This window comes from Pantoea sp. EA-12 (assembly GCF_030053355.1).
In the GTDB taxonomy this organism is placed as follows: Bacteria; Pseudomonadota; Gammaproteobacteria; order Enterobacterales; family Enterobacteriaceae; genus Pantoea; species Pantoea vagans_C.
Genome location: NZ_JASGBY010000011.1, coordinates 57,672 through 171,000, shown reverse-complemented (window position 1 = coordinate 171,000; position 113,329 = coordinate 57,672). Strand labels below are relative to the sequence as shown.

The following is a 113,329-nucleotide window of genomic DNA, read 5'->3' as shown; positions in this document are numbered from 1 at the left end:
CGCTGGAGCAGGGCGGTAAAGGATCAATCAGCGAGCAGATGCTGAAAACCCGTCCTGATGTCACCTTGGGAGGCGGCGCAAAATCCTTTAATGAAAGCGCTAAAGCCGGTGAGTACCAAGGTAAAACCCTACGTGAGCAGGCTCAGGCGTTAGGCTTTCAGCTGGTGGATAACCTTGAAGGCATGAATGCGATTCAGCAGGCCGATCAAACTAAACCGGTATTGGGCCTGTTCTCTGATGGCAACATGCCGGTGCGCTGGCAAGGGCCGAAAGCCAGCTATCACGGCAATATTGATAAGCCAGTGGTGACCTGCGAAGTGAACAAAGAACGTCCAGCTTCCGCACCGACTCTGGCGCAGATGACCAAAAAGGCGCTCGATCTGCTGAGCACTAATGAGAAAGGCTTCTTCCTGCAGGTAGAAGGGGCATCGATCGATAAGCAGGACCATGCTGCGAACCCGTGCGGTCAGATTGGTGAAACCGTCGATCTGGATGAAGCGGTGCAGCAGGCACTGGCCTTTGCCCGTGAGCACGGTGATACGCTGGTAGTGGTGACCGCAGATCATGCGCACAGCAGTCAGATTATCGAGAACGGCAGCAAAGCGCCGGGTCTTACGCAGGCACTGAATACCAAAGATGGCGCAGTGATGACCATCAGCTACGGTAACTCGGAAGATGATTCACAAGGCCATACCGGGACGCAGATTCGTATTGCAGCTTACGGACCGCATGCGGCGAACGTGGTCGGTCTCACCGATCAGACCGACCTGTTCTTTACGCTGAAAGATGCGATGGGAATTAAGTAATAAAATCAGGGGCGGTCTGATGATCGCCCCTCACTGTTACAGGCCGCGCTGAGCCATCAGACGGGCTAAATCGACTAAGCGATTGGAGAAGCCCCACTCGTTGTCATACCAGGCAAGGATTTTTACCAGGTTACCGCCAATAACCAGCGTTGATAGTCCATCAATGATCGATGAACGCGGATCGCCCTGATAGTCGCTGGAGACCAGTGGTTCATCGCTGTAGCCCAATATCCCTTTCAGCGGACCTTTTGCGGCAGCGGCTTTAAATGCGTTGTTCACTTCCTCAGCCGTCACATCCCGTTTTAACGTCACGGTTAAATCAACAATCGATACCACGGGAACCGGCACGCGCAGTGAATAACCGGTCAGGCGACCATCCAGCTCGGGAATCACGCGTCCCAACGCCTTAGCGGCACCACTTGAGTAAGGTACTATCGACAGCGCCGCCGCACGCGCGCCACGCAGATCTTTTTCAGGCTGATCGTGCAGTACCTGGCTGTTGGTGTAAGCATGCGTGGTGTTCATCAAACCATGTTCAATACCAAAAGCCTGATTGAGCACCTGTGCTGCCGGTGCTAAACCGTTCGTGGTGCAGCTACCATTGCTGACCACGAAGTGCTGTTGTGGATCGTAGCGCTGGTCGTTCACACCCAGCACAATCGTCAAGTCATCATTTTTACCCGGCGCGGAAATAATCACCCGTTTTGCGCCACCGCTGGTGATATGCACGGCAGCTTTGTCGCGTTCGGTGAAGAAGCCGGTGGCTTCAATCACGATATCAACGCCGACATCACGCCAGCGAATATTGGCCGGGTCGCGCTCGCTGAACACACGCACTGGCTTGCCATCGATACGCAACTCGCCTTCAGAGGCTTCCACTTCAGCGGGTAAACGGCCGAGCAGCGAATCATGTTTCAGCAGGTGTGCCAGCGTCTTGCTGTCGGTGAGATCGTTGATTGCCACAATCTCAATATCGTCGCTACCCAGTGCGGCACGGAATACGTTACGTCCGATACGGCCAAAGCCGTTAATGCCTACCTTGATCATCATTGACTCCTTATATGAAGTGATTGCAGTCAATGTAGGCCGTTCACAGGATGGCGTAAACGACAAAAAAGGATCACTTTACGCCAATTTTCGGCAGTGAAAGCGTTGGCGATATTCACCGGGTGTAAGGTGAAGTTGGCGTTCAAAACTGCGTCGCATGTTGATGCTGCTGCCGAAACCGGTCTCCTCAGCAATGCGCTCTAGCGTGTCACGGGTCTGTTCCAGCCTTTCCCGTGCAGCCGCCAAACGTGCTTCCGCGACAAAGCGTGCAGGCGGCGCACCGGTTTCACGGGTAAATACGCGGGTGAAGTTTCTTGGGCTCATGGCAGCATGTTCGGCCAGCTTTTCAACGGATAAGTCTTCGGCCAGATGGTCGCGAATCCAGCTTTGTAGCGCGTTAATCGGGCCAGAGTCACTTTGCTGGAGCTGGTAGCGACTGAACTGCATCTGTCCGCCGGGGCGGCGCAGATACATCACCATATCCTGTGCGATATCGCGTGCTACGCTGAAACCGAAATCCTCTTCAACCAACGCCAGCGTCAGGTCAAAGCCAGAACTGACGCCCCCTGAGGTCCAGATCGCGCCATCCTGAATATAGAGCGGGCCACCTTCAACCTTAACCTGTGGGAAGCGCGTTTGCAGTGTATCAAGCAGGCGCCAGTGCGAAGTGGCCCGTCGTCCATCCAGTAAACCTGCCTCCGCCAGCAGCATCGCACCGCCGCATATCGATACCACGCGTCGCGCCTGAGGGGCCGCCAGCTTGATAAAGTCCACCACCATGTTGCCTTCTTCCACGCTGTCGCCACGGCCGGTGATCATGATGGTATCCCAGGCCTGACGGGGATCGAGTTCGGCTAACTTGAGGTCGGCCAGCAGATTCAACCCGGACTGGCCATGGATGACTTGATGCGCTTGCGTCGTCGCGATACTGACACGATAGCGCGGCTGATCGAGGCCAACCGGCAAGTGCAGATTGGCGTGCATCAGGATGTCGGCGATGCCCGCCGCTTCGAACAGCATGCCGCCGTCGGGCACAATGACGAGAAAATTTTTCATGGCTTAAAGTGTTTCTTAATGACAAAGCAAGTCAAAGTGTCGCATGCTGGTGTCGGCAAAGACCAGACATTTTGGCCAAAGGAATGTATGACTTCACATGGAGCAATCAGTGGAAAATCGTTTAGACCAATTTTTAATGCATCCTCCCGCCATGACTTATCACGGCAGCAAACGTTGTGCTGTAGAGTTTCTGTGGTTCGGCATTAAAGAAGCGCGAGCCTGTTTGTTTGCGGGACTGTTTTTCCTGTCCATTTTTTGCGTACCGCGCACCGGCTTATTGGGCATCGCACGCTATGACCTGCTGCTGATGATTGCGCTGACTATCCAGTTCATCATGGTCGCAACACGGCTGGAAAGCTGGGATGAACTAAAAGCCATCACGCTGTTTCATTTGCTTGGGTTTGGGCTTGAGCTCTTTAAAACCTCGGCAGCGATTGGTTCCTGGCATTATCCCGAAGCAGCATGGAGCAAGGTGGCGGGTGTGCCGCTGTTCAGTGGATTTATGTATGCTGCAGTCGGCAGTTACATTATTCAGTGCTGGCGATTAATGGATCTGAAGATCCGCCACCATCCACCGATTATTCATGCGGTAATGCTTTCACTGGCCTTGTATGCCAACTTCTTTACCCACCATTTCATTGGCGATTACCGTTGGTACATTGCGGCGGTGGCGCTGGGGCTGTATGCACGATCCGAAGTGATTTTCACCCCTTATGACCGGCCATTCCGGATGCCGCTGCTGGTGGCATTTATCCTGATTGGCTTTTTCATCTGGCTGGCGGAGAACATGGGGACTTTCTTTGGCGTGTGGCAGTATCCCAACCAAATTGGCGCATGGGCAACAGTGCATGTAGGGAAGTGGGGAGCATGGTCGCTGCTGGTGATGATGACCTTTACCATCACGTTGTTTCTCAAGGATATTAAGAAACGCGTGCACATCGCCCAATAAAAAATCCACGCCGGGGCGTGGATTTTTCTAATAAAGAGTCGGCTTAGACGTTGAACCGTGATTTTGATTTTATCTTATTGATATTTATTTTTTTATTAACAGATTTATATTCACCATACTCATTATTGTACTCATTTTGGAGTGGGCTTGCTTTCGTAATTCGAAGGTCGTAGGTTCGACCCCTATTATCGGTACCAGCAACCTATATCTTATTGATTTAATTAATATTAAATTTATTTGGAGTTAAATCGCGTAGCCTCTACTACATAGAGGTCATACAGCCGATGGCTCAACGCGATAATCTGTATCGCCGTAGCAGCGGTATTTATGTTGTCCGTATTGCAGTTCCCGCCCGATACCGTCTCTACACGGGACAGCGTGAGATTCACGCTTCAACAGAAACAAACGACATCAGAAAAGCGCGAGTGATTGCCGCAGTCCTATTGGCTGTCTGGCAGCGATGTTTGGGTGAGTATCAAAAATTGGATAGAGAAAAGTTGGTGAGTAGTGCGCCTGCTTTGGCGGGCGAAGGAATGATCGGCCTTGCTGAATTTTGCGGTTTAACGAGTGCTTCCCTGCAACAAGTTGCTCAGCGCCTGCTTGATGCGAATATCCCGCTGTTTTGGCTTGCTATCTTGCTAAATAATATTAATAAAGATGCGTTTGGAGAAGAAACGCATCTTTTAATGATTAATTGAGTTTTTTAAACTGCCAAGTGTGATGAGAAGTTAGTTTGCCTGCATCATCTTTCTTAACATGAACACTAAATTTCTCACCATGTCCCGCTTCTCGAATTTCCTTGGGACAGTTTGTTATAGGTGTGCCAGCTGCGAAGATCTGCCCATCATCAACTATTACGGAAACTTTTTTGCCATTCACGTTTACAATGACATGAACTTCGGGAAGCTGACTGTAACTTTCTTTTGCAGGGCTTACATCATTAATAAATGTTAACTTACAATCAGTTCGCATTAATTCAAGGAATTTAAAATTTCTTCTGAGGCTAATCTTTGAGAATAAAGGTAAGTTGTCAGAGGCTAAGGCTTGCGGTTTACGTGTAATCACACCATAGATGACTTTGAAGGCTTTTTGTGTTATTCCTTTTTGAAGAGATTGGGTCAAGGGGGCACTTCCTTTTTGATTTACTAAATTAAGTAATTTTACGCTGCATTGCGGTTCCGAAAGCAATAATTCAATAGAGTTAGAACCTTGGTTGAATAAATGACTAAGTTGAGATGAGCGAGAAGATATTTTTATGTGATAAAAAACGCATAAATTATTTTCATAAGTTATTAAATCACATGGTTCGATCTGGGAGTAGCCATCAGGGCTAATGTCTGTTTGATCTAGGCATATGAATTCATTCAATAAAACAGGTATGGCTGAATTGTATTGAGCCTCGCTGTATGAGCGGGTTTGGTTGGCTGAAACAATGTCATGGTCGTAGTCTGGTAATGGGGATGGTATACATTTCCCATTGATATAGTCTGACAGTTCTTGTAAGTAATCAGCATCAACTTTATACCAGTCACCATCGCACATATGGTAGATGTTAGTTTGATCACCATTATTTATTGTTTTATCGAAAATCATGCATCTGTAGACACTAAAAGAGTGCGTCGTTAAACCTTCTGTATTACATAAATCCATAGATAGCTTTTTTAAGTCATTCAGCGTAATATTGTCTAATTTATCACCCATGTAATCGTATAGATTTTCAATATTGATATCGGGGTATATATGAAGCGTTTTATGAATTCCTTTAAAGGTGCAATATATATTATCTCTATAATCAACAATATCTGGTATGGCTAGCTCTAGATTTTCATCTTTTCTTTTGAAACTTTCCAATAAGAAGTTGTCTAGTTCTTTAACTCGAGCGGGATCTTTTTCTGGAGAAATTTTTTGAATGTTAGGGAATGCTTCTAAGTAATCATCACTTATATATAAATCAATAAGCTTTTCACATATTTCATTGAGTTTTTCTGGAGCCGTTTTCAATCCAACTTTAAGGCTTGCAGAACCTGTGGCATTGCTAAATAAATTTGAATGTTCCTCTTTAACTTTTCCTGTAAGACTTTTCAGTATTTCACTATTGCTATCAAAGTCAAGGTATGTAAGATCATTTGTTATAGGAAGTTGTGTTCTTTTTCTTCTGGCAGCACCAGGATCAACGATGTCTGCACTTTTTAATTCTTTGGGGTCAAGGCTATTAAGTGTAACTCTTAGACCAAAATCATACTCATAAGAAATATCCAATAAATTATGATAGACATGGCCGAAACACAAAGCGAATACTCTACCCTTTACAGGTAAGAAAATTAATGCACCTTTATTCTTTTGTGTGATGTTTCCACTTATGTTAAAGTAATCGACCCACCAAGGTATAGTTTCGATCTTATCTGAAATGAATAATGATGATCCGGCAGGTAAGCTTTGCGCGTGGAAATTACTTTGTAAACCGTGATCCTGTTTTAAAGAATTATTTGCATTATAGCCGTCTTTGAGCAAATAAATTGAAAATGGCCTCGTTTTCATAACTATAACCTTTACGCTGTGTAAGTGCAAAAAATTTAACGCAAAGAGAATGTTTAGGAAATGGATGTATGTAATATTTATAAATATTTTGAATCACTTCTCATTAATGCAGGATTAAAACGTATCGTTGCAAATAGTTTTGTATTGTTACTATTAGGTTGAGTTATATTTAGTGATGTCGCATTTAATAATATCATTCACGTCCCTTTTAAAATGTTCTCAAAATCAGCGCTGTTTAGATCCGGTGCAGAGCACAGCATATCCCTCGCTAATGCCCGACGACGCTGAAGGAGATCGTCTAGTGTTTCTTCAAACGTCGTGATTTCAGAGTCCATTATCGTCGGTTAATACACATATACATCTTTTGTCTGGCCGATACGGTATGTGACTAAAGACGTTCAGGGGATGAACGATATAAAGTAGGGCAATGAGTAAAGTGGTTGTCCAGTTTCCTCTTTTTTACCCCTTGAATGCAAACTTCTTTATGCTCCATCGTTTGTAATCGCACCCGTTCCGGGTATCATTTTGCGTACTGCATTCCAAAACCGAATCTGCGATGAGGCATGGCTGCTTTTTCGCTGCGATCTCCCCCCGAGGATTTTGATGAACAACGCCGAACAACTGTTTCTTAATGAATTGGATAACAAATTCTGGAAGGCCGCTGACAAGCTGCGCGCCAATATGGATGCCGCCAACTACAAGCATGTGGTACTGGGGCTCATCTTTCTGAAGTATGTTTCAGATGCCTTTGAGGCCCGCCAGCAAGAGCTGATCACCCTGTTCCGCGATGTCGGCAACCCTGACAACATCTACGCCATGTCGCGTGATGGTTACGACTCAGATGAAGAATACGGCCAGGCTATCCGGGACGAGTTGGAAGTTGAAGATTACTACGTCGAGAACAATGTTTTCTGGGTGCCGAAAGCTGCCCGTTGGGAAACGCTGAAAAACAAAGCCATGCTGCCGACCGGCACGGTGTTGTGGGTGGATGATACCACCGGACTGGAGGTCAAACTACGCTCCGTGTCCTGGCTGGTAGACAACGCGCTGGATGAAATTGAAAAAACCAACCCGAAACTTAAAGGTATTCTAAACCGCATCAGTCAGTACCAACTTGGCAACGAGGTGCTGACCGGGCTGATTAACACTTTCTCTGATGCTAACTTCAGCAACCCTGAATATAACGGCGAGAAACTCAGCTTAAAGAGCAAAGATATTCTCGGTCACGTTTACGAATATTTCCTCGGCCAGTTCGCGCTGGCGGAAGGCAAGCAGGGCGGCCAGTACTACACGCCAAAAAGCATCGTCACCCTAATTGTTGAGTGCTTACAGCCCTACATCGGCCGTGTGTATGACCCGGCGATGGGCTCCGGCGGGTTCTTTGTTTCCAGCGACCGTTTTATTGAAGAGCACGCGGGCGAGAAGCACTACAACGCCGCCGAGCAGAAGCGCAATATTTCTGTTTACGGCCAGGAGTCCAATCCAACCACCTGGAAACTGGCGGCGATGAATATGGCCATTCGCGGCATTGACTTTAATTTTGGTGGCAAAAACGCCGATACCCTGCTCGACGATCAGCACCCGGATCTGCGCGCCGACTTCGTGATGGCTAACCCGCCATTCAACATGAAAGAGTGGTGGAACGCGAAGCTGGAAAACGACGTGCGCTGGAAATATGGCACTCCGCCCCAAGGCAACGCCAACTTCGCCTGGATGCAGCACATGATCCATCACCTTGCGCCAAAAGGCTCAATGGCACTGCTGCTGGCCAACGGTTCGATGAGCTCCAACAGTAATACTGAAGGTGATATACGCCGTCAAATTATCGAGGCTGACCTGGTTGAATGTATGGTAGCTTTGCCGGGTCAACTCTTCACTAACACTCAGATTCCCGCCTGTATTTGGCTTCTGACTAAGGACAAATCAGGCGGTAACGGTAAGGCACATCGTAAAGGTGAAGTGTTGTTTATTGATGCTCGCCAGATTGGGTTTATGAAAGATCGCGTATTACGTGACTTTTCGACGGATGATATACGCAAGATTACCGATGCTTTTCATGCCTGGCAGACAGATAAAGATTATGAAGATGAGGCCGGTTTCTGTTTTGCAGCCACACTAGACGATATAAAGAAAAACGATTTTGTCTTGACTCCAGGACGCTATGTTGGTGCGGTTGAACAAGATGAAGATGATGAGCCATTGGCTGAAAAGATGGAACGATTAACTGTGCAGCTAAAAGAACAATTAGAAGATAGCGCCAAACTGGAAGCACAAATTAAAGCAAATTTAGTGGGGCTCGGTTATGAGATTTAATCTAACTTATTCTCTTAATGAAATTGCAGAGATTTATGATGGCCCCCATGCAACGCCCAAGAAACTAGAGAAAGGGAATGCTATTTTTTTAAGTATTTCTTCTATAGAAAATGGCAGGTTGAACTTGGAAAAGTCATCCTTCATTTCCGACGACGATTTTGCTAAATGGACGCGTAGAGTAACACCTCAAGCCGGAGATGTCGTTTTTTCTTATGAAACAAAAATTGGTGAAGCATCAATTATTCCTGAAGGGCTACGTTGCTGTTTAGGTAGACGTATGGGATTACTGAGAGCCAAACAAAATAAGGTATTACCTCAGTATTTGCTATATGCTTATTTATCTCCAGCATTTCAGGATGTAATTAGAGAAAAAACGATCCACGGTAGTACTACTGATCGTCTTTCAATCAAAGAGATGCCTTCTTTCAAAATTGAAATACCTGATATACATTCACAAAAAAAAATAATTAAAATTTTAAGTGCAATTGATATTAAGTTATCTAAAAATACTGAAATAAATCAAACCTTAGAGCAAATGGCGCAAGCATTGTTCAAAAGCTGGTTTGTTGATTTTGAACCGGTAAAAGCAAAAATTGCTGTGCTGGAAGTGGGCGGTTCGCAGGAAGACGCGACCTTTGCGGCGATGACGGCGATTTCTGGGAAAAATGCCGATGCGTTGGCGGTTTTTGAGCGTGAATACCCTGAGCAATATGCCGAGTTAAAAGCCACGGCAGAGCTGTTTCCGTCTGCGATGCAGGAGAGTGAACTGGGGGCGATTCCGGAGGGGTGGTTAGTAAAACCACTTGGAGATAGTTTAGAAATTAAAAGGGGGGGATCCCCTCGTCCGATCAACGATTTCATCAGACCAACAGGGTATCCGTGGGTTAAAATAGCTGATGCCACTGCTTCAATCAGTCCATTTTTGTTCAAAACATCACAGTTCATTAAAGAAGAAGGATTAAAGAAGACTGTTTATCTACGCAAAGGCGAATTAATTCTGAGCAACAGCGCAACGCCAGGGTTGCCAAAATTTCTCCAATTGGATGCTTGCATCCATGATGGCTGGCTTTATTTTCCTAGAATATCGAACTATACGGACACTTATTTATATTTTCTTTTTTTGAAAATTAGGCGCGAGCTGGTTGCAAAAGGCAATGGGAGTGTGTTTACAAATCTAAAAACAGATATTCTACGAGAGCATTTGGCAGTGCTGCCTGAATGTAAAATAGTCAATAGGTTTAGCGTACTTGCACTGTCCTATTTAGATGCAATTAAGGCCAATGAGCTAACAATTAACAGCTTATCTTGTATACGAGACACCCTTCTCCCCAAACTCCTCTCCGGCGAAATCACCCTGCCGGACGCCGAGCAGGCGGTAAGCGAGGCGGAAAATGTATAAAGTCGATGCACCGACCAACAGCCTGCACTCCCTGCAAGAGGTGTCTTTCAGCAGCCTCGGTTTTACCGAGCGCTATCACCTGCAGGAGTGGTTGGCGAAGAACCCGCAGGCGTTGACCCGCGATAATGACGACGAACTGCTGATTATCCAGAAAGAGTTTGCCGGTTTTGACGACACCAAAGAGCGCCTCGACCTGCTGGCGATCGACAAACAGCGCAATCTGGTGATCATCGAAAACAAGCTTGATGATTCCGGGCGCGATGTGGTGTGGCAAGCGCTGAAATATGCCGGTTACTGCGCCAATCTGCGCAAAGATCAGATCCTCGATATCTTCCAGCTCTATCTCGACAAATACGAACCGGAAGAAACCCGTCCGGCGGCAGAGGTGATGGCGGAGTTCCTGGAGTGCGAGAGCCTCGATGAAGTGCAAATCAACCTGAGCCGCACGCAGCGGGTGATGATGGTGGCGGCCAGCTTCCGCAAAGAAGTGACCAACACCGCGCTGTGGCTGATGCAGTTTGGCCTGCGGGTGCAGTGCTTTAAGGTTAAGCCCTACAAATTCAACGACGATGTGTTTGTTGATATTCGCCAGGTGATCCCCACACCTGAAGCCGAATCTTTCATGATTGGCATGGCACAGAAAGAAGCGGAAGAGCAGTCCACCAGCGGCGAACTGAAAACCCGGCATTATCTGCGCAAGGCCTTCTGGACCAAAGCGCTGGAACGCCTCAAAGCCAGCCAGTGTACGTTGTACAACAATATTAGCCCCTCGACCGACCACTGGCTCAGTGCCGGGTCTGGTATTAGCGCGGTATCGTATAACCTGATTTTCAGCAAAAAAGAGATTCGTGTTGAGCTGTGGATTGCCAAATCTTCGGCTGAGAGCAATACCTTTGCGTTCAACTGGCTCTATGAACACAAAGCGCTAATCGAGAACTCGTTTGGTCATGAACTGAAGTGGGAACCGTTGCCGGGCAAAAAATCGTGCCGAATCTCTTTTGCCACGCCTGCTACCAGCCTCGATGAGAGCAACTGGCCAGCGATGATCGACTGGTTGCTGAAAAACCTGGCGGCGTTTGAAATAGCGCTCGAGCCATTTATTGCCCCACTGAATATGGCGCTTAAAGATATTTCTAACGCGCCGGATGAAACGGAAGAAACAGAGACAGAGGAAGCCTGATGCTGAGCGAAGACGATTTAGAGCAGCAATGCCAGAAATGGTTTGCTGAACAGGGCTGGGAAGTGCTGCACGGGCCAGATATCGCGCCAGATGGCGACAACCCGCTCCGTGCCTCATTTCATGATGTGTTTCTGCGCCCGGTAATGCTGGAGCAGCTTCAAACCATCAATCCCCATCTCCCTGTTTCCGTACTGGAAGAGGTGATACTGCGTATTACCCGTCCCGAAAGCCCGGATCTGGTCGTTAGCAATAAGGCCTTTCACCACTTGCTACTCGACGGTGTGCCCGTAGAGTACAAACGCGAAGATAAGACGGTTCACGATAAAGCGCTGCTGATGGATTTTAACCATCCTGGCAATAACCGCTTTATGGTCGTGAACCAGGTGGCTATTCAGGGGATAAAACAGGTCCGTCGCCCGGATATTATTGGCTATATCAACGGCCTGCCCGTGGCGGTGATTGAGCTGAAAAGCCCAATTGATGCCAATGCCGATATCTGGGCTGCGTTTAACCAGCTACAGACCTATAAAAACGAACTCAGCGACCTTTTTATCTGCAACGAAGCGCTGGTGGTGAGCGACGGGCAGAATGCGCGTATCGGCTCGCTGACCGCTGATGAAGAACGCTTCCTGCCGTGGAAAACCGTGGCTAACGAAGACGACAAGCCGCAGTTCGACTGGCAGCTTAAAACCGTGGTGCAGGGTTTCTTTAACCGGGAACTGCTGCTCGATTACATTCGCTACTTTGTGTTGTTTGAAAATGACGGTAAACGGCTGATCAAGAAAATTGCCGCTTATCACCAGTTCCATGCGGTCCGTGAAGCTGTCGCGGCCACTATTGTGGCGTCTACCGGAAAACATCTGCCGTTGCGCAGTAACATCCAGCCCGGCAGTAAAAAAGCGGGCGTGGTGTGGCATACCCAAGGTTCCGGTAAAAGTATCTCCATGTGCTGTTACGCCGGGAAACTGCTGCAACAGGCAGAGATGAACAACCCGACCATCGTGGTAGTGACTGACCGTAACGATCTCGACGGGCAGCTCTACGCCACCTTCTGCCAAGCGCAAGATTTACTGAAACAAACGCCGTTACAGGCCAACGACCGCGACGAGTTGCGCGAGCTGCTCAATGCCCGCGAATCCGGCGGTATTATTTTTACTACCGTGCAGAAATTTGCGCCGTTGGACAATGAGCAGAGCCATCCTGCACTTAACGCACGCAGCAACATCGTGGTGATTTCCGATGAAGCGCACCGCAGCCAATATGGCCTGAGCGCCACGCTGGACAGACAAACTGGTGTCTATAAATACGGTTATGCCAAACACATGCGCGATGCGCTGCCGAACGCCTCGTTTATGGGCTTTACCGGTACGCCGATAGCGTCTGAAGATAAAGATACTCGCGCGGTGTTTGGTGATTACGTCTCTATCTACGACATCCAGGATGCTGTGGATGACGGCGCGACGGTGCCGATTTACTACGAATCCCGACTGGCAAAACTCGACCTGAATCATGAGGAGCTGGAAACGCTCTCCGATCAGGTGGATGAGCTGGTGGAAGATGAAGAGACCGGCCAGCAAGAGAAAACCAAAGGTGACTGGAGCCGTCTGGAAAAGCTGGTGGGTTCTGAGCCACGTATTGAGCAAGTTGCCGCTGACTTGGTTCAGCACTTTGAAACTCGTAACGCAGCCATGAATGGCAAGGCTATGATTGTCGCCATGAGCCGCGATATCTGCGTGAAGTTCTACAAGGCCATCGTGGCAATTCGCCCGGAGTGGCATAGTGAAGATGTCGAACAAGGGGCAATCAAAGTCATCATGACCGGCTCAGCATCGGATAAAGACCCTCTCCAGGCGCACATCTACAACAAGCAGACCAAAAAGCGCCTTGAAGCTCGCTTTAAAGATTTGAACGATCCCCTGAAACTGGTGATCGTCCGTGATATGTGGCTGACCGGATTTGATGCGCCATGCTGCCACACCATGTATATCGACAAACCGATGCGTGGCCATAACCTGATGCAGGCCATTGCACGTGTTAACCGCGTATTCAGGGATAAGCCCGGTGGGCTGGTGGTGGATTATATCGGTATTGCGAACGAGCTGAAGCAGGCGCTGAAAACCTATACCGACTCAAAAGGAAAAGGGCAGACCACGGTTGATGCGCGGGAAGCCTTTGCCGTCCTGTTGGAAAAAATCGACATCATTCACGGGATGTTTGCGCCCTCGGCAGGAAAACCAGGCTTTAGCTACGTGGGCTTTTCTCGCGATCCGTTGGCGTTCTTGCGCGATGCGGCGAACTACATTCTGGGTCTGGATGACGGTAAAAAACGTTATCTCGACGTTTCATTGGCGATGAGTAAAGCTTGGTCATTGTGTAATACCTTGGATGAGGCGAAATCCTTACAGGAAGAATTCGCATTCCTCTCGGCGGTAAGAGTGGGGCTTATCAAGCTTGATCCCAAGGAAAAATTTAGCCAGTCAGAAAAAAATTCTCTGCTGAGTAAGATCCTTGATAACGCGGTTATTGCGACTGGAGTTGAGGATGTCTTCGCGCTGGCCGGGCTGGATAAACCCAATATCGGCCTGTTGTCGGAAGAGTTTCTGGAAGAAGTACGGGAAATGCCGCAGCGTAATCTGGCGGTGGAACTGCTGGAAAAACTGCTCAATGACGGCATTCATGCCCGTTCTGGTAACAACGTGGTACAGCAGAAGAAATACTCTGACCGCCTGAAAGCGGTTCTGCTCAAATACAATAACCGCGCTATTGAAACCGCGCAGGTGATTGAAGAGCTGATTGAGATGGCGAAAGCGTTCCAGGAAGCGATGGCGCGCGATGATGCGCTGGGCTTGAACCCGGATGAAATCGCTTTCTATGACGCGCTGGCCGAAAATGAAAGCGCGGTGCGTGAACTTGGCGACGAGACGCTCAGGAAGCTGGCCATCGAGGTCACACGGCAACTGCGTAAATCCACCACTGTCGACTGGCAGGTACGTGAAAGCGTGCGTGCGCGGTTGCGTATTCTGGTACGTCAGACCTTGCGTAAGTATAAGTATCCGCCAGATAAAACGCCGGGTGCCGTAGAGCTGATTTTGAAGCAGGCAGAAGTGGTGTCGAACAGCTGGACGTTATAGCGACGTCCAACTTTTGATAAAGAGGGCAGAGTATCGTCCTCCGTTGTACCTGAAGAGTGAAAATAGTTCTGATTTAGCAGGCGAGGACCTCATTGCCAGGACTCAACGGCCGTACTGCATGCTCCTTTTGATTCAGTTATTTTAAAACTTCTCCATTTACGATTTTTTCCATCAAAAATGAACAAATTGACCCCATAGTTGCAAAGTGAACGCAACTGTTTAACCCAGCGCGTCATGGCAGATAGTCCGATATCCATCGCTTTAGCCGCTTCAGCAACGGTGTAAACCTGATCGACAACAAGTTGGGCTGATTCGCGTTTGAACTCTGCACTGAAATTTCTTTTTTTAATTGGGACACCTGTATTGTTCTGAGGCAAGCATATCACCTCTTTTCAGGTGGCCAAATTCAGTAAACCACTACAAATTCCGGAAGAACGATTAGACAGTTAGCTATGGGATACTTTTTTTTCAATAATTAATGTGAGTTTCGATTTCTTGCTTAGATCATACACTCGCTATATCCGAGTGTATGATTAATTCATTACGTTTCTGCCGTTATGGCATGTTAACTAAGTTTAAATAAGGGATGCAGGAACTATAAACCATAAACATTGATATAGAACTGGCCTTTACCTTCATCCGTCTTTTGAATTCTATAAGTGATGGGAATGTCCTGCTTTAAATCTGGTTTAGTGAATGTCAGATCAGCTGCACACTGATACACATCTAACTTTGAGTCGTGACTTAGTGTTCTGACGTTGTTTACGGAAATTAACACGTCCGCATCCAGTTTTAATGATTTTTCAATCTCCTTGCGGGAGATATCAATAACTAAGTTCTTTGCATCAGTACTACTGCATTTAGGTGTGTCTTCGTTGCACCCAGAGAGAATAAAAGCAATAACTAAACTAATGAGTATTTTAAACATGTGGTTTTCTCTTGTGTTTTTAATCATGGTCTTAATTTGAATTTCTGATTTTCTCAAGAATATTAGCGGCCCGATTGTAACTTATTCTAAAATGATGCTGTACAGTACTTACTTTGACGACTTTCAATCCTTCATTAAAAATTAACTCAAGGGTCTGTTCATACAGGAGGTCGGTGGGTGCATCATTTTCGTTCTTGATTGTTTCTGTAATTTTGATTCTGTCAGGGGATATGCTCTGGCTGTCTTTCATTTTGGTTTATACACTCCATCCATAGTGCCTGTCGCTGAACTCCCGCAGTAATCCTCGCACCCTTTAGTCATAACTGTCGCTCCTCCCGTCGATAATTCACTGATAACAGCTACACACTGGTTTGACGAATCATTCCAAAGCCAGCGTTTTCTTTGCCCCGTGCTGGCTGAAATTGCACTTGCATTCCCTTCCATGTTGCATACTCCTGAGCCATCCGGTGTTGATGAGTTAATTGAAAACTCGGCAGACTCTTTATGATTCGTTATTTCCAGATATCCATTCTTTTTAACGTATTCCGCAGCGTTAACCAGTGTAGATGTGCTAAATATCAGTGTGGCTAAAATGACTCTTTTCATCGTTTTTCCTTGTCAATTAATACGAATATTTTTGGTGATTTTACCGAATGTGAGTGGTCTACGTTTTTCTACATAAAAATAGGCGACATTAAACGCTGACTTTTTATGATTGCCACGACCGAGAGAAGGCCAGTCGCGAAAAGCCTCAATCTGAGCTTCCGAGTAGGGTGTGATAGAGAAGTCAAACAGGACAAGCAGAGCTTTGCCGTCGTGCTTCATTAATTTCTTCACCTCAGTGCTATTAACGGTTGCGGAGACATTAGAACGAGCTGCTGTTGGCTTACGGACGGCAAACTCAACGGCCACATCGTCAATGACAAAATCAATGAGCCCATGACCGGATACCGATCTTGGTAGTTTGCTTTTTACTTCCGGCGAGAGGTTATCCGCAAACCAGCCCAGTAAATAGCAACGAACTAATGGCAGTAGTTCACGCTCGTTACATTCATTCAGACGCAATGTTTTGACAAATTCGCGCCGGTAAAGGGAGCTGAAAAAGTACTCAAAGCAGTCAGTTATTTCACTAATGGTGGTTGCCACAATGCTCTCCCTAACCAGCCACCTATCAACCCGTGGGTTACAAGCTACGTTAAAGACCTGATCAGCAAATTTTTCCACACCAGGTCTATAAAAGGAATTTTTAGTGATTTTATGTCCATTAGTGATGTTCATGCAAGTGTAAAAAGGCCCCAGACTTCCTTTTATGGACGTACTGGAGATCATGTAATGGTTAAGCTCGTGGCAGACTCAGCGGATAAGCTGGTAGGACAGCGTATTCAGGCCAGACGTAAGGAGGCAGGATTAACCGCAGCTGAGCTGGCGGAGTCTATTGATATTTCGCAGCAACAGCTTTCTCGTTATGAGCGCGGGACGAATAAGATCAATATTGCTCATTTGATCACAATTGCGGTTGCTTTAAAGACACCGATAAGTTGGTTCTTTATAGACTGTATGGATAATTTCAACTTTGACGAAATGCAACCGAAGTATTTGACAGGCCATGATATGGAACTAAAGCAACGACTCGATCAAGTTTGGATGAAACTCGATCATGATAAAAAGAAAATTTTGATTATATTCCTTGATGAATTCACAAAATAAAATTAGTTCCTTGGTGAAACTATTTGCTCTTGATTTTTATTCCTGGTAAAATGTCATTACTGGATAGTGTAATGTTACTCAGTCACTGATACACCAAATTAATAACCAATGTGTCACTTCATTCTATATCCCTTCTGTCGGGCGGACGCTTATCATTTAAGCGTTAAAAATGGGGGGTAGTGAGTTGCAATGTTGTTATTAACCCATTATATATTTACCGGAATAGACGAGCATGGATATTATCCGTCAGGAAGGGCTTTCTATGCCCGTAAGTCAGGAGTTAATTAATATTATATTTAAAGAGATATCTAGGAGGCCACCCACCAGTCCCAATGTTCGGGCAGTCACTTTATTATTCAAAGATTTCAATTACAGTGCCGAAAACGGTGGGTATCATCCTGTAGAGATAAGACTGACGTCCAGAAACGATGAATGGTATTTCGATTACATCACCGACTTCAAATATATGGGGCTTTACCCTGAGCTTGAAAAAGATATTGACTTTAGCTGGAGCCAGCGTTATGTATTCCTGTCTTTCGTTGGTGACTTACATCCAGGAGAAGGGCGCGACATTTTTGAGCTATGGCAGCGTAACTTTGTCCACTATCACTTTCTGAAGGCCTACTCGCTCACCGTCAGTTGGGAAAGCTAATCCCACCGCACTGATTAATCATTAAATACAACGGAGACATTATCTGTGACTGCAAACAGAGGGATACGTGCGTCTCAACAGGGAGAACTGGACAGCCTTTGCGGTGCTTATTGCTTGGTTAATATGCTGAGCTGGTTATATGACGGGAAGGTTAAGCGACGCCCACTAATGAACCGACTTACTCAGACCTATCAGCTGCGTTGGCCTTTAAATGAATGGCTGACCGAAGGTATTGAGGAAGATCGCCTCGACTGGCTGATGGCTCAGGTTTTGCAGAAAGGACATTACAGCCGTCAGTTCCCGGTTGAAATAACCAAACCCTTTGCTGGAAAGAAGGGGCTGGCAGACGGACGACTTTTCAGGGAAATGCAGCGGTTTCTGGACGTCACTGACCATTCCCGCCTCATCCTTCTCAGCGATCAGTTTCATTGGTCACTTCTGGTCAAAATGGACGAGGAAACTCTCTGGTTCTTCGACAGTAACGGGCGCACCACTATGCCACGTAAAGCCTTCTCACTGCGCATTGGTCTGACTCGCCGCCAGCTATTTGCAGATGCTATCTATTTTATTGAACGGGAGTTCTGACATGACGATGTTTAACCAACGTGAAACCCGCATCCTTGATAAGGCGCGCGACATTATCAGCAGGTATTATCAGTATGGCGTTCAGCTATCCTGTCCTGATGATGTCAGGCGGTGTGTAATGGTTGAGTTGGCACCGCTTGAACATGAAGAGTTTGGCATAATCTTGCTCAATAATCAGAATCAGCTGTTACATCGGGAAACTTTGTTCAGGGGTACATTGAATACGGTCAGCGTTCACCCCCGCGAAGTAATCAAGCTTGTACTGAAACACAACGCCGCCGCAGCAATTCTCGTTCACAACCACCCCAGCGGCGAGCCGGAACCCAGCCGAAGTGATATCAATCTGACTAAAAAGCTAAAGGGGCTGCTGGAGATGCTGGACGTACGGTTGTTGGATCACTTTATCGTTGCTGGCGTTGAAACAGTTTCGATGGCTGAACGAGGGCTGGTCTGATGCGAGCAGTTACTTGGTTTAATGTACGTTATTGCGGGTTACGCGCATGAGCGGGGCTGCGTTGCGTCAGGTCGTTTCGGTGGTACAAACAACCGTGTTTGATGCGTATATTGCCGGTCTGGCTCCCTCGGGGCGCAGAGGTATCACCAGCCTGTTAAACCGCAGTGCCGGCATACTTAAACGCGGTGTGGGTGCAGATAACTACCCGTGGGAACAACTTAACTACGCTGCCGTCGCTAAAGTACGAGCGGCACTGCTGGATGACGGTTACGCCGTGTCGTCGGTGAACATGGCGTTATCAGCACTGCGGGGCGTGGCGCAGACGGCCTTTAACCTCAATTGTATGAATGCCGAAACGCTGGCACGTATCCGGTCAGTAAAGCACGTGAGCGGCGATATCCAGCGCAAGGGAAGGGCGCTGGACAGGCAGGAAATCCGCGCGCTGATTCAGGCCGCAAAACAGCATCCGCAACCGATACGGCGCTACCGTGATGCCGCTATTGTGCTGACACTTTGCGGAACGGGCCTGCGGGCCGGGGAACTGGTCAAACTTGAACGCCGGGACTATAACAATGGCATTCTGACAGTGAGGCAAGGAAAGGGGCGCAAATACCGTGAAATTCACGTAGCGGATGCAGTGGATAAGGCTATCCGCGCGTGGCTGAAAGTTGGCGCAGATGAAGCTGACAGCGCACTGTTCAACCGTATCCAGCGCAACGGTAAGGTCGCCAGCCAGCCTCTGACAACAACCGGGTTAACGGGTATCCTGGCTGAGTTACAGCAAACGGCAGGCATAGCACGTTTTACCCCGCATGATATGCGGCGCACCTTCATCACCCGTTTGCTGGAACAGGGCGTGGATATCAACACCGTACGTCAGCTGGCAGGCCATAGCGACATCAGCACTACAGCCAGTTACGATCATCGAGGGGATCAAGCAAAGGTTATGGCTTCACAGCGGCTACGATGCTGGTAATGCCAGCCGACTCACGATCATCTCGCCAACAATGGCTATTTTCACGACACTCCCTTATCCACCAAGGCCTTCGCTCATGTTATGCGGGCAAATGTGATGTTTCCACTGTGTCAGCAAAAAACATGAAATATAGCATTACTCTCTTACAGAGCCCTTGGGGAGCAAGGCGTTGCCATGAACGCCCGTGTTTTTGCGCATAAATCAAAAATCAGGAAAATCATCGTCAGCTGGATCACTTGAAATCTTATTCACTTTTGGCTTTTTTAATTTCGGGGTTACCCCAACTTCGTCCACTGACACGGGCTGCTCATTCTTAGTCGGAAAGGCCTCTTCATTCCATTTCTTAATGCATTTCCTTACTGCTTTAGCATCACGCAGCTTCTGGATTTCATGTGCCAGCCATTCATCTTTGTCCTCATTATCACTGCACTCTGACTCTTCAGCATCCGGCATTTCGCTAAAATCATCGCCCCAATCGAAGTGCGCAGCGACATCATCTGTGTGAGGAAAATAGGGTTTACCGCGCTTATCGCAAGCATTGAAGGTTTTCGACAGCTCTGAGGCATCGGTGATTTTTGCCATCTGATGGTAACGATAGAGGCGCTGACCTTGTGGAGTCTTAGCCGCCGTTATTGCTTTTGGGGCATTACTGGTTCTCTCAGCCTTGAAAGACTTTAAGTTATAGCAGGTGTTAATGCAGTAACTCAGCACATCCCCCAACACTAGCGGGTCCCGGTCATCAACATCATCTTCGTGGCTATATTGGAGGTTTAAAAGGAACCTCAATTTATCAAGCGCATCCTTTCCCAGAAATACCTTCTGTTCCTTGATACCCACTTGCGCATAAAGCTGATTTTTTGTCCTGCGGCTTACTGCACTCGGCTTATCGCTAGGAGCTATGAGCGTCTTTTTCGTTGGAGGCTGTTTCTTAGCAGGCATTAGATGTTTCCTTACCCAGAGAGGTTATTGAGGCTCAACATATCATAATGAGGCTCAACAAAAATAAAAAAATATGATTTTTTTTAAATCAGTAATTTCAATTGCTTATATTGATCCATGCCGATTTGACAACCTGCTTTCTTCTTCATTTTGTTGAGGCTTTTAAAGAGCTGACTCCATTCACTACTGGAGTCATCAAATGACCAACCGAATTATCAAAAAGTCAGAAGTTCTACACCGTTGCGGCATATCAAACGCGACACTTTATCGTTATATATCCGTTGGTTGCTTCCCATCTCAATTGAGGCTTTCACCACAAGGGCGGGCTGTAGGGTGGCTCTCAGAAGATATTGACGCTTGGATTACCAGCCGTATGCCGGTTAAGGGGGAATAAGATGCAACGACCACATTACACGAACTACAAATCGGTATTCCCTGAGCTTGAAAAAGTGGCTAAAGCTATCAGCAAGGCTATGCCTGGGTTTGAGACTGTCGATCAGACCTTGGCTGAAAACGCCATACGAGTGAAAGCATTGCGTAAGTTCGGTATGCCCAAAGCTCACGAGGAGTGCATTCACGTAGCGAACAAATTGGAGAACTGTAGCCCGGAAGAACCGTGCGGAAGTATGGCGTGCAGCTTATGTCACCTATATCGCAGGCTGAGGTTTATGCAGAAGTGGGTGCCCTACATCAAAGCGCATCAAGAAGACTATGTAGCGGTAACACTGGTGTTCTATGCGGATAAACATTCAACATCAGAACTCCTCTATTGGGAATACAGCAAGTTGAAACAACGCGTACTAAAGGTGATGCAACGGATAGGCTTCAAGTCACCGATCATCGGTGGCTTCGAGATGGATTACCACAACTTTACCCACGATAAGAAGCAGAGCCATTGGTTACCTCATTTGCATTTACTTATGCCAAATGAACCAGAGAAGCTGGAAATGGTGAGGCAGTACATGTTGCGGAAAAAGAACCTTCTTGCGCGTGAAGGCAAGCGCAATCGGCCGATGCGTATTGATGTAATCACGAATGTTGAGCGTCAAATGAGTTATTGCATAACTGGCATCTGGATGGAGTATCCATGGTTTCTCAACGCAGAAAACAAGCTCAAGAAGAGTAAAAAACCTCGGCGAATCAAGAGTGCAGGCGTTTACGCCAAATCACTTGTGAAGCTTGATCGCTTAAGCGATGGGATGCTCACGTTCGCTGTAAATGTCCAAGTTGGGCAAAGCGATTACTCATAAGTATACCCTCAATGTAGCTGCTAGGTGCATTGGGAGCATGAGTTGAGCATATGTGGTGGGCAACACTGAATAGTTTCCCGCCATGAATTTCACTTCACGCTAAAAGCTGACGTATAGCGTGGTGATTTAGTGATTGTGTGATTGGGCCTTCAGTTTTAGAAGAGCTTGAGGAGAAATTCCATGATTAAAATGAAAAAATTACCTGTGCGTTTATTAGCTTTGTCTGATGCGCAGGGACATCAGCGAGCACATCGGCTAATTAAGATTAAAAACTGCCATAGCGGTAAGTGGGTTAAGAAACTAATACCCTCCAGTTTGGTAAATGATATGCGCAAGCTACGTGAGTTCCTCACGGATGCTGGTCTTAGCTTGGATGTTTCAGAAAGTGATTTTAAGCAGATCGTAAACCATCTCAGGAGCCTTCCTAAAGGGCGGGTTACATTATGTATGAGGCCGGGATTTGTGAACGTTGACGGTTCGCAATGCTATCTGACGGGCAGTGGGGAAGTATTCGGTGAGTACCTTGAGCATCCTCCGATGCCTCATCCCGATTCACAGGCATTTAAAAATACCGAAAATCCAAAAGGTACTTTGAAGCAATGGCAGACTAATGTCGCACCATGTGCATTGCACAGTCCATATATTATGCTTGCGTTGTGCAGTGCAATAGCAGGGTATTGCATCAATTTTACGGACTTTGAGTCGGGTGGGTTCCATCTCTATGGGGACAGTTCGAGAGGGAAAACCACAGCTCTGCTTGTTGCCGCTTCAGTTATTAGTAACGACGAATATATTTGTGATTGGAATCTTACAGAAACTGCGTTCGAAGAACTTGCTGAGTCAAGAAATCATAGCCTGCTCATATTGGATGAACTCGGATTGTTGGATAAAAACAAGAAAGAGGCCGCGCAGAAAATGCAGAAACTGATCTACTTACTAGGCTCAGGGGGAGGCAAACAGAGGTCAATCAATTTTCAAAAGCACAAAGCTTTATGGCGTGTTAACGCAATCAGCAATGGAGAAAGCGGCCTTGCTCAGCATGCTGCTGAGGGGGACATGTTACGCAAAAAAGGTGAGCAGGCAAGGTTTATTGATGTACCCGTTGACTGTGAAAATGATTTGGGGATTTTCACTACTTTGCCAGAAGGGATAATGCCTAGCGATTATGCCGAAGTAATTAAGGAAAATTGCCAGCGCTATCACGGCACGGCAGGCCCTGCACTATTAGAAAAACTACTGGATAAGACGCCGGGTATTTTAAAGGAAAGGATTGATAAACATGTCCGTAAGTTTCTTAAAATTCATAATGTTGATGGGCTGAATGGATTTGAAAAACGCATGGCTAAAAGGTTTGCGCTGGCTTATGCAAGTGGAATTATTGCAGTAAGGTGTAAAATATTCCCATTCAATATGGAAGATGTTATGTATGGTATTTCTTGGTGCTATGCAAAAGCCTGCTATAAAGCGCCTTTAAAAGAGGAGGTGTTTACTCAAACGCTAAAAGATGCACTTAAAAATGATGTTTATATCCCATCTAAAAGTCAATGGGATGTCGATAGGATGAATGAAATGAATGTAATAGCTCATGCTATCGGAGGTGTTGAGGTTTTAGCCGTTAAAGCTGAGTTTTTAAAGGAAAATATTATTGGTGATTACAAGCAAGTGATCGTTGGACTAATCCAAAAAGGATGCTTATATCCAGATGCTAAAGGACGGGCAACGAGGCAGTTAGGAGGAGGGGGGAATCGTCTTAGACGTCGTTACTGTCTAAAAATTAATACGTGGGATTCTTTATAACAAGAAAGAAGGCCTACAGTGTTGTTTGATTATTCTTAAGTTTGATTACCAAGTTGCTGGCGCTAAAATTTAATTACTAGCGCCATAACTTACCAATATGCCAGAAATGAAAGGTGCTGTTGTTTAAAAAGTTCAAGTTGAATACATTGATGCCAGTCATCCTCTAGAAATTTTTTTTTCAAGGTAGTTAATAACTATACCATAGTATTCAAAGTAGGTTCCTTTGCTGCTTTTTTGAGTGTAAATATCTAATAATTTTTGTATTTCATTAACTTTTCTCTTATCTCTATTTTCATGAAGGATTTCTTTTATTTTATCAAGCACTCCGAGTCTATTGCTTTTAAGTCTACTGGTGTTCAGGTTAAGTATGTCGTTTAACTGGTTGTTAAAGTCAATATCATTGGATTTAATTGTTCCTTGATTGTCATAATTAATTAGGTTATTGATCCTATGTGTGGGAGTCGCAGGAGAAAGTTTTAAATCCCTTCCACCTTTACGAGTGTCACATGTTTGCTCTTTAAGTGCGGAACCTTCATGCCCCTTACAACAAGCCAACAAATTCTTATAATCAAGTTGCTTGTCACTATTTTCATGTTGGCAAGCCCAATGTTCAATCTTCATTTCATTTTCGTTAATGCGCTTCATACAATAGGCACATAGGTGTCCCTGTTCAGCAAGTAGGCTAAGTCTTATTTTTTCTTTCACAGGGCCAAAGCCAGGCCCATCGTAGGCCGCATCTTTTATTTTTTTATAAGCCGACAGTTCTCTAGGCTCTCTTTTTTTTTTGATTTGCCTCATTGTCTATCCCATTCAATAAGTTCAATTTCCATTTTTGCTTTAACTAACTCAGGTATGTCTCCATTAAGAGACTCTTCTAAATTTGATATTTCTTCTTTTGCTTCTTCAATTTTCCCCTCCTCGATCAAATCGAAGATGTAATTAATTTGATATTCAACTTCGCTGCTTCTCTTTAGCTGGTTTTCATTCTCACTCATTAATTCATTTAATATTTCATTGGATGTTAAACCATATGATTGCTTCGGATTGTATCCATATACAATACCATCGTCATTTGTATCAAGCATTATAACTTGCCCATGCCTAACTTCACTTATAACTTGTGGGGAATGAGTTGAAACTATGAACTGACAATTTGGGAAAATGTATTCAAAATTACTTACAATACTTCTCTGCCATCGCGGGTGCAGGTGTAAATCCAATTCATCGATAATAATAATACCGGGGGATTGAAGGGGGTTCTCAATGTGAGGGTTTAAGACTACCATCCTTCTTGTTATGTCTAATAGAAGTGCAATTAAACTTTTCTCACCTTGTGATAGTTGGAGTATGTTTAATTTGTGTCCATTTTTTGTTATAGTGAGCCTTAAGTTCGGTTCTAATTCAATTGACAAGTCAGAGTATCCGTCCATAAAGACATTGATAACCTGATTAAGTGTTTTTTTGATCTTGCTTATTTCCCAAAGGGTACTATCGTCTTCATTTTTCTTTTCTTTCGACTTTAGTGATTCAAGAAGTTTTCGGGCGTTCAAATCGTTAATAGCCAAAATAGCTAGTTTATTAATCAGATCATCATCAGTGGGTAAATTTTCCGATGAAACAATCCTATGTTTTTCTATGTCATCAAGTCTTTTGAACCATTTCAGGAATGATTTGATATCAGCTTTTCCTGAAAAAGAATTAACATATGCTTCGAATCGATTGTTGATTTGATGTAAATTGACATCATCAATTGTGCTCAAATCTTTTGTACTAATGTCAATTGTTCTTGAAACCCCGTAATGTGCAAAGATAGGCAAAGTAAATAAAGCATCATTTTCACCGGCAAACTTGTAAAGGGCCCCTAATTTTGATATTTCATTCAGGTGGCTTTTTTTATTGGCTGAACTACCGACGTGTAGTTCACATAACTCTAAGTTAGCTTTTGCAAAGCGATTAATGGCTAATTTTATAATGATTGACGAATAGCCTCTCGTTGAATCATCTCTAATATCTAACCTTTCAATTTCTTTTCCTTTTCCACCTTTGTAGAGTATTCTATTGACTAGCCAGCTTAACGAATAAGATAATCCATCGAGCACTGATGATTTCCCAACGCCATTTTCACCAGCAAGTACAGTCAGGTTTTTCTCTGGAAAATTCAAAGTCAATTCATTTAGAGCTCGAAACTCTAATAATGATATATCTTCCAAATAAACATAGGTTGATTTAATGTTTTTAGTAGCAAGGTCTATATAAAACTGTGCTGTTTCATAATCTTGCTCTACGTACTTACCTTCGAGATAGTACTCATAAAGTTGATAAGCAGCTTCCCAAGAGTTATTCTTAGCTTTTTTATCAAGTTTATGTATTGTGCTTGTGATCCTTTTATTCATTTTCACCTCTAAACTTAATAATCTTTTCAATAGTACTTGGGGAGTATTTCAATTCCATCCTAGATTTGAAGCTAGGCTCTACATCAGATGCAAATGATAGTAATCCCTGTAAATATCGAGTGAGATCCAAGTTTAGCTCTCCAATTTTAAACTTATGGATTAATGATGATATTAACCTTTTCCTTTCTCTGCCGATAGAGAGCTCGCCAGTATTTGTTATTGTAACCCCAGTCACATGCCTATTATGAGCCTTGGATGAGAATACCGTTTTAAATTCATTAATTGTAATTTTATTTTTATATATTGAGCTTAAATATCTCTTAACTAAGCTTGGTAGCTGGAATAATATATTCTTCTCAGAAGTAGAGAATGTTAGGTCATCAGCATATCTTGAATAAGATATATTCTTCTTGGTGCAATAATCGTCAATCAGTTCGTCAAAAGGAAATAGGATCAGATTAGAAATGAAAGGCGAGCTTGGAGCTCCAACACTAAGGACCAGTTTACCATCTTTTTTTTTGGGTTTGTTCCAGAAAAATGTATTAGTCAATAATTTTTTTTCAGCATCACTAAGTAATATTTCTTTTTGCAAAAAGTGCGTGAAAAGTAAATCAGGTGTGATGCTATTAAAGAAATCATTGAAATCTAACTTTAATAAATAATTATTGTTTTGATGTATGGCTGCGTTGTGCTTGATCCCAATACCATTTCTATACGCCATGGCTTTAATGTGCAAATTAAAATGCGGTTCAATTACCTTTATTAAAGCGCGCTGAAATATCTTCAACTTTCTTGCCGGATGAGCTATAACTCGTTGGCCAGAAGTCCTTTTAGGGATGGTATATACTTTATATTTCATCGGAGCATTATAAATATAACGCTCAACAGCACTTCTGGATTTATCGAGATCTTTAGTCAATTTAGCATACAAATGTAACTTCATTTCATCCTCATATCCAGAGTTCTTCCCACAGTAGAGTGAAAAGACAGACTGGCATTGATGCCAGTCTGTCAACGTCCTTCACTTAAGGATGCGGTAGGTATAATCCTCCGCCGTGAGATGCAAGGCATGGAGCGGCGGAGGATTATACCTACCGCAACCTCATAAACCTTCCAATAACTTAGTGTCTGGCTGAACGCCCGACAAGACGATGACCGTCTATACGCTAAAGGACTAGATATTTATACTATAAAAATCAACGTATATCTATGCTTATGCGGGGCTTAACTGTAGTGGTTTACTGAAATTGGGCACTTGAACAGGGGGATATGCTCGCAAAACTGCCCCGCAAATCTTGGAAACTAAACTCTCAGTAATGGACTGACCCTACCCGATAGACGATCCTGCCCTATAGTTGGACTGACTTTACGATTGTAAGCACTTAGCAGGGGGCCATTGATGTATTATCAAGCGTTATGTAGTCAGCATTTCCAGTTTATCTGCCCATTCCTGCATCATTACTTTACGTTCATCAAGATAAGTTGCATGGTTGTATGTGCGACGAACATTGTTGATATCAGCGTGCGCAAGTTGGGCCTCAATAGCATCAGGTCGATAGCCCATCTCGTTTAAACGTGTACTTCCTGTGGTTCGGGTTGCATGTGGGCTATATGTTCCGCTCCAGCCGAGGCTTTTAAGTAACTGTCGCAGAGAGTGAGATGTCATTGGACCTAGCGGATTATCTCTTCCCGGGAAAAGGTGCGGCCGATGCCCGGTCAATCCCTGTAGTGTTCTGAGCATTTTGACTGCTTGGTAGGGCAGGGGAATAACGTGTTCTCTGCGAGCTTTCATGCGCGAAGCCGGAATGGTCCATAGTGCATTATCAAGATCGAATTCGGCCCATTCTGCTTCGGTGACTTCGGCAGGACGCGCAAGCGTCCACCACATTAGCCACATGCAATAGTTTACTTGGTATGTTCCGCGACTGTTGTCAAAACAGCCTAATAACTTACCGATTTGCTGCGGAGACAGCGCCTGTTTGTGCTGCGTTTTATTTGCCGGAATCGCCTTACGTACTGGCCATACAGGATCGCTATCTGCTCTGAGTGTCGCTACAGCCAGCTCGAAAATCGATGAAATAGTCCGGCGGGCTTCAGCGGCAACGGACGGAGCGCCGCGTTTAGCCGTTTCCTGAAGAATTTTTAGAATGTGGTGCGAGGTTATTTCCCTGACAGGTAGCTTACCTATTGCGGGGAAAACCACACGTTTAAGCATATCTAGTCGCCGCGTTTTGGTGATTTCGGCCCAGTCTTTCATCTGCAACCACTCTTTAGCGACTAGCTCAAAGGTGTTGGATGCGTCATTGACCTTGCGGATTTTATCTAACTGGCGAGCCTGAGTAGGGCTAACTCCATTGGCGACTTGTTTACGCGCTTGATCACATTTCTCGCGAGCTTCGGCAAGTTTAACCGTAGGGTACTCACCCAGCGCAAACATGCTGGATTTACCGTTAAGTTTAAACCGATAGCGCCACGCCTTTTTGCCATTAGGTTTAACTTCAAGGTATAAGCCATTGAAATCGTTGAGACGATAGAGCTTTTCTTTCGCTTTTGCTGTGCGGCATTGAGTATCAGTGAGCATAACGATTCCTTGTATATTTATTATACCGCCATTGTACTCACTAAAAATAAAGATGGAAGTTTGATGTACTCACCTACGTACTCATTTTTAACTGCGCTTCTACGAAATCATTTGAGACGCTATGAAACGAAAAATCCACGCAACTGCGTGGATTTAAACATTTTTTGTGAAAGCCATGAGATTAAATGAAACCTCATGAGACAACACATTTTATTCAGACGTTGAACAAGAAGTTCATCACGTCGCCATCTTTCACGATGTACTCTTTACCTTCTGAACGCATCTTGCCGGCTTCTTTCGCACCTTGCTCACCCTTGTAGGTGACGAAGTCATCAAAGGCGATGGTCTGCGCGCGGATAAAGCCTTTCTCGAAGTCGGTGTGGATTTTACCTGCCGCTTGCGGCGCAGTGGCACCCACAGGGATGGTCCATGCACGTACTTCTTTCACGCCAGCGGTGAAGTAAGTTTGCAGGTTAAGCAGTGCATAACCCGCGCGAATCACACGGTTCAGACCTGGTTCTTCCAGACCCAATTCCGCCATGAATTCATCACGCTCTTCATCGTCCAGTTCGGCGATATCAGACTCGACAGCCGCACAGACTGGCACCACCACGGAGCCTTCGGCTTCAGCGATCGCGCGTACCTGATCAAGATATGGGTTGTTTTCGAAACCGTCTTCGTTGACGTTAGCGATATACATGGTCGGTTTCAGCGTCAGGAAGCTCAGGTAGCGGATTGCCGCTTTCTCGTCCGCATCCAGTTTCAGCGCGCGCAACATGCCAGCCTGTTCAAGGTGCGGCAGGCACTTCTCCAGAGCAGCCAGTTCAGCTTTGGCATCTTTGTCGCCGCCTTTGGCTTTTTTCTGGCAGCGCTGAATGGCGCGTTCGCAGGTATCAAGGTCTGACAACGCCAGTTCGGTGTTGATAACGTCAATATCTTCCGCCGGGTTCACTTTGCCGGAAACGTGGATGATGTTGTCGTTTTCAAAGCAGCGCACCACGTGGCCGATCGCTTCGGTTTCACGGATGTTGGTCAGGAACTGGTTACCCAGGCCTTCACCTTTCGAGGCGCCTTTCACCAGACCGGCGATATCGACGAATTCCATGGTGGTTGGCACTACGCGCTGTGGCTTAACGATGTCGCTCAGCTGATCGAGGCGCAGATCGGGCATTGGCACGACACCGGTGTTTGGCTCGATGGTGCAGAACGGAAAGTTGGCTGCTTCGATACCCGCTTTGGTCAGCGCGTTGAACAGGGTGGATTTACCGACGTTCGGCAGGCCCACAATACCGCATTTAAATCCCATGGTCTGATTACCTTTATCACTGAGTGTGCGGCGCTGACTGACAGCGTCGACAGATTCAAAAAATTTCGCGCATTATACACAGAATTACCTTCTGCGGCGCGGGAATTGGCCTTAGCAGGCCTTGAAGGCGTGAAGGCGGTTCATCGCCTTGATCTTGTCTTCTTTCAGCCAGACTTCAGTGCAACGTACGGCTTCATCGACGGCATCATCAATCAGCTTTTGTTCGCTGGCCGGGGGTTTACCTAAAACAAAACCCGTCACTTTATTACGGTCACCCGGATGGCCGATGCCAACACGCAAACGGTGGAAATTATTATTGTTGCCCAGTTTGCTAATAATGTCCTTCAGGCCATTGTGACCGCCGTGACCGCCACCCTGTTTGAACTTCGCCACGCCTGGCGGTAAGTCCAGCTCATCGTGCGCCACTAAAATTTCTTCAGGCGTGATGCGATAGAAAGTCGCCATCGCTGCTACCGCTTTGCCACTCAGGTTCATAAACGTCGTTGGCACCAACAGGCGTACGTCTTCGCCTGCCAATGACAGGCGCGCAGTGTAGCCGTAAAATTTCGGCTCCTCTTTTAACGACTGATTATGCCTCTCAGCCAGCAAATCCACGTACCAGGCACCTGCATTATGGCGCGTTGCGGCGTATTCAGCGCCGGGATTGGCCAGCCCCACAATCAGTTTAATGCTGCTCACGATGTTTATCCTGTCTCACTGCGGAAAGGGCGATAGTTTACTGCCTGCAGGCAGGGATGACAAAGGGTGTAATGGCCAGATAATGACGCTGTGTGACTAATCAATTTCTATCGAAATCAACAGGCTGAGGGTAAAGAAATGTCAGAGATTGTGAAGGATGTGTGATCCTGTACGCAACTTAACCGCATGCCATTGCCTAAACTTATGACAAGTTAACCATACGTGCTGTTTGTTCTTTCATAAGGATGGAGGTGAATCATGAAACGTCAAAACTGCCGCTATGTGGGTAATGGCCTGATGTGTCTGGGTTTGCTGACGATGGTACTGGGTGTCGGTTATTCCATTATTAATCAGCTACCTTCACTGCATCTGCCTCAGTTCCTCGCCCATGGTGCGATGTTCAGTATCTTCATCGGCGCATTGCTGTGGTTGATCGGCGCGCGCGTCAGCGGACGTGAAAGAGTGGAAGACCGCTACTACTGGCTGCGACATTATGGTGATAAACGTTGCCGTCGTAATCACTCCTCACATTAAGTGAGCATCGCCTCCTGTAGGGGCTGTAACGGCACTCGATAACCTTCGATGCGGTTACGGCCACTGGCTTTCGCGCGATAAAGCGCTTCATCTGCCAGCCCAAGTAAAATCGGGAATGTTTGATCGCGATGAATCGCGGTGGCGAAGCCAATACTCACCGTGTAACAGACGTCGTTAGGCATCGATAACTGCGTTGCCAGTCGAATACGTTCGCACACGCGTTGTGCCTCCTCACTGTTGCCAGGTAAAATGGCGGCAAACTCTTCTCCGCCCAAACGGGCAAACTGCCCCTCTGCGGGTAACAGCGCCTGTACCACATGGCAAAAATCGATTAATACTCGATCCCCTTGCTGATGCCCATAGCGATCGTTAATGCTTTTGAAATGGTCGAGGTCAAACAGCACCGCCGTATAGATATACGGCTTAGGATGACGGGCATTGCGCATCACCAATCGGTCAGCATGCTCGAACAGCGCACGGCGATTCCATACGCTGGTAAGAGGATCGTGCAGCGAGGCCAGTTTGTGCGCTATCTGCGTACGCTCATTCACCATTGCCAGGATAGTAAATGTTAAGCCAATCACAAACAGTATCGACTCAAGGATCACATAAACCGAGAAGCTGGAACCGGCAATAGCACCGCGCACCGGCGTAGCAATGGCATCATCCAGAAAGATCCGCGCCACATGAAACAGCAGATGGATCCACAACAGCATCTGAGCCGGCCAAAATGTCACCGTCAGCGATGCGCGCGAATGCCATAAAAGGCGAATCAGCGCGCCAGTATAAATAATACAAAGCAGACAGAGCACCAGCACCCGCTTGGGTTGGCTGTGATAAAACTCGGGGAAAATACAGAGTATCGCCCAGAGTAAGGCACCAGCCAGCCAGCTTAATCCCAAGGGTTTGCCACAAAAGATGCGAAACGCATTCAACAGATTGCCATAAGCAAGCAGCATGACGACGTTGCCCACGGCAATCGGCAGAAAGTGAAATCCGGCGCTGCGAAGACTGCTAAGGAAAACGGCTAACAGCGTCAGGCTGAGCGCGAGAGTGGTGAAGCCCAGGACGCGATCGTACTGCGACCCCATCCAGGCGAAGACCAGAATAATACTCAAAAATCCGAGCACGTAGAGCTCACAAACAAATAATGTATAGATGTCGAGAGTCATAGTGGTCGGAGTTCTCAGAAAAAAAGTGACAGGAAAAATACCACTAATCATTAGAGTGCTAAAGCGCAGCATGGTGTCTGAAATGAAAAGAGTGAAAGGCAGCGAGAATGGCGTGTTTTAACGAAATTTATCGCGAAAATATCTGTAGCGAAAGCGGCTTCATCGGTTGTTAAGACTGAGGAGATAAAAAACAAAACCGGGCGCGGGGCCCGGTTTCATGCAATGAATTAATGTTCAAACATTGCGGAGATAGATTCTTCGTTGCTGATACGACGAATCGCTTCGGCCAACATGCCAGAGAGCGTTAAGGTACGCACATTTGGCAGCGACTTCATCTCATCCGACAGCGGGATGGTGTCGCACACGATGACCTGATCAATCACTGACTTACGCAGGTTTTCAACGGCGTTGCCGGAGAAGATAGGGTGAGTTGCGTAAGCGAAGACACGTTTCGCGCCGCGTTCTTTCAACGCTTCAGCCGCTTTGCACAGCGTACCGCCGGTGTCGATCATATCGTCGACCAGTACACAGTCACGACCGGCAACGTCACCGATAATGTGCATGACCTGAGAAACGTTTGCGCGTGGGCGACGTTTGTCGATGATGGCCATATCAGCGTCATTCAGCAGTTTCGCGATAGCGCGGGCGCGCACGACACCACCGATATCGGGTGAAACCACAATCGGGTTTTCCAGACCAATTTGCAGCATGTCTTCCAGCAGAACTGGGCTACCGAACACGTTATCAACCGGGACATCGAAGAAGCCCTGGATCTGTTCGGCGTGCAGGTCAACTGTCAGAACACGGTCAACACCCACGCTGGAGAGGAAATCGGCAACCACTTTGGCGGTGATAGGCACACGAGCAGAACGCACACGGCGGTCCTGACGGGCATAACCAAAGTAAGGGATAACAGCAGTAATACGACCAGCAGAAGCCCGACGCAAAGCGTCGACCATCACAACCAGCTCCATCAGATTATCATTGGTGGGGGCACAGGTGGACTGGATGATGAAAATATCACCACCGCGTACATTTTCGTTGATCTGTACGCTTACTTCACCATCACTGAAGCGGCCGACGGCGGCGTCTCCGAGGCTAGTGTAAAGGCGGTTGGCAATACGTTGTGCTAGTTCCGGGGTAGCGTTACCAGCAAAAAGCTTCATATCAGGCACGAGAGGAACCTCAGGCTTGTCGTCCAGAGAATGAACATTTCAAAAGTAACCGGCGAATACTTTTGAAGTCGTTCATACGGGTGTGTTAATGCGTCACGTGCAGTGCCTGGAACAGGGTGGCATTGTCACGCATACGCTTTGAGCCCGGAAAGGGTGCGTTGCAACGGCGAGATATTAAGCCCGCGCGCCACAAATCCGCAAATCCATTTCGGGGCAAGCTCCAGCACCTGACGAGCGTCGGACTCGGTGTTAAATTCAGCAAACACACAAGCTCCGGTCCCGGTCAGGCGCGACGGCGCGTATTCTAGCAGCCAGGAAAGCAGCGCATCAACCTCGCGAAAACGTTTTCTTGCCACAGCTTCACAATCATTGTGAAAAGGACGCTGTAACAGCTCATCTAATGTGCGTATCGGTGAATTGCGCGTCAGTTCCGGATCGCGAAACAGATCGGGGGTAGCAATGCTGACCCCTGGATGCGCGACGAGGTACCATTTCTCTTCCGGTTTAGCGGGTTGAATCTGTTCGCCAACCCCTTCGGCAAAGGCGGCATGCCCACGGACGAACACCGGGACATCGGCACCGAGCGCCACACCTAGGGTGGCTAACTCATCCACGCTAAGCTGTGTTTGCCATAAATGGTTGAGCGCGACCAGCACGGTAGCTGCATCAGAGGAGCCACCGCCCAGGCCACCGCCCATCGGCAAACGTTTTTCAAGTGCGATCTGCGCACCAGCATTGGCTGGCAACGTGCCGCGCGCGGCAGCGGCCTGTTTCAGTGCCTGCGCGGCGCGCACAATTAAGTTCTCTTCATCGGGCACACCTGCCAGCGGTGTAAGCAGTGTAATGCTATCGCTGCTGTCCGTGGTGATCTCCAGCGTGTCACCGTGATCAAGAAACTGAAACAGTGTTTGCAGGTTGTGATAACCGTCAGGACGACGGCCAGTGATGTAGAGAAACAGGTTCAGTTTTGCCGGAGCGGGCCAGGTGGTGATCATTTCGTGGTCCAGCTATCCATACGCAGTTTGATGCGCTGGCCACCTTCGGTCAGTTCAAGATTGGCTGGCAGCGGCGGGTTAACCTTGCTGTCGTAATCGGAAATGTTCACTTTCCACTGTTGTCCATTGCGGCTGTAGTTAACGCTCTGCAACTGGTAGCTGCTGTTCAGCTGATAATCGGTGGCATCACCTGGCAGGCCCATCATCCATTGGCGTAGGTTCGCCAGCGGAATATCCATGCCGGTGAGCTGAGAGATCATCTTCTCGGCATCGTTGCTGACGTAACGCTTGCCTTTGTTATCGACGATTTGCACCACGGAACCCTGGGCATCAAGCTGCAACTCGGTGCTACCAAGCGGGTTGGTGAGCAGCAGACGATAGCGGTCAGCGGCGGTTTGCTGCCAGTTAAAGCGTGCATACACTTTTTGCTTATCAGAGAGATAGGCAAATGCGCCGCGCGTTTGATACTGGGTGATTTTCGCGACAGCTTGTTGATGTTGCTGCCATTGCGGTGAAGTGGTGCTGGGACCCGGACCCTGGGGTTTGTTGATGCTACAAGCAGCCAGCAACACGCTGGCAAGGGGCAGAAGGCGCAACAACTTGCGCGGGGGCAATTGCATCACGTGGTCGTCTCCTCAGACACGTTTTTAATTCCTAACAGGTAACGCTAACCATCCAAATCTGTGCCGTCAATGCCGATGTAATGATAATTGCGCACGATCAGTTTAATCTTATTACAGTCATAGCCTTTGTATGGCTTTTCTTGATCTGTGGCATCTTGTAGAATGCGCTTCACAAAACCCTGACAATCATTGGGACATCCCAACCCGATCACCATGACGCTGCTTGCACTCGGAATCAACCACAAAACCGCACCTGTCGCCCTGCGCGAACGTGTTGCGTTTCTGCCCGACACGCTGGATCAGGCATTAAACAGCCTGCTGTCCCAGCCAATGGTGCAGAGCGGTGTGGTGCTCTCAACCTGTAACCGGACTGAACTTTACCTCAGCGTAGAGCAGCAAACGGACCTGCAGGAGAGGCTGGTGCGCTGGTTATGTGAGTATCACGATCTGCGGGAAGAGGATGTCCGCGCGAGCCTGTACTGGCATCAGGATAATGCGGCGGTAAGCCATCTGATGCGTGTCGCCAGCGGTCTGGATTCACTGGTGTTGGGTGAGCCACAAATTCTTGGGCAGGTGAAAAAAGCCCATGCTGACTCATCGCGTGACCATGCGTTGAGCAGCGAACTGGAGCGTATGTTCCAGAAAACCTTCTCCGTTGCCAAACGTGTCCGTACTGAAACCGAAATCGGTGCCAGTGCGGTGTCCGTCGCCTTTGCTGCCTGCTCGTTAGCCCGTCAAATTTTCGAATCCCTCAGCACGGTCAACGTCCTGCTGGTGGGAGCCGGTGAAACCATCGAGTTGGTGGCGCGTCACCTGCGTGAACACAAAGTACAAAAGCTGATGATTGCCAACCGCACCCGTGAACGCGCTCAACTGCTGGCGGACGAAGTGGGTGCAGAAGTGATCGGTTTGGGTGATATCGAAACGCGTCTGGCAGATGCGGACATTATTATCTCTTCCACCGCCAGCCCCTTGCCGATTATTGGTAAAGGCATGGTAGAGCGCGCGTTGAAGGCGCGCCGTAATCAGCCGATGTTGCTGGTGGATATTGCCGTACCGCGTGATGTCGAACCCGAAGTGGGTAAACTGGCCAACGCCTATTTGTACAGCGTCGATGACCTGCAGGCGATCATCGAACAGAACATGGCGCAGCGTAAAGCCGCCGCCGTACAGGCTGAAAGCATTGTGGTGCAGGAAAGCGGTGAGTTTATGGCGTGGCTGCGTGCGCAAAGTGCGGGTGACACCATCCGTGAGTACCGCTCGCAGGCTGACGACGTCCGCGCAGAACTGCAAGAGCGTGCGTTAGCCGCTCTGCGCCAGGGCGCGGATGCTGAGAAAGTTTTACAAGAGTTAGCGCACAAGCTGACTAATCGCCTTATTCATGCACCAACCAAATCATTGCAGCAGGCCGCGCGCGACGGCGACAGCGAACGCCTGCAGATCTTACGTGACAGCCTCGGTTTAGAGTAATCTGGTCTGTCACGACCTATCACTGGGATACCCTCTATTATATGAAGAGCTCTATTGTTGCCAAGCTGGAAGCCCTCCAGGAGCGCCACGAAGAAGTGGAAGCGTTACTGGGCGATGCCGGCGTTATTGGCGATCAAGAACGTTTCCGCGCATTGTCTCGCGAATATGCTCAGCTGACCGATGTCACTCGTTGTTTCCGTGACTGGCAGCAAGTGCAGGAAGATATCGAAACCGCTGAAATGATGCTCGATGATCCTGAAATGCGCGAAATGGCCAATGAAGAATTAAAACTGTCGCGTGAGAAGCGTGAAGTGCTGGAACAGCAACTTCAGGTACTGTTGCTGCCGAAAGACCCTGACGATGAACGCTCGTGCTTTGTGGAAGTGCGCGCCGGAACCGGCGGTGATGAAGCGGCCATCTTTGCCGGCGATCTGTTCCGTATGTACAGCCGTTATGCAGAATCTCGCCGTTGGCAGGTGGAAATCATCAGTGCTAACGAAGGCGAGCACGGCGGTTACAAAGAGGTCATCGCGCGCATTATTGGCGACGGTGCTTACGGTCGTTTGAAGTTTGAGTCAGGCGGCCATCGCGTGCAACGCGTGCCCGAAACGGAATCTCAGGGGCGTATTCATACCTCTGCCTGTACCGTTGCGGTGATGCCGGAACTGCCCGAAGCGGAAATGCCAGAAATTAACGCGGGCGATCTGAAAATTGATACTTTCCGCTCCTCTGGGGCGGGTGGTCAGCACGTCAACACCACCGACTCGGCTATCCGTATTACCCACTTACCGACCGGTATTGTGGTGGAGTGCCAGGACGAGCGCTCGCAGCATAAAAACAAAGCCAAAGCATTGGCGGTGTTGGGTGCACGTATTCACGCCGCGGAAACCGCTAAACGCAATGCGGCAGAAGCGTCAACCCGCCGTAACCTGTTGGGCAGTGGTGACCGTTCCGACCGTAACCGTACCTACAATTTCCCACAGGGCCGCGTGACCGACCACCGTATTAACCTGACGCTTTACCGTCTGGACGAGACCATGGAAGGCAAGCTGGATAGCCTGATTGAACCGATCGTCCAGGAGTATCAAGCCGATCAGCTGGCCGCGTTGGCTGGACAGGATTGATGATCATTCGTCACTGGCTGCAGCAGGCGGTGGTTGCCCTTTCTGGCGGCGATAGCCCGAAGCGCGATGCGGAAATTTTGCTGGGTTTTGTCACCGATAAATCGCGCAGTTGGCTGGTGGCGTTTGATGATACTGAGCTCGACGCCGCACAAATCGCCGAGCTTGATGCGCTGTTGGTACGCCGGGTGACCGGTGAACCCATTGCCCATCTGGTGGGCGAGCGCGAGTTCTGGTCGTTGCCGCTGCGCGTCAGTGATGCCACGCTGATTCCGCGCCCGGATACGGAAGTGCTGGTGGAACAGGCGCTGGTACGCGTACCAGCAACACCATCCTCACTGCTTGATCTTGGCACGGGCACGGGTGCCATTGCGCTAGCCCTGGCGAGTGAACGGCCGGATTGCCAGGTGCTAGGATGTGACCGCATACCCGAAGCTGTCGCGCTGGCACAAGATAATGCACAGCGCCTGCACATTACCAATGCCCGTTTTCAGCTTAGCCACTGGTTTAACCATCTCCCCGCCCAACGTTTTGACCTGATTGTCAGCAATCCTCCTTATATCGATGCCGCCGATGAACATCTGCAGCAGGGGGATGTGCGTTTTGAACCGCTTAGCGCGCTGGTGGCGGATGATGCCGGGCTGGCCGATTTGCGCTTCATCATTCAGAGCGCGCCGCAATGGTTGCAACCTGGCGGCTGGCTCTTGCTGGAACACGGCTGGCAACAGGATGAAGCGGTACGGGCCGTTATGACGCAACATGGCTATCAGCAGGTCAGCAGCGTCAATGATTATGGCGGCAATCCCCGCGTCACTCTTGGACAATTTCTCTGATTTAAGGAAGTACAATGGCGAGCTGGTATCCGCTGATTAAACATTTTCACCTCCTGACCGTTGCGCTGACTATCAGCCTGTTTCTGCTGCGCTTTTATTGGCTGACTACCGGGTCTGCCATGCTGCAACGCCGCTGGGTGCGCATCGCTCCTCATATTAACGATACCTTTTTGCTGCTCAGCGGCGTGGGGTTGGTGGTGATAACGCACTTTTATCCGTTCTCGCCACAAGGAAGCTGGCTGACGGAGAAGCTGTTAGGGGTTATCATCTACATCGCCTTAGGTTCCGTGGCATTAAGCCGTCGCCCACGCAAGATGGGGACACGTTGGATCGCTTGCCTGATTGCAATCGTTGCGTTGCTGTTTGTGATTAAGCTGGCGATGACCAAAATGCCGATATTGGGGATAGTATGACCTCGCCAGAGCAACTCGATTACAGTGAAACACCGTTGAGTGAAGCGGTGATTGGTGCGACCTGCGCCATACGCAATGATTTTTCCGCGCCCTCTGTCCAGCAACAGTTGGCCGCCTTAGTAGATGAAGCCCGTGAGTTTGTTAGCAGTGAGCAGGACGCAGATTTGCAGTTAGGCAAACTGCTGGACTTGTTTTATCGCGAATGGGGATTTGGCGGCGCCAGCGGTGTCTACAATTTATCCGATGCACTGTGGATAGATAAAGTGCTGAAGAGCCGTCAGGGCACCGCGGTATCACTGGGCGTGATTCTGCTGCATATCGCGGATGAGCTGGAACTGCCGTTGATGCCGGTAATTTTCCCCACTCAGTTGATTCTGCGTGCTGACTGGCTTGATGGCGAAATGTGGCTGATCAACCCGTTTAACGGCGAGACGCTCGATAAACATACGCTGGAAGTGTGGCTCAAGGGCAATATCAGCCCGACAGCCAAACTCTATAACGACGATCTCGACGAAGCGAAAACCATCAACGTGATGCGCAAAATGCTCGATACGCTAAAAGCGGCGTTGATGGAAGAGAAGCAGATGGAGCTGGCGCTGAATGTCAGCAAGGTATTGCTGCAGATTGATCCTGATGATCCGTATGAAATACGCGATCGTGGTCTAATCTATGCCCAGCTTGAGTGCGAACATATCGCATTGACCGATTTGACCTACTTCGTTGAGCAGTGTCCTGAGGACCCGGTCAGCGAAATGATTAAAGTGCAGATTCACGCAATTGAACAGAAACAGGTGACGCTGCATTAAGCGTCCCTCGAAAAAAAGGAAAAGGCATGACCCAGAAAATAGTGAATATTGGCGATATTAAGGTCGCAAACGATCTGCCATTTGTTCTCTTTGGCGGTATGAACGTGCTGGAATCGCGCGACCTCGCCATGCGTATTTGCGAACACTATGTAAAAGTGACCGACAAACTCGGCATTCCTTACGTGTTCAAAGCCTCTTTTGACAAAGCTAACCGCTCTTCCATCAAATCTTATCGCGGTCCGGGCCTGGAAGAGGGCATGAAGATTTTCCAGGAGCTGAAGCAGGCTTTCGGCGTGAAAATCATCACTGACGTTCATGAAGCATCACAGGCGCAGCCTGTTGCCGATGTGGTTGACGTGATTCAGCTGCCTGCCTTCCTCGCTCGTCAAACCGATCTGGTTGAAGCAATGGCGAAAACTGGTGCGGTGATTAACGTGAAGAAACCTCAGTTCGTTAGCCCTGGCCAGATGGGTAACATTGTCGATAAATTCGCCGAAGGCGGTAATGACAAAGTGATCCTGTGCGACCGTGGTAGCAACTTTGGTTATGATAATCTGGTTGTAGATATGCTTGGCTTTAACGTGATGAAGAACGTCACTAACAACAGCCCGGTGATCTTCGACGTCACGCATGCTTTGCAGACTCGCGATCCATTCGGTGCAGCCTCAGGCGGCCGTCGTGCGCAGGTAGGTGAACTGGCCCGTGCGGGTATGGCTGTTGGTATTGCCGGCCTGTTCATTGAAGCGCACCCAGAACCAAACAGCGCGAAATGCGACGGTCCTTCTGCGCTGCCGCTGGACAAGCTGGAGCCGTTCCTGGTGCAGATGAAAGCGATTGATGACCTGGTGAAGAGCTTCCCGGAGCTGGATACCAGCAACTGATTGATTGCTGCTGATTGTAAAAAAGGCGCCGTGATGGCGCCTTTTTTTATGATTGTAGCGGCATGATTTACAGCATGATTGTCAGTAAATAGCCTGCAAACAGCGCCAGGTGCGCGGCTCCGTTTAGCACATTGGTACGTCCGGTTGAGAACGAGATGTGACACAAGATCAATGCCGCACTCATGATCACCATATGTGGTGGCTCCAGACCAAATATCAGTTGCTGGCCCGTCAGGGTGGCAATGATGCTGACTGCGGGAACCGTTAAGGAAATCGTGGCTAACACCGAACCAAAGAACAGGTTCATGGCGCGCTGGACCTGGTTCATCAACACCGCTTTAATCGCCCCCAAACCTTCTGGTGACAGAATCAGCAACGCGACGAGGAAACCGGTGAACTGCGCGGGTGCATTCAGTTCTGTCAGCAGTTGCTCCAGGGTATTGGCGTTCATCTTGGTGACCGCGATAACGGCAATCAGATGCACGATCAACCAAACGGTATGCCACAGTGAACTGTGAGCGGAAGGCTTGCCGTGATGGGGATCGCCATCGTCGCCGTCATCTTCATGCTCATACACAAACAGACTCTGGTGCGTTTTCGTTTGAATCAGCAGGAACACGCCATACATCGCCGCTGAAATAGCCGCGATAATCAGTGCCTGGGCGGTGGTGAAATTACCACCCGGTAGCGCGTTGGGGAATACCAACACTAAAATCGCCAACGGGAAAATGGCAATCATGTACTGTTTCACGCCTGCCAGATTCACATACTGCGTAGCAAATTTACGTCCGCCGAGCAGCAGCGCAAAACCGACCAGGCCGCCGGTCACAATCATAATGATGGAGTAGAGGGTATCGCGCATCAACGCCGGTGCAGCATCACCGGTGGCCATTAATGCGGAGATCAGGCTGACTTCTAAGATCACCACCGACAGGCTTAAAATCAGCGAGCCATAGGGTTCGCCCAGGCGGTGTGCCAGAACGTCGGCGTGACGTACTACGCTGAACGCACTGCATAGGATCGCCACCAGAGACAGCAAGTTAATGCCGATAACCGGCATCAGCGCGGTTTGGCCGCCAAAGAAGCTCAGCACCGCTAGCGCAGCAATGGGGAAAATCAACGAGTATTCGGTATGTCGGGTCTTTTCATGTGTAGCCATTCACCATCCTCTCTGGAAAAAAGAACCAAAACAGGCCATCAGTGCCTGATAAATATAATGACTTTTCTGACGCAGCGCAGTGTAACTTTTCAACAGTTGTGTTGCAGAGTCTTTACGCGTTTTTACTTAATGAGTATTAATGACCTAAGTTGATAAAACTGAGTGTTATCCAGTAATAACGTCTGATATTCATTGGGTTGAAATGAGAGTAAATTCACTTAATTTATAAAATGGCACCAAATTTAACGAGGTTAAATCGCTCTTATTTTGGTTTGATTAAGAAGTTTCGGTTTAATTAACTAAAGTTAGACTTTTCTAACTTGCATGCATGACTCTCTACTAAACCGCCTCCCTAATTCAAGTTCTTCGCCAGGCAGCCGATGCTATTTACGAAGAATTTCCCCTTTGTGATCGGGGTCAATCTTGAAACTTTTATGAAAAATGCATTAATGTCTTTTCTTAAGTCGACGCAACGCGTGTTGCCTGTAAGACATCATCTTTGAGGAGCCGAACCGACAGGATGTCAGCGCAGTAGAGGAGGTCGCATTGTTAACCCGGGAATTTCTTTTAAAAGCGGATTGTAAAACATCCTTTGGCGATATTGACGAAGCACTGCTGTGGAGCTGTGAAAAACGCGCAGCATCGCTCGCGGCCACGCTGGCCTGTCGCCCTGACCAAAGCCCGGTCTGGATCTTTGGTTATGGTTCCCTGATGTGGAATCCAGTTTTTGAAGCGGAAGAAGTGGCTTCCGGGCGGCTGGAAGGCTGGCATCGGGCGTTCTGCTTACGCCTTACCGCTGGACGCGGCACGGTAGAGGCTCCTGGTCGTATGCTGGCGCTGAAAGAGGGCGGTGCAACCAGCGGGCTGGCGTTCCGTCTGCCGGAATCCCGACTGCATGACGAACTCGAGCTGTTATGGAAGCGTGAAATGATCACCGGCTGCTACCTGCCAACCTGGTGTGAACTGGAGCTGGATGATGCGCGTAAGGTGACGGCGTTGGTGTTTATTATGGACCCACGACATCCGCTGTATGAAACCGACTCCTGCCGTAGCACTATCGCGCCATTGATCGCACAAGCGAGTGGGCCGCTGGGAACGAATGCCCAATATCTCTATTCGCTGGAACAGGAGCTGGGCAAACGCGGTATGCAAGAAGACGCCTTAACGCGTCTGGCCGCAGAGGTCAGAGCGCTGCAAAAATCTGCAGCGCGCTAATCAGGGTTTGCCGGGATTAATCAGCCAGGTTCCCGGCTTATCAATCGTGAGTGATTGCGCCAGCACTTCACTACCATGATGGACTTCAATGCGATAGTTGCCGGCTGCCAGATTCAGCGAGGCAAAACCGCTGCTGGCTGGTTTCACATCCTTCACTTCACCATTCAGCACAATATTGTCGCCTTCCTGCAAGCGCAAATAAACCGTTGCCAGAGAGGGACCAGGATGAGCCGCACTGGGGTTTGCCACGGGTGCGGTTGCTGCAGGGGTCGAGGCGACAGGTGGCGCATCGCTGTGACGATTGGCTTTCCACACCACAACCACCACCGCCAGAATTGCGATGGCCGCCGCGGCAACTAAACCTGGCGACAGACGACGCACATTACGCGGTGTCACGGGTTCAATGGCGGCGGCAGCATGATTCACCGCCATCACCTGAGGTTCTGGCACCACAACCGCGATTGGCTCGGCAGCCGGGACTTCGGCGATCACCGGGAAGGTGGTCACCAGCGCCTCAACATCACTGACAGGTAAATCAATCAGGCTGGCAAAGGCATCAATATTTTGTGGACGGTCAGCCGGCTTCATGGCCAGCGCGCAGTCGATAGCATGCAGCAGCGGCAGCGAGTAGCCCTCTGGCTGGCGTTCGACCAGCGGCTGGTAGTTATCCTCGATACAACGCACCACGCTCACCGGTGGCGCATGACCGGTGATCAGATTGTGTAGCACCGCTCCGAGCGCATAGATATCCGTCCACGGCCCTTGTTCGACTTCGCCCTCTTCACTGTATTGTTCAATCGGCGCAAAGCCGGGTTTCAGCATGATTTCGGTTTCGTCAGAGAGGTTGCCGATCTCCTTGCGCGCGGAACCAAAATCGAGCAACACCGGCAACTGATTTTCCTGAATCTGGATATTATCCAGCGAAATATCACGATGCAGATAACCCGCAGTATGAATGGTATTGATGGCACCAAACAGCGGAGGCAGCAGGCGACGGATCCAGCTTTCACTGATGCTTTCCGGGCTGGTTACTTGCCACTCTTTCAGCGTCATGCCGCTATAGTAAAGTGTGCCCATATAGGCGGTGCCGTTCTCTTCCCAGAAGCGCAAGACATGCAGCAGACCAGGATGATTAAAACGTGCCAGCAGGCGCGCTTCCTGAATAAAGCTGTTGCGCCCGGCATTAAACAGTTTCTGGAAGCGTTCGCCACGCAGTTCCAGAGACAGGTCGGCAGCACGCACCGCCAGTGAAACCGGCATGTACTCTTTAATCGCGATGGTGCGCTCGAGCTGGTGGTCCCAGGCACGATATACAATGCCAAAGCCACCGCCGCCAATCACTTCCTTGATTTCAAATTCGTTAAACCGATAGCCCGCAGGCAGGGCGTTCGGTGTGTGGTTTTCGTTTGCCGACATAGTGAACTCTCTGAACACGTCCTGTAGCGCCTGGTCAACATCATTGGCCGAGGCGACGATCGCTAATTAATTAATGTTACGCCAGGCACCAATCGCCGGATCGGCCAGATCCGCATGCAGGGTGTCAATCAGTAACACAGTCACTTTTTGCTGTGGCATAAATTGTGGCGACCAGACGCCACGTAAAGTTTCAACCCGCTTCTTAACCGCATCGCTATCCTGACCTGCTGTCTTATCCATTTTAATCAGCAGGTTGCCAGTGAAGCGCCATACGTGCTGCTGGCTGTCAAAGGGCAGCACCAGCCAGCTATCATCTGCATCAGGGCGCGTCACTATCATGCGCTGCTTGTTCACGGCGACGACTTCCAGCGCTGGGCCGCTTAGCTTAAGGTCGGCAATCGGGTAACCCTGATAGAAGTTAACCGCCACGCTGCGGGTATTACCGTTGTTCATCAGCGTGATATCACTTGGGCCTTCCAGCCAACCTTCGGTCGAGCAGTGCTGTTGCGGATTATCAGGAATAAAGAGTGAATCGCCATTTTCATCCCACCAGGTGCGGAAATGACATCCGGCCGGCAAAGCGAAGTGTTGCAAGGGTGCCGTATCTGCTGGTTTTGACAGGTCAAGCGGGGCGGCGTTACTGGCACTGGCGCTGGCAGTGGCATCGTTAATCACGATGGGCCGCCAGTTTTGCAGTTTGGCTGCGCTACCATTCGCCAGGACGCTTCCGTCTTTGTTGGTCATCTGCCAGGGGAGTTCGTCCAGCGTCCCACACTGATTCGCTAACAGCGTCCCCACGCGTGGCAGGAAGCTGGTCAGGATGCTGGAATCGGTGCTTTTACCTGAAACAATGCGTAACGGCAGTGTCTCTTTACACCAGTCATTCGGCGAATTGCTGGCCACGTTATCGATATAAACTTCCAATGACAGGCTCGGCGAGTAAACCACGCGATAATCATCAGCTTGTGCATTTAGAGCCAGCAACAGGGTCGCTAAACCCGGCAACCACACTTTCATAAGGATCCTTGGAATCAATAACGTGTCGGCAGAAAACGTGCCGCATCGGCCTGGGAATAAAGCAGCGTCGCTTCCTGCGGCTCGCCAATCCAGATTGCCAGAGCGCTGAGATTGTCGCTTTTAACACTGCGGTTAACGGCTTGTTCCATCAAAGTCAGCCACTCTTCGCAGGCATTGACCATGCGCAGGGCTTGTTCCATCTCGTGGGTGGTCAGATTGAGCCAAAACCCGTCGGTACAGACCAAAAACGCATCACCATCGGTGAGCGAAATCACTTCACTGAAGGTGGCGGGACGAGCAGGCTCAACGCCGAGCGCATTATAAAGTAAATTACTGTTAATGCCGGAATTTTCATAGCCCGCTTCACGTAACTGTTGAGCCAGACTGTGGTCACGTGTGACCTGACTCAAGACCCCGTGACGGAAGTGATAAACCCGGCTGTCACCTGCGTGCGCCCACCATGCACGCTGTGTTTGGCGGTCGATAAATAGCGCGGCGAGCGTGGTGCTCATGCGGGCATATTTCGGATTCTTTCCCTGCGCCTCCAGCAATACCTGCTGGCATTGCTCAATGGCGGCACGGGTGCTGTCAGGGGTAAAGGTGTCGCTGTTGTGCAAATACGTCAGCAGCGTGTCCCGAACGATCTGTGCCGCCATATCGCCACCCGGTAAGCCCGCAACGCCATCGCACACCAAAAAACAGGCTTTGTGTTCGTCGAGTTCTGCCCCGGTGCGGTCTTGATTTTCGTCGCGCATTCCCTGCTGGCAGCGGCTGGCAAACATCATCTTCATGCGTCTTCAGTCCGCGTTTGGGAATCTTTGTACTGGTTCACTTCCATATCGTAGGCGTGCAAAAAGGCTTCGCCAAACAGCGTGTGGAAGTCATCTTCAATTTCGCCCGCCGTGCGTTGATAGTGGCGTGAGAAGTAATCCCACAGCGCGGCTTTACGACCGCCATTAAACGGCAGCTTCGGCAACACGCCGTCTTTACGCGCCTCTTCTTCCAGTCGTTGTGGATTAAACGACTGCAGCATCGCGGCAATGATGGCGCGGATACCGGCAATCATGCCCAACTGGTGAGCTTGCAAATCCACTAATGCATCGCGGACGGCCGCTTCCGGTGGCATAAAGCCGGGCATCTGGCTCTGGTAGATCTGCATCAGTACGGTCTTGCCCGATGGCAGAATTTTAAAAGGGTTGTTGGCCTCGTTCAGGATCATCGTCATATCGGCTTTCACTCCACGCTTCAAAATTGAGCGTGAAGAGAGCAGAGCGACGGTGCCTTGGGAAAACAGGCTCAACATGCGACCAGTGACACGCATTTGCTCTTCGGTGAAGGGGGTTTGGTGTCCGTTATTAAGTCCCATACCTTCTAACAGTGCCGCAATCAGCTTATCCTGATCGGCTCCCGGCAATGCAGCAGGGAGGGCGGGTGAATCACTTTGTGGATCGATGGCGAGACGTGGATCTGTGCGACGCTCGTGGCGAACTGCGGCGGTCTCTGGCAGGACATCAGTTTCCTGTTGAATACCGAGTGGGTCATCAGCACTCTCTGCAAAGAACGCCAGTGGATCATCTTGTTGACTGTTCTGGCAGGCTGGGTCGTTCACTTGCAAGCCATACTCACCGATTTGTAAGGCATCGCCGTGATGTAACAGCACTTGCGAACCACGTTGCAGAACCATGCCATTGAGCACCACTGAGGTGACGCTGCCCTGATTGGTCAGACGGCATTCGCCTTCAGGTGACAGATGCACCAGTGCCTGCAAACGCGAAATCGCGCGTGACTCGTCGGGCAGCACCAGATCATTGTCCTGACTGCGGCCGATAGTTCCCCCCGGCGGTTTAAAGGCGACCGTCTTTGCGGGCACATCCGTATTGCACTGCACAATGGTAAATTGCATGAGTCATCCCATTAACAAGGAAAACGCGACAGCCTATTCAAACATCGGTGGATAGAGGCCATTGCGTCCCGGCTGAGCACCAGATGCCGGGTTAAACAGTAAGGAAAAAAGTTGCGCGGTGAGCGGCCCACTGTGTTTGTGTGTGGCATGGGCAAATCCGTCACTGCGATTACTCCACCAGTAGCTAATATGCTGCTGCGGATCAAATCGGTCTGCCACTTCACGCCAGCTCAGTGTGCAGGGCAGGTCATCAAAACCAATCACATCCATAATGTCGCTGCGCTGGTTATCAGGCACCATCAGCGGAGCTAACTGTTGCATCTGCTGTTCCAGCACATCCGGACTGAGACGATCTCTCACGCTGCGCAATAGCAAAGCACCCAGCTCTTGATACCAATCTCCTGACATCGCCAATTGCGCGCTATGCCAGTGGCTGAGCGGAAAACTGCGTAATGCCAGCAGCGGCCAACTGCGGCCTACGCGATCGCAAGAGGGCAATAAACAGCCCATCTGAACCTGCTGACGTAGCGGCGACAGCGGCAACACAAAGTTCCACACCGGCGCACGCAAAAAGAGCGGCGTGTTCGCGTCGGATTGTTGGTGCCAATGCATCAGCCCTTGTTGAAACCAGTGGCTCCAGGGCGTCACGGTATTCTCGCTCAGACGCTGGCGCAGAAAATCACCGGTGGCCGGTAATTTGCCGTACCAACCCGGCGCGGTATGCGTCGCCATTGTTACCTCACCATTACTCACTGTGTCCGGTCAATCGCTGCGACAACGCATCTGGCACAATCGCCAGCGTGTTGCCGTTGTCACCGGCATTTTTCAGATTCTCCGCAAGCTTGCGCATCATCAAAGCGTTGTCTCGCGCATAAGGCGATGACTGAATCTGCTGATCCAACAGTTGGCTGAGGTGCCAGTCCAACTGCTGCAAATCGCGAGCGCTGACATTTTCCGGCAAATTTCGCTGCAGGTTTTGCATCAGCCAGCCACGCAAAAACTCGCCGTCATAATTTCGCGGCTGATAAAGCATTTGATAGGCGCGCAGCGCATTACGGCTGTACTCATTATCGTTCCCCGGATCGTTACGCAGTAGATTGGTAATCTGTTGAGCAACGCGAGGTAACAGCAGAGACTTAAGCGCATTTTGATAAAGCACCCATGCAGCATCACTCACCTGGTTGCCACGATATAAACCCACGCGCATGGTAAGCGGCGGATTGTCGAGGGAAAAACGCTCTGACAATGGCAGTTTGACCAGGTTATTTAAGAAGGGTAGCAGATCAAAAATATTATCGGCTGGCTGATGCAATACCTGCTGACTTTGCACGGTGATCGGGGCAATGCGTGCCGAGACCTGGTCGAGATAACGCTGGTTCTGCAGATAACTGGCGAGCCATAAACCCGACAGCAGCAATAGCGCACCGGTCAACGCACCATAACCGATCCAATGGAACAGTCGGTTACGATATTCCCAGTGCCGATTACTGCCGGCCAGACCGCTTTCGCGAAACACCAGGTCGCTCAGAAGATCGCGAATAAAGAAGCTCTGGCCCTTGTTACCCGGGATAGGATTGTTGCGGGTGACGCTATCCCAGGTGGCAAAACTGTTTTCACCGGTGTGCGGTAACTGCAACTTACGGTTCAGTTCCCCCATGATGCGGTCAAACGGCAGTCCTTCCTGGGTGCCGCTGGTAAAGAACAGGCCGCGTGCTGACCACGCGATTTCATCCTCATGACGAGAGAACACCACATCAAGATACTCATTGAGCAGAGGGCGCAATGAACTGAACTCCTGCGGAAACAGGAAACTGTCCGCGCGTTGGGTGAGATCGCGCTCGTTCGCCATCACATTAGCGAGCTGTTGCTGCAGACGCTGCTCTAAATGTCGGTACTGCTGGCTAAAGCTGTTGTGCCAGTCATCTTTATGCGGTTTACCGGGTTCCCATGGGAAAGTAAAACCCCAGATGGCATCGCGTTGCGGCTTGCTTAAACCCGCATGGAAGCTCATAAAGCCTTTCAGCAGGTCGGTTTTGGTCACCATCACATACACCGGGAAGTGAATTCCGGTTTGCTGATGCAGTTCCTGCATGCGCATACGCAGCGCGCTGGCCTGCGCGTGACGGGCCTCAGCCGAGTCCGTCAGCAGATCGGAGACGCTGATCGTCATGATCACACCGTTGATCGGCTGACGGGTACGATAACGCTTCAACAGATTGATAAAACTCTGCCACTCGGCACCGTCACGGGCGCGTTGGCTCTCTTGCAGGGCATAACGGCCTGCAGTGTCGATCAGGACTGCGCTATCCGTAAACCACCAGTCACAGTGGCGTGTACCACCCACGCCGCGCACCGCGCCTTTACCCAGGCTGTCCGTGAGCGGGAATTCGAGGCCGGCATTCAGCAGTGCGGTGGTCTTGCCCGCGCCGGGTGCGCCCATCATCACATACCACGGTAGTTGATAAAGATAGTGGCTCTGGAAACGTGCCAGCCAACTTTGCTGATGACGACGACCAAACTGGGTGCGTTTTAATCGCAGTGCGGCTTCGCTGAAGCGCTGTGCCAGTAGCGTATCCGTGGCTTGTCGGTCAGAGAGCTCCTCACTGTTCATTTCCTGAAGGCGGTTAAGCATTTTGCTGTTGAACCAGCCACGCCAGATTGCCGGAATAAACTGGAACAGCACCCAGCAGAAGAACAACAGGCCAACCACACACTGACGAGCGAAAATCGGCTCAAGCGGACGGGTGTCTCCCCAGGTCCAAAGCGGGCCCAGCATCCACAGCACGCAACTCAGGGCCGTGACGCCAATCAGGCTCCACAACAGGCGGTGGGTTAAAAAATGTTGCAGCGATGCACGCATCACTGACCTCCCGGATGATTGCCAAGGGTTTCCGGTGCCGCGAACAGGGTGATTTCTACGCGCCGGTTGCGCGCGCGATTTTCATTGCTGTCGTTGGGAAGCAGGGGATTGCTGTCGCCGCGCCCCTCAGCTTTCACGCTGTGTCCCTCAGCGAGCTGCGGATTGAGTAACTGCGTGACGGCGCGTGCGCGGGCAAAAGAGAATTCGTAACTGGAAGCAAAGCGACCATCGACTGGGCTGTTATCGGTGTACACCGAGACCAACACGGTGCCTTTCACCGTTTTCATCGCGCTGGCGACGTGCGCCAGCAGTGCACGGCCAACCTGATTGACCACGGTGCCATCAGATGAAAACAGTTTGTCTGCGGGGATGATCACCTTACTGCCGAATGCGCCATCGCTCACCTCTAACTGGCCTGCAGCAATCACATCATTCAAGCGTTGATGAAGATCGAGCAAGGCTTGTGGTGAGGTAGGACGACGCCCAGGCATAATTTGTGGCAATGGCGTTTGATAGATGGCGCGAAGCAGAGGTTCAGCCGCATTGCCCAATCGCCAGTTGAGACCGCTGTATATCAGGCAGGCAATCAAAGCGGCTAAGGTGGCGCAAGCCCATAGCGGCACCATGGGGCGCGTCAGGCTGCTCACCAAGGGATGCACTTCAACCAGCGGCGCGGCCGGGTTAGCGGTAGTCGGGCGAGTTTCCTGAATTAACTGCGCCAGGCGTTTACGAATGCTGTCACACTGGGCGCGACCACTGTCGCTGCCGCGATAGCGGCCTTCATAGCCCAGAAGCAGGCAATAGTGGATCATTTCCAGCAGCCAGAGGTGCTGCTGCGGACTCTGTGAAACGCGTGAAAGCAGTTGGAAGACTTTTTCACCGCCCCAGCTTTCGTTGTGAAAAGTCACTAGCATGCCATTGCCAGACCATACGCCGCGCGTGCCCCATGGCGTTTGTGCCGCGGCTTCATCCAGCACGCTGCATAGGCAATAGCGTGCGCCAATGATCATCTCAAAGGGCAGTCCCGCTTGTTTGCAGCGTTGTTCAAACTGGCGGATTTCTTCGATCAAAAGCTGGCGTAAACCGGCAGGATCATCATGCGTGGCAGCCTGCCGCAGGCGAACAACGGCATTCAGTATCGGTGCTGCGGCATTAAGCAAAAGGTTATCATTGCCCGCGACAATGCCATCGCGTGCAACAGAATCCTGGGTCATTAAATCTCGATTTTCCTGGCAATGGCGCTATTTCTTGTCCGCAAAGAGCGACCTTTCTGCGGACAATCTGCGCCGTATTGCATTATCAGTCTAGGATCCAGGTCGCGGTATCGTTGGTGCGACATGCCTTGCTGGCGCCTCCAACGGCCACACAGACCTGTTTGTTGCGGCGGGGGCGTGGACGATCGCTACGCACGGTGGCGTCATAACGGCTGCTTTCTACCCCAGCTTTGGGCGGAATATAACCAATCAGCTGTCCATTCGGTTCATCAGCAACGGCTAACCAGCTGTGCTCAACACGGCCAAGCACTTCAAACGACTTAGCATTGTCGAGATAACGCACCACTTTGCCGCCAAAATCAGGCGTGGTCATGACCGAAGCAGCATAGAGTGCGCGAAAACTTTCATTGACCGGCGTGAACTCGGCTGGTGCTGCCACCGCATTCCGGTGAACCAGCTTAACGCCATTGACTTCACTGGTGACCAGTGTGTCATCAGTTACGGGCGGCGTTGGCGCTTTACAACCCGCTAACGTTAACACCGCCAGTAGGGTTAGCACGAGACTCTTATTCACCATGAACCTCAAATTTCATCAGATTAGCTGCAGATTAAAATGCGGCACACGCAATGGAAGCGGGCAGATTACGCAGCAAGAAAGCCATCAAAAAACAGTCAGATTACAGAAAGATAGTGCTGTGCTCAGTCTACCTAAGACTTTTGAGAATTCAAACCATTGCACCGAGAGAAATCCCGTGCTACCGGGCGAAAATGCAGCTGGAACAGGTGATATAAAACACGTGCCGAGGTTGATATATAAGATGAATTTACTTATTTACCAGTGGAAGTGTATAACGCAGGCGAAAACACAATTTTTGCACAATGGAGATAATGAAAATCATTAAATAATATTAATCTATTTTTGACGTTAAAAAAAGATTGCGCCAGTAAACAATTTTCTTACTTTCAGAATTTACGGGCGCCTATCCGTCCAAATTGAAGTCGAGTTCGGCACGGCTTTTGCTTGAGTTAAACATGCAGGGCTGACTCAAAACAGACCGTTCTGGCGAACAGAAATCGGCAGTAGGTATATAAAAGGCTAATGCAGCATTGCACATAAATTGGGCAGCTTTTGTACTGGCGAGGTGCAAAGCATAGGTTTCGAAAAGAGAGCGAGCGCCTTAACTATATAATGATATTGAAAATTATCATTTGGCACAGGCATTGCAGTGGTTTAAGAGATTTTGCATTTACTTCGTTAGAGACCAACGAAATGAGTGCTTTGGATAAAGGCGTCCGGCCCCATGGTGACACTGTGCGGGAGGACGCCTTTTTTTATTTCACTTATGGCTCAATAAACTCGCATTTCTCCCCCTTAATCCACGCTTTAGCCACGGCGGGTTTTGGCATCCTATGCTCAGAATTCCTGCCAGCTGAGGTATGTCGTGGCTGAAGAGAGCGACGAGGACAAAACAGAATCGCCCACGGCGCACCGACTAGAGAAGGCGCGCGAAGAGGGGCAGATTCCGCGATCGCGCGAGTTAACATCGGTGTTGATGTTGCTGGCGGGCTTGCTGATCCTGTGGCTGGGTGGCACCCATATGGCTGAACAACTGGCCAGTATGCTGGCCACCGGGTTTCGCTTTGATCACGCCATGGTCACCGATGACAAAATGATCATTGCGCACATCAGCAACCTGATTGGTCAGGCAGTGATGGCTTTACTGCCTTTGATGGCGGGCTTGGTGATTGTCGCGATTGCAGCACCAATGCTACTCGGGGGCATCAACATCAGTGGTAAATCCATCAAGCTGGATTTCAATAAGCTCAATCCTCTCAGCGGATTGAAACGCATGGTCTCCTCGCAAACCTGGGCCGAGTTGTTAAAGGCGATTTTGAAAGCGGTGTTGGTGGGGCTGGTGGCAGGCTGGTACATCTGGTCACACTGGCAAGAGATGCTGCGCTTGATCAGTGAATCTCCGGTCAACGCCCTGCACCACGGTCTAACCATGATGGCCATCAGCTGTGCGCTGATCATGCTGGGCCTGGTTCCAATGGTGGGCTTCGACGTGTTCTGGCAGCTCTACAGCCACTTCAAAAAGTTGAAAATGTCGCGTCAGGAAATCCGAGACGAACATAAGCAGAACGAAGGTGACCCGCACGTTAAAGGTCGTATTCGTCAGGCGATGCGTGCAGCCGCGCGACGTCGCATGATGGCGGATGTACCGAAAGCGGATGTGATCGTTACTAATCCAACGCACTACTCGGTGGCGTTGCAGTATCAGGAAGGCAAGATGAGCGCGCCCAAGGTGATTGCCAAAGGGGCCGGTGATATCGCCCTGAAAATACGTGAGCTGGCAAAAGAGCACCGCGTTCCAATCCTTGAAGCACCGCCGCTAGCACGTGCGCTCTATCGACACACAGAAATTGGTCAGTTCATCCCCGGCGCGCTCTATGCTGCGGTGGCGGAGGTGCTGGCGTGGGTATGGCAACTGCGACGCTGGAAGCGTGAAGGCGGCCTGATCCCAACCAAACCAAAACAGCTGCCGGTTCCGGCAGACATGGACTTTGCAGGAGAGAACAGAAACGATGGCTAATCTGGCCGAAAAGCTGCGTTTACCGGGCAATTTTAAAGACACGCAGTGGCAGGTGCTGGCAGGGCCGGTGCTGATCATGCTGATCCTGTCGATGATGGTGCTGCCGTTACCGGCATTCATTCTCGACCTGTTGTTCACCTTTAACATTGCCCTGTCGATCATGGTGCTGCTGGTGGCGATGTTTACGCAGCGCACGCTGGATTTCGCCGCGTTTCCCACCATTCTGCTGTTCTCCACCTTACTGCGCCTGGCGCTGAACGTGGCGTCAACGCGTATCATCCTGCTGGATGGTCACACTGGTGCTGACGCAGCGGGCCGCGTGGTTGAGGCCTTTGGTCACTTCCTGGTAGGCGGTAACTTTGCCATCGGTATCGTGGTGTTCATCATCCTCGTTATCATCAACTTTATGGTTATCACCAAGGGTGCCGGACGTATCGCCGAAGTGGGCGCCCGTTTCGTGCTCGACGGGATGCCAGGTAAGCAGATGGCCATCGATGCTGACCTGAACGCCGGTTTGATCGGTGAAGAAGAGGCTAAGCGTCGTCGTTCGGAAGTCACGCAGGAAGCTGACTTCTACGGCTCGATGGACGGTGCGAGTAAATTTGTTCGTGGTGATGCCATCGCCGGTATTTTGATCATGGTGATTAACGTCATCGGCGGTCTGTTGGTGGGCGTGGTGCAGCATGGTATGGACCTCGGTCACGCAGGTGAAACTTATACCCTGCTGACCATCGGTGACGGCTTAGTGGCACAGATCCCGGCGCTGGTGATCTCCACCGCTGCGGGTGTCATCGTGACGCGCGTCAGCACCGATCAGGATGTTGGCGAGCAGATGGTCACCCAGCTGTTCAACAATCCTCGGGTATTGATGCTGAGTGGCGGGGTTATCGGTTTGCTTGGCCTGGTGCCGGGAATGCCGAACTTTGTCTTCCTGCTGTTTACTGCGGCACTGCTGGGTCTTGCCTGGTGGCTGCGTGGACGTGAGATTAAGCCGAAGAAAGCGCCGGAAACCTCAAGCCTGGTGAAAACCCAGGAGACGCCAGCGACGGTGGAAGCGTCATGGACCGATGTCCAACTAGAAGATTCATTGGGTCTCGAAGTGGGTTACCGCCTGATCCCGATGGTCGATCACCTGCAAAATGGCGAACTGCTGGGGCGCATCCGCAGTATTCGTAAAAAAGTGGCGCAAGAGGTGGGCTTCCTGCCGCCGGTGGTGCATATCCGCGACAACATGGAGCTGCCACCTGCGCGATATCGCATCCTGATGAAAGGGGTGGAGATTGGCAGTGGTGATGCTTATCCGGGGCGTTGGATGGCCATTAACCCGGGCACCGCAGCAGGTTCGCTGCCGGGTGAACCGACCGTCGATCCAGCCTTTGGCCTGGCGGCTATCTGGATCGACAGCGCGCTGAAAGAGCAGGCGCAGATTCAGGGCTTTACCGTGGTAGAGGCCAGTACCGTGGTAGCGACTCACCTGAATCACCTGATTGGTCAGTATGCCAGCGAGTTGTTTGGTCGTCAGGAAGCTCAACAGCTGTTGGATCGCGTCACGCAAGAGATGCCGAAGCTGACAGAAGATCTGGTACCGGGCGTGATTACCCTGACCACGCTGCATAAGGTATTGCAGAACCTGTTGATCGAACGCGTTTCGATTCGCGATATGCGTACCATTATCGAAACGCTGGCAGAGCATGCTCCGGTGCAAACCGACCCGCAGGAGCTGACCAGCGTGGTGCGTGTCGCCCTGGGCCGCGCGATTACTCAGCAATGGTTCCCCGGCAACGGCGAAGTTCAGGTGATTGGTCTCGACGCCACTTTAGAACGTCTGCTCCTGCAAGCATTGCAGGGCGGTGGTGGTCTGGAACCGGGCCTGGCAGATCGCTTGCTGGTACAAGCACAGGGTGCATTGCAGCAGCAGGAGATGACCGGTGCACCGCCGGTGCTGCTGGTTAACCATCCGCTGCGTGCGCTGTTGGCGCGCTTCCTGCGCCGTAATCTGCCGCAGCTGGTGGTGCTGTCGAATATGGAACTGACCGATAACCGTCAAATCCGCATGACCGCTACCATCGGAGGTAAGTAATCAATGCGTCGCTGGTGTTGGACATTGATGATGTTACCGATGGTGGCGCTGCCGCTGTATGCCAATGCCGCAACGGGTGCATGGAGCGACAGCGCCAGTGGTCCGAGTATTGGCGTGCGCGGTAACTGGCTAATGACGCCGGCTTTAAAGGCACCCTCTGCTGCACCGGGCACTATTACAGTCGTGAACTGGCGTTATCAGCTCAGCCGTCCTGCACCTTCCGGGATGATCGTGCGGTTGTGTACCACACAGCGTTGCGTGGAGATTGAGGGCGGTAGCGGCAGTACGCGCGGGCTGGCAAATATCTCAGCTGAGGAAACCCTGCATTTGGCGTTTGGTTTTCAGGGGAAGGGCGCGTTGCCCCCGGGCTTGCGGGTCATTAGCAGTGAAGTGACGGTGAATTACAAATAGTTTTAACGCGCATAAATGCGCACCCTACGAAAAACCCTATCCGTTCATGTAGGGGCGCCATTTATGGCAACCGTATGGCGCGACACAGGTTAGTGTTGCGCCATGCGTAAAGCGGGTGGCTCTTACATACGCTCGACGGTTTTAATCCCCAACGTATCCAAACCTTGCTTCAGCGTCTTAGCCGTCAGCGCGGCCAGCTGCAGACGGCTGTTACGCACTTGCTCATCCTCGGCAGAGAGAATCGGGCAGTGTTCGTAGAAGCCGGAGAACAGGCCAGCCAGATCGTACAGGTAAGCACACATCACGTGCGGCGTCCCATCGCGAGCGACCTGAGTAATCACTTCTTCAAACTGCAGCAGACGGGTAGCCAGTTGCGCTTCACGATCTTCGGTTAACACGATGTCGCCACTCAGTGTCTCAGCGTCGATACCGGCTTTACGGAACACGGAAAGCACGCGGGTGTAGGCATACTGCATGTAAGGCGCGGTGTTGCCCTCAAACGCCAGCATGTTGTCCCAGTCGAAGATGTAATCAGTGGTGCGACTTTTTGACAGATCGGCGTATTTCACTGCGCCAATACCGACCACTTCCGCCAGATCTTTCAGCTCTTGCGCTGACATCTCTGGGTTCTTCTCACTCACCAACGCATGCGCACGCTCTACCGCTTCATCCAGCAAGTCGGCCAGCTTGATGGTGCCGCCACTGCGGGTTTTAAACGGACGCCCGTCTTTGCCTAGCATCATGCCAAACGCGTGGTGCTCAAGTGGCACCGACTCTGGCACGTAACCGGCTTTACGCACGATGGTCCACGCCTGTTGCAGATGCTGATGTTGACGTGAGTCGATGTAGTAAAGCACGCGGTCAGCATGAAGGGTTTCATAGCGATATTTAGCGCAGGCGATGTCCGTGGTGGTGTAGAGATAGCCGCCATCCTTTTTCTGGATGATCACGCCCATCGGTTCGCCTTCCTTGTTTTTAAACTCATCAAGGAATACCACGGTTGCGCCTTCGCTGGTCACCGCCAGACCTTTTTCACGCAGATCGCTAACAATACCCGGCAGCATGTCGTTGTACAGGCTTTCACCCATCACGTCTTTGCGGGTCAGCGTCACGTTCAGGCGGTCATAGACTTCCTGATTCTGACTCATGGTGATATCGACCAGCTTCTTCCACATGCTGCGGCAGTACTCGTCGCCGCCTTGCAGCTTCACAACGTATCCACGTGCGCGTTCGGCGAAGGCCTCATCGGCGTCATAGGTCACTTTGGCTTCGCGGTAAAATTCTTCGAGGTCAGCCAGGGCGATATCTTCATGATGTTCGTTTTGCTGCTTTTCCAGATACGCAATCAGCATACCGAACTGGGTACCCCAGTCACCGACGTGGTTAGCGCGGATCACCTTGTGACCCAGGAACTCGAGCGTACGCACCGCTGCGTCACCAATGATGGTTGAGCGGACATGGCCCACGTGCATCTGCTTGGCTACGTTGGGTGCTGAGTAATCAATCACGATGGTCTGCGGTTCGAGACTGCTCAAACCGAGGCGCGGCAATTGTAGTGCCTGCGCGGCTTGCGCCGCCAGCCATTGGCGATCGAGGAAAATATTGATGAAGCCGGGACCGGCGATTTCGACTTTGCTGGCGATGCCGGCGAGATCCAGATGCTGAATCACCTGTTCAGCCAGCTGGCGCGGTGCCTGACCGAGCTTTTTCGCCACAGCCATGATACCGTTTGCCTGATAATCGCCGAACTGCACTTTCGCGGACTGACGAACCTGGGGTTCGCAATCAGCAGGTGCACCCGCCGCTACCATTGCCTGACCGACTTTATCGGAAAGAAGAGCCTGAATATTCACCGCGTTACCTTCATATGCTGAAAAGGCCCACCACGTGCGGTGAGCCGATGCCTTCATCCCGCAACGACACGGCGGGACGGAAAAATAAGAGGGGAAGTATACGTGAAATGTTAAGGTGCGTCAGCTTTTCGCATGCACAAGGGCGGGCAACATCAGCCCGCGCGCCGATTAACGGCGGCGCGGGTGACGACGAGGATTTTTAACGCTTTTGTCTTCACGCACCTTCCAGTGGCGGGAAATTGCAAATCCCATCAATGCAATCAGGACCGCGACAACAATGAGCATAGACATAGAGCCATTCCTTGAAGTTGTGAAACACAAATTTATAAGAAAGGGTATCAAGCTGCAATTGTTTGCAACTGAAATAAGAGTTATCTCATTGTATTAATTATCGTTAATATTAACAGGAGGTTAAGCCACTTTCATAAAGTAACTTCTGGACCTGTTTGGGCGATTAATCCTAATTGAGTGGGCTATTTATGCGGTTTTAGGCCATTTACGCAGTGAAATCGGAGGAATCCGACGATTTTGTCAAGCGTAATCTTTGGCGGCCCCATTTTATAATTGATTAAAATAACTGAACTAATATCGGCTTTTTAGGAGTATTAAGATGATTTTCCCTTCGGAATTGAGTGATTTAGAACAAGACTTAATGCGTTTTGAACAGGCGTTACAGCAATTTTCAGCGCGGTTAGGGCTTGAACTCACGCACCACGAAGCCGATCACCTTGCGGTGCGTTGTCACCAGTTTGCGACAGCCGAGCGCTGGAAGGCAGGATTACTGCAAATTGGTCGCCAGTTTTCAGAGGCGATGATCAATGGTCGCCCGATCTGTTTGTTCAAATTACATCAACCTTTGACGCTGGCTGGATGGCAAATCGATGTCATTGAATTACCCTGGCCGGGTGAGAAACTTTATCGCCACGAAGGTTGGGAGCATGTGGAGATCGTCTTGCGCGGAGAACCCGAAACCTTGGGTATGCGCGCGATGGCGTTGCTGTCCGATGATGCGCTGACGCAACCCGGCATTTCGTTCAAAACCAGCGCGCCGAAAGGGGAAAATGAACGTTTACCCAATCCGACACTGGCGGTGACGGATGGGCAAACCACCATTAAATTTCACCCGTGGCGACTGGAAGAGATCGTCGCCAGTGAGCAAAATTAACGACGTGCGTTCAGCGCCTGATGTAAACGCGCGACCGCTTGCTCCAGCAGTGCACGCGTGCAGCCAAAGTTGAAGCGTACGAAGTGATCATCGCCAAAATCGCGACCAGGTGAAAAGCCCAGGCCGTGTTTTTCGAAGTAGAGCGCAGGGCTGGCAACATTTAACTGGCTGGCATCAATCCAGCCCAGATAGGTTGCTTCGGGTGTGCTCATGGTGAGCTCGGGCATGGCATTGATTTGGCTCACCAGCCAGTCGCGATTGGCGCGCAGATAGTGGATTTGTGCGTTAAGCCACTCATCTCCTTCACGCCATGCCGCCTCAGCCGCCACCAAGGCAAGAATATCCACCCCTGGCACAATGCCCTCACGCACCTGTTTAAAGCGTTTACGCAACTCCGGGTTGGGGATTATCGCCATTGAGGCACCCAGTCCGGCGATATTGAAGGTTTTTGACGGTGAGATCAGCGTGATGCTGCGCTGAGCCGCATCCTCGCTTAATGCGGCGAACGGAATGTGCTGTGCATTGGGAGAGAGGATTAAATCGCAGTGGATTTCGTCAGAGCAGACGATGAGGTCATGTTGTTGGGCAAACGCCAGCTGTGCCTCCAGTTCATCCCGGCGATACACGGTGCCGCCTGGATTTTGTGGATTACACAGCATCAGCAGCCGTTCATCGCCTTGCAAGGCTGCCGCATCGAGGTCCATGACCCAGCGTCCACTCAAAAACCGCATCGGCAAATTAATTTGCTCGCGGTTGGCCAGCTTCGATGCCGCGCGAAACGGGGGGTAGATTGGCGTGGGGGCCACCGTACGCTGCCCAGTTTCCGTAAATGCGCGGACCGAAAGGTTAAGACCGCTGACCACGCCGGGTAGCATAACAATCCAATCCGGTTGAATATGCCAGTTGTAGCGCTGCGCTAAACGTGAAACGGTGATATCAATCAAACCACTTGGCGTGGCACCGTAGCCGAAAACACCATGATCGGCGCGCTTTTTAATGGCCTCAATAATGCACGGCGGTGAGCGAAAATCGGTATCGGCGACCCATAAAGGCAGTACATCGCGATCGCCATATTTGTGCCATTTCAAACTATCGCTGTGACGACGGTCTATCCATTGATCAAAATCGAATGCCATAGTGAGGTTTCCACGTAAACTGTCCCACTAAGCAGACTAACTGAAGCCATCCTCCCGAGCCAGAAGTCATGAAAAGGAGCAAGGTATGACGAAACTGGAAATTTGTTGCTACGGCATCGACTGTGCAATGACTGCACAGCAGTCCGGTGCCGATCGCGTGGAGCTGTGTAGCGCCCCACGTGAAGGCGGGTTGACGCCGTCGGCTGGCGTGCTGGAAGCCGCACAACGTGAACTGACGATACCGGTTCACCCGATTGTTCGCCCACGTGGCGGCGATTTTTGTTACACCACGCAGGAATTTGAGGTGATGAAATCCGATGTTGCGCTGATGCGTGAACTCGGATTTCCCGGTGTGGTGATTGGCATGCTGGATGAAGATGCGCATGTTGATATCGCGCGCATGCGGCAAATTATGGCGCTGTGTGACGGTATGGCGGTGACGTTTCACCGTGCTTTTGATTTGTGCCACAGCCCCAAAAAATCGTTAGAGGTGCTTGCTGATTTAGGCATTGCCCGGATCTTGACCTCCGGTCAGCAGCAAAGCGCCGAGACAGGAATTGCATTATTGCGGGAACTTAATGAACTGAGTACGGGTCCAATTATTATGGCCGGTGCGGGTGTCCGTTTAAGCAATTTGCAGAAGTTTATCGATAGTGGTCTGCAGGAAGTCCACAGCTCCGCCAGCCGTTTAGTCGCTTCGCCGATGCGCTACCGTAAAGCCGGTGTCTCAATGTGCTCCGAAGCGGAAACTGATGAATTTAGTCGAACGTGTGTCGATGGCGATGTGGTTGAAGCGATGAAAAGCATGATGGAAATGACCGCTGTTCGTGTCGCCTGATTAAAAACCGTTTTTGCCGCGCAGCACGCCATACCCAGGACGTGATGTTTGCAAGTACCAAACCCCAGTGCTTCTTGCTGGGGTTCTTTTTATCTGTCGTTCGGCCGTTGATAGCGCGTTACGCAAAAAGATGCTTTGATTAGTTCATGGCTGCTACGGATAAATCCTCATGAAATCCTTCTCTTGTGCTGTTTTAGTGCTGCTGTTTCCTGTATCCGGCGTTGCGCTGGCGGCGAGTACGGCCTGTCCGCCATTCAGCAAAAACATCACCAGCAGCAATAACTGGATCATGCTGGGCGGTGATGCCAAAGGCGCGGTGCGTCAGGTGGTGGCAGGTGAGTTCGGCAAAGACGTTGATTCGCAAAAAAGGGTGCTTGGACAGTTTGACCAGTGTGGTGATTTAATGGTGGCAGACATTACCTACGATAAAAACGAAGGCAATGTGGTGCTGACCATGGAGCAGCACATTGCCCGCGTGCAGCGTGGCTGGGTCGCAGAATATGCCTATCTGGTGAAAGTGATCAAAGCCGGTAAAGAGGAAGTGGTGGATAACCGTCAGGGAACCATCAGTTGGCAAATGGGGCAGCATGGCAACATTGTCAGTTCTTCAGATAAATTCACCAGCATGGGTAAAGACGGATTTAGCGATACCACCTACCGTTATGACAAACATTTCCGACTGGAGAAAAGCGTGGCGCGGGGCAGTGATGCGTCCACTAATGGTGAAAACACCTGGCACTGGAATCCGCAAGGGCTGGTGACGTCATCCTCCAGCGCGCGCAGCAAAGATACTTACAGCTACGACAACCAATGGCGCGAAATGCGGCTCAATGGCTTATCGACCACGCCGGTGAGTACTTTGCACTCGGTTGACGAATGCCAACTGTGGGACGAAGTGGGCAATTGCACGCTGAGTTACCTGCATGAAACCGAGGTGTTTGCCAAGGGCACCATCGAGCGCCATTTGAGTTCGGCATACAAGTATCAGTATTGGGATCGACCACCGGCGATGGCGGATGACGGGGACTGATGCAGAGATGGCGCCGCTACGGCTTACACACTCTGTAGCGGCGCGATTTATCGCGCGATGTTATTTCACGGTTTGACTAAATGCATCCACCGCCACAATCGCGTTGGCAATATCTTCGGCTGTCAGGTTTGGATTGAGGTTTTTCAGGGTATCGCCCTCACTGTTCGCCAACGCCCCCACACGCACCAGATTCTCCCAGGACTCATTCTCCAGGTGCAGCTCCTTCAGCGTGGTCGGCATCTTGATGGCGCGATAGAAGCGAATGTAACGTGCAATCTCTTCGTCAGGGCGCTGTTCCAGCACCATCTGCGTCAGCGTGCCATATGCCACTTTCTCGCCATGGGTCAGATGATGGATATCGCCATCAATGGCGGTAAACCCATTGTGAATCGCATGGGCACCGGCCAGACCGGCGTTTTCAAAACCTAAACCAGAGAGCAGGGTGTTGGCTTCCACCACGGCTTCTACCGCTGGCGTGACGCGCTTTTCGCTCACCGCGGTGTAGGCGCTGAATCCCCACGTCAGCAGCGTCTCTTCGCAGGCACGTGCAATGGCAGTCCCGGCGATAGTCGGATCACCATTCACCATCGACTTGGCATGAGAGCGCAGCACCGCTTGTGCTTCCACCCAGGTTGCCAGACCATCGGCAATGCCAGATGCAAACAGACGGGCAGGCGCAGATGCGCAGACTGCGGTATCAACTAACACCAGGTCAGGGTTTTTACTGTAAAAACGATAGCTTTCAAACACACCACTGTCCGAGTAGATCACCGACAACGCGCTGCACGGCGCATCGGTTGAGGCCACGGTAGGCACAATCGCAACCGGCTGTTTCAGCTCATCGGCAATCGCTTTGACGGTATCCAGGGTTTTACCGCCGCCAAGGCCAACCACCACATTGCTGCCCTGTGATTTTGCCAGCTGCGTTAAGCGGTTGATCTCATTGCTGGAGGCTTCACCGTTAAACGGCTGGCGGCTGAATTCAATCCCTGCCGCCTGCAACGTTTTCTGCGTGCGCTCACCAATCAGATTCCAGACGATATCGTCAGCCACCAGAAACGCATGCTGCCCGAGTTCAGCAACATAGGTTCCCAACTCATCCAGTACACCGGCGCCTTGAACATACTTACGCGGAGAAGAAAAAATGAATTTACTCATAGCGACAACTCCTTGATGTGAGAAAAGCAGTTGCGGCTAAGGTGACACAGTTAGATGACGAAGATTTAACCATAACTGGCAAGTTGAGAATTATTATCAATTACTGACGGAAGGTAATTATCGTCAATATGTTACGTGAGCGTTAAGATAGCGGCGAACAAACAAGGAGCAGGCCATGACACTGATTTTATCTTTTCTGTTTGCCATCACCATTCTGACCCTGACACCGGGATTTGACACCGCACTGGTGCTGCGTTCTGCCGCCGCCCAGGGCTGGAAACGTGCTTCAGCGACAGCTTTTGGCGTGACGTTGGGTTGTCTGGTGTGGGGCGTGGCGGTGGGCTTAGGTTTAGGCGCGCTTCTGCTGGCTTCTGAAATGGCCTATAACCTGCTGAAGTGGGTCGGCGCCGCTTATTTGCTCTACCTCGGGGTCAAACTGCTGCTTAATCCGCGTACCCAGGCGGAAGAGGGGCAGGGTGTACAGACAAAAGCGCAAAGCTATGTCGCCTGCTTCTCTCGTGGATTATTCGGTAACCTGCTGAATCCGAAAGTCGGCGTATTTTATGTCACCTTCCTGCCGCAGTTTATTCCGGCCGGGGCGTCAGTGCCGCTGTGGTGTACCTTGATGGCGTTAACGCATATGGCGATTGGCCTGGTGTGGAATGCGGTGCTGATCGGCGGCAGCCAGTATTTTGCTGCGCATTTGCGCCGTCCGGCGGTATTGAAAGTGATGGATCGTTTGACCGGCTGCGTGTTTATCGGTTTCGCCGCGAAGCTGGCGCTGTCGCGGCGATAAGCACTAAGGCTTGCGTGCCACCAGTACCGCACGCAGCGGTGCTGGGTAACCTTCTACTGTTTTGCTGCTGTCATTAGGATCAAGGAACTCGGCCAGTGATTCGCTGGTCATCCATGCCGTGCGGCGCTGCTCTTCCACTGAGGTCACGGCGTAATCGGCGATGCGGACATCAACAAAACCACACTTCTCCAGCCAGCCTTTTAAGGCGGCAGCAGAGGGGATGAAGTAGACGTTACGCATTTGTGCATAGCGTTCACCCGGCACCAGCACGGTGTTTTCGTCCCCTTCAACCACCAGAGTTTCCAGTACCAGTTCGCCGTCACTCACCAACTGATTTTTCAGCTGCAGCAGATGATCGAGCGGTGAACGGCGGTGATACAGCACGCCCATCGAGAACACGGTATCAAAAGCTTGCAGTGCAGGCAGTTGCTCAATGCCGAGTGGCAACAGATGCGCGCGGCGATCGTCGCCCAGCAGTTTGCGCACGGCTTCAAACTGGCACAGGAACAGTTGCATCGGGTCGATACCGACCACCAGTTTTGCGCCTGCACCGATCATCCGCCACATGTGATAGCCGCTGCCACAGCCGACATCCAACACGGTACGATGCGTCAGGGGAGAGATGTGCGGCAATACGCGATCCCATTTCCAGTCGGAGCGCCATTCGGTATCGATGTCAGTGCCGTACAGGGAATACGGCCCTTTGCGCCACGGCATTAAATTGCGCAGCAGATTCTCAATACCCAGACGCTGACGATCGCTGAGGTTGTCAGCTTGCGCACTGACGCTATCCAGCAAATCCAGCTTTTGCGGCGTCAGTAGAGGTAAATACTCAACTGATTTCTCCCAGTCACGGAATTTCCCGTGCAGGTTTTCGCGCTGCCACGCTGCGACTTGTGCAGGCAAGACTTCAAGCCAACTGGCGAGTGGACCCGTGGCGATTTGCTGATAAAAACGGCCAAAATCAATCATTTCAACGCTACCAAAGAACCAAAATTAAAGCACTGGAACCACAACTCAGCATGGGCGAAACCGGCCGTTTTCAGCCGCGCTTTATGGGCTTCGACGCTGTCCGTCAACATCACGTTTTCCAGCATGCTGCGCTTCTGGCTGATCTCTAATTCGCTATAACCATTGGCACGCTTGAAGTCGTGATGCATGTTGAACAGCAGTTCACCAACGTCAGCGTCTTCAAAGCTGAATTTTTCTGACAACACCAGCGCGCCGCCGGGGTTCAGGCCCTTTGCGATTTTCTTCAGCAACTCAAGACGGGCAGGTGGCTCAAGGAATTGCAGCGTGAAGTTCAGCACCACCATCGAAGCATTCTCGATATGGATATTCTGAATATCCGCTTCGATCACCTGCACCGGCGTATCCGCGCGGAAGGCATCGATATGGCGACGGCAACGCTCAACCATCGCCGGTGAATTATCCACGGCAATAATCTGGCAGCCCGGCACATGAATGTTGCGGCGGACGGAGAGCGTGGCGGCACCCAACGAGCAACCCAAATCGTAAACCTGGCTGTTGGGCTGCACAAAGCGTTCTGCCAGCATGCCAATCATCGAAATGATGTTGGAATAGCCCGGCACCGAGCGCTGAATCATATCGGGAAAGACTTCAGCCACGCGCTCGTCAAAGGTCCAGTCACCCAGCTTATCGATGGGTGCGGAAAATAGCGTATCGCGGTCAGACATAATGAAAGGTCCGGAGAGAAAACGGAAAGGGCGCTATTCTGGCAGAAACTGCCGCAGGCTGCACCCGCTTTGAGTTTAGAACAGACTTGATTGTTGCGGCCAGTCAGGCAGATTGCGCAATGAGGGTTCCAGTTGCAGCAACTGTGGCCATAGCGCCTGGATCAGCGGAAACACCTCGCCCATATCCGGCGTATGAATAAACAGCATGGGATCGCTGTCATGCTGCCACTCCGCCAACTTTTTCCGCCAGGGCACAAACAACGGCAGACTCTCTTCAACGCTGTCGCTGCCGATAAAGCGCACCATCGGCTGCGACCCGCTACGCACTGCGTGAGGCGGCACGCGCGGCTTTTTCGCCCGGGCATCTACGGCGGCAGCGGTTTGCGAGGTGGAGGCGTGCACCGGGCGGCTATCGAGGATCACGCGATTAACGCCACGTTCCAGCAGGCCGCGATTGAAAGCGCGTTCCGCATCGCCTTTGGCGAAGAACTGCTCGTGGCGCACTTCCACGCCGTAACGGAAATTACGCGGCAAACTGTCTAAAAATCCCCATAAGTCTGGCAACTGGGCCGGCGAAAAAGTGGCGGGCAGTTGCAGCCAGTACTGGCCAATACGCTGGCTGAGCGGGTCGAGCAAGCGGAAGAACTCGTTGAGCAGGTCGTCACAGTTCCGCAATGCGGCGTTATGGCTGATGCTTTTGGGAAATTTAAAGCAAAAGCGAAAATCATCGTGCGTCATGTCGCGCCAACGCATCACCACCTCTGGCGTCGGAAGCGCATACAGCGTGGTGTTGCCTTCAACACAGTCAAACAGCTGGGCGTAATCGGCGAGCGTTTCCAGTCCGAACATTTTCCAGCGCGGATGCTGCCATTGCGGTAACCCAATACGAAGTGTCAAACCTTTGCTCCTGAATCATTTGCGGGCGGGAATGTGTGGCGTAATGTAACCTGTTTCTCTGTTGGCAGAAAAAACAGCGACGATAATTGCCGATCATTTATTCGCTTTGATCTGGCTCTACTTATCCTGCCTGGGTTTTTCCATTATAATAGCCGCCTTTTTTGCGACAGCATCTCAGAAGGTTACGCGGCCTGATGTTGTCTGGCAGCAGCGGCGAAGTTAAAAGGATACGTTATGCGTACAGAATATTGCGGACAGCTCAATCTGTCCCACGTGGGTCAGCAAGTCACTCTCTGCGGCTGGGTTAATCGCCGTCGCGATCTGGGCAGCCTGATTTTTATCGATATGCGCGACCGTGAAGGTATCGCTCAGGTATTCTTCGACGCCGATCGTCAGGAAGCATTCCAGCTGGCATCTGAGCTGCGCAACGAATTCTGTATCCAGATCACCGGTACCGTGCGTGCACGTGAAGAAAAAAACCGCAACAGTGACATGGCGACCGGTGATGTTGAAGTCTTCGCCCATGAACTGAACATTATTAACCGTGCTGAACCCCTGCCGCTGGACTCCAACCAGACCAACAGCGAAGAAGCGCGCCTGACCTATCGCTATCTGGACCTGCGTCGTCCGGAAATGGCGCAGCGTCTGAAAACCCGTGCGAAAATCACCAGCTTCGTGCGCCGCTTTATGGATAACGAGGGCTTCCTCGATATCGAAACGCCGATGCTGACCAAAGCCACGCCAGAAGGCGCACGTGACTATCTGGTGCCGAGCCGTGTGCACAAAGGTAAGTTCTACGCGTTGCCGCAGTCTCCACAGCTGTTCAAACAGCTGCTGATGATGTCCGGCTTTGACCGTTACTACCAGATCGTGAAGTGCTTCCGTGACGAGGACCTGCGTGCTGACCGTCAGCCGGAATTCACCCAGATCGACGTTGAAACCTCTTTCATGACCGCCGAGCAGGTACGTGAAAAGATGGAGCGTCTGATCCGCGAACTGTGGATTGATGTGAAAGGTGTGGACCTCGGTGACTTCCCACAGATGACTTTCGCCGAAGCGATGAACCGTTACGGCTCCGATAAACCAGACCTGCGTAACCCAATGGAACTGGTGGACGTGGCTGACCTGCTGCAAAGCGTGGAATTCCAGGTGTTCGCGGGCCCGGCTAACGATCCTAAAGGCCGTGTTGCTGCCCTGCGTGTGCCAGGCGGCGCGGCGCTGACGCGTAAACAGATTGATGAATACGGCAAGTTTGTTGAGATCTACGGCGCTAAAGGTTTGGCGTGGATGAAGATCAACGAGCGTGCGAAAGGCTTCGAGGGTGTACAGAGCCCGGTTGCGAAATTCCTGACCCCGGAAATCGTTGAAGCGATCCTGAACCGCACTGCTGCACAAGATGGTGACCTGATCTTCTTTGGCGCTGATCGTGCCAAAGTCGTGGCGGATGCGCTGGGCGCACTGCGTCTGAAAGTGGGTCGCGATCTGCAAATCACTGATGAGAAAGCGTGGGCCCCGCTGTGGGTGATCGACTTCCCGATGTTCGAAGCAGACGAAGAGGGTGGTCTGGCGGCTATGCACCATCCGTTCACTTCACCGAAAGAACTGACGGCTGAGCAGTTGGCAGAAGACCCAACGCAGGCGGTAGCGAATGCCTACGATATGGTGATCAACGGTTACGAAGTGGGTGGCGGTTCAGTGCGTATCCATAACGGTAAAATGCAGCAGACGGTTTTCAGCATCCTCGGCATCACCGAAGAAGAGCAGCGCGAGAAGTTTGGCTTCCTGCTGGACGCACTGAAGTACGGTACTCCACCGCATGCGGGCCTGGCGTTTGGTCTGGATCGTCTGACCATGTTGCTGACCGGCACCGACAACATCCGTGATGTTATCGCGTTCCCGAAAACCACCGCAGCTGCGTGTCTGATGACCGAAGCACCAAGCGAAGCCAACCCGGCAGCGCTGCTGGATTTGGGCATTTTGGTGGCACCGAAGAAAGAAAAGTCAGAGAACAAGTAATGGGCTATAAATACCCGGTTTCGGTGCTGGTGGTGATTTTTGCGCGAGATACCGGCCGGGTGTTAATGCTGCAGCGACGTGACGATGCGAGCTTTTGGCAATCCGTCACGGGCAGCCTTGAGGCGGGTGAAACCCCGCGTCAGGCCGCACAACGAGAGGTAACAGAAGAGCTCGGTATCGACGTTGTCGGTGAACAGCTGGTGCTGGATGATTGTCACAAACACATTGAGTTTGAAATCTTCCCGCACTATCGCCATCGCTATGCGCCAGGCACTACCCATAACCGTGAACACTGGTTCCGGCTGGCACTGCCGCAAGAGCGCGATTTGCTGCTCACCGAACACCTCGCCGCCCGCTGGCTGGACCCCGCCGCTGCCGCAGCCTTAACCAAGTCCTGGAGTAACCGCCAGGCAATCGAAGAATTTACCTGAATGCCCGCCGCCGCGCGTTTTTCCGGTGTCGGATGTACTAAATTGACAACGTAAATTCAGCTCAGATGTTTATCCGGGCGTGACTTTGCTGAAACGTCGGGCGTAATCGGCGCAGCGAGGTCGGTTACCGCCAGCGCGCAGCAACCGGAGCGTACTTTTGTACGTGAGGATTGCGAGCACTGCCGGGAGCCGAGCTCGCAAGTAAGATAGCCCGTGCGATACAAAAGATCGGAGAAAGAGAGAGATGGCTGGACACAGTAAGTGGGCTAACACCAAGCACCGCAAGGCGGCGCAGGACGCTAAGCGCGGCAAAATCTTCACCAAAATCATTCGTGAACTGGTGACCGCAGCGAAACTGGGCGGCGGCGATGCCGGCTCTAACCCGCGTCTGCGCGCAGCAATGGACAAAGCCCTGTCCAACAACATGACGCGTGACACCATGAACCGTGCGATTGCACGCGGAGTGGGCGGTGAAGATGATTCCAACATGGAAACCATCATCTATGAAGGTTACGGTCCTGGCGGCTCAGCCGTGATGATTGAGTGCCTGAGTGACAACCGTAACCGTACCGTGGGTGAAGTGCGCCATGCGTTCACCAAAACCGGTGGAAATCTCGGTACCGATGGTTCTGTTTCTTACCTGTTCAGCAAAAAGGGTGTGATCTCCTTTGCGCCGGGTCAGGATGAAGATGCAGTGATGGAAGCGGCATTAGAAGCCGGTGCAGAAGACGTGGTCAGCTACGACGATGGCGCGATTGATGTCTTTACGGCCTGGGAAGAGCTGGGTGCCGTGCGTGATGCACTGGAAGCCGGTGGCCTGAAAGCCGATACCGCAGAAGTCTCAATGATTCCTTCGACCAAAGCAGAGATGGACGCCGAAACTGCACCGAAACTGCTGCGTCTGATCGACATGCTGGAAGATTGCGACGATGTGCAGGAAGTTTACCACAACGGTGAAATTTCTGATGAGGTCGCGGAAACGCTGTAATGGCGTTATCCACTAACCCAACAGCCGGAGGCGCGTAGTGGCGATCATTCTCGGGATTGACCCCGGTTCGCGCGTCACCGGTTACGGTGTGATTCGTCAGGTGGGCCGCCAGCTCAGTTATCTGGGCAGCGGCTGCATCCGTACCAATGTCACCGACCTGCCATCTCGCCTCAAGCTCATTTACGCCGGGGTGAGTGAAATTATCACCCAGTTCTCACCGGATTATTTCGCTATTGAGCAAGTCTTCATGGCGAAGAATGCCGACTCCGCGTTGAAGCTGGGGCAGGCGCGTGGTGCCGCTATTGTCGCCGCTGTGAACCTCGATTTGCCCGTGTTTGAATATGCCGCAAGGCAGGTCAAGCAAACGGTCACCGGTACCGGTGGGGCAGAGAAAAGCCAGGTGCAGCATATGGTGCGTACCTTGCTGAAACTCCCTGCTAATCCGCAAGCGGATGCCGCTGATGCGTTAGCCATCGCGATTACCCATTGCCATCTCAGCCAGAATGCGTCGCGGTTAAGTGATACAAAACTGGTGATGACGCGCGGTCGATTACGGTCGGGTTGATAAAGGCGACAGAGATGAAGGCTGGATATTGATCCAGCCTTTTTTATGTTATAAATACCCGTCATGTCGCACTGACTGATGCGTTGTTTGCCCTCGTTCACCCGAATCGCTTAACACAGCAAGCAAGTCGGGGTTCGCTCGGTTGCCGCGGTGCTGTCAGGGTAAATATTTAGGGTATGAATCGACTTATATAAGGAACTGCTCAGGTGATTGGTCGTCTACGAGGCAACATTCTGGAAAAACAGCCGCCGCTGGTGTTAATTGAGGCGCACGGTGTCGGTTATGAAGTACATATGCCAATGACCTGCTTCTATGAGCTGCCGGACATCAACCAGGAAGCGATTATCTTCACCCAGTTTGTGGTGCGTGAAGATGCGCAACTGCTGTTTGGTTTCAACAATAAGCAGGAGCGCGCGCTGTTCCGTGAATTAGTGAAAGTGAACGGCGTCGGGCCGAAACTGGCGCTGGCTATCCTGTCCGGGATGTCGGCACAGCAGTTTGTCACTGCCGTTGAGCGCGAAGAGATTGCATCACTGATCAAGCTGCCGGGCGTGGGCAAGAAAACCGCCGAGCGCCTGGTGGTTGAGATGAAAGATCGCTTTAAAGGCATGCACGGCGATCTGTTCGGCAGTGACTCAACCTTTACGTTGACCACTCCATCCGAAGCGCCACAGAGCAATGATGCGGAAGCTGAAGCAGTTGCAGCACTGGTGGCACTGGGCTATAAACCGCAGGAAGCCAGCCGCATGGTCAGTAAAGTGGGCAAACCTGATGCTGACTGTGAAACCCTGATTCGTGAAGCCCTGCGCGCAGCTATTTGAGGTAATGCATGATTGAAGCCGATCGCCTGGTTTCGGGTGTCCCTTTAAACGAAGAAGAGAGTCTCGACCGCGCCATTCGCCCTAAACTGCTGGCGGAATACGTCGGTCAGCCACAGGTACGTGAGCAGATGGAGATTTTCATCCAGGCGGCGAAACTGCGTGGTGATGCCCTTGACCATCTGTTGATTTTCGGTCCACCTGGGCTGGGTAAAACCACGCTAGCTAACATTGTCGCCAACGAGATGGGGGTCAACTTGCGCACCACCTCTGGGCCGGTGTTGGAGAAGGCGGGCGATCTGGCGGCCATGCTGACCAACCTTGAGCCGCACGACGTACTGTTTATCGATGAGATTCACCGTCTGTCGCCAGTGGTGGAAGAGGTGCTTTACCCGGCGATGGAAGATTATCAGCTGGATATCATGATCGGTGAAGGTCCGGCGGCGCGTTCCATCAAACTCGATCTGCCGCCGTTTACCTTGATTGGCGCGACCACGCGTGCCGGTTCACTGACTTCGCCGCTGCGTGACCGCTTCGGCATTGTGCAGCGTCTTGAGTTCTATAACGTGCCGGATCTGCAACACATCGTCAGCCGTAGCGCGGCTTGCCTGGGCCTGTCGCTAAGTGAAGAAGGGGCACTGGAAGTGGCGCGTCGTGCGCGTGGCACACCACGTATTGCAAACCGTCTGTTGCGGCGTGTACGTGACTATGCGGAAGTGCGCGCCAACGGCAACATGAGTGGGGAAGTCTCCGCGAGTGCGCTCGATATGCTGAATGTCGATAATCAGGGCTTTGATTACATGGACCGTAAACTGCTACTGGCCATTATCGATAAATTCTCCGGAGGACCGGTGGGACTGGACAACCTGGCGGCGGCGATTGGTGAAGAGCGGGAAACCATTGAGGATGTCATTGAACCCTTCCTGATTCAGCAGGGTTTCATTCAGCGCACACCGCGCGGCCGTCTGGCCACGCAGCATGCTTACAAGCATTTCGGTATCACCCGCGAAGAGTAGACCTAACCGGTGGCGCTATGCCGCCGGTTTTTTTGCCATGCTCAGGATGAACAGCACGGCGGCACACAGCACCACTGACGGGCCAGCAGGCGTGTCATAGGTGGCGGAGAAGGTTAACCCCCCCGTCACCGCCAAAATGCCAATCAGCACCGCAAAGCCCGCCATCTGCTCGGGTGAACGTGAAAAACGGCGCGCGGTCGCGGCGGGGATAATCAGCAGTGAGGTGATGATCAGCGCACCGACAAATTTCATCGCCACACCAATGGTCAACGCGGTTACCAGCATCAGCATCAAGCGCGTGCGTTGAATATTGACGCCATCAACCTGCGCCAGTTCGGGGCTGATGGTCATGGATAACAGCGAACGCCACTGCCATGCCATCACCGCTAACACAATCGCTACGCCGCCACCCATCATCCACAAATCATCGGGTGTGACTGCCAGCAAATCGCCAAACAGATACGCCATCAAATCGACGCGCACGCCTTGCATCAAGCTGACCACCACCAGGCCCAGCGACAGTGCGCTGTGCGCCATGATGCCCAGCAGGGTGTCAATGGCCAGATGCGGACGACGCTCCAGCCATACCAGACCCAACGCCAGGCAAACGGTCACCAGAATGACGGCGTAATAGGGATTCACATTCAGCAGCAGGCCAAACGCCACACCCAGCAGTGAGGCATGTGCCAGGGTATCGCCGAAATAGGACATGCGACGCCAGACCACGAATGAGCCTAACGGGCCCGCCGCCAGCGCCAGCAAAACACCCCCGAGCCAGCCGGGTAATAACAGTTCAATCATCAGGAACCCTTTCCTTTGCGCAGAACAATACGTCCCTGTAAATCGTGACGGTGATTGTGGTTATGGCGATAGATAGCTAACTGCTGCGCGCCGCGTGGGCCGAACATGGCAATAAACTCGGGATGCTGCGACACCGCTTCCGGCGTGCCGGAACAGCAGATGTGATGGTTGAGGCACAACACTTCGTCCGTTTTCGCCATCACCAGATGCAGGTCATGTGAGACCATCAGCACGCCGCAGTTGAGTTCACCACGAAGCTGATCGATTAAATCGTAGAGCGCAACCTGACCGTTGACGTCAACGCCCTGTGTGGGCTCATCCAACACCAGGAGTTGCGGCTGGTTGAGCAGGGCGCGGGCCAGCAACACGCGCTGTGTTTCACCACCAGAAAGCTTTTGCAGGGGGGCCTGCAACAGATGACCCGCCTGAACGCGTTTTAACGCAGGCAGAATGGCATCACGCTGGCTGCCACGCGTCAGGCGCATAAAACGCTCAACGGTGATCGGCAGAGTAGGGTCGATATGCAGTTTCTGCGGCACATAGCCGATGCGTAAACCGGGCGTGCGTTTAACGGTACCGCTGGTGGGGGTCAGCAAACCAAGTACCGTGCGCACCAGCGTCGATTTACCTGCGCCATTTGGCCCAAGCAGCGTGAGGATTTTTCCCGGTTCCAGCGACAGGCTAATGCCTGCCAGTACGGGACGCTGAGAGAACTTCACTGAAATGTTTTCAAGTGTAACAAGTGACGACATAGTATTTACGGGTTGCATTGAATTTCGGATGTTATAATATCACATTCCATCTACGGGTCACGATGGAATGACGCATTATGTTACACATTAAGCAGCGCCTTGTTTTTACTCTTCCTGCTGCGGCAATGGTTGCCGCTTTTGCACTGCCAGCACACTCTGCTGTCGTCGCTTCGATTAAACCTCTGGGGTTTATTGCCGCCGCCATTGCGGATGGCGTCACACCGGTTGAAGTGTTGCTGCCAGATGGTGCTTCAGAGCATGATTATGCCTTGCGTCCTTCGGATGTAAAACGTATTAAAAACGCGGACTTAGTCGTTTGGGTTGGTCCTGAAATGGAGGCGTTCCTCACCAAGTCTGCGGCGGAGTTACCGGCGGCTAAAAACCTGGAAATTGCCGCGATGCCCGGGGTGAAACCGCTGCTGATCCGGGGGGGGGAAGAGGAGGAAGAACATGAACATGGTCACGATCATGACCATGGTGCAGAAAAGTCTGAAGACCAAGACGCGTCTGATGATCACCACCACCACGGGGAGTTTAATATGCACCTGTGGATGTCCCCAGAGATAGCGAGGCAATCTGCGGTTGCAATCCATGGAAAATTATTGGAACTTATGCCGCAAAGCAGAGCCAAACTTGACGCGAACCTGCAGCAATTTGAGGCAGGATTAGCGGATGCTGACAAGCACATTGGCGCGCAGCTTGCCCCGGTTAAGAACAAAGGTTATTTCGTTTTTCACGATGCTTACAGCTACTTTGAAAAACACTACGGTTTGTCCCCTACCGGACATTTTACCGTCAACCCTGAGATCCAACCCGGCGCCCAGCGTTTACATCAAATACGAACACAGTTGGTTGAGCAGAAAGCCGTATGCGTTTTCGCTGAACCACAATTCAGGCCGGCCGTCATCGATGCCGTGTCTCGCGGAACCAACGTGCGTAAAGGCACCCTTGATCCGCTGGGCATGGGAATCAGCTTAACCAAAGACAGCTATGTGAAATTCCTCTCACAGTTGTCGAGCCAGTATGCGAGCTGCCTGAATGGAGCATAGAGGAATAGGTAAAAGTGCAGCAGATAGCCCGCTCTGTCGCCCTCGCATTTAATAATTTGCCGCGTCCCCACCGCGTTATGTTGGGTACATTAACTGTTGTGACATTGGCCGTCGCTGTCTGGCGGCCCTATGTTTATCATCCCCATGACGTTGCGCCCATCGTGAAAGACATCACGCTGGACAAAAACGAACTGCGTACGTTACTGCCTGAATCCAGTGAGCCGATTGATCAAACCACGGCAGAGCCGGAAGAAGACATCCCCGCGGATGACATCGATAAAGATGTGCCAGATAACCCGAATCAACACGATTACACCGTTTCGTCGGGTGATACGTTAAGCAGCGCGCTCAATCAGTATGGTATCGATCTCGGTGATATCAATGCGCTGGTGAGCAGCGACAAAGACTTCCGTAATCTGCGTGTCGGCCAGCAACTGAGCTGGACGCTGGATGCAGACGGACAGCTGCAAGACTTCACCTGGGAAGTGGATCGCCGTGAAACCCGCACCTATACGCGTCAGCCAAATGGCAGCTTTAAGATGCAGCAGGAGATGCAAAAGGGTGAATGGCAAAACAGCGTGTTGAAAGGCGAAGTGCGTGGCAGTTTTGGTGCCAGCGCGCAGCGTGCCGGATTGACCAGCGCCGAAACCAGCAACGTTATCAAAGCCATGCAGTGGCAGATGGATTTCCGCAAACTGCGTGCCGGTGATGATTTTAGCGTGCTGATGTCCCGCGAAATGCTGGATGGTAAAAGCGCGCAGAGCCAGTTGCTGGGTGTGCGCCTGCGCACGGGCGGCAAAGATTATTACGCCTTCCGCGCGGAAGACGGCAAATTCTACGATCGTAACGGCTCCGGCCTTGCTCGTGGCTTTATGCGTTTCCCTACCGTGAAGCAGTATCGCGTCTCTTCCAATTTCAACCCACGCCGACTTAACCCGGTGACCGGGCGTATTGCGCCACACAAAGGTGTCGATTTTGCCCTGCCGATAGGGACTCCTGTGCTGGCCGTGGGTGACGGTGAAGTGGTGATGGCTAAAAATGGCGGTGCTGCCGGTAACTATGTGGCGATTCGCCATGGCCGTCAGTATATGACCCGTTATATGCACCTGAGCAAAGTGCTGGTGAAACCTGGACAGAAAGTGAAGCGTGGCGACCGCATTGCGTTGTCGGGTAACACCGGACGCTCTACCGGCCCGCATTTGCACTATGAAGTGTGGATCAACAATCAGGCGGTCAATCCTTTAACGGCTAAGCTGCCGCGCATGGAAGGTCTGACTGGCAAAGATCGCAGTAACTATCTGGCAGATGTGAAGACGTATCTTCCGCAGTTAGCGCTGAAATAACGCACCACAGCCGCTAATATTAAAAAAACCGACGAAATATTCGTCGGTTTTTTGCTATCTGACGCAGGATGATTGCAAAATTAACCACCGTCACTATCATTGTCCCGTCATTGTCAGAGGCGAGTGCATGGAAACCCGAAAGAAAAATAACAGTGAGTTTATTCCCGTTTTTCAACGTTCTTTTTTAAAACCGAAATACTGGGGCAACTGGTTGGCGATTGGTGCGCTGGCCGGTATGGCAATGCTGCCTGCCAAAGTGCGCGATCCGATACTGGGCGGATTAGGTCGGTTTGCTGGCAAGCTGGCTAAAAGTGCGCGCCGCCGTGCGCTGATCAATCTCTACTATTGCCTGCCGGAACTGAGCGAAGCGCAGCGCGAAGAGATTGCTGATCGTATGTTTGCCACCGCGCCTCAGGCAATGGTGATGATGGCTGAGCTGGGGATGCGCGATCCTGCGCGCGTACGACAACGCGTGGACTGGCACGGACGCGAAATTATTGAACAACTGCAGGCGAATAAAGAAAACGTCATTTTCCTGGTGCCGCACGGCTGGGGCGTAGATATTCCGGCGATGTTGCTGGCATCGGAAGGCCAGATGATGGCGGCGATGTTCCACAACCAGAGCGATCCGCTGTTAGATTACGTGTGGAATCGGGTACGTCGTCGCTTTGGTGGCCGCATGCATGCCCGCAATGACGGCATCAAACCTTTTATCGCGTCGGTGCGTCAGGGTTATTACGGCTACTATCTGCCGGATCAGGATCACGGCCCCGAGCACAGTGAGTTCGTGGATTTCTTTGCCACGTATAAGGCTACGTTGCCTGCCGTAGGTCGCTTGATGAAAGTGTGCCGCGCGCGCGTTGTTCCGCTGTTCCCGGTCTACAACAGCGAGACGCACCGACTGGAAATCTACGTTCGTCCACCAATGGATGACTTGCTGGATGCAGACGACAACACGCTGGCGCGTCGTATGAACGAAGAGGTTGAGGTGTTTGTGCGTCCGCATCCGGAGCAGTACACCTGGATTTTGAAATTGCTTAAGACGCGTAAAGAGGGGGATATTGAGCCCTATGCGCGTAAAGACCTGTATCCGCGCAAATAGTTTTTTGCACAATGCATTGCGCCGCTACGGATTAATCAATCCGTAGCGGCGGGCTTAATCTCGCATCATCCAACCGCTTCAACGTGACTGCGACGCTTACGTTCACGCAGGAACAACGTCACCAGGCCAAACCACAGCACACCCGCCGCAAAGTTAATCCCGCTAAACCACGGGGTGCCGCCACTGAAGTAACCGCTTTTCGCTAACTCAATGCCAATGGCCAGCGTCAGAATGCTGATCATACCGAGCATGGCGGCAATGCTGCCTTTGCCTTCATTGCTGGAATAAAGCGTCAGGCGATAGAGACCCGCATTGACCATACCTGCACCAAAAGCATACAGGCTTAATCCGGCGGTGAGCAGCAGATAGGTATGGCTGTCGAGCAGATTGGCCAGCAAGGCTGTGCTTAACCCAATTAATATCGGCCATGCGGCGAATTTCACCGGTTGTTCGATAGGCACACGGCCTGCCAGTTTTCCCAGTGTCAGGTTGCCAGCGATCATCGCCAGGAACACCGGCAGTTGCAGCAAAGCGTACTCCATACGCGACAAGCCTTCATCGTGCATTAAAATCACCGGTGACAGCGCTACCCAGGTCAGAATCGGGATAAACACCAAACCGATGGCGAAGGATCCGTATACCACCTGACGATCGCGTACCAGGCGGCCATAGGTACGTGCCAGATTGGGCAGGGCGATGGAGTGGCTACGGTCGCCAGCGGTTTCAGGCATGATGCGCCACAGCACCACAAAGGCCACCAGACTACAGATTGCGAACAGCCAGAACATACTGCGCCATTCACCGACCGTCAGCCAGGCTGCACCGGCCAGCGGACCGGCCAGTGGTGCCAGCAGCGCCACGTTGGCCATCAGCGCCATCATGCGCACCGCCAGTGCTTCAGCAAAGGCTTCCTGCACAGCGGCGTAGCTGACTGCGCCGATAAAGCACAGGCTGATGCCTTGAATAAAGCGCAGTGTGACAAACTGCTCAATGTTGCTGACCCAAGTGGTCAAAATGCAGGCCGCCGCAAAGAACAGGATGCCAAACAGCAGCACCGGACGTCGGCCATATTTATCGGAGAGTGGGCCAAGCAGCCATTGCAGCACCACGCCGCCCATCAGATAGGCTGTCAGCGACGTGGAAACCCATTCCGGGCCAACGTCAAATTCAGAGGTCACCAGCAACATGCCAGGCTGAATCATGTCGTGGGCGATGTAAGTTGCAAACTCAAATAGCACCAGCGCGAGCGGAAACAGCAGCACGCGTCCGGTCAGTTGCGTAATCGGTTGAAAGCGGGCCATCTGGCCTCCTTGTCAGAACAAAAATAAAACGCGACTGCCAGGCAGTCGCGTTTGTCCATGTTGTTACAGCCGCTGTCGGTGGTGCGTGAGCGTTTAGTCTACGCGCAGGACACGGCTGGTATTGGTGGTGCCGGTGGTCGCCATCACGTCGCCCTGGGTAACAATCACCAGGTCGCCAGAGACGAGGAAACCTTTATCACGCAGCAGGTTCACGGCATCATGCGCGGCGGCAACACCATCGTTGTTGCTATCGAAATAGACGGGCGTTACGCCACGGAACAGCGCCGTCAGATTCAGGGTACGTTCGTGACGTGACATCGCGAAGATCGGCAGTCCAGAAGTGATACGTGAAGTCATCAAGGCGGTACGGCCCGATTCGGTCATGGTGATGATGGCGGAAACCCCTTGCAGGTGGTTTGCGGCATACATGGCAGACATGGCAATCGCTTCTTCCACGTTGTCAAACTGCACTTCCAGGCGGTGCTTGGAGACATTCACGCTCGGGATTTTTTCCGCGCCGAGGCACACTTTTGCCATCGCTGACACTGTCTCAGCCGGATACTGGCCTGCTGCGGTTTCGGCAGACAGCATCACCGCATCGGTACCATCCAACACGGCGTTAGCCACGTCCATGACTTCCGCACGGGTGGGCATCGGGTTGGTGATCATCGACTCCATCATCTGGGTAGCGGTGATAATGGTACGGTTCAACTGACGGGCACGACGGATCAACGCTTTCTGGATACCGACCAGTTCTGGGTCGCCAATTTCAACACCCAAATCGCCACGCGCCACCATCACCACGTCAGAGGCGAGGATGATGTCATCCATGGCTTCCTGAGTTGCCACCGCTTCAGCACGTTCCACTTTGGCTACCAGTTTGGCATCACAACCGGCGTCGCGCGCCAGGCGGCGAGCGTAATTCATATCTTCGCCATTGCGCGGGAAAGAGACGGCCAGGTAATCCACGCCGATTTTCGCGGCAGTGATGATATCCACTTTATCTTTCTCTGTCAGCGCTTCTGCAGAGAGACCGCCGCCGAGTTTGTTAATCCCTTTATTGTTGGAGAGTGGGCCGCCGACGGTGACTTCGGTGAACACTTTGACGCCCTGAACTTCCAACACTTTCAACTGCACGCGGCCATCATCCAGCAACAGAATGTCGCCAGGCACCACGTCTTCTGGCAGGCCTTTATAGTCGATACCGACTTTCTCTTTGTCGCCTTCGCCTTTGCTCAGGTCTGCATCCAGCAGGAAACGATCGCCCACGTTAAGGAAGACTTTGCCTTCTTTGAAGGTTGATACACGAATTTTAGGACCTTGCAGGTCACCCAGAATCGCCACGTGACGGCCAAGTTTAGCGGCAATCTCTCGCACTTTATTGGCACGTAGCTGATGGTCTTCAGCCGTACCGTGAGAGAAGTTTAGTCGCACAACGTTAGCGCCCGCCGCGATGATTTTTTCGAGGTTATTGTCGCGATCGGTAGCTGGACCGAGGGTGGTAACGATCTTGGTTCTTCTGAGACGTCTTGACATGAAGGACTCCGTTAACAAAGGTTCGTGCCACTTTCGTAGGACACGGTGTGGTCATCTATTCTATATGATCGATGGGCTGTGATTCGACTCACATTGTGAATGTGATGTTAATTATTTTTCCTGCACGTGTTTTTCCACGCGCGAATCTCTTAGTGCTTCTTTCACCCGTTTCAGATTTTCGCGGAAAACAGCGCCGCGCTGAAGCGTAAATCCTGTCGCCAGAACATCAATCACGGTTAATTGCGCCAGGCGGGAGACCATCGGCAGGTAGATATCCGTATCTTCAGGTACATCAAGCGTCAGGGCGAGGGATGCTTCTGCCGCTAAGGGTGAACCCGGAGAGGTGATAGCCAGAACTGTGGAAGCGTTTACACGCGCCAGGCGAGCCAGTTCTATCATATTTTTGGTGCGGCCAGTATGTGATATGAGAACAAAAACGTCATTTGGTCCACTATTTATGCAACTCATGCGCTGGATCACAATATCCTCTGACCAGATGACCGGCAGATTAAAGCGCAGAAATTTATTGGTCGCATCATGCGCCACCACGGCGGAGGCACCAAGGCCAAAAAAGGCAATTTTATTGGCCTGTGTTAACGCCAGAATGGCTTTATCGATCGCTTGTAAATCCAGCTGTTGTCGTACCTGGCTCAGTCCGGCGAGCGCAGAATCAAAAATCTTGTGGCTATAACTCTCCACGCTGTCATTTTCTTCCACATCGCGGCTCACCCAGCTTGGGCCTTTGGCCAGACTCTGTGCCAGACGTAATTTGAAATCGGGAAAGCCGCGCGTGCCCATACGGTGGCAAAAGCGGTTAACGGTCGGTTCGCTGACCTCGGCAGCTCGCGCCAGCGTGGCAATACTGGAGTGCATTGCCTGCTGCGGAGCGGCAAGGATCTGTTCCGCCACTTTACGTTCTGATTTACTCAGCGCCGCAAGTTGCGCCTGTATATGTTCCAGCATGTCGTTAACCTGATGCTCCTCAATCACTTTCATTAAATGATGAAATCGCTGCCAATTCTCAAGAATATACCGTGTAATACCGGCTCGCACGCAGCAGCGGACAAATGTAAGCGCGATTTTTTTGTCATACTTTGATCGTTGCCGGGTTTTTCCCGACAAACATCGAAACAGAAAAAAAGCCTAAAGCGCACACGACAACACATCTTTGTTCGCCATCATGTTCAAAGTAATGGCTAATGCCACACCGCGTCTGGGTTGTTCCGATGCGGGGAAAAAAGTACATTGTGCTGTAAGAAAATTACAATAAGGACCTGGGATGATGAGGACGCTCAAACCGGGTATATCCTGCAACGAGGAGAGGAAAATGGCGGTAACACAAACAGCCCAGGCATGCGATCTGGTTATTTTCGGTGCCAAAGGCGATCTTGCACGCCGGAAACTGTTGCCTTCACTGTATCAGCTGGAGAAAGCGGGTCAGATTCACGACACCACACGCATAATTGGCGTGGGGCGTGCGGAGTGGGACAAAGACGCGTACACCAAAGTGGTACGTGAGGCGCTGGAAACCTTCATGAAAGAGAAGATCGATGAAGCGCTGTGGGACAAGCTCAGCAGCCGTCTCGACTTCTGCAACCTCGACGTTAACGACACTTCCCATTTCACCAAACTGGGCAAGATGCTTGACCAGAAAGAGCGTGTCACCATCAACTACTTCGCCATGCCGCCCAGCACCTTCGGCGCGATTTGTGATGGTCTGGGCGCCGCCAAGTTGAATGCCAAACCGGCGCGCGTGGTGATGGAAAAGCCGCTCGGTACCTCACTGGAAACCTCACAAGAGATCAACGACAGCGTCGGTAAGTATTTCGAAGAGAGCCAGGTGTTCCGTATTGACCATTATCTGGGTAAAGAGACGGTTCTGAACCTGCTGGCACTGCGTTTCGCCAACTCTATCTTCGTGAATAACTGGGATAACCGCACCATCGACCACGTGCAGATTACCGTGGCAGAAGAGGTGGGTATCGAAGGCCGTTGGGGTTACTTCGATAAAGCGGGCCAGATGCGCGACATGATCCAGAATCACCTGTTGCAGATCCTGACCATGATCGCCATGTCACCGCCATCCGACCTCAGCGCGGATGCCATCCGTGATGAGAAAGTGAAAGTGCTGCGTTCACTGCGCCGCATCGACCAGACCAACGTGCGTGACAAAACGGTGCGCGGTCAGTACACCGCCGGCTTTGTACAAGGCAAAAAAGTGCCGGGTTATCTGGAAGAAGAGGGGGCTAACAAGCAGAGCGCCACTGAGAGCTTCGTGGCTATCCGCGTGGATATCGATAACTGGCGTTGGGCGGGCGTGCCGTTCTACCTGCGTACCGGTAAGCGTTTGCCGACCAAATGCTCTGAGGTTGTGGTTTACTTTAAAAACCCAGAGATGAACCTGTTCAAAGACTCCTACGCTGAACTGCCACAGAACAAGCTGACGATTCGCCTGCAACCGGACGAAGGCGTAGATATCGAGATCCTGAACAAAGTGCCAGGTCTGGATCACAAACACAAACTGCAGACCACTAAGCTGGATCTGAGCTACTCCGAAACCTTCAACCAGTCACATCTGGCGGATGCTTACGAGCGTCTGCTGCTGGAAACCATGCGCGGCATTCAGGCACTGTTTGTGCGCCGTGATGAAGTGGAAGCGGCGTGGGGTTGGGTGGATTCGATTATTGATGCGTGGAACGCCGATGCGGATGCGCCTAAACCTTATCAGGCTGGGACCTGGGGCCCTGTGGCCTCTGTCGCCATGATCACCCGCGATGGTCGCTCCTGGAATGAGTTTGAGTAATCGTTAAAAATGAAGCCCGCTCAGTGCGGGCTTTTTTGTGCCCAAAATTCATTCTTCTTAAAATTGAACCAGAGTTTCAAAAAATTTTGATATCCGATAGACGCCACTCCAGCCAATCTTGTATGGTAGAGCCAAATTATTGACAGCGTGGCGTAAGCCGGGCTGATGCCACTAAGGAAACGTGATGAAGAACTGGAAAACAAGTGCTGAACAGATCATGACAACGGGCCCGGTTGTGCCGGTGATTGTGGTTAACAAACTGGAACACGCGGTGCCGATGGCTAAAGCGCTGGTGGCCGGTGGTGTACGTGTGCTGGAAGTGACGCTGCGTACCCCCGTGGCCATGGACGCGTTGCGTGCCATGATCAAAGAAGTGCCGGAAGCGATTGTCGGCGCGGGCACGGTGATCAACACCCAGCAGTTGAAAGAAGTCACCGATGCCGGTGCGCAGTTCGTTATCAGTCCTGGTTTAACCGAACCTCTGTTAAAAGCCGCTGTTGAGGGCCCTGTGCCGCTTATCCCTGGTATCAGCACCGTGTCTGAGCTGATGCTGGGCATGGATTATGGCCTGCGCGAGTTTAAATTCTTCCCGGCCGAGGCCAATGGTGGGGTGAAAGCCTTGTCAGCGATTGGTGGTCCGTTCCCGCAGGTGCGCTTCTGCCCAACCGGCGGCATCTCTCCCGCTAACTATCGTGATTACCTGGCACTGAAGAGCGTGCTCTGTATTGGTGGGTCTTGGCTGGTGCCAAATGATGCACTGGAAAGCGGTGACTGGGATCGCATTACGCGCCTGGCGCGCGAAGCGGTTGAAGGGGCAAAATAATGGCGTTGCAGGGGCAGCCTGATGGCCGCCCCTGTAATGATTAACCTTCGACCTTGACTGCAGCCGCGCTGGCTACCGCGCGGGCAATGGCGTCATCGGTATTGTCACCGGTCGCCAGAGCCACACCCAGACGGCGCTGACCGGCAATTTCCGGTTTACCGAACAGGCGTAGCTGTAGACCCGCACCTAATGCCGCTTCGATATTCACGAACTGCACGTTTTGGCTGTCCAGCTGCGGCAAGATCACTGCCGATGCCGCTGGGCCATACTGACGAATCCCGCCGATAGGCAATCCGAGGAACGCACGCACATGCAGCGCAAACTCTGACAGATCCTGGGATATCAGGGTCACCATGCCGGTATCGTGTGGACGTGGCGAGACTTCGCTGAACACCACCTCGTCACCACAGACAAACAGCTCGACGCCGAACAGGCCATTACCGCCTAACGCCTTGACCACCTTCGCAGCAATATCCTGAGCGCGTTGGAGTGCCAGGTCGGTCATCTGCTGCGGCTGCCAGGATTCACGATAATCGCCATCTTCCTGACGGTGCCCAATCGGTGCGCAGAAGTGGATACCATCCACTGCGCTGATGGTCAGTAGGGTGATTTCAAAATCAAACTTCACCACACCTTCAACAATCACGCGACCCGCACCCGCACGACCACCTTGTTGTGCGTAATCCCAGGCTTTATCCAGCTGGCTGGCTTCACGGATGAAGCTCTGGCCTTTGCCAGATGAGCTCATTACAGGCTTAACGATGCACGGGAAGCCGATGTCGTGAGCAGCAGCGACAAAGTTTTCTTTACTATCGGCAAACTGATAAGTTGAAGTCGGCAGGGACAACTCTTCGGCGGCCAGACGACGAATGCCTTCGCGGTTCATGGTCAAACGCGCAGCACGCGCGGTAGGCACCACTTTCTGGCCCTGTGCTTCCAGTTCCAGCAGCTTTTCAGTTGCGATGGCTTCGATTTCTGGCACCACGAAATGTGGCTTCTCCAGCGCAATCAATGCTGCCAGCGCATCGCCATCCAGCATATTGATCACATGGCTGCGGTGAGCAACGTGCATCGCAGGGGCATCGGCATAACGATCCACGGCGATCACTTCCACACCCAGACGCTGACACTCCAGCGCCACTTCTTTGCCCAATTCGCCTGAACCTAACAGCATCACGCGCGTTGCGGCAGGGCGCAGCGCGGTTCCTAGAGTCGTCATAATTTCACCTTAGCAGTCAAAATGCGCGCGCAGTATATACGAAAACGTTTGCGTACTCACGCTTTCGCCTCTTGCAGGTTTGCCATACTTTTCTCGCTCTGACGTTAACTGACACAAGCTGCGGCAGCATAGAAACCGGAAACTTAAACGGGAGTTAAACGATGAGCAATTGGTTGCAGCAGATCCAATCGGTGCTGGCGAAAAAAGGCGGCGAGGGAAAATCCGGTGGGTTAAGCGATATGTTGGCACCCGGTGCGCTGGGTGGCCTGGCGGGATTATTAGTGGCCAGCAAATCCACCCGTAAACTGCTGACCAAATACGGCGGTAAAGCGCTGTTGGTGGGCGGCGGCGCGGCGGCGGGTGCGGTGCTGTGGAACAAATACAAACAGCGCGTGCGGGAAACTCATCAGGATGAACCGGGATTTGGTCAGTTGCAGACGCCGGTTGATCAACGCGCAGAGCGGCTGGTGACGGCCCTGGTGTTCGCGGCCAAAAGCGATGGGCATATTGATGACCGTGAACGCGCGGCCATCGAACAGAATATCCATCAGGCGGGCTATGGCGCGCAGGCGGAAGCGTTAATCCAACAGGCGATGAATCGCCCGCTCGATCCCCAATGGCTGGCTGCTGATGTGAAAAACGAAGAAGAAGCGCTGGAACTGTACTTCCTGAGTTGCGCCGCCATTGATGTTGACCACTTTATGGAGCGTAGCTATCTCTCCGCGCTGGGTGATGCGCTGAAGATCCCACAAGATGTACGCGAAGGCATTCAGCGCGATATCGAGACAGAAAAAGCCGCGTGAGGCGGTAGGGCCAAAGAAAATTTGCCCTTTGAGCAACATACTCCCAGGTTGATGAGCAGACTGGGGCCGCATCGGGGCAGGCAACCGCAGCGCGAGGACCGCCAGCCCCGATGCGGCTCCAGACGGCGTGACAGCCAGTTGTTGTACTTCCTGTGCGCTGATGCTTGGCTTCCTGAGTGATAAGTGCCACGCTTGCTGGATGCTGTTATTCAGGGAAAGGAGCCAAAATGCACCAGCCACAAGCGAAAAAAATCCCCCATGTGATGAACCTGCACGGTGAAACGCGTACCGATAACTACTATTGGTTGCGCGATGACGATCGTGAAAATCCCGAAGTGCTAGACCATCTGCATGCCGAAAATGCTTACGGTAAGGCGATGATGGCTTCACAAAACAATCTGCAAGAGCGGGTTTTGAAGGAGATCGTTGATCGTATTCCACAGCAGGACCACTCAGTGCCCTATGTGAAAAACGGTTATCGCTACCAAAGTCGTTATGAAGTGGGCAACGAATATCCACTCTATTTTCGCCAGGCGGTAGATGCGCCAGCCGATGAACCCTGGCAACTGCTGATTGACGGTAATCAGCGTGCCTCGCATAGCGATTTTTACACCATGGGAGCGCTGGCGATCACGCCAGACAACGAAGTCATGGCGTTAGCCGAGGATTTCCTGTCACGCCGTCAGTACGGCATACGCTTCCGCAATCTGCAAAGTGGGAGCTGGTATCCCGAAGTGCTGAGTGAGGCATCTTCAAGCGTGGCGTGGGCGAATGATTCACGCACGCTCTACTATGTGCGCAAGCATCCGAAAACCTTGCTTGCCTACCAGGTATGGCGCCATGAACTGGGTCATCCACAATCAGACGACCAGCTGGTGTATGAAGAGCAGGACGAAAGTTTCCATCTCAGCGTGCACAAAACCACCTCCGAGCATTTCATCCTGATTGCGCTCTACAGCACCACCACCAGTGAAATCCAGCTGATTGATGCCGAATATCCCGATGCGCAGCCACAGGTATTTTGCCCACGCCGTCGCGACCACGAATACAGCCTCGATCACTACAATCACCAGTTCTATATCCGCTCCAATCGCGATGGTAAAAACTTCGGTTTGTATCGCAGCGCATGGCTGGCGGAAAACCGTTGGCAAGCCATCATTCCAGCGCGTGACAATGTGGTACTGGAGGATTTCCAGCTGTTCCGCCACTGGCTGGTGGTCGAAGAGCGCCAGCGCGGCGTGAATACGCTACGACAAATCAATTGGGAAACGCAGGAAAGTATTGGTATTGCTTTTGATGACCCTGCGTATGTCACCTGGCTGGCTTACAACCCTTCGCCAGAAAGCGACACCTTGCGTTATGGCTACTCCTCCATGACCACGCCCACCACACTGTTTGAGCTCAACATGGAAAGTGGCGAGCGGCGAGTACTGAAACAGACGCCGGTTCCGGGTTTCAACTCTGACGACTATAAAAGCGAGCACCACTGGATCACCGTGCGCGATGGTACTGAGGTGCCGGTGTCGCTGGTTTATCATCGTAAACACTTCAAACCAGGCAGCAATCCGTTACTGGCTTACGGCTATGGCGCTTATGGCAGCAGCATGGATGCCAGCTTCGGCACCAGCCGGATCAGTTTGCTGGAACGCGGGTTTGTTTACGCGATTATCCATGTGCGCGGCGGCGGTGAGTTAGGACAGCAGTGGTACGACGATGGTCGACTCAAGCACAAGATGAACAGCTTTACCGACTTCATTGATGTCACCGAGGCGTTGGTGGCGAAAGGATACGGCAATCCGCAGCAGCTCTATGCTATGGGCGGTAGCGCGGGTGGGTTATTGATGGGCGGCGTCATTAACCTTGCACCGGAGTTGTTCCACGGCGTGGTGGCGCAGGTGCCGTTCGTGGATGTGGTGACCACCATGCTGGACCCCTCAATACCGCTCACCACCGGCGAATACGATGAGTGGGGCAATCCCGAGCAGGAAGAGTATTACCACATCATTCGGCAATACAGTCCGTATGACAACATCGAAGCCAAAGCCTATCCGCATTTGCTGGTGACAACCGGCCTGCACGATTCCCAGGTGCAGTACTGGGAACCGGCGAAGTGGGTGGCAAAACTGCGTGAGTTAAAAACCAATGACACGCTGCTGCTGCTGTGTACCGAGATGGATTCGGGGCATGGCGGCAAATCTGGACGCTTTAAGGCATACGAAGGGGTGGCGCAGGAGTTCACCTTCCTGATTGGCCTGGCGCAGGGCAGTTTGCCAGACCGCGTCGATTACTGATCGCTCTTAACGTACTTGCGTAGCGCCTGCCGTAACGGTGGGCGCAAATCACGCACATTTTCCAGCACCCAGCGCAGATAGCCCGGATCTTTACGTGCAATGCTGCCAATGCTCTGTCCACGGTATTTACCAAACGGGAACACATCACCACTCACTTCTGCTGGCTGGCAACGGCTGACCATTTCATTGATGTTCCAGCCGGACGTTTCCATAATTCGGATCAGCAGCGCGGCGGTGACATAGCAATCATACAGCGCACGGTGCGCATGCAGTTCGCTCGGCGGGGTCACATCCAGCTTCAGGCTATGGCGCAGTGCCTGGTTGCCGTATTTAATGCCGGGCCACAGCTGGCGTGCCAGCGTCATGGTGCAGATCCATTCACCCGGCATAGTGGGCAGCATACGGCGATCAAAACTGGCGTTATGCGCAACATAATGCGGGCTGCCGTGATAGCGGCCAATCGCTTCTTCTATGGTGGGTTTGTCAGCCACCATCGCTTCGGTAATACGATGTACCGCCATTGCCTGACGGCTGATTGGCCGGTCCGGGCAGATCAAATCGCTCATCGGATTAACGATCTGACCATCAATTACATCCACGGAAGCGACTTCGACGACGCCGCCTTGCAAACCACAGGTTTCGGTATCGATAACGCGTAACATAAATTAATTACTTCTGCTTGGGTTCATAGGGCAGGCGGGAAAGGCTGAGCGAGGCCTGACGATAGCTCATCAAGCGCTGGCGGAACCAGTCACGCAGCGCTTCTGGCTGTTCACGTTCGACCATTTCAGCTACCACGGGCATGTTGTAGCGCTCTTTAAAGGCCACGCCAGCGGCGGCCAGATCGACATTCACTTTGTCTTTCTCTTCCTGCGACAGCAGGGCAAGGTTTTGGCTCATGCTTTTCTCCTGATAAACAGGGGCAAAAGTAATGGTTTCCCCTTTACGGATCAAGGAAATTGGATCGCACCGCAGGTCTCGACACGCTTGAACCAGCGGCGTATCCTGCTGCCACGTTTGCAGCAGATGGCTGCATTGAAAAGGGATGAAGTGATGAAGAAAACTGCGTTAAACCCGCTTATGGCGCTGTTGCTGGCGTCATCTACGTTAACTTTCAGTCAGTTTGCACTGGCACATGCCCATCTGAAAACCCCGGTTCCTGCCGACAAAGCGGTGGTCGACAGTTCTCCACAGAATCTGACCTTAACCTTCACTGAAGATGTTGAAGCCGCTTTCAGCGGTGTCGAATTGCTGAATGCTCAGCAACAACCGATGCCAGTGGAGAAGGCCAAACTCAATGACAAACAGCATGATCAACTGATCGTACCGATCAGCAAGCCGCTGCCCGCAGGTGATTACGTGGTGAACTGGCATGTGTTGTCAGTCGATGGTCATAAAACCAAGGGAAGTTACGCGTTTAGCGTTAAGTAACCGATGAGTCTGAGCACGTTGTGGATTTGCCTGCGCGCACTGCATTTTATCGCGGTGTTCTTGCTGGCTGGCAGCGCGTTCTATACCGCTCTTCTGGCACCGCGGCGTTATCGAGCGGTGCTGGCACAGCGTCTGCACCGGATATTTGTCACCACCGCGATCTTGAGCTTGCTGAGTGCGTTGCTGATGCTGGCGACACAAACTGGCTTGATGAGCGGTGACTGGCGCAACGTCAGCGATGTCGAAACCTGGCAGGCCGTGCTCGCGACACGTTTCGGTAGCGTATGGCGCTGGGAGTTAGGCTTCGCACTGCTCAGCACGCTGGCCTTGCTGTTGCGTGGCACTCTGCGCCAGCAGCTATTGCTGGTGAGTGGTTTGTTGCAGTTGATGGCGTTGGCGGGCGTCGGGCATGCCGCCATGCGCGATGGTGTGCCGGGCTTATTGCAGCAGAGTAATCACGCCCTGCACTTGATTGCCGCCGCGTTCTGGACCGGTGGTTTATTGCCTCTGTTATTGCTGATGCGTGAAGCCCGTCAGATTGCGTTTCGCACCGATGCGATTCGCTGCATGATGCGCTTTTCGCGTTACGGTCATCTGGCTGTTGCTCTGGCGCTGATCACCGGGCTGATTAACAGCCTGTTGATTGGCGGTACACCGCTCAACTGGGGTACCACGCTGTGGAGTGCGATGCTGGTGGTCAAAGTGATGCTGGTGATGATGATGGTGGGCATTGCGCTGATCAATCGTTATATTCTGGTGCCACAATTTCGCGTCGCGGGTAACCAGGCGTCGCAACAGTTTATTCGCCTGACGCAGCTTGAGCTGCTGCTGGCCATGGTCGTAGTCGGATTGGTCAGCGTGTTCGCTACGCTGTCACCGGCCTGAAGAGTAATGAATGAAAAATGAGGTCGATATTTTGCTGAAGAAATTGATTCCAGCCTGCATTCTGATGGCACTGTGCAGCCAGGCGATGGCCGCGCAGATTATTACCGTCAGCCGTTTTGAGATTGGTAAAGATAAGTGGCCTTTCACCCGTGAAGAGGTGATGCTGACCTGTGAGAAAGACGGCGCGCTGTTCGCCATCAACCCGAGCACCTTGCTGCAATATCCGCTGAACGATAAAGCCCAGGCGCGCGCTGATGCGGGTAAAGGGACTCAGCAATCAATCGATACCATCGTTGCGGAAGATAAAGCGCATCCTGGCCAGAAAATGAGCCTGCAGCCGATCATCGAGCGCACTCAGCAGCTGTGCGGTAAGTAATCCTTTCAAAATACGGGCGTAGCGCACAGTTTTGCCGCTACGCTTGCTTCTTCGATGTGCCAGCACGATCACAGAGTTGGCAGCTTCCTCACCGCAACGGCGCGGCTGGCTGGAAATTAATCAATCCTCGACTACCTTTAAAAGGCAAGGCGACATCGCCTTCAAAAATGCCAACTTTTAGCGCACGGCTCTCAAAGAGCCATTTCCCTGGACCCGATACAGGAATCGTATTGGGTCTTTTTTTAGTAGCGGTATAAAGCAAATTTTGAACATCCTGGCACACTAACGATTCCAGCCCCATCAAGCAGCAGTTGTCTGACAAATTGCCAGAAATCACCTACACCAGTGCACTTACTATCCGATTTTGATCATTCATAAAACACAATAAAATTCACATAATCATACGGCTGAGCTTGAGTTTGTGTGCCAGTTAGCAAACACCGAGTTTGAATAGCTTGTATGAAGATGGGAACGATAAACGCGGAGTGAACGTTCCAGACACTTAGCTATTAACTCAGGGATTTTTAGTGAAAAAGCATCCACGATTTCTTATTCCCGCAGCCCTTTGGTCCCTGTCTGTGATGAGCCCATTGTGTATGGCAGCCGGAACTGGCACGGTCAATTTTGATGGTGAATTAACCCAAAATACTTGCGATGTCAGTATTGGGGGGCAAGGCTCTGACGCAACTATTGTATTACCCACTGTCAATGTCAGCTTATTACAAACGGCTGCACAAACGGCGGGACTCCAAACTTTTATATTGAGAACAAGCAATTGTAATCCAGACATGTGGACCTATGCTGCCTTTTTTGAAGCTGGCCCGACGGTCGATACGCTGACCGGGCGTTTAAAAAACACCAATAAAACCGGCGCAACAAATGTAAGTTTGCAGTTAGTGGATCCATTGGCCCAAAAGCCTATTCAAGCAGGTAATCAAAATCAGGTCGCGAATAATACCTATTATCGACCTAACAACTTGGCTTATGCCGTGCAGTATTATGCCGAGGGTCCAACTACACCAGGACTAGTGAACAGTAGCGTTGTCTACTCTCTCATGTACAAATAATGAGTTGGTGGGAGTAATCTCACCAATAATCCTATTACGGGTAACAGCTGGTCATAGCGCCTGCCTCTTGCATTGAGACTTCCCAAAATCAGGTCAATGACAGCCAGTCTTGTGCATAACAGCGTTTAAAGTTCATTTATTCTTTCATTTGACTGGCCCGCAGTGTGTTAGATTTCTTTACCACAAGTCTCACCCATACCCGTTCAAACGAGAGCCTGTAGATGTTGAAACCTGTTGTCTTGCTACCCATCATCTTGCTGCTCGGCGGCTGTGCTCTAAAACAATATCCCCAGTCACCCAAAGTCAGTGATGAAGAGGCGCAAACCTATAATTGTGCGACGCTCGATCAGGAGATCGCTAAGACCCATAGCGTACAGCAGCAGATTGACAAAACTGGTGAGTTTGATGCCTTAACGGTGATCGGCTTCTTAGGTGATTTTGGCATCGGCAATGGCATTGCGAAGGCCAGCGCTAACAAGCACGCAACTGCGCGGTTAAACGAGCTGGAGCAGCTAAAAACGGTGCGTTGCGGTCATACAACGGCGTAGAGAATCAAGCCAGCACTAAAGTTGCGGACATTTATCAGCAGCCAGTGAGTGTGAAAAATGGTATAAGGGTGCGCATCATTTTTTATTGCCGGTTAATAAGGACTCTTCATGGCAAATGCGCAATATCTTCTCTGGGTAATGATTGGCACCTTAACACTGCTGAGTATCTTTATTGGAGTCGTGGTCGGTCGGACAAAAACGCCTCGTGTCGGCTTTGCTACCTTTGCCGGATTGTGGGTGTTTTTCCTGCTGGCGATCTTCTTCCTTTCCCATTAAGGGAGCTATTTGCCACACGGTTTGTGTGGCAAATCAATACATTAAGCGGTGTGGTTTAACGCGGCGCGATGCTGAGCGATCAGCTTATCAGCCAGGTAGCGGTCTTCCTCATGCTGAGAAATATAATATTCATAGGGATCGTGCACGCCAAGGCTTTCAATGTAATTCAGGTGGGCTTGCTTCACTTCACGATTAATATATTGCACTACCTCTAGTCCATAATCATCTGCATAAACCGGCGCTCGGCTTTTAATATCGCGAATCAAATCCGCGTTATTATGCATGAAATGCTCCAAATCGATTTTATAATAGTCTTTCATTGCTCACTCCTTGCTGAGAATACTGTTCTAAGCGTAGCAAAAGGCTTCAGCGCGTTGTGACTTCAAGTGCCAGCAGGATGGTTGAATGAGCATCACTTATGTAAGCGAAGCGTAAAAATCAATAGTGAGAATGATAGTTAATATCATTTAACTTGTTCAGAATTGTCTTAGTTGGTAAAGTCTTCGCCGTCCCGCACAGAGCTAACGCCTTCAATGAGCGCCGGAGATAAGCGCCGGACGGGACTTTCATCAGGGCTGCAGGACGCAGCCTGTGTTGAAACTTACTGTGGTTTTCTGGCTGACAGTAAAAACATCATCGGCCGATCGCGCTCTTCCTCTAATCCTGGATTCAGTTTTACTTGCTCAGCGGAAGGTCCCCATTCATCAAGATGCACAATCTCGAATCCTGCTCCAATCAATGCGTTGATCCAACTGGCTAATTTTCGATGCTGTTTCTTCACGCCATCAGCAAACCAATTGCTAATGCGCTCACCCTCTTGTTGATAATGATTGATCGGCCAACTGCGTTGCTGTTGATCATCCACAATCCACTGCTGCTGAAGCGGAGCGGTATAAATGGGGTGTTCACAGGAAAAGATTAGCATGCCACCGGGCTGCAATGAATCGAACAGGTTGGTTAACAATGGCTCGATGTTGCTGAGGTAATGCAACGCCAGAGAGCTATAGGCAAGATCAAAGGTTTCATAAAGCTGCAGTGTTTCTAAATCTGCACGTTCATAGCGAATGCCTGACGTGGAAGTCATGGCCGCGGCTTGTGCCAGCATCTTTTCTGAGACATCAATTCCAAGCACTTCACGAGCACCTTGTTGCTGCGCATAGCGGCAAAACCAGCCGTATCCACAGCCCAAGTCAACGATGCGCAAGTCATTGAGAGCGGGCAACATGGCTCTCAATGCTGGCCACTCGGGTGCGCCATCCAATCCTGCTACCGAACGGGGCAAGGTGGCATAGCCGGCGAAGAAAGTGGGATTATCGTAAATGTTCTGGCTCATATTGGCTCCTTTATATGAATCGGAAAGGAGTTTAGAGGTTTAGCTCGTCAGGAAATAGCGGTTAGCCCACAAACAGCAGATGCACCAAGCGCGCAAGCGATTCCAGCAGCAGCAAGCTACCCAGAAATATAAACACCAATACGCCAATAAATTGTTTACGGCTGCTCACGCTGTTCCCTCCCTTGGCTCCTTCTCACCGGACTATACTTTAAGCCGGGTTCACTAAACTTCCAGTCAACCGGGAAAGATTACATGTTTTACCAAACGGTGAGTGCCAAAACGTGGCGTAACATATGGGTTGTTGGTGATTTACATGGTTGCCGCGCTCAACTGGATTCGCAACTGATCCTGCATGACTTCGATAAACAGCAGGATTTATTGCTGTCAGTGGGTGATCTTATCGATCGCGGACCCGACAGCCCCGGCTGTTTACAGCTGCTGCAAGAGCCTTGGTTCCGCTGCGTGCGTGGTAACCATGAACAAATGGCGCTATCAGCGCTGGATGGGCATGACCCGATGTTGTGGATGATGAACGGCGGCGACTGGTTCTGGCAGTTAAAAGGCGCGGATTTGATTGCTGCGCGTCATGCGTTAAAACGTTGCGCCGATTTACCGTTGATTTTACATATCGAATTGGCGGATCGCGTGGTGGTTATCGCCCATGCCGACTATCCTGCCAGCCACTATCAGCTGGGACAAGACGTTGACTGGCATCAGGTGGTATGGAGCCGTGATCGCCTGGGGCGCCATCATCGCGGGGCTTCCGCCAGCATCGACGGTGCCAGCGATTTCTATTTCGGACACACGCCATTGGAGCAACCACTCAATGTGGCGAACCAGCATTACATCGATACCGGCGCGGTGTTCGGTAATCGATTAACGCTGGTTCAACTGCAGTAATGGTTAGCGGAACAGACGACCATCACGCACCAGCTCACGGGGATAGCTGTTTTTGATGCGGTTGCTGACTTTCTTGGCTAATCCCAGCGGTTGCTGCTGATAAGTGACGATGACTTCATCCTGCGCAGGTAACGTCTCAGGACGGATATCCTGGCCACGGTACCAGCTTTCCGCTTCGTCAATGGTGAGTTCAAAATCTAACGCGCTGCCCGGCTGAGTAAAGGCGACCACCGCTTCATGTTGCCAGCGATAGCCTTTAGGAAAGGTCTCTGCCAGCCTCACCCCGATGCGCGAGAAGCGCACTCTGCCCAACCAACTTTCCAGCGCGGCAGGAAATAGCCACAACTCTTTGTCTCGTTGCCACAAGGTATGATTCTCATCCCACTGGATACCCACTTTCGCTGCCGCTTGCTGCACTTCAGCAGAGAGTTTGCGGCTGGCCGGTGAGAAGGGCAGTTTGCCGACTTTATAGGTTGGTGCAGGCAATACCGGGACACGGGCGGTTTTGCGCAGGCGTGCGACGAAAAAGCCTTCGCTATCGAAGATTTGCGGGAACACGTGTAAAAAACCTTCAGGTGTCAACGCTTGCTCTGCCCCCGCAAACAAGCCGTCCAGCGGCACAATCTCCATGGCGTCTGGATAACGCTGTTGCAGCCAGGCAATCACCTGCTGATTCTCAATCTGGTTCAGGGTGCAGGTTGAGTAAATCAGCGTGCCGCCAGGTTGCAGGGCATGAAAGGCACTGTCGATAAGATCGCGTTGTGTGGCGGCAATCTCTTCGGTGCTGGCAAGCGTCCAGTTTCGCAGCGCGTCGGCGTCTTTGCGTACCACGCCTTCGCCGGAGCAGGGGGCGTCCAGCAGGATGGCGTCAAACTGCTCAGGGAGTGCAGCGCCGAACACGCGGCCGTCAAAGTGGGTCAATGCCACGTTACTGACGCCGCAGCGGCTGATATTGGCGTGCAGCACTTTCACGCGGCTGGCCGAATACTCATTGGCGAGGATGGCACCCTGATTGCGCATCAACGCGGCCATTTGCGTGGTTTTGGATCCCGGTGCTGCGGCTACATCCATCACCTGACGCGCATCGGGTGCGGCATCAAACAGTGCTGTTACTGGCAACATCGAGCTGGCTTCCTGAATATAGAACAAACCACTCAAATGTTCGGCGGCGCTGCCGAGCGGAAGTGACTCGTCGTCTCGCTCAATCCAGAAACCTTCCGGACACCAGGGAATCGGTGTCAGACGCCAGTTGTAGTGCGCGGTGTGCGCCAGAAACGCCTCAACGCTGATTTTTAGCGTGTTGACTCGCAGGCTACGGCGCAGCGGTTGTTGACTGATCGCCAGAAAACGCTGCAGTTCATTTTCATCAGCGAGGCTGGCGCGCATCAGCGCAAGGAAATCTTCGGGAAAGCGATCGGACACAGAAATATACCGGGGCATCAAATGAAGCGCGAAGTGTAACACGTGCAAACAAATCGGGCAGCCCGCAGGCTGCCCGATTGCTTAATTGGGGTCCGGAATTGCCGTTCCCCAGTTGCGCCACTCTTTCGGCGCTTCATCTTGCAGCAGGAAGTGCTTATCGGCTCCGGCCTGCGGTGCCAGTGGCACCGTCGGCGGGGTGGCAAACTGAATGCCGCCACGGATAAATTGCTGGAAGGTGCCGGTTTTCACCACGCCGCCAATCAGGCCGAAGTCGAGGTTATAACCGGAAGCCAGCCAGAACACCGAGTTGTTACGCACCAGATGCTGATATTTCTTGCTGATGCGCAGGGCGATCTGCACGCGGTCCGCCATGTTACCCAATGAGGTGCCGGTCACGGTACCCACTTCAACACCACGGAACAGCACAGGCGTGCCCAGCGACAGTGAACCGGCTTCGGTGGCATCCACATAGATGTTAAGACCGTTGAGGTAACGCGAATCGGTAATGGTGCTCTCCTGCAACTCAAACACGCGAGCCTGAGCACCTTTCCCCGGATCGACGTTGAGATAAGGCTGGAGCAGCGTTTCCAGATGGTTGACGCCCGCGGCCGAAATTTCCGGTGACACCACCGAGAAGCGGCTGCCGATGCGCGCGAAGTCCTGCACATATTCAGGATACAGCACGGCTTTTGCCACCACCTGGTTGTTGTCTTTGCTCAGTGCCAGTGATTCGACCTGACCAACATTGATACCGAGATAGCGAATCGGCATACCGGCTGCCAGTTTGCTGGCGTCAAAGGTGTGTAGGGTGATTTGGCTACCCACGGCACGCGCGGCGGTTTCAGATGAGTACAGAACGCGCTTCACGCCTTTAGCGGCCTGTGCGCCGGTCAGGTTATCGAAGCTGATAGCGCCTTTCAGCGCACGATTCAATGGCGAAGCCTGCACCGTTAAGCCGCTGCCGTTGAGCTGCACTTTCGCACCGCCTTCGGCCCAGAACACACTTTCACTGGTGAGCAATTTGCGATATTGCGGCTCGATGTGAATGGAAATCTCAAAGGCATCGGCGCGCGGTAACACGTCTACTACTTCACCCACCTGGAATTTACGATACAGCACCACAGAACCGGCCTGTACGTCTGGCAAACTTTCTGCGGTGAGTTTCAAGGTAGTCGGCGGCTGATCGCCAACGATGCCTTCCTGCGCACGTTCGGCGTCGGCATATAAAGGGTATCGCGCGGAGGGATCACCTTTGGTACCTGGCACCAGGCGAATGCCGCCATCGACCCATTCACGGGCGCTGGCACCCAACACCTGCATACCATCAAGACCAAACTTCACATCGAGACGGCTATTAACGATGAACTTGCTGTCAGCGTGTACCAGATGGCGGAATTCTGGATTGATCGCCACCGCGAAGCTAATGCCGTTCTCATCCAACTGGCGAGAGATAATCTGACCGATCTTCATGCCATACAGCATCACGGGTTGGCCTGCATCGATGCCGTAGGTTTCTGGCGCACTCAGTTTAACCGTGAGCACATCGGGTTTTTGCAGCAGAGTTTCGCTGGCGGGTAATACCGTGAAATGATCCTGCGGCTCGCCTTCACCGGGCACCAGTTCAAAAGTGTTGCCGGTGAGCAGGCTGCTGAGGTTGGTATCGGTCAGGCTTAGTTTTGGTGCGCGCATCTCAATACGCGTGCCGCTGCGCATCAGGCCGGTAACCGATGGGTCGACAGTCAATTCGCCCGTGACTTTGCCGCCAGGCAGCAGGTTTAGTTTGGTGAGCGTACCGACTTCCAAGCCTTGGTACATTAAGGGAGTACTGTCCGCTTTCAGGTTATCGCCATTCGGCAAATCAAGGCTGATTTGCACGCCACGTTGGCTGCGCGCCAGGTCAGGATACAGCTGATAGTTTTCATCGCTGTTAGCCTGCTGGCCGTCATTCGGGGAGTCAAAGGCAATGGCACCATTGACCAAAGCGGCCAGACTCTCCAGTTTGACCTTCGCACCACTGAGACTGACATCCGCATCGACACCAGACACATTCCAGAAACGACTCTGCTTTTTCACCAGGTTGACGAAGCGGCGCTCAATCAGTACGTCGACGGTCACGCCATCGGTATTGCTGTTGATGCTGTAGTCATAGACACGGCCCACCGGGATTTTTCGGTAATAGACCAGGGAACCTGTATTCAACGATCCCAAATCGGGTGAGTGCAGATGGATCAGCAGTTCACCGGTATTGACGCGGTATTTCGGTTGCGTATCTAACGCGGTGAAATGCTCACGTGGATTACCGCCACCGGGCATCATGCCGATATAGTTACCGCCGACCAAGGCATCCAGGCCAGAAACCCCTGCCAGTGAAGCTTTCGGTGTTACCAGCCAGAATTGGGTGTTGTCTTTCAGCGCATCGCGCATGTCACTCTTGATGCTGGCCTTGATCTGGATGCTGTGATAGTCATCGCTCAGCACGATACCCTGTACCGTTCCCACTTCCACACCCTGATAACGAATGGGTGTGCGTCCCGGCACGATGCCATCTGCGGTCTGGAAGTTAATGGTAATGGTGGTACCGCGCTCCTGATAATTGGTCCATAGCAGCCAACCCGCAATCAGCAGGGCAATAATGGGCAATAACCAGAACGGCGAAATCTTGCGTTTATTACGCAGATTGGCGCTAGTCGGTGTAGTCGGCGTTTCCTGTTGCATGTGCATCCCAGATCAGGCGGCTATCAAGCCACTCTACAGCCATAATGGTCAGGATGACTGCCGCGCCAAAGTAGAGCGCGGCAGGTCCCATGGTAAAAGCCAGCAGTTGATCGCGATTCACCAACGACATGGTGACCGCAATCACGAACAGATCCAGCATCGACCAACGTCCCACCCAGGTGATGGCACGCAGCAATCGAATACGGGTTTTGATGCCCTGTTCGCATTTAAAATGGATGCTGAGAAGCAAGGTCAGCATCACTAACACTTTGGTAAACGGCACCAGAATACTGGCGATAAACACCACCGCCGCGACAGGCACGTTACCGGAAGCCAGACCCAGAATACCGGAGAAAATGGTATCTTCGCGGCGCGCGCCGTTGACGTAAACCACTGAAATCGGCAGCAAGTTAGCGGGGATCAGTAGCACAATCGAAGCAATCAGCGCGGCCCAGGATTTCTGCAAACTGTGGCGACGACGGAAGTCGAGCGGGGTGTGACAACGCATACAGCGCCCGCGATCGTCCGGCACGCCGGTTTGATGACAGTTCAGGCAGACCTGCCACTGTTCAGGAGGAGAGGTTGGCACAGCCTGCGGATAATAGTGTTCCCACAGATCCTCAACGTTAAGGTGAATCAGCGTGAGCAGGCTCAGTACCGTCAGCGCGATATAGGCCACCAGACCGTAGCCCACTTCCAGCGCGGCATAATCCTGCACCTTGATAGAGGCGACTGCCACACCGACCAGATAGATATCCAGCATCACCCACTCTTTCAGCTTCTCCAGCATCAGCAATACCGGGCGCAGATTCATACCGAGGGCGTGGCCAATCCATAAATAGCAGATGCCCGCGACTAAGGTCATTGGGGCACCAATGGTGCAGAACGCCACCATGGAGGCAGTCAGGACGTTGCCCTGTTGCGCCATCTGGATCACACCTTCCACCAGGCTGGCGTTGATGCGCATGCCAAGTAAGCGAATATCTACCAACGGCAGGCTAAAGGCGAAGGGCATCAGCACGATCATGGTCACGGCCATCACCGTTAGACGTGTCATTGACCAGTCGTGGCCGTTTTGAATCTTTGCATGGCAACGCGGACAGTGCGCAGCCTGATGCGATTTCACATCCGGTAAGGAAAAAAGGGTATCGCATTGCGGACAACGCTGATAACGTGCGTGGGGCAACGTCTGGCTGATAGCGTGAATTTTCATAGGTGACGCAAATGGCCCATCGTTCGTTACAGTTACCGGCATGCTGAGCAGAGCAATCTGCCTGCAACATTCTGTGGTCCGAGAAAATTCTTAACCACCGACTGCTAAGGGTATAGTAACTAACACAATGATTCACCTTGTGGGGGTGGATTATTAGTGCTTATTTTAACAACTGGGTGACAACAAGGTCACGACAGTGACGAGTTATGGTTAAACAATGAACAAAAAAGCCTTTTATGAGGATTTGAATCGCGATGTCCGTGCACTGTTAGCGGGCGAAACCTCTTTCCTTGCGGCACTGGGCAATTGCAGTGCGCTGCTATTTGAGCGTCTGGAAGGTGTGAACTGGGCAGGATTTTACTTGCTGACCGAACCGAACACGCTGGTGTTGGGCCCATTCCAGGGCAAAATCGCATGCGTGCGTATTCCGGTGGGCAAAGGGGTATGTGGCACAGCGATTGCAGAGGATAAAGTGCAGTTAGTTGAAGACGTGCACGCATTCCCGGGACATATCGCTTGTGATGCTGCCAGCAACGCAGAAATCGTGATTCCTCTGAAAGTGAATGGCACCGTTGTGGGTGTGTTAGACATTGATAGTACGGTTTATTCTCGCTTTGATAGTGAGGATGAAACGGGGCTGGTGGCCCTTACCGACGGGCTTTGTGAAGTGCTGGCGGGCAGCGACATCGTAAAATTTATTCAGCTGACGCGCAGCTAATCGACTGGATCACATAGCATTTGGCGATGTTGTCATTATAATGTCGCCTGTTCATGCCTGCTCTGGTCGGCAAACCCGTAGTAATCAGGAAATTTCATGGAAAATCAACCTAAGTTGAATAGCAGTAAAGAAGTTATCGCCTTTTTGGCGGAGCGTTTTCCGCAATGCTTTAGCGCCGATGGCGAAGCGCGTCCGCTCAAGATCGGTATCTTCCAGGATCTGGTTGAGCGCGTTCAGGGTGAAAACAGCCTGAGCAAGACGCAACTGCGTTCGGCCTTACGTCTCTACACCTCTAGCTGGCGTTATCTTTACGGCATTAAAGCCGGTGCGACCCGTGTCGATCTCGACGGCAACGCCTGTGGCGTGCTGGATGAGCAACACGTGGAGCATGCGCGTAAGCAATTAGAAGAAGCCAAAGCGCGCGTTCAGGCGCAACGCGATCAGCAGCGTGCGAAGAAGCGTGAAGCCGGTGAAGAGACCGCTGAGCGTCGCCCGCGTAAGCCCGCACCGCGTAAAGCGGCTGAAGGCGGCGAAGCTGCACCACGTAAGCCTCGTCCACAGGCTCCGCGTGTGGCGTCGACTGAACGCCAGGCTGCACCACGCCCGCCGCGAGCAATACCTGTCACTGATACCTCAACTTTGCAGCTCGGCCAGAACATCAAAGTTAAAGCAGGCAAAAGTGCAATGGACGCCACCATTCTTGAAATCACCAAGGATGGCGTTCGGGTACAGCTCGCTTCCGGCATGGCAATGATTGTGCGCGCAGAACACTTGCAGTTCTGAAACGGAGGCTGACCCTGGCATGAACAACATTTTAAAGATCGGTATGATCGCGGGCCTGCTGTTAGCAGGCCCCACCTTTGGCGCAGACAACATTACCCGCGCCGACCAGATTCCCCAGTTACATGAAGATCCACAGCATCCTACCGTCAGCGAACGCGTCACATCGCGTTTTACCCGCTCTCATTACCGTCAGTTCGATCTCAATCAGGATTTCTCTGCGAAAATTTTTGATCGCTACCTGAATCTGCTCGACTACAACCATAATGTGTTGCTGGCCTCTGACGTTGCTCAATTCGCCGATAAGAAAACTACCATCGGTGATGAACTGCGCAGCGGTAAGCTGGATGTATTTTACGATCTCTACAATCTGGCGCAGAAACGCCGCTTTGAACGCTATCAATATGCGCTCAGCGTGTTGAACCGCCCGATGAATTTCACCGGCAATGACACCATTGACATTGACCGTTCAAAATCGCCATGGCCGAAGAGCACAGATGAGCTGAACGCGCTGTGGGATGCCAAAGTTAAATATGATGAGCTGAGCCTGAAACTGGCGGGCAAAGATGACAAAGAGATCCGCGAAACGCTGACCAAGCGTTACAACTTTGCCATTCGTCGTCTGGCGCAGAGCAACAGTGAAGACGTGTTCCAGCTGGCGATGACCGCGTTCGCGCATGAAATCGATCCGCACACCAACTATCTGTCACCACGCAATACCGAACAGTTCAACACTGAGATGAGCCTGTCACTCGAGGGCATCGGTGCTGTGCTGCAAATGGATGATGACTACACGGTCATTAACTCTATGGTGGCGGGCGGTCCAGCGGCGAAGAGCAAATCCATCAGTGTGGGCGACCGCATTGTCGGCGTGGGCCAACCGGGCAAGCCGATGGAAGATGTGATTGGCTGGCGTCTGGATGATGTGGTCTCCAAAATTAAAGGACCGAAGGGCAGTAAAGTGCGCCTGGAAATCCTGCCAGCCGGTAAAGGCACTAAAACTCGTACTGTGACCCTGACGCGTGAGAAGATCCGTCTGGAAGATCGTGCCGTTAAAGGTACGGTTCACAATGTGGGCAAAGAGAAAGTCGGCGTACTCGACATTCCTGGCTTCTATGTCGGCCTGACTGACGATGTGAAAGTGCAGCTGCAAAAACTGCAGAAGCAAAACGTCGACAGCATCGTCATCGACCTGCGTACCAATGGCGGTGGTGCATTGACCGAAGCGGTATCACTCTCTGGTCTGTTTATCCCTAGCGGCCCGGTGGTGCAGGTGCGTGACAATAACGGTCGCGTACGTCAGGACAGCGATAACGACGGTATCGTGTATTACAAAGGCCCGTTGGTGGTATTGGTCGATCGTTTCAGTGCCTCAGCGTCTGAAATCTTCGCTGCAGCCATGCAAGACTACGGTCGTGCGTTGATTGTCGGTGAACCGACCTTTGGTAAAGGCACCGTCCAGCAGTATCGTTCGCTGAACCGCATCTACGATCAAATGCTGCGTCCAGAGTGGCCAGCGCTGGGTTCTGTGCAGTACACCATCCAGAAGTTCTACCGTATCAACGGCGGCAGTACTCAGCGTAAAGGCGTTACGCCAGATCTGCTGATGCCAACCGGCGTGGAAGCGGCAGAGACAGGTGAGAAGTTCGAGGACAACGCGCTGCCATGGGATAGCGTGAATGCGGCGACTTATACCAAAACCGGTGATATCACCGCGCTGGTGCCGCAGCTGACCAAAGAGCATGCCGATCGTATCGCCAAAGATCGCGAGTTCCAGTACATCCTGAAAGACATTGCGCGCTTTGATGCTATGAAGGACAAGCGCAACATCGTGTCACTCAATCTTGCCCAGCGTGAGAAAGAGAACCATGAGGATGATGCACTGCGTCTGGAGCGTATCAATGCACGCTATCAGGCCGAAGGCAAAGCACCGCTGAAGAGCCTGGATGATTTGCCAAAAGATTACAAAGAGCCGGATCCGTACCTGGATGAAACGGTCAACATCGCCAATGACATGGCGCAGCTGGAGAAATCCCAGCCTGCTGCCAGCGCGAAGTAATCCTCAGCTTCATCAGAAGCACCGCTCCGGCGGTGCTTTTTTTTGCGCTAAAATCATTGTTTATCGTGGCTAATGGGCAGATTCAGGCACACCATTACCAAATGTAAAGTTATGTCTTTTTAGACACTTAAAGATTAAGGTTGCTTGAAATGCTGCGCAATGAACATAGGATATATATCCGCGCATGAGCGCGAGCACAACTGAGGAAGATTAACGTTTATGATGCGTATTGCGCTTTTCCTGGTCACCAACCTGGCGGTGATGTTGGTATTCGGACTGATTCTGAGTCTGACAGGAATCCAGTCAAGCAGTGTTCAGGGTCTGATGATTATGGCAGGTCTGTTTGGCTTTGGCGGTGCGTTTGTTTCACTGCTGATGTCCAAGTGGATGGCGTTACGATCCGTTGGCGGTGAAGTGATTGAACAACCCCGTAACGAGACAGAACGCTGGTTGATGGACACCATCAGCCGCCAGGCTCAACAGTCCGGCATTGCGATGCCGCAGGTGGCGATTTACCACGCGCCAGATATCAACGCCTTTGCGACCGGTGCGCGTCGTGACGCCTCATTGGTGGCGGTCTCGACCGGTTTACTGCAAAACATGAGCCGTGATGAAGCGGAAGCGGTGTTGGCGCACGAAGTGGCCCATATCGCCAATGGTGACATGATCACCATGACGCTGATTCAGGGTGTGGTAAACACCTTCGTGATCTTTATTTCGCGTATTATTGCGCAGGTGGCTTCAGGCTTCTTGTCGGGCAACCGCGATGGTGAGGAGAGCAGTAACGGTAACCCTCTGGTCTATTTTGCTGTCGCTACCGTGCTGGAACTGGTGTTCGGTATTCTTGCCAGCATCATCACCATGTGGTTCTCACGTCACCGTGAATTCCACGCGGATGCCGGTTCTGCCAAATTGGTCGGTCGAGAGAAGATGATTGCCGCCCTGCAGCGCCTGAAAACCAGCTATGAGCCGCAGGAGCCAAGCAGCATGATGGCGTTCTGTATTAACGGTAAAAGCAAATCGTTGAGCGAGCTGTTTATGTCGCACCCGCCGTTAGACAAGCGCATCGAAGCGCTGCGTAATGGCGACTATTTGAAGTAATCGATAGTTGAATGAACAAGGGCGCCTGATGGCGCCCTTGTTGTTTTTAAGCGTCGGTCACGGCACGCGATTGTGACATGCGCGCCATGCTGACCACAGCAGCAACGCTGGCAAAGATACCTGCCAACACTAACGATGCGTGGGTGCCGCCATCGTTGAAGAGGTTCAGCATTAAGGCGACCAGGGCTGCCCCCATGCTTTGACCGACTAAGCGTGCAGTACCGAGCATACCGCTGGCTCCGCCGCTTCGGTTACGCGGCGCGGAAGAGACAATGGTGTGGTTATTGGGAGACTGGAATAAGCCAAAACCGGCACCGCATAAAATCATGCGCCAGACAATATCCGCATTCGTTGGCTGTGACGGTAAGAGTGCCAGCAGGAATAAACCGGAGGCAAAGATCGCCAGCCCTAATCCGCCGAGTAAACCCGCGTGAACACGTCCAATCAGCCGGCCTGCAATCGGTGCCATCACGCTGGTTGCCAGCGGCCATGGCGTGAGTAGCAGTCCTGTCGCCACTTCATCACGGCCCAACACGTTCTGCATGAAAAAGGGCAGAGACACCATCGCCAGCATCTGCGCACAGAAGGAGCAAACCGACGTGCACATCGACATGGCAAAAATCGGGATGCGCAGCAGGTCCACGGGCAGTAACGGCACGGTCATGGAGAGTTGACGGCGAATAAACACCACGCCAACCACCACCAGTGCCACCACCTCGCCCAGAATTAATCCGCGATTCTGGCCCTGTGCAAAGCCACTTAATGCTGAGATCAACAAGCCGAAGAACAGGGCGTTCATGATCGCACTAGGCACATCAAATTTCTGTTGGGTGGCTTTCTGAGTGTTATCCGGCAGGAAGCGCAACGCCAGCCACAGCGCCAGAATACCAATCGGGATGTTAATCAGGAAAAGCCACTTCCAGCTGGCGATAGAAAGGATTGCTGCGGCAACGGTCGGCCCGGCGGCACTCGATACTGCCACGATCAGCGAGTTAATTGCCATGCCACGTCCAAGGAAACGCTGTGGATAAATAATGCGAATCAGCGCCGTATTCACGCTCATCAGCGCCGCACCACCAAATCCCTGCAGGATACGCGCCACTGTCAGCATATTCAGTGAAGAGGAGAGGGCGCAGAATAAAGAGGTCGCGATAAACAGCGCCAGACCCACCTGATAAACACGTCGGTAACCCAGCATGTCGCCCAGGAAAGAGAGTGACAGCAATGAAATCACAATGGCGATTTGGTAGGCGTTAACAATCCAGATTGATTCCGCGGGGCTGGCATTCAGCTCACGTGCAATGGTGGGCAGCGCCACATTGGCGATAGCGCCGTCTAACACGGCCATCATGATGCCCAATGCGATAGTGATAATGGCACCATAGCGCTGCGGAACGGGCAATCCATCCTGAGTAAGTGTAGGGGACATAAAAAGGAATAAGTGAAGTCAGTGAATATCATCATGCTAATCAATTATGTGATGGAAAGCACCGAATTCATTGACAAAAAATTACGAAGGAATGTGTCTTGCCGTGCGATTCGTTGCCCCCGCTGGGCTGAAACGCATATACTGGCGTTTCTGTTCCGTTTTTTTTGAAACACCGTCAAAAAAGGATACGCGCAATGGCGAGCAGCGATAACGATAAACAGCCAGATTCCGTTTCATCCGTGATGAAAGTATTCGGCATACTGCAGGCGCTCGGAGAAGATCGCGACCACGGCATCACCGAATTGTCGCAGCGTGTAATGATGTCGAAAAGCACGGTATATCGCTTTCTGCAAACCATGAAATCGCTGGGTTATGTGGCGCAGGAAGGCGAAAGCGAAAAATACTCGCTGACGCTCAAACTGTTCGAGCTGGGGGCGAAAGCCCTGCAAAACGTGGATTTGATCCGCAGTGCAGATGTGGAGATGCGTGAGTTATCGCGCCTGACCAAAGAAACCATCCACCTCGGTGCGTTGGAAGAAGACAGTATTGTCTACATTCACAAGATCGATTCGCTGTATAACCTGCGCATGTATTCGCGCATTGGTCGGCGAAATCCATTGCACACCACCGCGATTGGTAAAGTGCTGCTGGCTTGGCGCGATCGCAACGAAGTGCAAGAGATTCTGAGTGAGGTGGAATTTCGCCGTAGTACCGCCAATACCATCGTCTCGGCGGATGCTCTGCTGGATGTGCTGGATCAGGTCAAGGTACAGGGCTTCGGTGAGGATAATGAGGAGCAGGAGGAAGGTTTACGCTGCATCGCGGTACCGGTATTCGACCGCTTTGGTGTGGTGATTGCTGGGCTGAGTATCTCGTTCCCGACGATTCGTTTCTCGGAAGAGGGTAAAGCGGAGTATGTCGCGATGCTGCACCGTGCGGCACGTAATATTTCTGATCAAATGGGGTATCACCAGTATCCTTTCTGATACAGATTAACGGGCTGTTTCCAGCCCGTTTTCGTGATTAATTGTCTACCACTTCACCGCTTTTCTTCAGCAATGGGCAATCTGTCACACCCACAATGCCACTGTCCGTATGCAAATATTGCGCGGTGATCACACCTCTCGCTGTCAGATAGCTACACTGCAAACCCAGACCGGCCGCATTTTTATTGCTGCCTGTTAGTACGCCATAACCGGTAAACAACATGGCCAGCCAAATCACGCCCACCACGATAATTGCTCGAATGAAAAGTTTCATTTTATCTCCTTGTGATAAACAACGCAGCTATCCTGAAGTCGCTGCCATTTCTATAGTAGCAGCATGCCGCGTCCTTCCGACGAAATCGATCAGAGATAACTGAAAGCTACACAGATGCGGGATAATCTGCTTTCCGCCGGCAACCATTATCTTTTCCGCACACAACGAGTAGAATCAGCGGCGGTGTAAGTGTTTTATGTTTGACAATAGAGGCAGTTATGAACGAGTTAGCCGCAAATACCAGTCCGCTGTTGAGCTATGGCGTACTGGCCATCATTATTGTTGTGGCCTTTATCGCCTGGTTCTTCGTCAACCGGGCCAGCGTACGTGCCAGTGAACAGATCCGTTTACTGGAAGCGCTGTTAGAAGAGCAGAAAAAACAAAATGCGCTGCTGCGCCGCCTCGCGGATGCTCAGCCTGCCACAGCAAAACAGCAGGAAGAAGAAGATGCCATAGAGCAGCGCGACTTCATCCGCATGATTCCAGAACGTTAAACACACGGAGCAGTAATGGCCTGGCAAAACCCCTGGTATGACGCATCGCTGGCACATCACACGCCAGAAGGCTTCCGCAACCCGGAAGAGGAGTTGCGCCAACCAGGGGATTTGCAACGCTGGCGACGCGAGCGAAAGGCCGACAACCTGCCACGCCCGCCGCAAGCCGGATATCCCGCCTTTATTGATCGCTGGTGCCAGACCACGGATTTAAGTGGTGATGACGACCGCATCTGGTGGCTGGGCCATGCAGCATTGCTGCTGCGCCTTAATCAACGTTACATCCTGATTGACCCGGCACTCTCATCACGCGCGTCACCCCTGCCGTTTGCTGGACCGCAGCGTAAAACCCCTGCGCCACTCAGTATCGCGCAGTTGCCGCATCTCGATTTCGTCCTGATTTCCCATAATCACTATGACCATTTGGATCGCCCGACTATCAAACGTATTGCACGTCGTTTTCCTGCTGCACAATTTTTGGTGCCACTGGGCATGGGGGTATGGTGTCGCAAACGTGGGGTGCGCAATATCAGCGAACTTGATTGGTGGCAGTCCAGGGACGTTGCAGGACTAACATTTACCGCAGTACCAGCCCGGCACTGGAGTATGCGCACCTTCTGGGACCGTAACCGATCTCTCTGGTGTGGTTGGGTGGTGCATAACCAGAATCTGAATTTTTGGTTTTCGGGTGATAGTGGTTACAGCGATAACTTGCTGGAAATTGGTAAGCGTTTGGGCCCGTTCAATCTTGCGGCTTTGCCGATTGGCGCCTATGCACCAAAATGGTTCATGCGGGGACAGCACATGGATCCCGATCAGGCGGTAGCATTGTGGCAAGCTATTGGCCGCCCACTGACGCTGCCTATTCACTGGGGCGTGTTTGAACTGGCAGATGATCCGTTAGATGAACCCCCAGTGGCGCTGGCACAGGCAATGGATGCTGCAGGCGAAGATAAAAGGCGCTTCGCGCCGTGGAGAATAGGTGAGAGCCGCACTCTGCAAAATATCGATTCGGATTAATCCTAAGCGCATTTTGTTAAATCAAGCAATGCGGTGCATTTTTTTAACATTTATTTGTTGTCTGGATAGTTAAAATTAAGATAACCGCCAAATTCGTTATGCATATATTTGGGGCAATCCTCAGTTTATTTTCCTGATTTTGGTGCAAAACTATTTATGAGTTGTACCTAATACCGGCTGCTGTACAAGTTTTGCGCAATGCACGATTGTTGCATTAAGTGCGAACTTTTTGCCGGAATATTTTATTCATGCCATATTAGTGCAATATTTTCTGCGTAAAGTAATCCGCTTTAATTGTGCTGGTTTTAGTTAACCCGCTCCGCTTGACTAATGTCGCTACTGGCGCTAACCACCCTGAAGCATAACCCTTTTTTGCTCAGATGGATGTGAAGCTGTCAATATGAAAACTAGTCTGCTGTGCGGCTTTTCAGCCAATTATGTGCGTTGTGTCGATCACCGTTTAAAAATGGCTTGCCATTAATTTGCGAATATGTGATAACGACTCGTGGGTCAAACGAGGTACAGTTCTGTTTATGTATGGCATCTTCAGTAAAGAAGTTACGAGTAAAGACGTTGACGTTGAATACTGCTTCCTTGCCGAACCTTAAATTAGTGCCTCATTCAGTAATGTCTCTGGTTTATCTGTAAGACTGCCTTCGGGCAATATAAACAATCAAAGGAATTTGCAAAAATGGCAAAGATTAAAGGTCAGGTTAAGTGGTTCAACGAGTCTAAAGGTTTTGGTTTCATTACTCCTGCTGACGGCAGCAAAGATGTGTTCGTACACTTCTCTGCAATCCAGGGTAACGGCTTCAAAACTCTGGCTGAAGGCCAGGCTGTTGAGTTCGAAATTCAGGATGGCCAGAAAGGTCCAGCTGCAGTAAACGTTACTGCTATCTGATTTCGTTCTCAGACTTGGTGCCATGCGCCACTGACACGAATTTAAAGCCCCGGTCTCTGACCGGGGCTTTTCTTTATCCTTTCTGTTGCCAGATGATCAGGGTAAACTGCGCGCGAATCGCTAACCCGGAGTTATCTATGTCTTTGATTTGCCCCCTTTGTCATCAATCCTTGCAGCAGCAGGCGAACAGTTTTCGCTGTGGTGCTGGCCATCAATTCGATCAGGCGAAAGAAGGGTATGTCAATCTGCTGCCGGTTCAGCATAAAGGCTCGCGTGAACCGGGTGATAGCGCCGAAATGCTGTTGGCGCGTCGGGCGTTTCTCGATGCAGGACACTATCAGCCGTTACGCGATGCCGTTGCGCAGACTCTGGCGCAACATCTGAGCGGACAAACGACACAGGTACTGGATATTGGCTGTGGCGAAGGCTATTACACTGCCGCTATGGCCGAGGCATTGCCACAGGCGCAGCTATTTGGTCTGGATGTCGCCAAAGCCGCGATTCGCATGGCCGCCAGGCGTTATCGTCAGGTGAAGTTTTGTGTGGCCTCCAGCCAGCGCTTACCCTTTGCAGATGCATCACTAGACGGCATCGTGCGCATTTATGCCCCATGCAACGAAGCGGAGTTGAGTCGTGTGGTGAAAGTGGGGGGGTATTTGCTGGCTGTCACGCCAGGACCGCATCACTTGCAGCAGTTTAAGGCGCTGATCTACAGAGAAGTACAATTGCACGCCGCGGAAGAGAAGCCCTATGAGGGCTTTACTCAGGTTGACCAACACAATCTGCGATATGAAATGACCTTAAGCGGTGCCGAGGCGGTGAGCTTACTGCAGATGACGCCGTTTGCGTGGCGTGCGCGCGAAGCGGTATGGCAAGAACTGGCGGCAGCTGACAGCTTCAACTGCGACGCCGATTTTGTTCTGACACTCTGGCAGCGCGTTTAACGCGCTTCAACCAGCGTATTGTAAATGCGCTCCAGGTCGTCGAGCTGTTTCACAGCAATCAGTAAACGACGCTGCTCCAGTTGCATCACCAAAATGCCGTCTTCCGACAAGTTCATACTCTGAATACGGCGATAATCAATCCACACGCTGCCGAAAAATAACCCTTCATTTTTCATCAACAGTTTTGGCGTGCGCAGCCAGAACAGCCAGATGGCCATGAAACACAGCACCATCAGCAGCGTAGTTGTGAGCTGTGGTCCGTGATTGCTGACGTTATTCCAGAGAAGAATCAACAGTAAAACGATAAAGATCCCACTGTCGATTTTATGGCGGCGGCGCAACGCGACACGCAATTTAGTGGGGCCATGACGACGCGGTAGAATCGCATCATCATAGATGGCAAACAGAGCGAAAGCGAAGATAAGCAGGGCGATCAGCGCGTCAGTCAGTGACATAAAAATATTTCTTCCTCAACCGAATTTACCTCAACGTTGACGCTCAGGTAACGCCGCTGGAAAACAGCCGGGAGCGTTAACTCCCGGCAGCATGTTTACAGACCGAGCAAGCCGATCCAGTAACCGAAGATACCCAAGGCAAAGAAGCCGACGATAATCCACAGTGCGTTAACTTTGCGGCGCAGTAACCACATGCAGCCGAAGGTCAGCAGCAGCGGAATTAACCCCGGCATCAACTGATCGAGAATCGACTGTACGGTGGTGACGGTGGTTTTGCCGGTGTGATCGGTAATGCGCGACACCACAAGCGGCACGTTCACATGTGTCCACTTGTTGACCAAGGCCCCCATAACAAACAGGCCGAGAATCGACGCACCCTCCGTGAGTTTCTGCAGGAAACCGCCGCCCATATCGCTAACGATATCCACACCTTTGCGATAGCCATAAGCCACACCGTAGTAACGCGTCAGCATACGCACAGCGTTAAACAGAATGAAGAACAGCAGCGGACCCAACAGGCTACCGCTCATCGCGATACCGGCACCCAGCGCGGCGAATACCGGACGCACGGTACCCCAGAAGATTGGGTCACCCACACCCGCCAGCGGCCCCATCAGACCGACTTTGATACCGTTAATCGCGGCATCATCAATAGCGGCACCGTTAGCACGCTGTTCTTCCATCGCCATGGTGACACCCAATACCGGTGCCGCCACGTAAGGGTGGGTATTGAAGAACTCCAGGTGACGTTTGATTGCCTGTTTACGGTCATCATTGTTCTCAGGGTAAAGGCGACGGATCACCGGTACCATTGAGAAGCAGAAACCCAGCGCCTGCATACGTTCAAAGTTCCAGGAACCCTGAAACAGGTTAGAGCGGATGAACACACCACGGACGTCGCTCGGGGTGAGTTTCTTTTCAGTGTTAGTTGTATCAACCATGATTTCACCTGTTCCTAGTCGAGTTCGTTGTCGAGGTCGTTGTGCGCAGGACCGGCCGCAGCAGCGCCCGCTGTGCGATTATATTTTGGCGCCAGCTGGATATAGAGAATCGCCATAACCACGCCAATCACGCCCAGTGCAACCAGGTTGAAGTTGGTGAAGGCCGCGGTAACAAAACCCAGATAGAAGAACGGCATCAGGTAGCCTGCACGCATCATGTTGATGACCATCGCATAACCCACGACGACGATCATAC

General features: G+C 51.6%; 111 protein-coding genes and 3 pseudogenes (2 of these 114 only partly in view). 60 read left to right on the top strand and 54 right to left on the bottom strand.

All coding sequences use genetic code 11. The features are described 5' to 3' along the window. Window positions 1–806, top strand: partial view of an alkaline phosphatase gene (gene phoA / locus QMZ30_RS17370; RefSeq protein ID WP_283228319.1) — the 3' portion only. Its footprint begins 601 nt before the window's first position; the window shows 806 of its 1,407 coding nt (coding positions 602–1,407); the start codon falls outside the window, past its left edge; it ends in the stop codon at window positions 804–806. Between the two features lie 36 nt (window positions 807–842). On the opposite strand, the gene gap is transcribed toward phoA, so the two are convergent. Both gap and QMZ30_RS17360 read right to left on the bottom strand, forming a co-directional pair. Further along, a complete protein-coding gene (gene gap, locus QMZ30_RS17365; RefSeq protein ID WP_283228340.1) occupies window positions 843–1,853 on the bottom strand; it encodes a type I glyceraldehyde-3-phosphate dehydrogenase in 1,011 nt (336 codons plus the stop codon). Between the two features lie 78 nt (window positions 1,854–1,931). Next, a complete protein-coding gene (locus tag QMZ30_RS17360) occupies window positions 1,932–2,909 on the bottom strand; it encodes a GlxA family transcriptional regulator (protein ID WP_283228318.1) in 978 nt (325 codons plus the stop codon). A gap of 136 nt (window positions 2,910–3,045) precedes the next feature. On the opposite strand from QMZ30_RS17360, the gene QMZ30_RS17355 reads away from it, so the two are divergent. Together QMZ30_RS17355 and QMZ30_RS17350 are read left to right on the top strand one after the other, a co-directional pair. Continuing rightward, entirely contained in the window at window positions 3,046–3,858 is an 813-nt protein-coding gene (locus QMZ30_RS17355; RefSeq protein ID WP_283228339.1) for a DUF817 domain-containing protein, read from the top strand. 284 nt (window positions 3,859–4,142) lie between these two features. After that, a pseudogene (locus QMZ30_RS17350) lies at window positions 4,143–4,490 on the top strand (DUF6538 domain-containing protein); the annotation flags it as partial. Between the two features lie 58 nt (window positions 4,491–4,548). Here QMZ30_RS17350 and QMZ30_RS17345 read toward each other — a convergent pair. After that, window positions 4,549–6,396 (bottom strand): TIGR04141 family sporadically distributed protein, encoded by a 1,848-nt coding sequence (locus QMZ30_RS17345; protein ID WP_283228317.1) that lies wholly within the window; start codon window positions 6,394–6,396, stop codon window positions 4,549–4,551. A 197-nt stretch (window positions 6,397–6,593) separates the two neighbouring features. After that, window positions 6,594–6,779, bottom strand: a pseudogene (locus tag QMZ30_RS17340) (hypothetical protein); the annotation flags it as partial. A gap of 220 nt (window positions 6,780–6,999) precedes the next feature. Between QMZ30_RS17340 and QMZ30_RS17335 the strand changes: the two are divergent. The 4 genes from QMZ30_RS17335 to QMZ30_RS17320 are packed head-to-tail and all read left to right on the top strand — an operon-like array spanning window position 7,000 to window position 14,419. Beyond that, on the top strand, window positions 7,000–8,709 hold the full coding sequence (locus QMZ30_RS17335) for a class I SAM-dependent DNA methyltransferase (RefSeq protein ID WP_283228316.1): 1,710 nt from the start codon (window positions 7,000–7,002) through the stop codon (window positions 8,707–8,709). After that, on the top strand, window positions 8,699–10,108 hold the full coding sequence (locus tag QMZ30_RS17330; protein WP_283228315.1) for a restriction endonuclease subunit S: 1,410 nt from the start codon (window positions 8,699–8,701) through the stop codon (window positions 10,106–10,108). The genes QMZ30_RS17335 and QMZ30_RS17330 overlap by 11 nt, the downstream gene beginning before the upstream one ends. After that, a complete protein-coding gene (locus tag QMZ30_RS17325) occupies window positions 10,101–11,288 on the top strand; it encodes a DUF4268 domain-containing protein (protein ID WP_283228314.1) in 1,188 nt (395 codons plus the stop codon). The genes QMZ30_RS17330 and QMZ30_RS17325 overlap by 8 nt, the downstream gene beginning before the upstream one ends. Beyond that, a complete protein-coding gene (locus QMZ30_RS17320; protein ID WP_283228313.1) occupies window positions 11,288–14,419 on the top strand; it encodes a type I restriction endonuclease subunit R in 3,132 nt (1,043 codons plus the stop codon). Before QMZ30_RS17325 ends, QMZ30_RS17320 begins: the two co-directional genes overlap by 1 nt. Window positions 14,420–14,628: 209 nt before the next feature. Here QMZ30_RS17320 and QMZ30_RS17315 read toward each other — a convergent pair. From QMZ30_RS17315 to QMZ30_RS17300, 5 genes and pseudogenes are all read right to left on the bottom strand, one after another. Further along, window positions 14,629–14,769: pseudogene (locus tag QMZ30_RS17315) on the bottom strand (transposase); the annotation flags it as partial. A 245-nt stretch (window positions 14,770–15,014) separates the two neighbouring features. Continuing rightward, a complete protein-coding gene (locus QMZ30_RS17310) occupies window positions 15,015–15,347 on the bottom strand; it encodes a hypothetical protein (protein WP_058771293.1) in 333 nt (110 codons plus the stop codon). A 31-nt stretch (window positions 15,348–15,378) separates the two neighbouring features. After that, window positions 15,379–15,597, bottom strand: a complete 219-nt coding sequence (locus QMZ30_RS25925; protein ID WP_472788512.1) for a DNA translocase FtsK — start codon at window positions 15,595–15,597, stop codon at window positions 15,379–15,381. Beyond that, window positions 15,594–15,953, bottom strand: a complete 360-nt coding sequence (locus QMZ30_RS17305; RefSeq protein WP_215481447.1) for an acyl-CoA dehydrogenase — start codon at window positions 15,951–15,953, stop codon at window positions 15,594–15,596. The genes QMZ30_RS25925 and QMZ30_RS17305 overlap by 4 nt, the downstream gene beginning before the upstream one ends. A gap of 12 nt (window positions 15,954–15,965) precedes the next feature. Beyond that, the gene (locus tag QMZ30_RS17300) at window positions 15,966–16,493 is read right to left on the bottom strand and encodes a hypothetical protein (protein ID WP_283228312.1); all 528 of its coding nucleotides are present in this window, start codon (window positions 16,491–16,493) and stop codon (window positions 15,966–15,968) included. Window positions 16,494–16,679: 186 nt separating this feature from the next. On the opposite strand from QMZ30_RS17300, the gene QMZ30_RS17295 reads away from it, so the two are divergent. The 5 genes from QMZ30_RS17295 to QMZ30_RS17275 all read left to right on the top strand — a co-directional run bounded on the left by QMZ30_RS17295 (window position 16,680) and on the right by QMZ30_RS17275 (window position 19,721). Further along, on the top strand, window positions 16,680–17,054 hold the full coding sequence (locus QMZ30_RS17295) for a helix-turn-helix domain-containing protein (protein WP_045814444.1): 375 nt from the start codon (window positions 16,680–16,682) through the stop codon (window positions 17,052–17,054). Between the two features lie 232 nt (window positions 17,055–17,286). Next, window positions 17,287–17,706, top strand: coding sequence for a DUF2787 family protein (locus QMZ30_RS17290; protein ID WP_283228311.1), 420 nt, complete (start codon window positions 17,287–17,289; stop codon window positions 17,704–17,706). Between the two features lie 123 nt (window positions 17,707–17,829). Then, on the top strand, window positions 17,830–18,291 hold the full coding sequence (locus QMZ30_RS17285) for a hypothetical protein (protein ID WP_058771194.1): 462 nt from the start codon (window positions 17,830–17,832) through the stop codon (window positions 18,289–18,291). A 1-nt stretch (window position 18,292) separates the two neighbouring features. After that, window positions 18,293–18,745: a RadC family protein gene (gene radC, locus QMZ30_RS17280; RefSeq protein WP_045814441.1), complete on the top strand. Its 453-nt coding sequence runs from the start codon at window positions 18,293–18,295 to the stop codon at window positions 18,743–18,745. A gap of 46 nt (window positions 18,746–18,791) precedes the next feature. Then, complete coding sequence (locus tag QMZ30_RS17275) at window positions 18,792–19,721, top strand: tyrosine-type recombinase/integrase (RefSeq protein WP_283228310.1); 930 nt, start codon at window positions 18,792–18,794, stop codon at window positions 19,719–19,721. Window positions 19,722–19,922: 201 nt separating this feature from the next. Here QMZ30_RS17275 and QMZ30_RS17270 read toward each other — a convergent pair whose 3' ends face one another. Then, window positions 19,923–20,660, bottom strand: coding sequence for a hypothetical protein (locus QMZ30_RS17270; protein ID WP_283228309.1), 738 nt, complete (start codon window positions 20,658–20,660; stop codon window positions 19,923–19,925). Window positions 20,661–20,859: 199 nt separating this feature from the next. On the opposite strand from QMZ30_RS17270, the gene QMZ30_RS17265 reads away from it, so the two are divergent. From QMZ30_RS17265 to QMZ30_RS17255, 3 genes are all read left to right on the top strand, one after another. Next, window positions 20,860–21,054 carry a helix-turn-helix transcriptional regulator gene (locus tag QMZ30_RS17265; protein WP_283228308.1) on the top strand — a complete coding sequence of 65 codons (195 nt, stop codon included), beginning with the start codon at window positions 20,860–20,862 and terminating at the stop codon, window positions 21,052–21,054. A 1-nt stretch (window position 21,055) separates the two neighbouring features. Continuing rightward, entirely contained in the window at window positions 21,056–21,910 is an 855-nt protein-coding gene (locus QMZ30_RS17260) for a hypothetical protein (RefSeq protein WP_283228307.1), read from the top strand. 180 nt (window positions 21,911–22,090) lie between these two features. After that, complete coding sequence (locus QMZ30_RS17255; protein WP_283228306.1) at window positions 22,091–23,707, top strand: DUF927 domain-containing protein; 1,617 nt, start codon at window positions 22,091–22,093, stop codon at window positions 23,705–23,707. Window positions 23,708–23,863: 156 nt separating this feature from the next. Here the strand turns inward: QMZ30_RS17255 and QMZ30_RS17250 are convergent, their stop codons facing one another. From QMZ30_RS17250 to pth, 6 genes are all read right to left on the bottom strand, one after another. Further along, window positions 23,864–24,505, bottom strand: a complete 642-nt coding sequence (locus tag QMZ30_RS17250) for an HNH endonuclease family protein (protein ID WP_283228305.1) — start codon at window positions 24,503–24,505, stop codon at window positions 23,864–23,866. Next, a complete protein-coding gene (locus tag QMZ30_RS17245) occupies window positions 24,502–26,100 on the bottom strand; it encodes an AAA family ATPase (protein ID WP_283228304.1) in 1,599 nt (532 codons plus the stop codon). Before QMZ30_RS17245 ends, QMZ30_RS17250 begins: the two co-directional genes overlap by 4 nt. Further along, on the bottom strand, window positions 26,093–27,043 hold the full coding sequence (locus QMZ30_RS17240) for a retron St85 family RNA-directed DNA polymerase (protein WP_283228303.1): 951 nt from the start codon (window positions 27,041–27,043) through the stop codon (window positions 26,093–26,095). The genes QMZ30_RS17245 and QMZ30_RS17240 overlap by 8 nt, the downstream gene beginning before the upstream one ends. A gap of 471 nt (window positions 27,044–27,514) precedes the next feature. After that, on the bottom strand, window positions 27,515–28,681 hold the full coding sequence (locus QMZ30_RS17235; RefSeq protein WP_283228302.1) for a tyrosine-type recombinase/integrase: 1,167 nt from the start codon (window positions 28,679–28,681) through the stop codon (window positions 27,515–27,517). A 214-nt stretch (window positions 28,682–28,895) separates the two neighbouring features. Beyond that, window positions 28,896–29,987 (bottom strand): redox-regulated ATPase YchF, encoded by a 1,092-nt coding sequence (gene ychF, locus QMZ30_RS17230; protein ID WP_039337399.1) that lies wholly within the window; start codon window positions 29,985–29,987, stop codon window positions 28,896–28,898. Window positions 29,988–30,098: 111 nt separating this feature from the next. Next, entirely contained in the window at window positions 30,099–30,686 is a 588-nt protein-coding gene (gene pth, locus QMZ30_RS17225) for an aminoacyl-tRNA hydrolase (RefSeq protein ID WP_283228301.1), read from the bottom strand. Window positions 30,687–30,944: 258 nt separating this feature from the next. Here pth and ychH point away from each other — a divergent pair, with 258 nt between their 5' ends. After that, the gene (ychH, locus tag QMZ30_RS17220; protein WP_283228300.1) at window positions 30,945–31,220 is read left to right on the top strand and encodes a stress-induced protein YchH; all 276 of its coding nucleotides are present in this window, start codon (window positions 30,945–30,947) and stop codon (window positions 31,218–31,220) included. Here the strand turns inward: ychH and QMZ30_RS17215 are convergent. The 4 genes from QMZ30_RS17215 to lolB all read right to left on the bottom strand — a co-directional run bounded on the left by QMZ30_RS17215 (window position 31,217) and on the right by lolB (window position 35,182). After that, window positions 31,217–32,392, bottom strand: coding sequence for a GGDEF domain-containing protein (locus QMZ30_RS17215; RefSeq protein WP_283228299.1), 1,176 nt, complete (start codon window positions 32,390–32,392; stop codon window positions 31,217–31,219). The two genes, ychH and QMZ30_RS17215, sit on opposite strands and share 4 nt — an antisense overlap. A 227-nt stretch (window positions 32,393–32,619) precedes the next feature. Then, window positions 32,620–33,567: a ribose-phosphate diphosphokinase gene (gene prs / locus QMZ30_RS17210; protein WP_102136006.1), complete on the bottom strand. Its 948-nt coding sequence runs from the start codon at window positions 33,565–33,567 to the stop codon at window positions 32,620–32,622. A 125-nt stretch (window positions 33,568–33,692) separates the two neighbouring features. Continuing rightward, entirely contained in the window at window positions 33,693–34,562 is an 870-nt protein-coding gene (gene ispE / locus QMZ30_RS17205; protein ID WP_283228298.1) for a 4-(cytidine 5'-diphospho)-2-C-methyl-D-erythritol kinase, read from the bottom strand. Beyond that, window positions 34,559–35,182, bottom strand: coding sequence for a lipoprotein insertase outer membrane protein LolB (lolB, locus tag QMZ30_RS17200; RefSeq protein ID WP_039337411.1), 624 nt, complete (start codon window positions 35,180–35,182; stop codon window positions 34,559–34,561). Before lolB ends, ispE begins: the two co-directional genes overlap by 4 nt. Before the next feature lie 216 nt (window positions 35,183–35,398). Here lolB and hemA point away from each other — a divergent pair, with 216 nt between their 5' ends. Genes hemA through kdsA form a run of 6 tightly spaced genes read left to right on the top strand, consistent with a single transcriptional unit; the run spans window position 35,399 to window position 40,709 of the window. Continuing rightward, window positions 35,399–36,655: a glutamyl-tRNA reductase gene (gene hemA / locus QMZ30_RS17195; protein ID WP_039337413.1), complete on the top strand. Its 1,257-nt coding sequence runs from the start codon at window positions 35,399–35,401 to the stop codon at window positions 36,653–36,655. 41 nt (window positions 36,656–36,696) lie between these two features. Then, on the top strand, window positions 36,697–37,779 hold the full coding sequence (gene prfA, locus QMZ30_RS17190) for a peptide chain release factor 1 (protein WP_283228297.1): 1,083 nt from the start codon (window positions 36,697–36,699) through the stop codon (window positions 37,777–37,779). Continuing rightward, window positions 37,779–38,609, top strand: coding sequence for a peptide chain release factor N(5)-glutamine methyltransferase (gene prmC, locus QMZ30_RS17185; RefSeq protein WP_283228296.1), 831 nt, complete (start codon window positions 37,779–37,781; stop codon window positions 38,607–38,609). Before prfA ends, prmC begins: the two co-directional genes overlap by 1 nt. A 14-nt stretch (window positions 38,610–38,623) precedes the next feature. Further along, the gene (locus QMZ30_RS17180; RefSeq protein WP_039335189.1) at window positions 38,624–39,022 is read left to right on the top strand and encodes a SirB2 family protein; all 399 of its coding nucleotides are present in this window, start codon (window positions 38,624–38,626) and stop codon (window positions 39,020–39,022) included. Beyond that, entirely contained in the window at window positions 39,019–39,828 is an 810-nt protein-coding gene (gene sirB1 / locus QMZ30_RS17175) for an invasion regulator SirB1 (RefSeq protein ID WP_039335192.1), read from the top strand. The genes QMZ30_RS17180 and sirB1 overlap by 4 nt, the downstream gene beginning before the upstream one ends. Window positions 39,829–39,854: 26 nt before the next feature. Continuing rightward, on the top strand, window positions 39,855–40,709 hold the full coding sequence (gene kdsA / locus QMZ30_RS17170; RefSeq protein ID WP_283228295.1) for a 3-deoxy-8-phosphooctulonate synthase: 855 nt from the start codon (window positions 39,855–39,857) through the stop codon (window positions 40,707–40,709). 67 nt (window positions 40,710–40,776) lie between these two features. On the opposite strand, the gene chaA is transcribed toward kdsA, so the two are convergent. Next, window positions 40,777–41,868 (bottom strand): sodium-potassium/proton antiporter ChaA, encoded by a 1,092-nt coding sequence (gene chaA / locus QMZ30_RS17165; protein ID WP_283228294.1) that lies wholly within the window; start codon window positions 41,866–41,868, stop codon window positions 40,777–40,779. A 546-nt stretch (window positions 41,869–42,414) separates the two neighbouring features. Between chaA and QMZ30_RS17160 the strand changes: the two genes are divergently transcribed. Beyond that, the gene (locus QMZ30_RS17160; protein WP_283228293.1) at window positions 42,415–43,083 is read left to right on the top strand and encodes a gamma-glutamylcyclotransferase; all 669 of its coding nucleotides are present in this window, start codon (window positions 42,415–42,417) and stop codon (window positions 43,081–43,083) included. Here QMZ30_RS17160 and QMZ30_RS17155 read toward each other — a convergent pair whose 3' ends face one another. The 8 genes from QMZ30_RS17155 to QMZ30_RS17120 all read right to left on the bottom strand — a co-directional run bounded on the left by QMZ30_RS17155 (window position 43,084) and on the right by QMZ30_RS17120 (window position 52,070). Continuing rightward, entirely contained in the window at window positions 43,084–44,499 is a 1,416-nt protein-coding gene (locus tag QMZ30_RS17155) for a serine/threonine protein kinase (protein WP_283228292.1), read from the bottom strand. Window positions 44,500–44,565: 66 nt separating this feature from the next. Further along, entirely contained in the window at window positions 44,566–45,516 is a 951-nt protein-coding gene (locus tag QMZ30_RS17150; RefSeq protein ID WP_039335204.1) for a hypothetical protein, read from the bottom strand. Between the two features lie 14 nt (window positions 45,517–45,530). Then, window positions 45,531–46,307: a PP2C family protein-serine/threonine phosphatase gene (locus tag QMZ30_RS17145; protein ID WP_283228291.1), complete on the bottom strand. Its 777-nt coding sequence runs from the start codon at window positions 46,305–46,307 to the stop codon at window positions 45,531–45,533. Then, the gene (tagH, locus tag QMZ30_RS17140) at window positions 46,304–47,419 is read right to left on the bottom strand and encodes a type VI secretion system-associated FHA domain protein TagH (RefSeq protein ID WP_283228290.1); all 1,116 of its coding nucleotides are present in this window, start codon (window positions 47,417–47,419) and stop codon (window positions 46,304–46,306) included. Before tagH ends, QMZ30_RS17145 begins: the two co-directional genes overlap by 4 nt. Window positions 47,420–47,452: 33 nt before the next feature. Then, on the bottom strand, window positions 47,453–48,151 hold the full coding sequence (tagF, locus tag QMZ30_RS17135; protein WP_283228289.1) for a type VI secretion system-associated protein TagF: 699 nt from the start codon (window positions 48,149–48,151) through the stop codon (window positions 47,453–47,455). Window positions 48,152–48,164: 13 nt separating this feature from the next. Beyond that, window positions 48,165–50,279, bottom strand: a complete 2,115-nt coding sequence (gene tssM / locus QMZ30_RS17130; RefSeq protein WP_283228288.1) for a type VI secretion system membrane subunit TssM — start codon at window positions 50,277–50,279, stop codon at window positions 48,165–48,167. Beyond that, on the bottom strand, window positions 50,279–51,493 hold the full coding sequence (gene icmH, locus QMZ30_RS17125) for a type IVB secretion system protein IcmH/DotU (RefSeq protein WP_283228287.1): 1,215 nt from the start codon (window positions 51,491–51,493) through the stop codon (window positions 50,279–50,281). The genes tssM and icmH overlap by 1 nt, the downstream gene beginning before the upstream one ends. An 85-nt stretch (window positions 51,494–51,578) precedes the next feature. Next, entirely contained in the window at window positions 51,579–52,070 is a 492-nt protein-coding gene (locus tag QMZ30_RS17120; protein WP_197063365.1) for an SH3 domain-containing protein, read from the bottom strand. A gap of 865 nt (window positions 52,071–52,935) precedes the next feature. Between QMZ30_RS17120 and flhB the strand changes: the two genes are divergently transcribed. The 3 genes from flhB to flhE are packed head-to-tail and all read left to right on the top strand — an operon-like array spanning window position 52,936 to window position 56,578. Continuing rightward, entirely contained in the window at window positions 52,936–54,087 is a 1,152-nt protein-coding gene (gene flhB / locus QMZ30_RS17115; protein ID WP_283228286.1) for a flagellar biosynthesis protein FlhB, read from the top strand. Next, window positions 54,080–56,167 (top strand): flagellar biosynthesis protein FlhA, encoded by a 2,088-nt coding sequence (gene flhA / locus QMZ30_RS17110; protein WP_283228285.1) that lies wholly within the window; start codon window positions 54,080–54,082, stop codon window positions 56,165–56,167. Before flhB ends, flhA begins: the two co-directional genes overlap by 8 nt. Window positions 56,168–56,170: 3 nt before the next feature. Next, window positions 56,171–56,578, top strand: a complete 408-nt coding sequence (gene flhE / locus QMZ30_RS17105) for a flagellar protein FlhE (RefSeq protein WP_283228284.1) — start codon at window positions 56,171–56,173, stop codon at window positions 56,576–56,578. A 122-nt stretch (window positions 56,579–56,700) separates the two neighbouring features. Here the strand turns inward: flhE and argS are convergent, their stop codons facing one another. After that, a complete protein-coding gene (gene argS, locus QMZ30_RS17100) occupies window positions 56,701–58,431 on the bottom strand; it encodes an arginine--tRNA ligase (RefSeq protein ID WP_058972524.1) in 1,731 nt (576 codons plus the stop codon). Window positions 58,432–58,599: 168 nt separating this feature from the next. Further along, window positions 58,600–58,722 carry a hypothetical protein gene (locus QMZ30_RS17095; RefSeq protein WP_007889544.1) on the bottom strand — a complete coding sequence of 41 codons (123 nt, stop codon included), beginning with the start codon at window positions 58,720–58,722 and terminating at the stop codon, window positions 58,600–58,602. Between the two features lie 313 nt (window positions 58,723–59,035). Here QMZ30_RS17095 and QMZ30_RS17090 point away from each other — a divergent pair, with 313 nt between their 5' ends. Continuing rightward, entirely contained in the window at window positions 59,036–59,596 is a 561-nt protein-coding gene (locus QMZ30_RS17090) for a VOC family protein (protein WP_283228338.1), read from the top strand. On the opposite strand, the gene QMZ30_RS17085 is transcribed toward QMZ30_RS17090, so the two are convergent. Beyond that, entirely contained in the window at window positions 59,593–60,732 is a 1,140-nt protein-coding gene (locus tag QMZ30_RS17085) for a MalY/PatB family protein (RefSeq protein ID WP_283228283.1), read from the bottom strand. The two genes, QMZ30_RS17090 and QMZ30_RS17085, sit on opposite strands and share 4 nt — an antisense overlap. A gap of 85 nt (window positions 60,733–60,817) precedes the next feature. Here QMZ30_RS17085 and cutC point away from each other — a divergent pair, with 85 nt between their 5' ends. Together cutC and QMZ30_RS17075 are read left to right on the top strand one after the other, a co-directional pair. Further along, window positions 60,818–61,570, top strand: a complete 753-nt coding sequence (cutC, locus tag QMZ30_RS17080) for a copper homeostasis protein CutC (protein ID WP_039335297.1) — start codon at window positions 60,818–60,820, stop codon at window positions 61,568–61,570. A gap of 169 nt (window positions 61,571–61,739) precedes the next feature. After that, on the top strand, window positions 61,740–62,600 hold the full coding sequence (locus QMZ30_RS17075) for a hypothetical protein (RefSeq protein WP_058972522.1): 861 nt from the start codon (window positions 61,740–61,742) through the stop codon (window positions 62,598–62,600). Between the two features lie 60 nt (window positions 62,601–62,660). Here the strand turns inward: QMZ30_RS17075 and QMZ30_RS17070 are convergent, their stop codons facing one another. After that, window positions 62,661–63,758, bottom strand: coding sequence for a glycerol dehydrogenase (locus tag QMZ30_RS17070; protein ID WP_283228282.1), 1,098 nt, complete (start codon window positions 63,756–63,758; stop codon window positions 62,661–62,663). Window positions 63,759–63,933: 175 nt separating this feature from the next. Between QMZ30_RS17070 and QMZ30_RS17065 the strand changes: the two genes are divergently transcribed. Next, on the top strand, window positions 63,934–64,554 hold the full coding sequence (locus tag QMZ30_RS17065) for a LysE family translocator (protein WP_283228281.1): 621 nt from the start codon (window positions 63,934–63,936) through the stop codon (window positions 64,552–64,554). 3 nt (window positions 64,555–64,557) lie between these two features. Here the strand turns inward: QMZ30_RS17065 and cmoB are convergent, their stop codons facing one another. From cmoB to QMZ30_RS17050, 3 genes are all read right to left on the bottom strand, one after another. Beyond that, on the bottom strand, window positions 64,558–65,526 hold the full coding sequence (cmoB, locus tag QMZ30_RS17060; protein WP_283228280.1) for a tRNA 5-methoxyuridine(34)/uridine 5-oxyacetic acid(34) synthase CmoB: 969 nt from the start codon (window positions 65,524–65,526) through the stop codon (window positions 64,558–64,560). Beyond that, complete coding sequence (gene cmoA / locus QMZ30_RS17055) at window positions 65,523–66,251, bottom strand: carboxy-S-adenosyl-L-methionine synthase CmoA (RefSeq protein WP_283228279.1); 729 nt, start codon at window positions 66,249–66,251, stop codon at window positions 65,523–65,525. Before cmoA ends, cmoB begins: the two co-directional genes overlap by 4 nt. Window positions 66,252–66,326: 75 nt before the next feature. Next, window positions 66,327–67,148, bottom strand: a complete 822-nt coding sequence (locus tag QMZ30_RS17050) for a DUF72 domain-containing protein (RefSeq protein ID WP_283228278.1) — start codon at window positions 67,146–67,148, stop codon at window positions 66,327–66,329. Window positions 67,149–67,382: 234 nt separating this feature from the next. Between QMZ30_RS17050 and aspS the strand changes: the two genes are divergently transcribed. From aspS to ruvB, 6 genes are all read left to right on the top strand, one after another. Next, window positions 67,383–69,164: an aspartate--tRNA ligase gene (gene aspS / locus QMZ30_RS17045; protein WP_283228277.1), complete on the top strand. Its 1,782-nt coding sequence runs from the start codon at window positions 67,383–67,385 to the stop codon at window positions 69,162–69,164. Next, entirely contained in the window at window positions 69,164–69,595 is a 432-nt protein-coding gene (gene nudB, locus QMZ30_RS17040) for a dihydroneopterin triphosphate diphosphatase (RefSeq protein WP_058972515.1), read from the top strand. Before aspS ends, nudB begins: the two co-directional genes overlap by 1 nt. Window positions 69,596–69,839: 244 nt before the next feature. Next, window positions 69,840–70,583, top strand: coding sequence for a YebC/PmpR family DNA-binding transcriptional regulator (locus tag QMZ30_RS17035; RefSeq protein ID WP_034828649.1), 744 nt, complete (start codon window positions 69,840–69,842; stop codon window positions 70,581–70,583). A 37-nt stretch (window positions 70,584–70,620) separates the two neighbouring features. Next, complete coding sequence (gene ruvC / locus QMZ30_RS17030) at window positions 70,621–71,148, top strand: crossover junction endodeoxyribonuclease RuvC (RefSeq protein ID WP_039335309.1); 528 nt, start codon at window positions 70,621–70,623, stop codon at window positions 71,146–71,148. A gap of 206 nt (window positions 71,149–71,354) precedes the next feature. Next, window positions 71,355–71,969 (top strand): Holliday junction branch migration protein RuvA, encoded by a 615-nt coding sequence (gene ruvA / locus QMZ30_RS17025; protein WP_039335313.1) that lies wholly within the window; start codon window positions 71,355–71,357, stop codon window positions 71,967–71,969. Window positions 71,970–71,977: 8 nt separating this feature from the next. Further along, the gene (gene ruvB / locus QMZ30_RS17020; RefSeq protein ID WP_283228276.1) at window positions 71,978–72,982 is read left to right on the top strand and encodes a Holliday junction branch migration DNA helicase RuvB; all 1,005 of its coding nucleotides are present in this window, start codon (window positions 71,978–71,980) and stop codon (window positions 72,980–72,982) included. A gap of 15 nt (window positions 72,983–72,997) precedes the next feature. On the opposite strand, the gene znuB is transcribed toward ruvB, so the two are convergent. Both znuB and znuC read right to left on the bottom strand, forming a co-directional pair. Continuing rightward, window positions 72,998–73,783: a zinc ABC transporter permease subunit ZnuB gene (gene znuB / locus QMZ30_RS17015; RefSeq protein WP_058972512.1), complete on the bottom strand. Its 786-nt coding sequence runs from the start codon at window positions 73,781–73,783 to the stop codon at window positions 72,998–73,000. Beyond that, a complete protein-coding gene (gene znuC, locus QMZ30_RS17010; protein WP_039335321.1) occupies window positions 73,783–74,535 on the bottom strand; it encodes a zinc ABC transporter ATP-binding protein ZnuC in 753 nt (250 codons plus the stop codon). The genes znuB and znuC overlap by 1 nt, the downstream gene beginning before the upstream one ends. 77 nt (window positions 74,536–74,612) lie before the next feature. Between znuC and znuA the strand changes: the two genes are divergently transcribed. The 3 genes from znuA to lpxM all read left to right on the top strand — a co-directional run bounded on the left by znuA (window position 74,613) and on the right by lpxM (window position 78,029). Next, window positions 74,613–75,584, top strand: a complete 972-nt coding sequence (gene znuA / locus QMZ30_RS17005) for a zinc ABC transporter substrate-binding protein ZnuA (protein WP_283228275.1) — start codon at window positions 74,613–74,615, stop codon at window positions 75,582–75,584. A gap of 14 nt (window positions 75,585–75,598) precedes the next feature. Then, window positions 75,599–76,927, top strand: a complete 1,329-nt coding sequence (gene mepM / locus QMZ30_RS17000) for a murein DD-endopeptidase MepM (protein WP_283228274.1) — start codon at window positions 75,599–75,601, stop codon at window positions 76,925–76,927. A 127-nt stretch (window positions 76,928–77,054) separates the two neighbouring features. Further along, a complete protein-coding gene (gene lpxM, locus QMZ30_RS16995; RefSeq protein ID WP_039335326.1) occupies window positions 77,055–78,029 on the top strand; it encodes a lauroyl-Kdo(2)-lipid IV(A) myristoyltransferase in 975 nt (324 codons plus the stop codon). 65 nt (window positions 78,030–78,094) lie between these two features. Here the strand turns inward: lpxM and QMZ30_RS16990 are convergent, their stop codons facing one another. The 3 genes from QMZ30_RS16990 to QMZ30_RS16980 form a co-directional block, all read right to left on the bottom strand. Continuing rightward, complete coding sequence (locus QMZ30_RS16990) at window positions 78,095–79,330, bottom strand: MFS transporter (protein WP_283228273.1); 1,236 nt, start codon at window positions 79,328–79,330, stop codon at window positions 78,095–78,097. A 93-nt stretch (window positions 79,331–79,423) separates the two neighbouring features. Next, on the bottom strand, window positions 79,424–80,866 hold the full coding sequence (gene pyk, locus QMZ30_RS16985; protein ID WP_039335330.1) for a pyruvate kinase: 1,443 nt from the start codon (window positions 80,864–80,866) through the stop codon (window positions 79,424–79,426). Window positions 80,867–80,977: 111 nt separating this feature from the next. Beyond that, a complete protein-coding gene (locus QMZ30_RS16980) occupies window positions 80,978–81,829 on the bottom strand; it encodes a MurR/RpiR family transcriptional regulator (protein ID WP_283228272.1) in 852 nt (283 codons plus the stop codon). A 364-nt stretch (window positions 81,830–82,193) separates the two neighbouring features. On the opposite strand from QMZ30_RS16980, the gene zwf reads away from it, so the two are divergent. Then, entirely contained in the window at window positions 82,194–83,669 is a 1,476-nt protein-coding gene (gene zwf / locus QMZ30_RS16975) for a glucose-6-phosphate dehydrogenase (RefSeq protein WP_039335333.1), read from the top strand. A gap of 184 nt (window positions 83,670–83,853) precedes the next feature. Beyond that, entirely contained in the window at window positions 83,854–84,492 is a 639-nt protein-coding gene (locus QMZ30_RS16970; protein ID WP_039335335.1) for a bifunctional 4-hydroxy-2-oxoglutarate aldolase/2-dehydro-3-deoxy-phosphogluconate aldolase, read from the top strand. 40 nt (window positions 84,493–84,532) lie between these two features. On the opposite strand, the gene purT is transcribed toward QMZ30_RS16970, so the two are convergent. After that, a complete protein-coding gene (gene purT, locus QMZ30_RS16965) occupies window positions 84,533–85,711 on the bottom strand; it encodes a formate-dependent phosphoribosylglycinamide formyltransferase (RefSeq protein WP_283228271.1) in 1,179 nt (392 codons plus the stop codon). 161 nt (window positions 85,712–85,872) lie between these two features. Here purT and QMZ30_RS16960 point away from each other — a divergent pair, with 161 nt between their 5' ends. Next, window positions 85,873–86,514, top strand: a complete 642-nt coding sequence (locus tag QMZ30_RS16960; RefSeq protein ID WP_058969587.1) for a tellurite resistance TerB family protein — start codon at window positions 85,873–85,875, stop codon at window positions 86,512–86,514. 227 nt (window positions 86,515–86,741) lie between these two features. After that, window positions 86,742–88,805 (top strand): prolyl oligopeptidase family serine peptidase, encoded by a 2,064-nt coding sequence (locus tag QMZ30_RS16955; protein WP_283228270.1) that lies wholly within the window; start codon window positions 86,742–86,744, stop codon window positions 88,803–88,805. On the opposite strand, the gene exoX is transcribed toward QMZ30_RS16955, so the two are convergent. Beyond that, the gene (gene exoX / locus QMZ30_RS16950) at window positions 88,799–89,467 is read right to left on the bottom strand and encodes an exodeoxyribonuclease X (protein ID WP_283228269.1); all 669 of its coding nucleotides are present in this window, start codon (window positions 89,465–89,467) and stop codon (window positions 88,799–88,801) included. The genes QMZ30_RS16955 and exoX overlap by 7 nt on opposite strands. Before the next feature lie 7 nt (window positions 89,468–89,474). After that, entirely contained in the window at window positions 89,475–89,705 is a 231-nt protein-coding gene (locus QMZ30_RS16945) for a DNA polymerase III subunit theta (protein ID WP_058969583.1), read from the bottom strand. A 153-nt stretch (window positions 89,706–89,858) separates the two neighbouring features. Between QMZ30_RS16945 and copC the strand changes: the two genes are divergently transcribed. The 6 genes from copC (at window position 89,859) to QMZ30_RS16915 (ending at window position 93,388) form a co-directional block, all read left to right on the top strand. After that, window positions 89,859–90,236, top strand: coding sequence for a copper homeostasis periplasmic binding protein CopC (gene copC, locus QMZ30_RS16940; protein WP_283228337.1), 378 nt, complete (start codon window positions 89,859–89,861; stop codon window positions 90,234–90,236). Between the two features lie 3 nt (window positions 90,237–90,239). Further along, window positions 90,240–91,121: a copper homeostasis membrane protein CopD gene (gene copD, locus QMZ30_RS16935; protein WP_283228268.1), complete on the top strand. Its 882-nt coding sequence runs from the start codon at window positions 90,240–90,242 to the stop codon at window positions 91,119–91,121. 28 nt (window positions 91,122–91,149) lie between these two features. Next, window positions 91,150–91,497 (top strand): YebY family protein, encoded by a 348-nt coding sequence (locus QMZ30_RS16930; RefSeq protein WP_039335496.1) that lies wholly within the window; start codon window positions 91,150–91,152, stop codon window positions 91,495–91,497. A gap of 596 nt (window positions 91,498–92,093) precedes the next feature. After that, entirely contained in the window at window positions 92,094–92,564 is a 471-nt protein-coding gene (locus QMZ30_RS16925; RefSeq protein WP_283228267.1) for a fimbrial protein, read from the top strand. A 221-nt stretch (window positions 92,565–92,785) separates the two neighbouring features. After that, on the top strand, window positions 92,786–93,112 hold the full coding sequence (locus tag QMZ30_RS16920) for a hypothetical protein (protein WP_283228266.1): 327 nt from the start codon (window positions 92,786–92,788) through the stop codon (window positions 93,110–93,112). Window positions 93,113–93,220: 108 nt separating this feature from the next. Next, window positions 93,221–93,388, top strand: coding sequence for a hypothetical protein (locus QMZ30_RS16915; RefSeq protein ID WP_166932300.1), 168 nt, complete (start codon window positions 93,221–93,223; stop codon window positions 93,386–93,388). A 41-nt stretch (window positions 93,389–93,429) separates the two neighbouring features. Here the strand turns inward: QMZ30_RS16915 and QMZ30_RS16910 are convergent, their stop codons facing one another. Together QMZ30_RS16910 and QMZ30_RS16905 are read right to left on the bottom strand one after the other, a co-directional pair. Beyond that, window positions 93,430–93,708, bottom strand: a complete 279-nt coding sequence (locus QMZ30_RS16910; RefSeq protein WP_283228265.1) for a hypothetical protein — start codon at window positions 93,706–93,708, stop codon at window positions 93,430–93,432. Between the two features lie 281 nt (window positions 93,709–93,989). Beyond that, window positions 93,990–94,721: a class I SAM-dependent methyltransferase gene (locus QMZ30_RS16905; RefSeq protein WP_283228264.1), complete on the bottom strand. Its 732-nt coding sequence runs from the start codon at window positions 94,719–94,721 to the stop codon at window positions 93,990–93,992. Between the two features lie 252 nt (window positions 94,722–94,973). On the opposite strand from QMZ30_RS16905, the gene QMZ30_RS16900 reads away from it, so the two are divergent. Further along, entirely contained in the window at window positions 94,974–95,621 is a 648-nt protein-coding gene (locus QMZ30_RS16900; RefSeq protein ID WP_283228263.1) for a metallophosphoesterase, read from the top strand. A 3-nt stretch (window positions 95,622–95,624) separates the two neighbouring features. Here QMZ30_RS16900 and rsmF read toward each other — a convergent pair whose 3' ends face one another. From rsmF to yebS, 3 genes are all read right to left on the bottom strand, one after another. Next, window positions 95,625–97,049 carry a 16S rRNA (cytosine(1407)-C(5))-methyltransferase RsmF gene (gene rsmF / locus QMZ30_RS16895; RefSeq protein ID WP_502921488.1) on the bottom strand — a complete coding sequence of 475 codons (1,425 nt, stop codon included), beginning with the start codon at window positions 97,047–97,049 and terminating at the stop codon, window positions 95,625–95,627. 75 nt (window positions 97,050–97,124) lie between these two features. Continuing rightward, on the bottom strand, window positions 97,125–99,758 hold the full coding sequence (locus tag QMZ30_RS16890; protein ID WP_283228261.1) for a PqiB family protein: 2,634 nt from the start codon (window positions 99,756–99,758) through the stop codon (window positions 97,125–97,127). Beyond that, on the bottom strand, window positions 99,727–100,971 hold the full coding sequence (gene yebS / locus QMZ30_RS16885) for a membrane integrity lipid transport subunit YebS (protein WP_283228260.1): 1,245 nt from the start codon (window positions 100,969–100,971) through the stop codon (window positions 99,727–99,729). Before yebS ends, QMZ30_RS16890 begins: the two co-directional genes overlap by 32 nt. Before the next feature lie 217 nt (window positions 100,972–101,188). On the opposite strand from yebS, the gene msrC reads away from it, so the two are divergent. From msrC to htpX, 4 genes are all read left to right on the top strand, one after another. Next, the gene (msrC, locus tag QMZ30_RS16880) at window positions 101,189–101,689 is read left to right on the top strand and encodes a free L-methionine (R)-S-oxide reductase MsrC (protein ID WP_039335404.1); all 501 of its coding nucleotides are present in this window, start codon (window positions 101,189–101,191) and stop codon (window positions 101,687–101,689) included. A gap of 96 nt (window positions 101,690–101,785) precedes the next feature. Next, window positions 101,786–102,472: an RNA chaperone ProQ gene (proQ, locus tag QMZ30_RS16875; RefSeq protein ID WP_283228259.1), complete on the top strand. Its 687-nt coding sequence runs from the start codon at window positions 101,786–101,788 to the stop codon at window positions 102,470–102,472. Between the two features lie 19 nt (window positions 102,473–102,491). Further along, window positions 102,492–104,528: a carboxy terminal-processing peptidase gene (prc, locus tag QMZ30_RS16870; protein WP_283228258.1), complete on the top strand. Its 2,037-nt coding sequence runs from the start codon at window positions 102,492–102,494 to the stop codon at window positions 104,526–104,528. A gap of 219 nt (window positions 104,529–104,747) precedes the next feature. Beyond that, the gene (gene htpX / locus QMZ30_RS16865; RefSeq protein WP_039335407.1) at window positions 104,748–105,629 is read left to right on the top strand and encodes a protease HtpX; all 882 of its coding nucleotides are present in this window, start codon (window positions 104,748–104,750) and stop codon (window positions 105,627–105,629) included. A 46-nt stretch (window positions 105,630–105,675) separates the two neighbouring features. Here the strand turns inward: htpX and QMZ30_RS16860 are convergent, their stop codons facing one another. Beyond that, complete coding sequence (locus tag QMZ30_RS16860; protein WP_283228257.1) at window positions 105,676–107,058, bottom strand: MFS transporter; 1,383 nt, start codon at window positions 107,056–107,058, stop codon at window positions 105,676–105,678. 194 nt (window positions 107,059–107,252) lie between these two features. On the opposite strand from QMZ30_RS16860, the gene kdgR reads away from it, so the two are divergent. Beyond that, window positions 107,253–108,044, top strand: a complete 792-nt coding sequence (kdgR, locus tag QMZ30_RS16855) for a DNA-binding transcriptional regulator KdgR (protein ID WP_039335410.1) — start codon at window positions 107,253–107,255, stop codon at window positions 108,042–108,044. Window positions 108,045–108,081: 37 nt separating this feature from the next. Here kdgR and QMZ30_RS16850 read toward each other — a convergent pair whose 3' ends face one another. Next, window positions 108,082–108,318 carry a YobH family protein gene (locus tag QMZ30_RS16850; RefSeq protein ID WP_039335515.1) on the bottom strand — a complete coding sequence of 79 codons (237 nt, stop codon included), beginning with the start codon at window positions 108,316–108,318 and terminating at the stop codon, window positions 108,082–108,084. 218 nt (window positions 108,319–108,536) lie between these two features. On the opposite strand from QMZ30_RS16850, the gene QMZ30_RS16845 reads away from it, so the two are divergent. The 5 genes from QMZ30_RS16845 to rlmA all read left to right on the top strand — a co-directional run bounded on the left by QMZ30_RS16845 (window position 108,537) and on the right by rlmA (window position 111,677). After that, window positions 108,537–108,812 (top strand): YebO family protein, encoded by a 276-nt coding sequence (locus QMZ30_RS16845; RefSeq protein ID WP_283228256.1) that lies wholly within the window; start codon window positions 108,537–108,539, stop codon window positions 108,810–108,812. A gap of 15 nt (window positions 108,813–108,827) precedes the next feature. Beyond that, the gene (locus tag QMZ30_RS16840; RefSeq protein WP_283228255.1) at window positions 108,828–109,832 is read left to right on the top strand and encodes an MBL fold metallo-hydrolase; all 1,005 of its coding nucleotides are present in this window, start codon (window positions 108,828–108,830) and stop codon (window positions 109,830–109,832) included. Between the two features lie 533 nt (window positions 109,833–110,365). Continuing rightward, window positions 110,366–110,440, top strand: coding sequence for a DUF2627 domain-containing protein (locus QMZ30_RS16835; protein ID WP_153011405.1), 75 nt, complete (start codon window positions 110,366–110,368; stop codon window positions 110,438–110,440). An 83-nt stretch (window positions 110,441–110,523) separates the two neighbouring features. Next, on the top strand, window positions 110,524–110,733 hold the full coding sequence (cspE, locus tag QMZ30_RS16830; protein WP_034828712.1) for a transcription antiterminator/RNA stability regulator CspE: 210 nt from the start codon (window positions 110,524–110,526) through the stop codon (window positions 110,731–110,733). 137 nt (window positions 110,734–110,870) lie between these two features. After that, window positions 110,871–111,677, top strand: coding sequence for a 23S rRNA (guanine(745)-N(1))-methyltransferase (rlmA, locus tag QMZ30_RS16825; RefSeq protein ID WP_283228254.1), 807 nt, complete (start codon window positions 110,871–110,873; stop codon window positions 111,675–111,677). Here rlmA and QMZ30_RS16820 read toward each other — a convergent pair. From QMZ30_RS16820 to QMZ30_RS16810, 3 genes are all read right to left on the bottom strand, one after another. Further along, window positions 111,674–112,132 (bottom strand): DUF986 family protein, encoded by a 459-nt coding sequence (locus QMZ30_RS16820; protein ID WP_039335416.1) that lies wholly within the window; start codon window positions 112,130–112,132, stop codon window positions 111,674–111,676. The genes rlmA and QMZ30_RS16820 overlap by 4 nt on opposite strands. 95 nt (window positions 112,133–112,227) lie before the next feature. Further along, window positions 112,228–113,073, bottom strand: coding sequence for a PTS mannose transporter subunit IID (locus QMZ30_RS16815; protein WP_039335418.1), 846 nt, complete (start codon window positions 113,071–113,073; stop codon window positions 112,228–112,230). Window positions 113,074–113,087: 14 nt separating this feature from the next. Next, window positions 113,088–113,329, bottom strand: partial view of a PTS mannose/fructose/sorbose transporter subunit IIC gene (locus tag QMZ30_RS16810; RefSeq protein WP_039335419.1) — the 3' end only. 559 nt of this gene lie beyond the right edge of the window; 242 of the gene's 801 nt are visible here — the last part of the coding sequence; the start codon falls outside the window, past its right edge; the stop codon is at window positions 113,088–113,090.

What these genes read in the sequence shown, in the direction of transcription:
- gap (WP_283228340.1), bottom strand. Translation starts at nt 1,853, where the DNA reads ATGATCAAGGTAGGCATTAACGGCTTTGGCCGTATCGGACGTAACGTA.
- QMZ30_RS17360 (WP_283228318.1), bottom strand. Translation starts at nt 2,909, where the DNA reads ATGAAAAATTTTCTCGTCATTGTGCCCGACGGCGGCATGCTGTTCGAA.
- QMZ30_RS17355 (WP_283228339.1), top strand. Translation starts at nt 3,046, where the DNA reads ATGCATCCTCCCGCCATGACTTATCACGGCAGCAAACGTTGTGCTGTA.
- QMZ30_RS17345 (WP_283228317.1), bottom strand. Translation starts at nt 6,396, where the DNA reads ATGAAAACGAGGCCATTTTCAATTTATTTGCTCAAAGACGGCTATAAT.
- QMZ30_RS17335 (WP_283228316.1), top strand. Translation starts at nt 7,000, where the DNA reads ATGAACAACGCCGAACAACTGTTTCTTAATGAATTGGATAACAAATTC.
- QMZ30_RS17330 (WP_283228315.1), top strand. Translation starts at nt 8,699, where the DNA reads ATGAGATTTAATCTAACTTATTCTCTTAATGAAATTGCAGAGATTTAT.
- QMZ30_RS17325 (WP_283228314.1), top strand. Translation starts at nt 10,101, where the DNA reads ATGTATAAAGTCGATGCACCGACCAACAGCCTGCACTCCCTGCAAGAG.
- QMZ30_RS17320 (WP_283228313.1), top strand. Translation starts at nt 11,288, where the DNA reads ATGCTGAGCGAAGACGATTTAGAGCAGCAATGCCAGAAATGGTTTGCT.
- QMZ30_RS17310 (WP_058771293.1), bottom strand. Translation starts at nt 15,347, where the DNA reads ATGTTTAAAATACTCATTAGTTTAGTTATTGCTTTTATTCTCTCTGGG.
- QMZ30_RS25925 (WP_472788512.1), bottom strand. Translation starts at nt 15,597, where the DNA reads ATGAAAGACAGCCAGAGCATATCCCCTGACAGAATCAAAATTACAGAA.
- QMZ30_RS17305 (WP_215481447.1), bottom strand. Translation starts at nt 15,953, where the DNA reads ATGAAAAGAGTCATTTTAGCCACACTGATATTTAGCACATCTACACTG.
- QMZ30_RS17295 (WP_045814444.1), top strand. Translation starts at nt 16,680, where the DNA reads ATGGTTAAGCTCGTGGCAGACTCAGCGGATAAGCTGGTAGGACAGCGT.
- QMZ30_RS17290 (WP_283228311.1), top strand. Translation starts at nt 17,287, where the DNA reads ATGGATATTATCCGTCAGGAAGGGCTTTCTATGCCCGTAAGTCAGGAG.
- QMZ30_RS17285 (WP_058771194.1), top strand. Translation starts at nt 17,830, where the DNA reads ATGCTGAGCTGGTTATATGACGGGAAGGTTAAGCGACGCCCACTAATG.
- radC (WP_045814441.1), top strand. Translation starts at nt 18,293, where the DNA reads ATGACGATGTTTAACCAACGTGAAACCCGCATCCTTGATAAGGCGCGC.
- QMZ30_RS17275 (WP_283228310.1), top strand. Translation starts at nt 18,792, where the DNA reads ATGAGCGGGGCTGCGTTGCGTCAGGTCGTTTCGGTGGTACAAACAACC.
- QMZ30_RS17270 (WP_283228309.1), bottom strand. Translation starts at nt 20,660, where the DNA reads ATGCCTGCTAAGAAACAGCCTCCAACGAAAAAGACGCTCATAGCTCCT.
- QMZ30_RS17265 (WP_283228308.1), top strand. Translation starts at nt 20,860, where the DNA reads ATGACCAACCGAATTATCAAAAAGTCAGAAGTTCTACACCGTTGCGGC.
- QMZ30_RS17260 (WP_283228307.1), top strand. Translation starts at nt 21,056, where the DNA reads ATGCAACGACCACATTACACGAACTACAAATCGGTATTCCCTGAGCTT.
- QMZ30_RS17255 (WP_283228306.1), top strand. Translation starts at nt 22,091, where the DNA reads ATGATTAAAATGAAAAAATTACCTGTGCGTTTATTAGCTTTGTCTGAT.
- QMZ30_RS17250 (WP_283228305.1), bottom strand. Translation starts at nt 24,505, where the DNA reads ATGAGGCAAATCAAAAAAAAAAGAGAGCCTAGAGAACTGTCGGCTTAT.
- QMZ30_RS17245 (WP_283228304.1), bottom strand. Translation starts at nt 26,100, where the DNA reads ATGAATAAAAGGATCACAAGCACAATACATAAACTTGATAAAAAAGCT.
- QMZ30_RS17240 (WP_283228303.1), bottom strand. Translation starts at nt 27,043, where the DNA reads ATGAAGTTACATTTGTATGCTAAATTGACTAAAGATCTCGATAAATCC.
- QMZ30_RS17235 (WP_283228302.1), bottom strand. Translation starts at nt 28,681, where the DNA reads ATGCTCACTGATACTCAATGCCGCACAGCAAAAGCGAAAGAAAAGCTC.
- ychF (WP_039337399.1), bottom strand. Translation starts at nt 29,987, where the DNA reads ATGGGATTTAAATGCGGTATTGTGGGCCTGCCGAACGTCGGTAAATCC.
- ychH (WP_283228300.1), top strand. Translation starts at nt 30,945, where the DNA reads ATGAAACGTCAAAACTGCCGCTATGTGGGTAATGGCCTGATGTGTCTG.
- QMZ30_RS17215 (WP_283228299.1), bottom strand. Translation starts at nt 32,392, where the DNA reads ATGACTCTCGACATCTATACATTATTTGTTTGTGAGCTCTACGTGCTC.
- ispE (WP_283228298.1), bottom strand. Translation starts at nt 34,562, where the DNA reads ATGATCACCACCTGGCCCGCTCCGGCAAAACTGAACCTGTTTCTCTAC.
- lolB (WP_039337411.1), bottom strand. Translation starts at nt 35,182, where the DNA reads ATGCAATTGCCCCCGCGCAAGTTGTTGCGCCTTCTGCCCCTTGCCAGC.
- hemA (WP_039337413.1), top strand. Translation starts at nt 35,399, where the DNA reads ATGACGCTGCTTGCACTCGGAATCAACCACAAAACCGCACCTGTCGCC.
- prfA (WP_283228297.1), top strand. Translation starts at nt 36,697, where the DNA reads ATGAAGAGCTCTATTGTTGCCAAGCTGGAAGCCCTCCAGGAGCGCCAC.
- prmC (WP_283228296.1), top strand. Translation starts at nt 37,779, where the DNA reads ATGATCATTCGTCACTGGCTGCAGCAGGCGGTGGTTGCCCTTTCTGGC.
- QMZ30_RS17180 (WP_039335189.1), top strand. Translation starts at nt 38,624, where the DNA reads ATGGCGAGCTGGTATCCGCTGATTAAACATTTTCACCTCCTGACCGTT.
- sirB1 (WP_039335192.1), top strand. Translation starts at nt 39,019, where the DNA reads ATGACCTCGCCAGAGCAACTCGATTACAGTGAAACACCGTTGAGTGAA.
- kdsA (WP_283228295.1), top strand. Translation starts at nt 39,855, where the DNA reads ATGACCCAGAAAATAGTGAATATTGGCGATATTAAGGTCGCAAACGAT.
- chaA (WP_283228294.1), bottom strand. Translation starts at nt 41,868, where the DNA reads ATGGCTACACATGAAAAGACCCGACATACCGAATACTCGTTGATTTTC.
- QMZ30_RS17155 (WP_283228292.1), bottom strand. Translation starts at nt 44,499, where the DNA reads ATGTCGGCAAACGAAAACCACACACCGAACGCCCTGCCTGCGGGCTAT.
- QMZ30_RS17150 (WP_039335204.1), bottom strand. Translation starts at nt 45,516, where the DNA reads ATGAAAGTGTGGTTGCCGGGTTTAGCGACCCTGTTGCTGGCTCTAAAT.
- QMZ30_RS17145 (WP_283228291.1), bottom strand. Translation starts at nt 46,307, where the DNA reads ATGAAGATGATGTTTGCCAGCCGCTGCCAGCAGGGAATGCGCGACGAA.
- tagH (WP_283228290.1), bottom strand. Translation starts at nt 47,419, where the DNA reads ATGCAATTTACCATTGTGCAGTGCAATACGGATGTGCCCGCAAAGACG.
- tagF (WP_283228289.1), bottom strand. Translation starts at nt 48,151, where the DNA reads ATGGCGACGCATACCGCGCCGGGTTGGTACGGCAAATTACCGGCCACC.
- tssM (WP_283228288.1), bottom strand. Translation starts at nt 50,279, where the DNA reads ATGCGTGCATCGCTGCAACATTTTTTAACCCACCGCCTGTTGTGGAGC.
- icmH (WP_283228287.1), bottom strand. Translation starts at nt 51,493, where the DNA reads ATGACCCAGGATTCTGTTGCACGCGATGGCATTGTCGCGGGCAATGAT.
- QMZ30_RS17120 (WP_197063365.1), bottom strand. Translation starts at nt 52,070, where the DNA reads ATGGTGAATAAGAGTCTCGTGCTAACCCTACTGGCGGTGTTAACGTTA.
- flhA (WP_283228285.1), top strand. Translation starts at nt 54,080, where the DNA reads ATGGCTAATCTGGCCGAAAAGCTGCGTTTACCGGGCAATTTTAAAGAC.
- flhE (WP_283228284.1), top strand. Translation starts at nt 56,171, where the DNA reads ATGCGTCGCTGGTGTTGGACATTGATGATGTTACCGATGGTGGCGCTG.
- QMZ30_RS17095 (WP_007889544.1), bottom strand. Translation starts at nt 58,722, where the DNA reads ATGTCTATGCTCATTGTTGTCGCGGTCCTGATTGCATTGATGGGATTT.
- QMZ30_RS17085 (WP_283228283.1), bottom strand. Translation starts at nt 60,732, where the DNA reads ATGGCATTCGATTTTGATCAATGGATAGACCGTCGTCACAGCGATAGT.
- cutC (WP_039335297.1), top strand. Translation starts at nt 60,818, where the DNA reads ATGACGAAACTGGAAATTTGTTGCTACGGCATCGACTGTGCAATGACT.
- QMZ30_RS17075 (WP_058972522.1), top strand. Translation starts at nt 61,740, where the DNA reads ATGAAATCCTTCTCTTGTGCTGTTTTAGTGCTGCTGTTTCCTGTATCC.
- QMZ30_RS17070 (WP_283228282.1), bottom strand. Translation starts at nt 63,758, where the DNA reads ATGAGTAAATTCATTTTTTCTTCTCCGCGTAAGTATGTTCAAGGCGCC.
- QMZ30_RS17065 (WP_283228281.1), top strand. Translation starts at nt 63,934, where the DNA reads ATGACACTGATTTTATCTTTTCTGTTTGCCATCACCATTCTGACCCTG.
- cmoB (WP_283228280.1), bottom strand. Translation starts at nt 65,526, where the DNA reads ATGATTGATTTTGGCCGTTTTTATCAGCAAATCGCCACGGGTCCACTC.
- cmoA (WP_283228279.1), bottom strand. Translation starts at nt 66,251, where the DNA reads ATGTCTGACCGCGATACGCTATTTTCCGCACCCATCGATAAGCTGGGT.
- aspS (WP_283228277.1), top strand. Translation starts at nt 67,383, where the DNA reads ATGCGTACAGAATATTGCGGACAGCTCAATCTGTCCCACGTGGGTCAG.
- nudB (WP_058972515.1), top strand. Translation starts at nt 69,164, where the DNA reads ATGGGCTATAAATACCCGGTTTCGGTGCTGGTGGTGATTTTTGCGCGA.
- QMZ30_RS17035 (WP_034828649.1), top strand. Translation starts at nt 69,840, where the DNA reads ATGGCTGGACACAGTAAGTGGGCTAACACCAAGCACCGCAAGGCGGCG.
- ruvB (WP_283228276.1), top strand. Translation starts at nt 71,978, where the DNA reads ATGATTGAAGCCGATCGCCTGGTTTCGGGTGTCCCTTTAAACGAAGAA.
- znuB (WP_058972512.1), bottom strand. Translation starts at nt 73,783, where the DNA reads ATGATTGAACTGTTATTACCCGGCTGGCTCGGGGGTGTTTTGCTGGCG.
- znuC (WP_039335321.1), bottom strand. Translation starts at nt 74,535, where the DNA reads ATGTCGTCACTTGTTACACTTGAAAACATTTCAGTGAAGTTCTCTCAG.
- znuA (WP_283228275.1), top strand. Translation starts at nt 74,613, where the DNA reads ATGTTACACATTAAGCAGCGCCTTGTTTTTACTCTTCCTGCTGCGGCA.
- lpxM (WP_039335326.1), top strand. Translation starts at nt 77,055, where the DNA reads ATGGAAACCCGAAAGAAAAATAACAGTGAGTTTATTCCCGTTTTTCAA.
- QMZ30_RS16990 (WP_283228273.1), bottom strand. Translation starts at nt 79,330, where the DNA reads ATGGCCCGCTTTCAACCGATTACGCAACTGACCGGACGCGTGCTGCTG.
- pyk (WP_039335330.1), bottom strand. Translation starts at nt 80,866, where the DNA reads ATGTCAAGACGTCTCAGAAGAACCAAGATCGTTACCACCCTCGGTCCA.
- QMZ30_RS16980 (WP_283228272.1), bottom strand. Translation starts at nt 81,829, where the DNA reads ATGCTGGAACATATACAGGCGCAACTTGCGGCGCTGAGTAAATCAGAA.
- zwf (WP_039335333.1), top strand. Translation starts at nt 82,194, where the DNA reads ATGGCGGTAACACAAACAGCCCAGGCATGCGATCTGGTTATTTTCGGT.
- QMZ30_RS16970 (WP_039335335.1), top strand. Translation starts at nt 83,854, where the DNA reads ATGAAGAACTGGAAAACAAGTGCTGAACAGATCATGACAACGGGCCCG.
- purT (WP_283228271.1), bottom strand. Translation starts at nt 85,711, where the DNA reads ATGACGACTCTAGGAACCGCGCTGCGCCCTGCCGCAACGCGCGTGATG.
- QMZ30_RS16960 (WP_058969587.1), top strand. Translation starts at nt 85,873, where the DNA reads ATGAGCAATTGGTTGCAGCAGATCCAATCGGTGCTGGCGAAAAAAGGC.
- QMZ30_RS16955 (WP_283228270.1), top strand. Translation starts at nt 86,742, where the DNA reads ATGCACCAGCCACAAGCGAAAAAAATCCCCCATGTGATGAACCTGCAC.
- exoX (WP_283228269.1), bottom strand. Translation starts at nt 89,467, where the DNA reads ATGTTACGCGTTATCGATACCGAAACCTGTGGTTTGCAAGGCGGCGTC.
- QMZ30_RS16945 (WP_058969583.1), bottom strand. Translation starts at nt 89,705, where the DNA reads ATGAGCCAAAACCTTGCCCTGCTGTCGCAGGAAGAGAAAGACAAAGTG.
- copC (WP_283228337.1), top strand. Translation starts at nt 89,859, where the DNA reads ATGAAGAAAACTGCGTTAAACCCGCTTATGGCGCTGTTGCTGGCGTCA.
- copD (WP_283228268.1), top strand. Translation starts at nt 90,240, where the DNA reads ATGAGTCTGAGCACGTTGTGGATTTGCCTGCGCGCACTGCATTTTATC.
- QMZ30_RS16925 (WP_283228267.1), top strand. Translation starts at nt 92,094, where the DNA reads ATGGCAGCCGGAACTGGCACGGTCAATTTTGATGGTGAATTAACCCAA.
- QMZ30_RS16920 (WP_283228266.1), top strand. Translation starts at nt 92,786, where the DNA reads ATGTTGAAACCTGTTGTCTTGCTACCCATCATCTTGCTGCTCGGCGGC.
- QMZ30_RS16915 (WP_166932300.1), top strand. Translation starts at nt 93,221, where the DNA reads ATGGCAAATGCGCAATATCTTCTCTGGGTAATGATTGGCACCTTAACA.
- QMZ30_RS16910 (WP_283228265.1), bottom strand. Translation starts at nt 93,708, where the DNA reads ATGAAAGACTATTATAAAATCGATTTGGAGCATTTCATGCATAATAAC.
- QMZ30_RS16905 (WP_283228264.1), bottom strand. Translation starts at nt 94,721, where the DNA reads ATGAGCCAGAACATTTACGATAATCCCACTTTCTTCGCCGGCTATGCC.
- QMZ30_RS16900 (WP_283228263.1), top strand. Translation starts at nt 94,974, where the DNA reads ATGTTTTACCAAACGGTGAGTGCCAAAACGTGGCGTAACATATGGGTT.
- QMZ30_RS16890 (WP_283228261.1), bottom strand. Translation starts at nt 99,758, where the DNA reads ATGCAACAGGAAACGCCGACTACACCGACTAGCGCCAATCTGCGTAAT.
- yebS (WP_283228260.1), bottom strand. Translation starts at nt 100,971, where the DNA reads ATGAAAATTCACGCTATCAGCCAGACGTTGCCCCACGCACGTTATCAG.
- msrC (WP_039335404.1), top strand. Translation starts at nt 101,189, where the DNA reads ATGAACAAAAAAGCCTTTTATGAGGATTTGAATCGCGATGTCCGTGCA.
- proQ (WP_283228259.1), top strand. Translation starts at nt 101,786, where the DNA reads ATGGAAAATCAACCTAAGTTGAATAGCAGTAAAGAAGTTATCGCCTTT.
- prc (WP_283228258.1), top strand. Translation starts at nt 102,492, where the DNA reads ATGAACAACATTTTAAAGATCGGTATGATCGCGGGCCTGCTGTTAGCA.
- htpX (WP_039335407.1), top strand. Translation starts at nt 104,748, where the DNA reads ATGATGCGTATTGCGCTTTTCCTGGTCACCAACCTGGCGGTGATGTTG.
- QMZ30_RS16860 (WP_283228257.1), bottom strand. Translation starts at nt 107,058, where the DNA reads ATGTCCCCTACACTTACTCAGGATGGATTGCCCGTTCCGCAGCGCTAT.
- kdgR (WP_039335410.1), top strand. Translation starts at nt 107,253, where the DNA reads ATGGCGAGCAGCGATAACGATAAACAGCCAGATTCCGTTTCATCCGTG.
- QMZ30_RS16850 (WP_039335515.1), bottom strand. Translation starts at nt 108,318, where the DNA reads ATGAAACTTTTCATTCGAGCAATTATCGTGGTGGGCGTGATTTGGCTG.
- QMZ30_RS16845 (WP_283228256.1), top strand. Translation starts at nt 108,537, where the DNA reads ATGAACGAGTTAGCCGCAAATACCAGTCCGCTGTTGAGCTATGGCGTA.
- QMZ30_RS16840 (WP_283228255.1), top strand. Translation starts at nt 108,828, where the DNA reads ATGGCCTGGCAAAACCCCTGGTATGACGCATCGCTGGCACATCACACG.
- cspE (WP_034828712.1), top strand. Translation starts at nt 110,524, where the DNA reads ATGGCAAAGATTAAAGGTCAGGTTAAGTGGTTCAACGAGTCTAAAGGT.
- rlmA (WP_283228254.1), top strand. Translation starts at nt 110,871, where the DNA reads ATGTCTTTGATTTGCCCCCTTTGTCATCAATCCTTGCAGCAGCAGGCG.
- QMZ30_RS16820 (WP_039335416.1), bottom strand. Translation starts at nt 112,132, where the DNA reads ATGTCACTGACTGACGCGCTGATCGCCCTGCTTATCTTCGCTTTCGCT.
- QMZ30_RS16815 (WP_039335418.1), bottom strand. Translation starts at nt 113,073, where the DNA reads ATGGTTGATACAACTAACACTGAAAAGAAACTCACCCCGAGCGACGTC.